The following is an 83438-nucleotide window of genomic DNA, read 5'->3' on the forward strand; positions in this document are numbered from 1 at the left end:
AGAGCGTATCACCATTGTCCGTGATGTCTTTATCTTTGCAGCGTTCACTGGGTTAGCCTTCATAGACGTGCAACAACTGGCACCGGAACATATCGTAGAAGACTCCAATGGCAACCTATGGATTCGCAAGCCTCGCCAAAAGACGAAGAACATGTGTAACATTCCTTTGCTTGATATTCCATTGGAGATTCTCCGCAGATATGCGGAACATCCGACTTGCCAAAAGAAAAACAGGCTGCTGCCAGTTCCCTGCAATCAGAAAATGAACAGCTATCTGAAAGAAATCGCAGACTTATGTCTGATAAACAAGACCTTGACCACACACGTAGCTCGCCATTCGTATGCGACCTCTGTATGTCTCGCCAACGGTGTGAGTATTGAGAATGTAGCGAAAATGCTCGGCCATTCCAATATAAAAATGACGCAACACTATGCACGTGTGTTGGATTCCTCTATTCTGCGCGATATGAATAATGTAAAGAACGTGATGTCTAAAGTAATGCGATAGATATGGATAGAGGAATAATAACAATCAATGAAACAGGCGTAGTCACCATACCGATTGCACCTATATGGATGACCAAGTTCGAGATAGCCGACCTGTTCGGGGTGTTCTCATGCAATGTCCGCAAGGCAATTCATTCCATTTACAAGAACAAGGAACTGAACGAACTTGACACGATGAAGTATCTCAAGCAACCGGATGGCATCAGTTACGATGTCTATAACATTGAAGTGATTATCGCCGTTGCATTCAGGATATGCAGTAAAGAGAGTGTTTTGTTCAGACGGTTTATAATAAATGAAATTAGTACCATTAAGAAAGCTACACCGATTACACTGTTTGTTGCCAGCGTCAGAGGTAATAACCGATGGTATAGTTGAGGTTCATTCCGTCAGCCACTCGTTCCCGATGCACGGATGCAAAGGTAGCGTATGGTTTAATGGCAGCGGCAAGGTCGGGTGGCAAGCCATTTCGGGCAGAATCTTCCTCAAACGAGTTTGAGCGTATTCAACCCGAAAACCTTGTCACTGCCTGCCACTCGCTTGAAGAGCATCCGGCAACGGGAACAAGCGACTGACGGGAAATCAGAAGAAAGAAGAGAGGAGCGACTTACAGACGAAGCGGAATTTTGACGCACCGTCTGTAAGCCGCTCCTTTCTCTTTTTGCCGAAAGTCCATTGCTGACGCAATCACAGGTCAGACGGCAAACTGCGCTCCTTCAAGAAAATCAGGTTGCCGTCTGTCGGTAAGCGGAACGGTAGCTGTCAGCAAGCATCCTTTCGATGTCGGATTCACGGTAGAGGATTTTGCCACCCAACTGGATATAGGCGATACGCCCTTCATTGCGGTAGTCCTGAAGTGTCCGGCGGCTCACCTTCAGCCGTACCGACACTTCCTTGTCGGTGAAGAAACGCTCTCCATTCAGTGTCGGGCGGTAATTGGCGGTCAGATGCTCTACATTGTCCAACAGTCGGTCAAGACTGCCCATGAAGTGGATTATCCACTCGCTGTCCTTGTTTATCAGTTCATTCATGTTACTTTGGATTTAGTGGGTATTGTTAGTTTACTTCGTTCATTTCATCAAGTTTATATAGTTCTTCCTTTGAACTTCGCCTCTTTCCGCCTGTCCTCCACAACGGAAACAATGCGCTGTACGTCATCGGGACGGTAGTACGTCTTGTGGTTTATCTGCGAGTAAGCCAGCGTCCCATTGTCCCGCAGAGTCTGCAATGTGCGGGGACTGATGTTGAGCATCCGGCAAACGTCCTGATTGTCCATCCACTCGCCCATCTTCTTCTCTCCGTGCCGCCGACAGATGGCATCCATGCGACTGACGAAACGGTCGAACTTGGCGACCATCGCCTCAAAGGTCTTTCTTTCAATAGATACGATTTCCATATACATACTTTTTTATTGTTACTGTTTCTTTTGCCACAAAGGAATACATAATCTACTGCCTTGCAATGCATTTCCAGAAAGTGGCAGCGTGTTGCGCCGATACGGTAATCATTGTCCGGTATGCCGTCAGTCGATTATCTGCGACTGAAATTTCCATACTCTCTTTCTTTTCGTTACGTATTCCTTTTGCCGTAAAGGAATACATAATCTGTTATCCGGCAATGGATTTCCAGGAAGTGGAAGCATATGGTACAGGTTGGTAGAGGTTGGCACAGATTGGGGCTATATTCTTAATTCTTGAAATCAGGAATGTAAAAAGAGAGAAAACAAGGGCTTAATTCAAACCTGACTGTAATCGCACCTTTGTTCTTCCGGCTATTCAGATCCGGCAAATCTGTGAAGTCCTCACCGATATCTCTATCACCATAAAGCAAAGTCTCACAATATTGCCTAATCGAATCCAAGTTATTGATTGACTGTACTAAAACTTCTTACTTTGCTTGCAACAATCGGTCGAGGTACTGACCAAGACCACAGTAATAACTTAATCAACCTGTTTTATGACAATGAAAAGAGAACCAAGTATCAGTGAGCAGCAGGCTCGTGAAATCGTGGAAAGAATGGGACGCAGGGAATCCCGCAGTGAGAAGTCTATGGACGACTTCTACAGGAACATCGGTCTGAATCCGGAACAGCTGGCACAACCCGGCAAGACCGTCACGAAAAAAGCGGAAACAGCGACGGTGGATGAACCGTCAGGCGAAACACCCCAAGAAGTGGCAGTGCCACAGAAGCGTGTCAGCAGCAAACAACGCAAGCTGTCGCTGGACGAGTACCGTACCACTTACCTGCGAGTACCCAAGATAACCGACCGTAAGCCCGTGTTTGTCAGCGGCGAGGTGCGCGACAGCTTGGACAGGATAGTCCGTTACTTCGGCAGCAGGGGTATGAGCGCATCGGGAATGGTCGAGAACCTTGTCCGCCTGCACCTTGAAACCTACCGGGATGACATCGAGCAGTGGCGCAAGCTCTGAGCGGATTGTAGTGGAACCGGTCAAGCCGGTGGATACACTCCATCGGTTTGACCGATACACCGGAAGAGTTATTGTACTGACAAGCCAATCCGACAGGCGGAGGATTCTTGTGTCCTCAAAGACACAGCAAGATATATTTTCAGTTACTCCGGTTGATTCCGGTAACTGAAAATCCTTGCACTGCCGTGGGCAGAATTATCCTCCGCAGTCGGATAATTTCCAAGTTTTTTAATCAGAGATTAGACCATGTATGAACCATTAAATAGAAAGGACAAGACAATGAAAAAGACCAGTAAGTACGGGAGAAATCCCAAGTTGAATCCGAAGACGCACTGCGTAATGGTGCGCTTCGACGATATGGAATGGAACAGATTCCTTACGATGTACGAGGAATCACAGATGTACGCAAAAGCCGTTTTCCTCAAAGCGCATTTCTTCGGGCAGAAGTTCAAGGTGCTGAAGGTGGACAAGGCGATGTTGGAATATTGCACCAAGTTGTCCGACTTTCACGCCCAGTTCCGTGGCATCGGCACGAACTACAACCAAGTAGTAAAGGAATTACGCTGCCATTTTTCGGAGAAAAAGGCGATGGCATTGCTCTACAAGTTGGAGAAACATACCATTGACCTTGTGAAACTGAGCCGGGAGATTATGGAACTTTCACGGGAGATGTATGCCAAGTGGGAACAACGGAAGGAATAAATTCGAAGAAGACACTTTAGGCCTCACCTGTCTATCCACTCTTTCAGCCGTTGAGCTTTCTCCTTACTGACGGTTATCTTTGTGTCAGGATATCCCTTTAACCGGACAATAAGTTTGCCGCCGAAATAAGTACCGAGAAACAATACGTGTTCTATATTGATAATGTACTGGCGGTTTGCTCGGAAGAAACAGTCCGGGTTGAGTTGCTGTTCAAGCTCGTCCATTGACACATTGACGGCTTCGGAAGTTCCGTTATTGAGGCGGAGGTACACGGTTTTGTTCTCCGTTTCGATGTGGTTGATGTCTGAGACACGGACCGTTTTATATCCGTCACGATAGGGCAAGAGGAAGCGTTCCCGATAGCGGCATTGGTTCTTCTGCAACGAATCGAAAAGTTGCCGAAGATTCTCATCGGTATAATTCCTGCCTGCTTTGGTGGCTTTGGCTATGGCTGCTTCAAGTTCGTCGGCATCCAGCGGTTTCAGAAGGTAATCGAAGCTGTTGAACTTGAATGCCTGCACGGCATATTCATCGTAAGCGGTGGTGAACAGGATGGGCACGGAGGAAGGGGCGTGTTTCAGGGCTTCGAAACTCAAACCGTCGCTCAGGCGGATGTCGGCAAGAATGAGGTCCGACGATTTCCCGGAGCGGAAGAAGGCTTCGGTCTCTTTGATGCTCCCTAAGGGACCTTCGGGCACAAACATGGGGTCGATGTCTTTCAGCATTCTGATGAGGCGCTTGGCGCTGCGCGGTTCATCTTCAAGAATCAGTATCTTCATGGGGCGTGATATTTTTCAGGATGGGCAGGCTCACGGCATAGTAGTCTTTGCCGTTTTCTATTTTTACTTTCCGCTCGCAGAGCAGGGCATAACGTTCTATGATGTTTTTCTGTCCCAAACCGGTCGATTTGATTTCGGACAGCAGGGGCGATTTGGGGTTGCCGACCGTGATATAGCCGCCGGACAGCGTGACCCGGATGTGAAGCGGATGTTCGGTCGAAAAGCTGTTGTGCTTGATGACGTTCTCCACCAGCAGTTGCAGCACGGCAGGCGGAATGAAGCCTTGGCATTGCCTGGCTTCGGGGCTTATCTCCGTGGTGATGCCTTCGCCGTGGCGCACTTTCATCAGATAGAGGTAGGAGTCGAGGAAGCGGATTTCGTCGGCTACGGGTATCAGGTTGCAATCCAGGTTGGAGATGATGTGGCGATAGACTTTCGACAGGTTGTTCAGGAACTTGCCTGCAAGACGGGGCTCTTCTTCAATCAGTGCCAGCAGGTTGTTGAAGTTGTTGAACATGAAGTGCGGATTGATTTGCAGCTTCAGCGAGTTGAGTTGCGATTGCAGTGCCGTTTCCTTCTCTTTCATCAACGCCATTTCGAGCGCCTGCTTCTCGTCGCGTGCCCGGATGTAGGATTGCAGGTAGAAGGCATTGGCATAGACGCTCGACAGGAAGGTGGCTACCATGGCGAAGGTGTAGGTTCCCTTCATGTTGATAAGCTCGTCAAGAAGCCCGTTTTCGGTTTCACCCCATAGGAGGTTGAACAAGGAGGTCATGCCGAAAGCCATCAGGTTGTTGAGCATCAGCAGGCACGAGGCATAGACGATGACCCTGACGTAGGAAGCGTTGAAAGGAAGGACTCTGAACACGACATAGCAGAAGCCCAACGAGGTGTATGTGAAGAGCATACACAGCAGGAAGTCAATGAGATAATCCGTTACCGTCATGTCCGGCAACTGCCGGGCGGTGTCATCATCGAGCAATAGCCAGAAGATGATGTATAGCGCGTAGGAGACGGCCGATAGCAGGAGGCCGTTCTGCCAGTTCAGTATTTTCGTATTCTTTGGGAACATATCCTTGGCATAGTTATTTCGTGGCGGCAAAGATACGACTTTACTTCTTGATTTGACAGGATGGGACTGCCCGAAACGGATAAAACGGACTTTGAAGCGGACAAAAGGGGTATTGGAGACAAGGTGTGTTGCATCTTGCATTAGTCGAAGTGCCATAAACGAAACTGTTAAAAATGAGCAAAGCCCCTTTTTGCCCGTAGGGAGTCTCCTCACTTTACCTGTCTTTAAGCGAAAGCAGCATTTGAAAATTTAGATGGTTGATTCAGACGGTTCAGGCATAGATTCTTCCGTTTCAGTCTGATTTTGCTGTTGCAAATGAATCGTTACGGATAATTTCGTGCCCATGTGTGTAGGCTAAATACAGCTTGATAAAGGCTGAATTACTTTATAAAAAACAATTTTTAAAATTTTCAATTATGGCAACAAATGACATCAAGTATGTATTGAACGTCCAGTTGGCGGACAATACGGTGACAGTGGAGAACAAGGACGACAAGATTGCCGTGCTGGTATCGGCAGGCGCGGCGGACTTCCAGCGCGTGGTATCGGAAATCATGGAGGTAAATCCCGGATTGGAGCGCGAGACGGTGGAAGCGGTGCTCAACCTCGAAAAGCGCGTGGTGAAGAAACTGCTGCTGACAGGCTTCCGTGTGAATACGGGACTATATAATGCCGTTATCCAGCCCACGGGCGTGGTGGACAACAAGACATGGGACAAGGAGAAGAATTCGCTCTACGCCTCGTTCACGCAAGGCGCCGATTTGCGCGAAGCGATTTCCGCCACTACGGTGAACATCATCGGCGAAAAGGGCAATGCCATGTATGTGGCAGGCGGAGTGGATGCAGCCACCCGTGCGCCGGGCTTCACGGCTACGGCAGGGCGCAACTACACGCTGACGGGTGCCTACATCAAGGTGGCAGGCAGTGACCCGTCCGTGGGCATCACGCTGACCTCCTCGTCGGGCGTGGTGACGAAAATCACTGAAGATATGTGGGCGGTGAACAAGCCTTCACAACTCATCTTCCTCATCCCGGCAGGACTGGCAGATGGGGCGTATGAGCTCAAAGTAACCACGCAATTCAGTGGTGCCAGTACCCTGCTGAAAACTCCCCGCAGCGTGACGCAAACCCTCTACATTGGCGAGGCACCTACGGGAGGTGGCAATACGGGCGGCTCGACAGGAGGTGGCTCATCGGACGGCGACCAGAATGTGAATCCGTTGGGATAAAAGCCGGTGTTTTGTTCTGACCAAATAGGGTTGTTCGGTATAACCAGATAGCTCTATTTGGTTCGACCAAATAACTCTATTTGGAGTGGCTGAACAGCTCTATTCAGGCAAGCAAGCAAAAACATAACAGATATACTAACTCATTAACTATTCGGTTTCAGTATGAAGAAGATTCAGAAATTGAAAATCTGCGGCATCAATCTGACAGCATATAATATGGCTCTTGTCATCATGCTGCTGTTGTCTGTTTGCTCAAAATCATACGGGCAGGAGAATCATGTACTTTCCTTTGACCGTACAAAGCAGACCGTGACGGGCATAGACACTACTAAACTATCGGTTTATGAACATGAGAAATGTCCTGTTCGATGAACGTAGCGTAAGCAACGGAATTAGCGGCCATCGTTTCATCCATGAGTTTTTCGTGTCTGCCGGATATAGTTCCTGAATGCTTTTCATTTTTTCGGAAGCCGTTTCCGTCGTTTCGGAAGCGGTTTTCTCCGTTTCGATGGTATGTCGATTGTCTGCACAATAAGCACAAAATATCTTTGCACCCAAAATTTGAGATAATATGATTATTAAAACAGAACATCTCATCATCAGAGACTTCCAGAAGAAGGATGCCACTGGTTTGTTGGGAAAGCAAAAAAACAGATGATGAATAGACGAACATGGATTGCCGGCATCACGGCAACAACCCTGCTGGCTGCTTCATTAACAGCCTGCAAACAGGAACAGCAAGGAGAGGAAACGGGACAGGCATTGCCCATCATGGTGGTTTCTTCCCAACCCATTGAATTTGAAGAAAGCTATTCCGCTTCGATTCGCGGACGGCAGGATGTGGACATCATACCTCAAGTATCGGGTCGTATCATCCGCCTATGCGTGAAAGAGGGAGAGCAAGTAAAAACAGGGCAAGTGCTGGCTGTCATAGACCAAGCGCCCTATCAGGCTGCGCTGCGCATCGCAATCGCCAATGTCAGCGCGGCACAGGCAAAAGTGGAAACAGCGCGTATCGAACTGAACGGCAAACAGTCGCTGTTCGATGAAAAAGTCATATCCGATTACGAACTGTCTGTTGCCCGAAACCAATTAGTAGTGGCACAGGCAGAGCTGGAACAAGCAAAAGCTCAGGAAGCAAATGCCCGGAACGATTTGTCATACACCGAAATCAAGAGTCCGAGCAACGGGGTTATAGGCACGCTGCCTTACCGCGTCGGCGCACTCGTCGGTCCCACCATCGAACAACCGTTTACAGTGGTGTCGGACAATTCGGAGATGTATGCCTATTTCTCCATTTCGGAAAACAAACTTAGGCAATTCGAGGCCAGATATGGTTCTATTGACAGAATTATATGTGAAATGCCTCCGATTAGCCTCCAACTTAACAATGGTTCCGTCTATGGGAAACAAGGGAAAATAGAGACCATCAGCGGAATAGTCAATTCCACGACCGGTGCCGTACAGATAAAGGCCCTGTTTCCCAACGTCAACAGACACCTGTTGAGCGGAACCATCGGCAACGTCATCCTGCAAGTGCTGGATACGGATGCCATCCTGATTCCCATGACCGCCACCGTGGAACTACAGGACAAGATTATCGCCTACCGCCTTAAGAACGGAAAGGCCGAAGCCGCCTACCTGACCGTGGACCGCCTGAACGACGGCAACCACTTCGTTGTAGAGCAGGGCTTGTCCGTCGGCGACACCCTCATCACCGAAGGTGTGGGGCAGCTAAAGGAAGGAATGATTGTCACACCTAAAACCATAAAGCCATGAACCTGCGTTTCTTCATAGACCGCCCGGTATTTTCGGGCGTCATTTCCGTGGTGATTGTCCTGATGGGCGTTATCGCCATGCAAGCCCTCCCCGTGGAGCAATATCCCGACATCGCCCCGCCCACCATCAACGTATGGGCCACCTATCCCGGCGCGAATGCCGAGACGGTGCAGAAAGCCGTGATTGTTCCGCTGGAAGAGGCCATCAACGGTGTAGAGGACATGACCTACATGACCTCCACGGCATCCAATACAGGCGATGCTTCCATCAACATCTATTTCAAGCAGGGTGCCAACGCCGACATGGCGGCGGTCAATGTGCAGAACCGCGTGAACGGCGTGTTGAGCCAGCTTCCGGCAGAAGCGACCAAGACCGGTGTCACCACCGAGAAACAGCAGAACGCCGAGTTGCTGACATTCGCCCTCTACAGCCCCGACAACCGTTTCGACCAGACCTTTCTCAACAATTACGTGAAGATTAACGTAGAGCCGCGATTGAAACGTATCGGCGGTGTGGGAAAGGCACAACTGTTCGGCTCCAACTACAGTATGCGCCTCTGGCTGCGCCCCGACAAGATGGCGCAGTACGGGCTGATTCCCGACGACATTTCCTCCGTGCTGGCGAAGCAGAACATCGAGGCGGCAACCGGTTCGTTCGGAGCCAATCACCCCACGGCAAACGAATACACGATGAAGTATCGCGGCCGCCTCTCCACAGCGGAAGAGTTCGGCGAGCTGGTCATCAAGTCCCTGCCCGGGGGCGATGTGCTGCGGCTGAAAGATGTCGCCGACGTGGAGTTGGGCGATGAATACTACAACTATTCCACCGAGGTGAACGGACATCCGGCTGCCATCATGCTCATCAACCAGAAAGCGGGCTCCAACGCTTCAAGCACCATCAATGAGATTCACGAGGTGCTCAATGAAATTGAGCGCGACCTGCCGGAAGGGGCGGAGTTCGTAGTGCTGACCGATACCAACAAGTTCCTGTATGCCTCCATCCATTCTGTCATACGGACGCTTATCGAGGCGATACTTCTGGTTATCGTGGTGGTGTATGTGTTCTTGCAGGACATCAAGTCCACGCTCATTCCCACGGTTTCCATCTTCGTCTCCATCATCGGTACGTTTGCCGTGATGTCGCTGATAGGCTTTTCCATCAACCTGCTCACGCTTTTCGCCCTTGTGCTTGCCATCGGCACGGTGGTGGACGATGCCATCGTGGTGGTAGAGGCGGTGCAGGCGAAGTTCGATGAGGGCTACCGGTCGCCGGTGCTTGCCGCCGATGATGCCATGAAGGGCGTTTCGTCCGCCATTCTTACCTCTACCATTATCTTTATAGCGGTGTTTATCCCTGTAGCAATGATGGGCGGCACCTCCGGGGCGTTCTATGCCCAGTTCGGTATCACGATGGCGGTTGCCGTGGGCATATCGGCTATCAATGCCTTTACCCTTTCTCCGGCATTATGCGCTTTGTTCCTGAAACCTTATATCGACGAGCACGGAAATACGAAGAACAATTTCGCGGCACGCTTCCGCAAGGCATTTAATGCCGTATTCGAGCGTCTGAGCCGCCGTTATGTGCGTGGGGTACTGTATATCATCCATCGCCGATGGCTGCTGTGGGGAACGATTGCCGCCTCGTTCGGGTTGCTGGTCTTGCTGGTCAATGTCACAAAGACAGGACTTATTCCGCAGGAAGACACCGGCACGGTGATGGTAAGCATGAACACAAAGCCCGGCTCCTCCATGGCGCAGACCAACAAGGTGATGGCGCGTATCAACAACCGTCTTGACAGCATCCCTGAGATTGAGTACAGCGGAGCGGTCGGAGGATTCTCATTCAGCGGTTCCGGTCCTTCACAGGCAATGTATTTCATGACACTTAAAGATTGGGACCAGCGCAAGGGCGAAGGGCAATCGGTGGACGACGTGATAGGCAAGATTTATGCCGCCACTGCTGATGTTCCCGATGCCACGGTGTTTGCCATGTCACCGCCGATGATTGCCGGCTACGGCATGGGCAACGGTTTTGAACTCTACTTGCAGGACAAAACAGGCGGAGACGTTGCCACATTCAAGAAGGAGGCGGACCGATTCGTAGAGGCATTGTCCAGCCGTCCCGAAATCGGTGAGGTCTATTCGTCTTTTGCCGCTGACTATCCTCAGTATTGGGTGGACATTGACGCGGCGAAATGCGAGCAGTCGGGCGTATCTCCTGCCGATGTGCTGTCCACGCTTTCCGGATATTATACCGGGTCGTATGTATCGGACTTCAACCGTTTCTCCAAACTCTATCACGTCACCATGCAGGCACCGGCAGAGTACCGCATAAATACGGAGTCGCTTAACCAGATGTACGTGCGTACTTCCGACGGCAGCATGGCACCGCTGAGCCAGTTCGTGCGCCTGACCAAGACCAACGGACCTTCCGACCTTACGCGCTTCAACCTTTTCAATGCCATCGCCATCAACGGCTCTCCGGCATCGGGCTACAGTTCCGGTCAGGCCATCAAGGCGATTGGCGAGACGGCACGTGAGGTGCTTCCTGCCACTTGCAGCTACGAGTTCGGGGGATTATCGCGTGAGGAGAGCAAGACCACCAACAATGCCGCAATGATATTCATGCTCTGTATGGTCTTGATATACCTGATACTGTGCGCCCTCTACGAAAGCGTGTTCATCCCGTTTGCCGTGTTGCTGTCCGTGCCTTGCGGACTGATGGGCAGCTTCCTGTTCGCATGGATGTTCGGATTGGAGAACAACATTTATATGCAGACCGGACTGATCATGATTATCGGACTGCTTGCCAAGACCGCCATTCTGCTGACCGAATATGCTGGTAAGCGACGGTCGGAAGGCATGACATTGGCACAGGCGGCATACAGCGCGGCAAAGGTTCGCCTGCGCCCTATCCTGATGACCGTCTTGTCGATGGTGTTCGGTCTTATTCCGCTGATGATGGCCCATGGCGTGGGTGCCAATGGCAGCCGCTCGCTTGCCACAGGTGTAATAGGCGGCATGATAGTGGGTACATTGGCATTGCTGTTCCTCGTGCCGTCGCTGTTCATCACATTTCAATACATTCAAGAACGAGTTAAACGTAATTAAATGAAGAAGACAACCATATTTATATTATCAACTTTGATGCTTACCGGCTGCGGCACATACAGCCGGTATCATCGGGCTGGCATCCGGACAGAAAATCTGTATTGGAACTTATCTGTTGATATTGATACAACAAACATCGCCTCCATGTCATGGCGGGAGATGTTCACCGACCGGGAACTTCAGTCTTTGATTGAGGCAGGACTTGAGCAAAATACAGACCTCAATGTGGCACGCCTGCGGGTTGAAGCGGCTGAGGCAGCTTTGATGACGGCAAAACTGTCCTATCTCCCTTCATTGGGAATCAATGCCGAAGGTGGTGGTAGCCGCTACGATGGGGCGACCGCAAAGACATACAATGTCGGGGCGACCGCAAGTTGGGAACTGGATATATTCGGTAAATTCACGGCTGCGAAGCGTGGCGCGGTTGTCGCATGGCAGGGAAGTCGTGACTATCAGCAAGCCGTACAGACACAACTCATCGCCACGATAGCAGACAGTTATTATACACTTGCCTTGCTTGACGAACAAATGTCTATAAACAATCGGACTTTGGAAAACTGGCGGGCTACCGTGCGCACACTCGAAGCGTTGAAAAAGGTGGGCAAGGCGAATGAAGCCGGGGTATTGCAGGCAAAGGCAAACGTGATGCAACTTGAATCATCGCAACTGGCTATATGCAAAAGTGTCTCTGAAACAGAGAATGCTTTGTCTGCGATACTTGCCATGCCTTCGCAACCGATTGAACGGAGTAGCCTGGACGAAGCATCCTTCCCTGATACTATCTCTATCGGAGTTCCTTTGCAGTTGCTTTCCAATCGTCCCGATGTGCGTCAGGCTGAAATGGAACTGGCACAAGCGTTTTACGCCACCCATGTAGCCCGCTCTGCCTTCTACCCCAATATCACTCTTTCGGGCACATTGGGTTGGACTAACAATGGAGGTGGAGCAATCACCAATCCCGGACAATGGTTGTTCAACGCCATCGGTTCCCTGACACAACCGCTATTCAACCGTGGCACGAATATCGCCAACTTGAAGATTGCACAAACTAAACAGGAAGAAGCCAAATTATTATTCCAACAGTCATTGCTGAACGCAGGAAAGGAGGTGAACGATGCATTAACCACCTGGCAGACGGCTAAGTCGCAATATGAGATAAACACCCGGCAGGTTGAAACCTTGCGTGAAGCTGTGCGAAAGACAGAACTGCTGATGAGCCATTCTTCCACCAGCTATCTGGAAGTGCTTACAACACAACAATCCCTGCTGAGCGCAGAACAAGCACAGGCGCAGGACAGGTTTGGCGAGATACAGGGAATCATCAACCTCTACCATGCTTTGGGTGGAGGATGCAGGTAAAAAACGAAGCGGCGCTTCGCAATTATCAAAGTCAGACATTGACAAATCAAGGGTGAAAGAAAAGGAAATAAGAGGCACTGCCCATGAGTCAAAGAAATTTGCGGGCTGTTTGATAAAAAGAATATATGAATGAAACTGAATTTCATGAGTACGAGATTTCTCCGCATACTGGTTGCCGCTGGTTACCTGTTGATGTGCCTGTTGGCAGGTGGGATCATGTATCTGTGGCATTATGAATGGAAAGAGATTGAGGCATTGGAAACGGAGAACCAACGGATAAACAACTTCCGCCAAGAAATACATCATGTTTACGGTGAAATGACCGGGCTTTCTCTTTTGGGCGAAAGTGTGTTGGAGTGGGAAGACGAGGATTTGGAGCATTACCATATTCGGCGTATGGCAGTGGACAGTATGCTATGCCGTTTCAAAACGGTTTATCCAGCAAGACAAATAGACAGTGTGCGCCACTTGTTGGAAAGCAAGGAAAGGTTACTTCAGGGCATTGTGGAAGTATTAGATGAACAGGAAAGTTTGAACCAGAGGATTGCCGAGCGTGTACCCGTCATTGCGGCAAGAAGCGCACAGGAACAACCACAGAAGTCGAAACGTAAAGGTTTCTTAGGTTTGGCAAAAAAGAAAAGCCGAAAACAACCGCCACGACTAACATGCTCCATGCACTGAACAGCAAGGAGATAGCACAACAACAGGCACAAAGCCGCCGTTTAGCAGCACAAACCAACAGCCTCGCCATGCGTAACAATAAGCTGAACCGACAACTGCAATCGCTTATCGGGCAGATGGACAGGAAAATAGAAAGTGACTTGCAAGGGCGTGAGATGGAAATAACCGCCATGCGTGAACGTTCGTTCCTGCAAATCGGCAGTCTGACAGGTTGTCTCTTTCTTCTTTTGGTTGTTTCTTATATCATTATTCACAGGGATATACGCCGTATTATACGGTATAAATCAAAGACAGTCAGCCTGATAAAGCAACTCTATGAATCAGATATGCAAAACAAGGAACTGATTTCCTCCCGCAAGAAAGCCATGCACACCATTACCCATGAACTGCGCACACCGCTGACAGCCATACACGGCTATGCGGAACTGATACAAGGACACGATACGGACAACATAAGCCGCTATGCAGAAAGTATCTTACAGGCAGCCGGTAGGATGATTGCCATGTTGAACACATTACTTGACTTTTTCCGGCTGGATAGTGGAAAGGAGAATGCGAATAGCGCCCCGTTTCGATTGCAGGGCATGGCAGACGCTTTATTGACAGAATTTATTCCTTTGGCGGAAGCAAAAGACTTGCGTTTTACGGTGGAATGTTGCGATGATGTTATCCTGATGGGTGACAAGGAGCGCATCATGCAGGTCTGCGGCAATCTTTTATCCAATGCTGTCAAGTTCACGCAAAGCGGAAACGTATCGTTTCGTATGGAATATAACGGTAGTGTTCTTTCTATTGTAGTTGAAGATACAGGCAACGGAATGAGTGGAGAAGAACAGCAACGTGTGTTTGGTGCATTTGAACGTCTCTCCAATGCCGCCACACAGGACGGTTTCGGATTGGGCTTGTCGATAGTGAAACGTATCGTGGATATGTTGGACGGTACAATCCGGTTGGACAGCGAGAAAGGCAAAGGCAGTCGTTTCACAATAGAATTACCCATGCAAACCGCTGATATTGCTGGCATCGAAAAGAAGAAAATGCAAGAGCAATATCAAGAGCCATACTTTGAACGCTCATATTCGGTCATTATGTTGGACGACAACGACATTCTTCTTTCGATGGCAAGGGATATGTATGCTCATTACGGCATCCATTGCGAGATATGCAACAATACGGGCGACCTTATGGAAGCCATACGTACAAATGACTACGACCTGCTGATTACCGACTTGAAGATGCCGGAAACGAACGGCTACGAGGTGTTGGAACTTCTCCGTTCATCGGACATCGGTAACTCGAAGACCATTCCTGTGGTAGTCGCTACGGCATCGGGAAGCTGTACCGAAGAAGAACTGCTGTCACAAGGCTTTTCCGCCTGCCTGTTCAAACCGTTTGACCTGTCGGAACTGATGGCGGTGTCGGAGAAATGCCTTTCCCCCTTGCTGTCTGACAAGGAGGAACAGCCCGACCTGACATCCTTGTTGGCGTATGGCGACAAGGTGGCAATGCTCGACAAGCTGATAACCGAGACGGAAAAGGATATGCAAGCCATAAAGGAAGCTGGGGCAATGCTTGACCGCAAGGCTTTGGATATACAGGTACATCGTTTGCGCAGTTCGTGGGCGGTAATCCGTGCAGACAAACCACTCAGGGAGCTGCACCGCCTATTGCGTATGGAGGAGAATTGTGCGGACGAAGAAATCAGCAAAGCCATAGATGCAATGTTGGCTATGGGTAACAAGATAGTGGGACAAGCTAAAACACGAAAGGAGGACAAGCAATGAAAGTAATAGTGGTAGAGGACAATCCCGTATATAACGATTATATCTGCAACCTTTTGAAGAAAGGCGGTTTCGACACCGCACAGGCGTATCGGCTTTCCACCGCCAAGAAATTGTTGATGAAAGCCGGAGAGGAATACATCGTGCTTGCCGACCTTCGTCTGCCTGACGGAGAGGGTATCGACCTGTTACGATGGATGCGCAAGGAGGAAAAGCCGCAACCGTTTATCGTCATGACCGACTATGCCGAGGTGCATACGGCGGTGGAAAGTATGAAACTCGGCTCTGCCGATTATATCCCCAAACTGTTGGTGGAGGACAGGCTTGTCCCTCTCATCCGTTTACTGCACAAGGCACAGGAACAGAAAAGGCAGGGGCAGGTGCCAATATTCGTCCGTCAGGGAGCGGCATATCAGGAAATCAAGCGGCGTGTCCGGTTGGTTGCGCCCACCCGTTTGGGAGTGCTGATATGCGGAGAGAACGGCACGGGCAAGGAACACATCGCCCGTTATGTGCATACCCAAAGCAAACGTGCGGAAAAACCTTTCGTAACGGTGGACTGTGGAGCGTTGTCCCCGACATTGGCACAGTCCGCCTTCTTCGGACACGTCAAAGGGGCATTTACGGGAGCAGATTCTGCCCATGTGGGGTATTTTCAGGAAGCCGAAGGCGGCACATTGTTCCTTGACGAAGTGGGCAACCTTCCGATGGAAATGCAGCGTATGTTACTCCGTGTCATACAGGAACACCGCTATCGTCCGATAGGAGCGAAAGAGGACAAGACCGCCGACGTACGTATCGTGGCGGCTACTAACGACGACTTGCAGAAAGCCGTCACCGAAAAGCGTTTCCGTGAGGACTTGCTCTATCGCCTGAAAGAATACACGATAACCGTACCACCCTTGCGTGACTGTCAAGAGGACATATTGCCGTTGGCGGAGTTCTTTCTCGGACTGGCGAACAAGGAACTGGAGCGTAACATCAAAGGATTCAATGCTTCCGCCAATAACATCCTGCTTGCCTATCCGTGGCCGGGCAACGTCCGTGAATTAAAACAAAAGATACAGACGGCTGTCCTGCACGCGGAAGGCAACATGATAACTGATAACGATTTGGAGTTAGGCAGAGAACAGCTATCTTCCTTTCCTTCCAGCTTCGCTCTCAAAAGTGAAGCAGAAGAGAAAGAACGGATTATCCGTGCCTTAGAGCAGGCGAAGGGAAAGAGACATCTTGCTGCCAAGTTGTTGGGAATAGGCAGGACAACGCTGTATAAAAAGATGAAAGAATATGGAATTGAATTGTAAATTGTAACCATAAGCAGTAAACAAGGGCAAGTATCAAACTCTTGCCCTCGTTAAAAACTCACTTTTCTTTTCGCACACCCTTAAACGGGGTACCATCTTGTTTGACATCCATGAAACGCCCGGTATCTTTATCTCTTTTTACCCATTGTTCTGTTTTGGGATTAAAAACCTGTGAACGATTTTTCACTGCGCCATTGCGATGTCCGTCTCCAGACGGTGGATTTGTTGCCATATTCTTCCTTATTATGCACATCTCGAATTATGCAGTCGAGAACACACTGCTTGATGTTACAAATTATTTCCGTATATACGAATTAATATCTTCCCCATAAATAGAATATTGCTCTGTGAAAACTCTCATTTCTTCTCTAATTCCATAAGGCATAATGTAAGGATAAAGAAGTAGATATTCACGCCGAGGACTTACAGGCTTAGCATCTTTCGTAACAGGCATAATCATACATTTGCCTGTATGTCCATCTACTACCCCTAATTCCCATGGCATCCAATTACTTTTTCCAGCATCAGGCGATTGAGCGTAAATTAAAGATTTGCTATTCTTTAATCTTTGCTGTATCCTTTTCGCAGTATTTTTATCTGTCTCATTTCTTTTCATGTTAGCATCGACAATACAGTCAAGATAGACCTTGAATCCCATGTTTGATAAAGCATAAAATATACCTTTTACAACATCCGAATCGGAAATGTTGTAAGAAAGAAATATATCAAACTGCTCATTCATTGGTAATCCTTGATAATTATCGCTGTATGTGCGTTGCTCGTAAAGAGACATTCTGTTCGTTATGGCACGAAAATGTGCCTCGCTAAAATATTCCATATTCAAATTAAATTCTTCCTTCGTTTACTAATCTCCAATAATATTTTCCTAACTCTGTTAACTTACATCCGGTACTATGCATTGCTGCAAAGTACATAAATTCTTCATCTATAGGTTTCACAAATCCTATGCTTTGTAGTTTTTGCAGCAGTTTAAATTTCTTAACATTATTTAGGTCTGCATAGGGTATTACGTATTCATGATGCACAGACGGGTCGTTTGTGTCCTCGAAAGATGGATCTAGTGCTATATCTTTATTCGGATCCACAAACAAGTTTGTTAGTTCACGAATGACTGACAACGACACTTGTGGTTCTACTTTACGTAATGGTGCAAATTCTGTAACATTGGTTTTAAAGACTGGTCTTTGGTCCCATGGTCCAAAAGAACGATCAATGTATGCATACACACCACCTATAGTAATATTCCCACAGAAATCTGATGCTCCTCCATTAAGTCCAGCGCAGAGTAACTCTGTGAAAAGGCCATGGCCACCAGCTTCCATCGCAACTTCATCTTCACGACAAGCTGTTAGAATAGAAACTCCTGTATTTAAAATGCTGCCAGCATCTTGAAGATTATACTTCCCCATATTTCCAGAATGACAGCAGTCTAAGATTACAACTTTGTTATGAACATGAGAATTATTGACAATATTCATTATAGTTGACATCTGTATTCCTGTATAGTACAGACCGGGAGTGGATATGTCCTGTGGCATAACAATCTCTGCTCCTGTGTTATTTGCGTAACCGTGCCCAGAGAAATATAAAAGAGCTGTATCATTATCTCCAGCAAAAAGTTTTTGAATAGCCTCCATTACTTCTCCTGAAGTCTGTACATTTGGCATCATTTTAACTCCAAAATTCGGAGAACCATCGCCATGTCGTTCAATTACAGCTTTAACGTTATTGATATCCTCTATACATCCTGTCAGTTCATTTCCCGCAGGATAATCATTGATTCCAATTAACAGTGCTTTTTTCATACGGCCTCTGTGTTAAAGGTATTGATATATAGCATATTCTCGAACCGCGTTTGCGACGGATTTGGCATTCCAGCCAACAATGACATCAGCTACATTTTTCACAACAGAAGATGTGCGTTCTGCCCCCCATGGTTGAACCGCAATAATTGGTTTGCGATATTTCTGTGCCATTTCATTTCTTTGTTAATCCACTTGCTATAAGTGGCATATACTCCAGCAAGGATAATGACACAACTACACCCTTTAACTTTTGCTTCTATTGCATCAGATAATTGCTTGTCTGAGCCATTTGTATGAATGGGGTCATTCTGGGGGACAGAATGGTTGTAAAAGCGAATACCTTCTTGACGTAAAAATAATTCAATTTTGTCATAATCGCTTGAATATGACCACGAATGCGAAATAAATATTCTGTACATAATACAAGAGTGTGAACTCTCTGGTCCTTCACCAGGGTCTTAATTTCGAATTCACGATGCAAATATACAAACTTTTTCAGTATTATATATTCAAGATGAGAAAAAATCACATTGTAAATACTATATATCACAAAATCATACGTAATATATTGTGCAAATGAGAAAATATCACTATATTTGCAGTGTTAAACAACTTATTTAGTCAATACTTATGCTACAACAGTTCACAATAGAAAATTTCCTATCCTTTAAGGATAAAGAAATATTACTCCTTCAGCCCAACAAAGGTTCTTTGAAAAAGGACCATAAAATGGAGCCGACTAAAGGACAGTGGGTGCTAAAATCAGCAGCAGTGTTTGGAGCAAATGCTGGCGGAAAGAGCAATTTTGTCAAGGCGATAGAGTTAGGTAAAAAACTTGTTTTAAGGGGTACTCGTACAGATGATTTAATAGATTTTTACCCCTTTCGTTTGAGCTCGGAAAATAAGAAAAAAGATACAACCATTATTTATCATATACTTTGTGGAAACAAAAAATATGAATATGGCTTTAGCTACAATGCAGAACAAATAAGCTTAGAATGGCTTAAGCAAATAAACAAAAACAATGAATGTGTTATTTTTCAAAGGAATACAAAAAAATCCAATTTTGATATTTCATATCTTCTTAAACTCAATCCAAAAGAAGAAGAATCACAATTCTTGTCATTTCTTGCAAAAGCGACACCACAAAGACAATTGTTTCTTCATGAGGTCATGAGTCGTAACATTCATGAGAATGTATCAAATATTAAAGATTTGGATTCTGTTATAGACTGGTTCGTAAATTCTCTTAAAATTATATTCCCTGATACTCCGTATAAGCAAGGTGTATTACTTAAAGCTGCTGATGATAATGATTTAAAACGTGGTTTTGGGGCACTTTTAAGATATTTCAATACTGGCGTTGATAGTGTAAAATTAATAGAAGTACAATTTGAAAAACTTGGTATTCCACAAGATTTACAACGTGCAATAAAAGCAGATTTGTCAAAATCCAACACAGATGAAGCATTTGGAGCATTAAGATTTGACGATAACTTGTATTTAATCAACTTGATTGATGGTGAAATTAAGGCTAAGAAATTGATGACAGTACATAAAAAAATGAATGAAACTGATGTCGAGCTTTTTTCGCTTGGCGATGAGAGTGATGGTACAAAACGTTTATTTGATTATATTCCACTTATCTTGGACTTGATTCAAGGAGAGAAAGTCTTTATTGTTGATGAAATGGAACGTAGCTTGCATCCATCACTTATTAAGCAAATAATTTTATTGTTTTATAAGTATTCAAAAGATGTTTCAAGTCAACTGATTTTCACCACTCATGAAAGTTCTTTAATGGATCAAAAGATATTCAGGAGAGATGAAATATGGTTGATGAAAAAAGACAATAACGGTATCAGTTCATTTGGAAGAATGGATAATTTATATAATGTGCGCTTTGATAAAATGCTTCAAAACAGCTATCTTAATGGCGAGTACGGCGCAACCCCCATATTTGAGACAGAAGAGGAGATAAACAAATTATTTTCATCTTTAAAATAATCTTCCGATGGTAAGTTTTGTTTCTAAATTTCTGTTCACCGCCACGGTAACAGCACCAACATTCTTGTCACTAGGATTAATAGGTGTCATTAAGGATAGCACGAATTATTTTCGATTTTGGGATGAAATGCTAGAAAATAGGATATTTCCTACTAGTTTTGAATGGTGGGGCATCAATATCAGTTTTGGATTCACATTAATATGTCTTATCGGCATCAAAATTTTTCTTTGTAAAAAATCTAGCAAGTACAAGGAGGGAAAAACTATTCAAGTGAAATCTTATTCAAATTTATCTCTGAACAGTGCGGAGCAGGTAATTTCGTCTATAATCCCTTGGTTGACAATATTTGCCGACGAACTTGATTTTATGGTATTATTTGTTTGCATAATACTTCAATGCTGCTTTATTGCGATTGCAAGTTATAATAACAACAACTATAATTTACTTTGTTCAATATGGGGGTATCGCTATTATGAAGTATATACAGAAGAAAACACCTATATACTAATTTCTGAAAAATGTATCAGGAATAAGAATGAGATTAAAAAGTTTGTTGAAGTGACAGATTATATGGGTTTAATCATTAATGAAAAATAATATGAGCCAATTTTATGCATTGATGCCTGATAATACAGTAAAACATATCCCTCTAAAAGAAGAGATAATAACAGAGATTAAAAACCTATTTATAAATAGTGGGGCTACATTCAAACCAGAAGGTATAGAAGAAGATGTTTTCGATGGCAATATTGTTAGTCGGAACGGAGAAAATATAACGTACGTGCATTATGACTTACCTGAAGATTTTGCTCGTATACCATGTAATCAGGCTGACATGTCCGAATACAATATAAATGAAGATATGCCTAAAAGCATCTTTTATTACGATGATGGAAAGTTCTATTTTCAGATCTTTAATAAGAAAAATATGTTGCAACGCAAAATGGTCTTGCGGTTTGAATATGGAAATGTATTTGCAAAAATGAATAACTCTGCTTTTATTGTCGAAGATAAGATTCATGCGTTGTACGAGGAGGGAAAGCTATATTTCCAAAGTTATACAGTCGCAAATCAAATATTCTCACTAATAAATTTTGTTACAGAAGCTACAAATGCTGAAATTGAATCCTTTGGAGAATTAGATGGAATTAATGTAAATACCGAAAGCATAAAGCATATAGCAAACATAAAGACACGTCGGCTTATAAAGTTGTTGTCGAACACTGACAATATTTCAACTTTTATGAGAAAAGCATCTCGAACAAAAACAAGCCTATTAAATAAATACGGAGTTAATGCCCAAATAAATGAAAATAAAGAATTGGTTTTACCAACAAATAATGTTGCAGATTTGAACCGTGTTTTAGAGTTTCTCAATGAGGACATATTTAGGGGTGTAATTACCGACAGACTTTATCGTTCAAATTCAAAGAAAAAAGATAATCACTAATTATGAGCGAAGAAAACAAAATAATACTCTATCAAGACGATAACGAGATAACTCGTGTGTCCGTACGTTTTGCCGATGAGGATTTATGGCTGACGCAAAATCAGTTGGCGGAAATATATTGTACAACACAACAGAACATCAGCCAACATGTGGATAATATATATAAAGATGGAGAACTGACCATAGAGGCAACTAACAAGAAATTCTTGTTAGTTCGCCAGGAAGGCAATCGTCAGGTAAAACGTAACATTGACCATTACAATCTTGACATGATTATAGCATTGGGGTATCGTATCCAGTCGCAGGTGGCGACTCGTTTCCGTCGCTGGGCTACCCAACGGCTTCACGAATACATCCAAAAGGGATTTGCTATGGATGACGAGCGATTGAAACAGGGAGGAAACCGATATTTCCGTGAATTGTTACAGCGCATCAGGGATATTCGTAGTAGCGAACGTAATTTTTACCAACAGGTTACGGACATTTATGCCACAGCGACAGACTACGACCCTCGTGACGAGATGACAAAAATGTTTTTTGCCACAGTACAGAACAAGCTGCATTATGCGGTTCATGAGAATACGGCAGCCGAAGTTATCTATCATCGCGTGGATAATGAAAAGCCATTTGTGGGTATGACAAACTTCAAGGGTAATTATGTGACTAAAGATGATGTGAAGATTGCTAAAAATTATTTGTCTGAGATTGAACTACAACGCTTGAATCTGCTTGTTTCCGGTTTCTTGGACTTTGCCGAGTTCCAAGCATTGGAAATGAATCCCATGACAATGAAAGACTGGATAGAAGCACTGGACAACCAGATTATTGCACACAAACGGAAGGTCTTGATTGGTAAAGGACGTATTTCACATAAACAGGCGATTGAAAAGGCAGAAAAGGAGTTTGCTATCTATCGCAAACGTGAAATGGACTTGCTTGAAAGCGATTTTGATAGAGAAATCAAAAGATTAAAGGACAAGAACGATAATAATCCAAACTAATTCACTACCTTTGCACCAAGAAATCATCCGTTTCCACAATGCGCAAAACACAGAAGTCCAACGGTGGAGCAATAGGAGGAGATTGCTGTTAATGTGATTCTGAAAAGTAATGATATACAGCCACTTGTAGATATGTTACGATTCCTGGTGGCACCACTTTTTAAGAAGGCAAAACGATGTAAATCCCTGAATTTCAAAGAAGTTTGGGGATTTTTCTTTTCCAAGAGTAAGCAAAATTAGTGGGATTGAAGCAAACTATACGTCCTTATTCAAGGGACTGTTTTCAAAAGCCCGAAATGTTCCACTGCGAGGTATTTACTTCATTCTTTTACAGCACGTTGCACTATTTTACATAACAGGGTTCTCGGTTCGATTTCCTAACTTTGTATCATTAAAAATCGAGCCGTATGGAAAGAAAAAGATTCAGCGTGTTGTTCTTCATCAAGCGTAGCAAACTGTTAAAAAACGGGGAAGCACCCGTGCGTGTGCGTGTCACTTATGACCGCCTATACGTGGAACTTCAACTAAAGCGGAGCGTAAAAGTCCCACTTTGGTCACAGGAAAAAGAGAAATCGACAGGCAAAGACCGCAATTCCGTGGAACTAAACCATTACATTGACGCCCTGCGTGTGAAATTCTATCAGATTTACCAAGACTTGGAACTGGAGGGAAAGATTATCTCCGCACGTGCCATAGTGAACCGCTATCAGGGAAAGGACGAGACTTTCAAGACATTGTATAATGTATTCAAGGAACACAACGACAACTGCCGGAAGCTAATCGGGACGGACTATGCCGACATCACCGTAAGACGTTACGACAATTGCCTTAAATACCTCATGGAACTGGTTAAACGGGATTACAAGGTAGATGATATGTTACTGCGTGAGGTAAACGGGGAACTGGTACGCAAATTCGATTTATACCTAAAGACGGAGAAGCATTGCGCACAGAATACCGTTATCCGGTACATGAAATGTTTTAAGAAAGTGATAAACCTTGCCATTGCCAACGAGTGGCTGACAAAGAACCCGTTTGCCGGAATCAAGTTTCACGAGGTGGAGGTAAACAAACAGTTCCTAAGCCAAGCCGAGATAAACCGGATATGGCAGAAAGAGTTCAGGATTGAACGGCTGGAACTGGTACGGGATGTCTTTATCTTCTGCGTATATACCGGGCTGGCATTCATAGACGTGTATAACTTGCGCCCCGAACACGTTTCAGAGGACAGCAACGGCAACCTGTGGATAGTGAAACCCCGTGAAAAAACAAACAACCTCTGTAACATCCCGCTTTTGAGCATTCCCAAACAGATACTTGAAAAGTATAAGGATAACCCCTACTGCATGGATAAAGGAACTTTGTTGCCCGTTCCCTGCAATCAGAAGATGAACAGCTACCTGAAAGAGATTGCCGACCTGTGCTGTATTAAAAAGAACCTGACCACGCACACAGCCCGGCACAGTTTCGCTTCGGTTATCGCACTGGCTAACAACGTGTCACTGCCGAACGTGGCTAAAATGCTGGGGCATTCATCCACCCGAATGACGCAGCATTATGCGAAAGTATTAGACCAAACGATACTAAGGGATATGCAAGCCGTTGAGAAACAGCTATCCGTATAACCACGAAGAAGCCAGCAACACGGTTTTCAAGAAAACGTGATTGCTGGCTTTTAATCAAACAATATAGAAAACAAGACAGCTATATTTCAATACTTCAATATTTCAAGAAAGCAAGACATCAATAAAACAAGATTTCATGTTTTCAAGATTTCATTTTCTGTAATGTCTTTCCAGCAGGTCTAAAATCTCGCTTTCACGATAGATGATTTTTCCCGGAAGCTGCACGTAGCCCAGCAGCCCCGTGTCCCTGTAATCCTGCAACGTCCGTTTGCTGATGCAAAGCCGCCTGCACACCTCATCACCCGTCAGGTAGTGTTCACCGTTCAATACCGGGCGATAGTTCATTACCACGTACTCCACGTTTTCCAGCACCCTGTCGAGGGAGGAAAACAGTACCAGCGTGGTTTCGGAATCTTTCGTTATCAAATCCATACGCCTACTTTTTAGAATTGTCCCTTACTTGGTCGAGCAGAAAGGCTTCCACGTCCGAAGCCTTGTAGTAAATCTTATTGTTAATCTGCGAATAAGGCAGTTTTCCCGTATCACGGTAAGTCTGCATCGTCCGGGCTGAAACGTTCAGCAAACGGCAAGTCTCGCAGTTATCCAGCCACTTGTCACGCTTCCTGCGTAAAGGCACGCAGAGCGCATCCACACGACCCACAAAATTTTCAAACCTCTGTTTCCATAGTTCAAACGTTTTCTTTTCAATCGTCACTATTTCCATAACCGATATATTTATTCTTGTCAATACTCCGTTTTTCTTCACTGGTGCAAATATATAAGGCTGAATGACAGGTTGTTTCTTCCTGTCCGCAAATGACCTTACGTGTCCGAAAATGTCCACCGCCAACCCAACAACAACACGAAAGAAATGAACCGATAACAAAAAACCTGTTTTTTCTCCACTCCCTAAATAAGTAAGGTAATGAACACAAAGCCGTTTTCCATTTGCCGACATTAATTTGGCGCAGAGCGAAGCAAAGCGATTCCAAACGGCTGACGCTTTGTTTTTTACCGATTTTTCTTATTTTATTTGTGGTGCTAATTCAAAAAACAAGCACCTATGAACAATCCTTTCGAAGAAATTTTCAAGCGGCTGGAGAACATCGAAAAGATGATTGCCCCGGTCACGGGCGCACAGCCCGAAGAACGGCAGGACGGAAAAGAGCCTGTGTTAGTCAAAATATCCGTTGCCAGCGGCATAACCGGGTATTCGGTCAATTACCTGTATCATTTAGCCAGCAAGGGGATGATACCGTGTGTCAAGCGTGGGCGTACCCTGCGTTTCGACATGGAGGAACTCAAAAAGTGGATGCAGCAGCAGTATGTCCCGGCTTCTAACAGACTTCCCGATGAAAAAGAAAAGAAGTGATGAAACACGGCATATCGAGGGCTGGCAGTCCAAGAACGAGCGCATCGAAAGCCTGTTGAACGTCCTGTATGATTTCCGGTTCAACACCGTAAAGAGCCGGACGGAATACCGGGCTGCGGGTTCTTCGGACTTGTACCAGCCCGTTACAAAATTCGCCCTGAACACTTTCAGGCGCAGGCTGGACGCAACGGCTGACATTGCCACCTCGACCGACAACATACGCATGATACTGGAAAGCGACTTCGCAAGAAAGGCTCACCCCATACAGGAGTATTTCAATGCCCTGCCCTTACTGAATCCTGCCGAACACGGGCATATCGGCAGGCTTCTGAACACGGTACAGGTAGCCAACCCCGGCAAATGGGAGGAATATTTCACGAAATGGCTTATCGGTGTGGTAGCCAACGCGATGAACGACACAGGGTGTCAGAACCATACCTGTTTGGTGCTGACCGGGGATAGGCAGGGGCAGTTCAAATCGTGGTGGCTGGACAACCTTTGCCCGACACCGCTTAAGAACTACCTGTTCACCGGGAAGATAGACCCGCAGGGCAAAGACATCCTGACACTGATAGCCGAATACCTGTTCATCAACATTGACGACCAGCTAAAGGAACTCAACAAGCAGAACGAGAACGCATTGAAGAACCTTATCACCACCCCGGCGGTGAAGTACCGCAGACCGTATGATATTTACATAGAGGAATACCCCCACCTCGCCAGCTTCATGGCTTCGGTGAACGGCAACGAGTTCCTGACCGACCCGACAGGCAGCAGGCGTTTTTTGCCGTTCGAGGTGCTGCACATAGACAAGCCCACGGCAGAAAGTATTCACATGGATAACGTCTATTCCGAAATTATGTACCTGTACCGTCAGGGCGTGCGCTACTGGTTCAATGATGCGGAGATTGAAGAACTGCACCTGACAAATGCGGAATTTGAGGTACAGACAATCGAGTTTGAGATGCTGACACAATACTTTGAGAAGCCGACAGAGGAGGAAGAAGCCCTGTTCTTCATGACAACGGCACAGGTACTCGCATACCTGCGTAATATATCCCCCGTCCAGCTATCCGAAAAAAGGCTGGGCGAATCATTGCGGAAAATCGGTTTCAAGCGGGTACAGAAGCGCATCAACAACAACCATTATCCGGTATATGGGTACAGGATAAAGCCCGTTCCGGCTTCCCGTACAGGGGATGATTACGGGTAGAACCGGAATGTAGTAGCTTCTACATATTGTTTGATACATACATAACAATTTAATAAACAATAGTTTACCAATTATGTAGTATGAAGTAAGATAGAATCCCAAACTTTTGGAAAATCCGGGAAAAAGAAAAAACGGCAATATAATATATAGAATATATTTATTCCTTTTTTAAAGGATAAATAATTACTATGTTACTACATGTACTACAATCCGTTGAAAAAGAAAAAGATAGATGTAGTAGTGTCCCGTGCTTCTTCTTACTCGCTTCTTGCTTCATTATTACTATCGTTAAATAAAAAAATAAAGATTATGACCTACAAGGAAGCCAACAATATCAGTATCAAGGATTACCTGAACTCTTTGGGAATCCAGCCCGTCACGGAAAAAGGAAGTTACGGGATGTACCGCAGCCCCTTACGGGAGGACAACACGCCGAGTTTCAAGGTGGATTATAACGCCAATCTATGGTGTGACTACGGAACTGGCGAGGGCGGGACGCTCATCGACCTTGTGATGAAGCAGAACGGGTGCAACGCCTACGGTGCTATCTGCCGACTGGAGCAGGACGACACTACCTCTTTTTCCTTTCACGGGAAAGACCTGCCCGAAAGGGACACGAAAAGGCAGGCAGCCAGCCCGATAGAGATACGCAGAATACAGCCGTTACAGAATCCGGCACTCATGCGCTACTTGCAGGAAAGGGGGATTTCCCCCGGAACGGCAGCCCCATACGTGCAGGAAATGTATTACCGCATCGGTGGCAAGCCTTATTTTGCGCTGGCGTTCAGGAATGATTCAGGAGGTTACGAGCTTCGCAATCCCCGTTTCAAGGGCAGCACATCGAAAGACATCACCCATATAAGGCAGCAGGGAGAGCCGAGAGAGAAATGTTTGGTATTCGAGGGCTTTATGGACTATCTTTCTTTCCTCACACTCCGGATGAAGAACTGTCCGACCATGCCCGACCTTGACAGGCAGGATTATGTCATACTCAACTCTACCGCCAATGTGCCGAAAGCCATTGACGTACTGTTCCCGTATAAACGCATCCACTGCATGCTCGACAATGACGAAGCAGGATTTCGGGCAACACAGGCTATCGCTTTGGAATATTCCTACCGTGTGCGTGACTTCTCGGACAATTACAGGGGTTATTCGGACTTGAACGACTATCTGTGCGGCAGGAAACAGGAACAGAAAAACAGTACCAGCCAAGCGCAGGAAATAAAGCAGGAAACCGGACAACGTGCCACCCCAAAACAGAAAAGGGGCAGAGGCATTTAGTCCGGCAGGATTACCAACGGTAAACGGTATGATTAGGGAGAGCAAGGTTATGTTTCGGTAGACCGAAACACCTTGCTTTGCTTGACAGCAAAGAAAATTTCTCCCGTTGGTCGCAATTTTTAAGATACCACCTAAAAGCAAAAACGTATGACAGGGACAAGGAACAAACCGGGAGGTCGCCCGGCAAAAAGCCGGATAGACAAGCAGAACCGGGTAGTCAGCACGAAACTGACCGAGTTACAGTTCTACGCAATCAGGAAGCGAGCCACCGAAGCCGGGCTGCACGTCAGCGAGTACGTCCGGCAGGCTGTCGTTTCGGCAGAGGTAACGCCTCGGCTGAACAGGCAGGATGCGGACACTATCCGCAGGCTGGCGGGCGAAGCCAACAACATCAACCAGTTGGCGCACCGGGCGAATGCCGGAGGGTTCGCACTGGTAGCCGTGGAACTGGTGAAACTCAAAAACAGGATTGTTGAAATCATAAACCAACTGTCGGATGATTGGAAAAATAAAAAAGGGAAGCGGATTTAAAGGCTGCGTGAACTATGTACTCGGCAAGGAACAGGCGGCTTTGCTTCATGCGGAGGGAGTGTTAGCCGAAAGCAACCGGGACATCATACGCAGTTTCATACTGCAAGCCGGGATGAACCCCGACCTGAAAAAGCCAGTCGGACATATTGCGCTAAGCTATTCCCCGGTGGACGCACCCAAGCTGACAGACGGGAAAATGGTACAGCTTGCGCAGGAGTACATGCGTGAAATGAAAATCACCGATACGCAGTACATCATCGTGCGCCACCAAGACCGGGAACATCCGCACGTGCATATCGTGTTCAACCGCATAGACAACAACGGCAAGACCATTTCGGACAGGAACGACATGTACCGCAACGAGCAGGTATGCAAGAAGCTGAAAACCAAACACGGGCTTTATTTCGCTAAAGGCAAGGAGCATGTAAAGCAGCACCGTTTGAGAGAGCCGGACAAATCCAAATACGAGATTTACAATGCCGTAAAGGATGAAATCGGGAAATCAAGGAACTGGCAGCAGTTACAAACCCGGCTGGCAGAAAAGGGTATCGGGATTCATTTCAAGTACAGGGGACAGACTGGCGAAGTACAGGGCATATCCTTTTCCAAAGGCGAATACACGTTCAAGGGTTCGGAGATAGACCGCAGTTTCAGTTTCTCCAAGCTGGATAAATGTTTCGGGGATGCGGGGCTGAACACTACCGAAAGCAACCGACAGACGGTTTCCGCACCTGTTCAGGAGCTATCGCAGACACTGGGCAAAATCGACAGTCCGTTACTGGCAGACTTGGGCGGTCTGTTCTCCGCCCCGTCCTCTCCGGCTGATGAAACGCCCGACAATCCCGGTGAAAGAAAAAAGAAGAAAAAGAAACGACACTTAAAATTATAGGGACATGGAAAATAACTTAATTTTGGAGGGGCTTCTCTCCATGGTTACGGAACTGAAAGAACGGCAGGAGAAGCAGGTAACGCCAGCCAGCCGGGAGGAAACGATTAACCGACTGGACGTTATCGAACAGCGCATTTCGGAAATGCAAGGTAAATCCGGCATTACTGAAAACATGGCGCAGGAGATTCTAAACCAAATCGGCAGTATCGGAAAAGGGCAGTCCGAGAACCAAAAACAAGACCTTGAAGATATAAAGGGGCTTATCGTGACCTCGCACCGATATTTCAAGGAGCGGTTAAAGGTGTTGTTCCCGGCTGATGATACACCGACCGGAGAAACAACGCCCGTTTCATGGCATGACAAACTGATATACCGGGTAACTCCCTACCTGAAGCCCAAGTTCTTTCTTCTTTCAGCAGGTTTTATTATCTGTATCACTTCGCTAATCTTGAATATTCGTTTTACGGAACGGATGCATCGGTTACAGGACAACGATATAAAATACCGCTATATCCTGATGAAAGGAAAGGCAGACGGCAGCAGCCTTGATTTGCTGGAAACGAAGTTCAGCCGGGAACGGGACAACGCTTTCATCCGAAGCCTGACCGATTCGGTGAAAGGCTTTGAATACCGCAGCAGGAAACAGGCAGAAGCGTTGGAACGGGCAAGACTGTTGAACGAACAAGCCGAGCAGTTAAGGGAGGAAGCCGACAAATTAGGCAAACCATAAACCAAAAGCAAAGCCGGAGCAGAACCGCCCCGGCTTTTTAATTCACTTCTTTTTCTTTGTGCAGTGTTCTTTCTCGAACTGGCGCAGCGTGGTAACGCTGAACCGCTCCTTGATGAACTCCCGGACATCGGAAGCCTTGTAGTACACTTTTCCGCTGATTGTGAAGTACGGCAGCGCACCGATAGCCCGGTAGCGTTGCAGGGTCTTGATACTCACCTTGAAGAGCAGGCACAAGTCCTGATTATCCAGCAGGTTGTCATCTTCGGGCAGCACCCTGTCGGCATTGCGCAGTACCCGTACATCCTTGCAGAGTTCTTCCAGTTTGGCGTACAGCTTCTGCATCCATACGCTGAAATCGTCATTCTCTATATACATGATTGCTTCTTTTTTCTAATTATACATTATGGTTTGTCAATCGATTGATGAAGCAAAGTTCAGAAAACAGGCGCAAAGAAATTACGGGGGAACTAATGGAATCCCCTATAAATAAATCATAAGCCGTTGGTTATCTGTACCCTTTCTTTTCATGTTCCTTGCGGATAAGCTCTGCCAGTCCATTAAGAAACTCTGTGATTTTACCCGGCTTGCGTTTTATCACGTCCTCATGCTTTTGGTGGCAGTCGCTTATCTTGATGTTGAACAGCCATTCAAAGGCTTTGGACAAATCCACCAGGTAGGCGGGCTTGCCGTTCTGATATACGATTTCTTTGGAGAGGAACAGACCGCTGACCATTTCCATGATGTTGATAAGAGTAGTCTTGTCAGCGAGGAAAAGAGGGGAAAGGGCTTGTTTGTTGACGGGTTGCTGTAACTGTTCCGGGTACTTGATATGCCACTCGATAAGGCGTATTTCGGTGTTCAAAAGTCCTATCGCTTCATCAATTAGATACAGATAGGGCATTTTTTTCTTGCTCAAACCGTACACGATACGATTTAAGACGGTGCAAACCAAAGGAAAAATAACGCAGTGATACGCTATAATCCTGTTCGTTGATACTAAAATTGGCTACATGCGTAGCCAATTCCTCGATAGCTTCTGCCAACTCGGAAACAGAAACTGTACGCTGCGAGTATTCCGATAATAAACGGAAAAATCTCTGTTGTAATACACTTTCCATGTAGTGTTGAAATTATATTATTAATCGTCTTTGTTTTTCATTTTCACATATCCATTTGCATAATTCCCTATAATATTGTGATTATCATCATAAATATAGCCATTGGAATAATATCCTTTAAGTATTCTCTTTGAACTATAAATATATCCGTTAGTATAATTACCAATCGTTTCACCTTGCTTGTCAAATATATATCCATTTCGATAGGTAATCAATGACGTTTTGCATGAACCGAAACATAAAACACTCAGAATTAGTAACAATGTTCTCATATCATTTTTGAATTAGTATCTAAATCTTGATGTATCAATCTTTTTTACCTCTTTTTTCTTATATCCACCAAAGCGATAACTGAAATGTAGAGTAAATGCTCGTGAATAAAATCCGCTATTCATATTCAAGTTTTGCTCCTTAAAACGAACTCGTGTTGCAGGCATTCCCGTATCAAATATATCATTGCAACGGGCGGATAAGCTCAATTTGTCATTGGCGAAATTCCACCGTAATCCGGCAGTGAGATTAAAAATAGATTCTATATCAAATGTCCCTTGTATGACGGGCGTCTGTACATTTCCCATCAGTTCGAAAGACAAATTCTTATTTACCTTAAACGTATTATCCAGTGTGCCGCTAAATACCCATTTCTTACGATTGAAAGGAATGTCGAAAAAATTATCACAGCGTTGGTGCATTTGCATACCGACTAAGGTCAATCGGGAATCCAGCCAGTTTCCTGCCTTAAAAGGCAATATGATGTTTGCGCCCCATACCTGCATATAGTTCCAATTTGTATTTTTATAGATTAGTGCCAGCCTGTCAGTCGATTGATAGGCGGCTTGAGTGAAATAATCTGAGGTGTACGTGAAAAACAAACCAAAGATGTATTTCTGCTTCCATATATAATTCCCATTCAGGTTATAGTTTGTCATCGGTTTCAACCCCGGCGTTCCCCATAATTCTGTATATCCATTAAGATAACTGACGGAAGATTGCATATCCCAATAGCTTGGATAAGTTTTGTCCGTAGATAATGAAAGTTGAAACATATGTTTCGGTGTTTTAAAGTAAATCAATGATGCTTGTGGGTAAACTGCCCATTTATGATAATTGCCAATCGTATAATATTCTCCCGTAGCAGAAACGGATAAAGACGTACCTGTTGTATAGTTTTTGCTCAATGATACATAAAAGCTGGTAGTTTGTTCTCTTAGATTGGAATATGTGTTTTGAGTTTGAATGTTACCTGTCACTTTATCATAAGTTTGGAAATCAATGTCTTTAGCAAATCGGTAGGAAACTCCATAACCCAGATTCCATCTTTTGGGTAAAGACTGTTTCCGGTCTGCATAGATAGAATAGCGATCTATCTTTTGTCCGCCAACCATAGAGAAACAACTCTGATTTCCATCTTGATAATTTGCGTATAGCCTTTGATTATTATTGGAAGTATAATGTGTATAATCACCACCTATTTCAATTCCGAACCCCAAATGATATTGCAATGTAATATTGTGCATTTGATTGTCAACATATTTATCCACATTGCTGGTTTGGTAGTTGCCTGATGTCCGGCTGTTATTATGCTGGTCGGGGGTATAACTGCCTGTGTATGCTACATTGATATTGTTTTTGTTGTTGAAGTTATATTCAAAAGCTACTCTAAGGTCGTGCTTCCAGTACTTACTACGTAACTGTTCGTTTTGTATGATATGATGTGGTTCATCTTTTAGCGTATGTTTGGAATCAAGGTCTATGTATTCTATCTTTTTTACGTTATTTGCTCCGTACATTACATCAAAAGCCATTTTGGGAGTTGATAAACGAAAGTTTCCATTCATTCCCCCGTCATTGAAGTACTGGTTCTTATAGTCAGCACTTATCTCCCCCTGAAAAGAGTAATCGTTTGCATGCTTTAAAACAAGATTAATGACTGCTCCCCGTACATGATATTCAGGAGGTGCGCTATACATCACTTCCGCTTTTTCTACACGATTCACCGGAGTATTGCGCAAAATTGTTTCAAGCTGTCCGGCATCCATTGTGGTAGGTTTCCCATTTAGAATAACAGTCAGTTTTCCTGCTCCAGCCAAAGTTAGTATTCCTCTGTCTTCTTGCACTCCCGGTATTTTTGTCAATGCTTCATACGCATTGTTTACGAGTTGATTTTGGGTAAGAACAGCAAGATTATATCCTAAAAGTCCATTCTCCACTTTTACAAAAGGACGTTCCGCCTTTATGATAACTTCATCCAAAGCATAGTCTTTAGGTTGAAGTTGAATAATTCCGGCATCATTTCCCTTACCTGTCATCTGTTTTGTTTCATACAAAAGGTGTTGTATTATCAATCGGTATTCTTCCTGTTGGCTTTTAAAAACGAATATGCCGTCAGCATTGGAAATGGATGCGCCTATATAAGTCGAATCCATTGTTTGCAAAATAATAGTCGCACCGTCTATAGGCAGTTGTTTGTCATCTATTATTTTTCCGTTAATCGTTTGCCCCCAAGCGACTGTTTGAGAGCAACCTAAAAATAGGTAGAAAAATGTCAATGTTATTATTTTATTTAATCGCATCATACGAATTCAGTTTATTGATTACAAGACTACTAAAAGGTAAAAAAAACTCCTGCACCAAAGAACCATTCCCATTTTTTTTGTATTATGTTATATTGGTAGTTCGTTTGGGATTTAATAATGGCATGTTTACCTATCTCATATGAAAATCCTGCTCCTACCTTATAAGGGATAGAAGTTGCCGGAAGTATCACACTACGTTTTTTGTCCAGTGTATAGCTTCCATATACACTAAAATGTAATTTCTTGTTTAAAGGAATAGTCATGTTTGTTTTTTGTTGAATCTTTATAAGAGGGAGATTTTTATCTATCCGACTATTTCTCATAAGGCTTTTGCATTTTAGATTTCCATTCAATAGATTATTGTTATGATTTAATTTGTAGTGAAACGTTGTGGCGCACTCAATATTTACTACATTCGGAAAATCTTCTTTAAAATCAATATCTAACCTAAAATCATCCCAGTACCTATTATCGTCTTTTGGCGAATGACCAATAATAGACTGTTCCAGTTCCCTTTTAAAAGCATCATCAATATGGATAGGCATTTCTCCTTTCAGCATTTTGGTCAATCGGACAGAATCGTTTGGAGTCCACCCGTTTTGTACTTGTGCATTGACTGAACGGGCGAGAAATAAAAAAAATAACAAAAATATTGCTGTCTTCCAAACGTTTGAAATTATCTGATTAGTCGCATCCACACTTCATTTAAGCCTTATCCGCTAATACATCTTCTTTAATTTTGGTATTGTACACAGTTCTTTGTGCTTACCAAGTGGTTTGTTCCAATGCCTCAGAGGTAAAGACAGGAATAGGAATATCGTTGTTACTACAACTTGTTAGACACGAGAGAGTACAGATAATAAATACGGAAAACATCATGTGAAAAGTAATTTTCTTCTTCATCTTATTGCTGTTTTAAGTAATTGAACATTGATTTCTTGAAATGGCAAAATACGGAAGAATAAAGAAAAAAGGTCTTGACAATTGTCAAGACCCCGCTATAATGGATGTTAAAGATTGGCTATTTCTCCAGTTTGCAACGGATGCATTTGTTCAGTTTGTGGCGGATGCGACTGATTGTTTCAGGTGTGACTTGTAAGAAAGAAGCCACTTCTTTCAACGTAATGTGCTCTTGAATGTCGGGGCATCTGTTCAATAAATCAAGATAAAGTTCTTCCGTAGTTTTACAGTACATATCCAATAATCTATGATACATCAACAAGTATGATTGTTCGACAAGCGTACACTTTATTTGCATGGTTTCGGCATTTGTCGTAAAGAATTCCTCTGCCGTTGAATACGGTAGATAGTAAATCTTTGAATCGCAAACAGCCTCAATAGTGACTAATGACGGTCGGTCGGGATTTATGAATGTACATAAACTCCCTGCAAATTCATTTGAAAAAGTATATCCTACTATATGTATATTTCCTCTTTCATCCACATGGATATATCTCAATAAGCCGTTTTCAATATAAGCCCCCCGGCGGTTCATTTTACCCTGAACAGAGAACTGTTCTCCCTTTTTGAGTTCGATATAAGTTCCATGCTCCAAGATGAAATGTTTTAATAATTCCAATCGGGAATGCTTACCGTATTGTGCATTGAAGTTCTTCATATGTTTGATATTGTTAGGAGATGATATTTTTACTAATCTCATGCTTATACAAAACTACAATAAAGTTGTAGTTTTACAAAGACATTATTGGCATTTAAAGGAATATAACTATTTTTGTAGCAGAGTATTGAAACAGTGGAAACATAAGGCAAATTAAAGAAATACGCTCGTTTCTATATCGTTACCCATTATTCTATATACTTCTTGTAAATACCTGTTATTCAATAGATAATATTCTTGTTTTCGTTTCCCGAAAAGATAATGTAATATTTGAAAATATACTAAATGCTAAAAAAACTTCTTGGATATATTGATAATTCCAAATAAATATCTACCTTTGCACGCAGAAATCGAACCTAAGACACAAAATTGTGTTGAACGGTGCAAAGTTGTGAAAACCTTATTCAAGGGACTAACATCGTAATGAAGATATAACTTATTGAGAAATAGTGCTATACAAACCGATTTTCGGTTGCTGGTGGCACCACTTTTAGAGAAAGCAAAAAGAAGTAAACTCCTGATATTCAACGAATATCGGGAGTTTTTATTTTTATCCGCTATGCAAAAAACAGCAAATTTCAACCTACTTCGGTGGAGCAAAAGGTGGAGCAAATCAGGAGATATTTCATCTCCACCTTTTGTCTTTGTTTGACTCTGTCTGTCAGCATGTTACATAGCGAAAGTCTCTCCACTTTTCCATAATTTTGTATCACTTAAAACAAGTAGAAAAATGATGGAAAGAAATTCATTTAGTGTTTTGTTTTTCCTAAAGAAAACAAAACTATTGAAGAATGGTGAAGCCTCTGTATGTATGAGAATTACGGTTAATAATGTTCGTTCTGAAACGAATATCCGTAAAAGTATTACCCCTTCCCTATGGAATCAGGCGAAAGAATGTTCTCGAGGTAAAGACCGCAAATCAAACGACCTAAACAAGTTTATCGAAGAAGCCCGAATCAAACTGTATAATATCCATTCTGATTTGAAACAGGAAGGCTTACCTATCACAGCAATGATTCTCCGCGATAAGCTCTTTGGACTGGAAGAAAAGGAAGCATCAAGAACACTTATAGCCACTTTTCAAGAGCATAATAACCAATGTAGACAGTTAGTAGGTAAAGACTTTGCTTTGGTTACCGTTCGCCGCTACGAAAGTTGTAAACGGTATTTAGCCGAACTTGTCAAAATTAAATATGACAAAGAAGATTTACCGCTCAAAGATATAAACGGAGAGTTTATTCGGGCTTTTGATTTCTACTTGAAAACGGAAAAGGAATGTGCTCAAAACACTGTCATTCGCTATATGAAGTGCCTGAAAAAAATTACGAACCTATCTCTTGCCAATGAGTGGATAAGCAAAGATCCGTTTATGGGAATAAAGTTCCATGAGAAAGAAGTTCATCGTGAGTTTCTTACTTGGGATGAACTTCAAACTGTTATAAACAAAAAGTTTGAATTACCTCGTATTGAATTAGTTCGAGATATTTTCATCTTCGGGTGCTACACGGGGTTGAGTTTCATAGATATTAAGCAACTGACGGCTGAACATATTGTGAAAGACAGAGAAGGAAACTTTTGGATTCGGAAGGCTCGTCAGAAAACAAAGAATATGTGTAATATTCCGCTATTAGAAATTCCGCTAGCTATTATTAAGAAGTATAAGGATAATCCAAAGTGTCAAAAACAGAATGTTTTATTGCCTGTCCCCTGCAATCAGAAAATGAATAGTTATCTGAAAGAAATCAGCGATTTGTGCGGCATTCATAAGGAAATTTCCACGCACACAGCCCGCCACAGTTATGCGACTTCAGTTTGCCTCGCCAACGGTGTAAGCATTGAAAATGTAGCGAAAATGCTTGGTCATTCGAATATTAGCATGACGAAACGGTATGCAAGAGTACTTGACCAAAGTATTCTGAACGATATGCAGAAAGTGGGGAACTTATCTACAACTTAGTATAGAGACTGTCGATTATATTATATTATATTAGAAAGGTGCTTTTCTGTTGAGATTGGCACCTTTTTAATCTGTTATCTAGATGTGATATTAAAATAATGAATTATAGTTCTTCGGAGCTTCCGATTATAATCTTTTCTGCGATTACTCTCATCAGTATAATTTCTTTTAAAAGTTCTTTATCATGTTTAAATGGCAGATATTTCATTTTATCCGTTTCTTTACTGTGTACAATGGAGTTTCGCGTTTTATACACTCGTTCTCTTAAATTTTTCACAACAGTCTGCTTATCTTCGTTAAAATTAACCCTATTGCCTCTAGAAAAAGATACCTCATTTTGTTTATAATAATCAATAAGGGTTTTGTCATATCCCTCTATTTCATTTTTTATATCTTCAAAATCAGGAATGAATCTCTCTAATACTAGCCGAAGTGCTTCTGGTTCATTTATTTGAAATTCCTCGTTTCTGTATTTGAGCTTTTCTTGTATTACTTTTATTAATACATTTAAATCTTTAGCTCGTTTGTATGAAAAAGAAGGAGCAGTAATAGTATTTTGCAAAGTCTTGAGAATATCATCATTGTATACTTTTTCAAAAAAATGCTCTATAATGTGATAAAAAGACAAAAATTGCAAATCTGCGCTTTCTGAAGAAATCGCTTTCTGATAAAAAAGAATTAGGTCTTGTAGATATTTTCTTTTAGGAGCTTCAATATCATCTATCCTTGCTCTTCGAATTCGACCAATTCTAACAGCCCTAAAAAAATCTTCAGTTATATTGGTTGGTAGAAAAGCCAAGTCTGTATTAAAACCTAATGTAAATAAAAAACTATAACTATTATTTTCAAATTCTTTTAAAGTCTTGTCCTGCGATGATATGATTTGCAATGTTTGAAAGCGAGGTATTAGTTCCTTTAAAATATCTAAAAGTTCGCAAATATCGGATTGATTGTTATATGCTCTATTTCGTAAACGATAAAACATTACAGGTCTTATAGAACCTTCACTTTTGGATAATTCATATAGACTCTGTATAAAAAATACTAAATATTCGTCCGAAGGTTGCCCTAATCTATATTTAACTCCGTTTACGTTGTCGTCTTTTTTGATTTCCTCTTTACCTCCCCAATAGTGTACTCTAGACCCAAAGGAAAGTGACACTTCATAGTGTTGGTTATTAGATAATTCATAACCCTCAATCGTAGTCATAGTGTCCAGATTTGCACATATCTCTTTATATCTATTTTTCTTTAGCCGAAATTTAATATTATCATATATATAATATTGATAATGACTGGTGTCTTTATCTAGTTTAATCCTAAAGAGTTTCTCTATGGCTTGATTGAATTCTAAAAGTGTCATATCATCGTTGTATTAACTATTTCTTTGCAAAAGTACATATAAAAAAAGACTTAGAGATCATTTCTTAAGCATTTCTTAAAATATTCATTTAAAACGAATTACCATTAGCGACTCTGTTCTAACCACTTCAAAATCTCGATTCCTTATACAAAATCTTCCCCTTAATCTGAATAAACGGAATTTTGCTTGTATCCCGCCAGTCCTGTAAGGTTCGAGATGAAATATGAAGTATCCGGCAAACATCACGGTTAGATAGGAATTTTTCACCGTTCAGGTGCGGAGTACGGTTTTTAAGGGCTTACTGTATGGTATCCAGTAGTTCGCCCAATTCCGTGAAGAAAGAAGCTATGTCCGCTAATTTCTTGTCTAATATTTCCATTATTGTGTCCTTTTTAGTTCCGCATATAGTCGCCCAATACGGAAATGGTTAATATATCCAGTTTAATATTATGGCTGATAGCCGTCCGTTTCAGATTGTAGTTAATAAAAAATCCTTCTTCATCTTCCTATATCTCGTAGGTAGCAAGACTTGCCTGTTTGCTCGTTTCGTTCATGTGGATAACACTAAGTGAATAGCTTTCTCCGCTTCGGTATATGATAACTGTCGGATTCAGGTTTATGCTTTCCCAATTGCCGACCAACCTATCTAAGTTGATATTTTCTGTTTTCATTTTTGCTCTTTGCTTCTTTGTGACTGACTGATTAAATTCTCAATATCCGATACCCGGTAATAACATTTACGTCCAATCTGCGAATAAGGCAGTATGCCGTTATCTCTATATGACTGTAATGTTCTCGGTGATATTTGCAGAAAACTACAAACATCATTATTCTCTAACCATTTTTCTTTGTCCTGATTATCTCCGCATAGATTCTTTATCTGTCGGATAAAATCTTCAAAACGCCCTTTCATCTGCTCGAACGTTTTGCTTTCGATTGCTACTATATCCATACTAAAATCTGTTTTTACTGACTACTGAATTTTTCTCATTGCAATGATTTTCAGGTAAAGGAAAGCAGATTTCAAGCAGGTTTTAAGAAATGGGATGCAATGGCGGAAAGTGGCTGTGTCTGGCGTAAATACTCAATTCCCAAGACATATTTTTTTCTTTTTTTAATTGATATACAACTCATTCATGCAGGGAATAGATAAGGCAACACTTTTTAGAAATTTACTCTTTTTGTGAAGCAAAAAGGAAGAAATTTCTAAAAACCGCTTGCGGCTCGGTGTTGGCGTTCTATTACCGCAATGTACCTTTGTAAATCAAATAAATAAAGAATTATACTATCTCCTATCTTGAAAAGATGAGAGGAGATTCTTCACTGATATTGCATAATTAAAGCCGTCTATTAAGGAGAAACCTAACTTCTTGCCAAATGAACTGCTTTTCTCATTGGTTGATTCAATTCCGACATACTTAAAACCATATTTTAAAGCTATTTCTGTTAAAAAACTGACGAAGTGAGAGCCATCCCTATCTGTTCTTTTTGAAAGCTGATTCGGGCTATAATTAGACAATCAGAGGGAAACAGGCTTTCTAACTTTCGAATACGCAAATAGAAGTCTATCCGGATGTTCCTTCGGGTGGTTACGATATTGTCGGGAGTAAGATATACAAGAGAACAATGGTATCTAAATCGCTTCATCAGGTATATATCTATCGCTTTGCGTATTTCTTAGTATTCATTCATATCATCAATGTTTGACGTTTACTTTCTTAATCCCCGTTTGGACTTCTTTTTCTTAGGTCGTTTAATAGATTGTTCATCATTGCCGTTACCCAGTCCGGGGGTGAGAATACCCAGAACAGAACTTAATCCAACATCCGGTAGAGCGATTGTTTGTTCTTTTTTTCTTTCACCGGAAACTATATTTTGTGAAGTGCTTTGTATTTGGGCAGTTTCTTTCATCTCCCGTTTCTGCATATTGAGCTGGTCGGATATACTGCCGTTCTTCATGGTGTTATAGTATTCAAAAGATTCCGTTAATTCCCGCTTATAACTGAATAGCTTGTCAAATCCCTGTTCTGCTTGTTGGAATAGGTTCTTCCTGTCAAAACCGCCCTTAACTATTCCTTTCTTGGTGTTCTTGTGATTGGTAAGCGGGGATAGCTTTTTCTTATTTGTTTGGTCTTTCCGGCTAACTATTAAATGACAGTGCATATTTAGTTTATTGTTCGACCTGTCCCGACTGAAATGTATCTTTCCATAGAATTTTATATCTTTTGCTGACAACCCTTTGTTGAAGCTCTTAGCGTATTCAGTAATAACTACTTCACGGATATACCGCTTCATGGCTTCGGCTTGTTCCTGTTCGGTGTTACCCATTGCCCGAAGTTCCTTTTCTGACGGGCTGACATGGATAGCATAAAACTTGGCATCTGTTTTAAGTAGCTGACCAATATTGCTGTCTATATCTTTTATAACCTGTGATTTATAGATGTTATCATCCGTTAGATTGAAAAAACCTTCGGTATAGATTCCCTGCTCCATACGCTCTAAGTCCTCATGTTCGCAATAATCCGCTAATCTTCGGCTACTGCCTGCATTATTATACGTGCCTTTGGACGGTGGCGGGAAATCTATATTCATAGGGTTACTCGTTTATCAGGTCGTTTATTTCAGTTCTTAGGTTCTCTTTCCGCTTACCGTCCATTACTCCGCAAGTGGCAAGTTCCGAATACAGGAAAATCAGCTTCAAAAGTTTATTATGATTCCATTCCTGCTTCTTTGATGATGAACTTATAGCCCTAGCAAGGTCATTGATTTGTTTGGCTTGGTTGTTAATTACGGTTGCGTGTTGGTTGAATGTTTCGCTTATTTTTTTCAGAACATTATCCTGCAATTTCCTTGTGGTTTCTATCTCTGATGCTATTAATTCTTTCTGTTCTTTCACGGAAGCATCAAATTTGACGACTATTGAATGGCTTGTGCGTATCATCGGGGTAAGCTGGTCTTCCTCGTACTTCCGAATGAAGCGGATAATATCGTCCTGCCGTTTGTTGATTTTGGCAAGTTCCGTCTTTACCGATTCCGGAGCATCGGCAGGGTTGATATGGGCTTTATCCAGATATAGGAAAGCCTGTTTTGTAATCTCTCCTTTTTTCAGTGAATAGCGTTTACAAAGTTTTTCTATCAACTTGTCCGTTTCCGCTTCTATCGCTATTGTCGTAAATATGATATTTCTATTCTGTTTTGCCATAGTTATAACTATTTTATAGCTATTTATATTTACAACTTGCTCAAATAGAATTGTATATCAATTCGAGTTATAGCAAGTGTTATAACTGTGCTTTATCCTAAAGCACTAAAGCCGAAGGCTTTGCCCCGCAGGGCAAGAGGGAAGAACAGGACTTGTCCAGTTCCCTCTTGCTTCATTTAGCGAAACGAGCCGAGCCACAGGGCGAGGTGATTTCTGCTAAATGGGGAGCGATGGCACATCATCAGGCGGTAACATTACCCGTCTTGTTTTGCAGTGGTTTGCTTATCGAGTTGGTTTTCCTTTTTGAACCGTTCATAGGTCTTACTTTCGGCATTTTCTTGAATAAATGTCCGGATGTCTGCTGCACGGTAATAGGTCTTATGACTTATCGTAAAGTAAGGGAGTTTGCCACTTGCCCGATACCGTTGCAGGGTTCGGAAAGATACTTTTAGCAGGAAAGCTAAATCCTGATTGTCGAGTATTTTATCATTTTCGTCCAATACCTTGTCAGTATTGATTAGCGATTTCAGGTCTTGCCCGATTTCAGAGAGTTTTTTAGATAGTCGCTCCACCCACTTGTCGAAGTTTTCGTTGTCTATATACATTTTGCTTCATTTTTTAGTTGAACATTCAGTTTTCCAATCGATTGATGAAGCAAAGGACGGAAGAATAAGGAAATAAAAATAGAGGAGTCCGGTATTGACCCCTCTATATTATAAATGCAAATTATTATTTATCAACCTGTTGCAAAATCATCTTTTTTCATCTTTATTTTTCAGTGCTTCCGCTTGTCGTTTCTTATATTCTTTAATAAGGACGGCTTTTAAAGCATCCAATGTTTTGGTGAGATTACATGATTTGCGTTTGAAGAGTTCGCTTTGACGGTCATAGATACCGTTAAAACTAAATCCGAAAGCCTGTTCAAAGACTTCCGAAAAAGCAATGATAGTTGGATTCTTGCCTGTGTTGTCGATGATACCACCCAACAACATCAAAGCTGAAAGAATTTCAGTCATACCCATAATTCCAAGATGTTGGAACTTAGGTATGACCGATAAAGGTGATTCAAATGTCAATGGAGTTGCCAAAGGAAACGATTCAGGATGTGTAATTTTGAAATTTAGTAGTTCCAGTTCTGTGCTAATAATTGCCAGTGTCTTTTGTAAGAATAGCTTTTTAAGCGCATTTTTCCCCCTGCCCGTAAAGAGGTACTGTTTCGAGTGAGGCTATCTCAATACGGGTAGCTACAAGAATACGGTAGACTGTGGAATAATCACTTCCATCCCCCACGATTCTTATTTGTTCAACAAATTCGCCATAAGCATTTTGCATTTCTTCGTTACTTACTTCCTGTGAGGTTTCAGACAATAGTCCGAACATCCTCATTTGTAATAAATCATTCATAAGCATAAATTAATTGAATTATATCAAGGAACAGCCTTGTATACTGAATGATTAATGCATTAATTGAATATCCCCTCTTTTATTTGCTTAAGAATGTAAACTTTAACTCCGTGTTTTTCTCCGTCCGTTATAATGTCTTCAAACATTTTCTTCATTTCATTAGGTGAATGCTGGGTATGCCCGTCAAACATAAGGCATAATGCTTCATTACCATAAACCTTCTTGGCTATTGGAATTGCAATAAAGAAAGGTAAAAAGTAAAGCCCATTAGCTTTTACTGCTTTCGGATTATAACCTAACTTTTGACATACCTCTAACCCTTCTCTGATAGCCTTTATTGCTTCCTTTAGAATATCAGAGTTGCTCGCAAAATTCCGTCCGCTTTTAGCTTTCATGATTCCCGCAGACAATCCAGCAGCAACTGCATAGTGGGTTATAAGCCAAATTTTAATTTGATTGTAGATAATTGGTTTGAGATTGGCATCTTCAAATGCATCAGCTATTTTCCGTACTCGTTCAGATATTTCTCCATTCGGTTCTCCTAATGGAGTATGTGATTGTTTTAATCCAGAAATAGCACTATATATACAACCTGCATCTCTGCCACCGCCTACCATAAAGGGAAATCCGAAAAAATATTGTTTCTCGGAAAGATATTTATTAATGCTATCCAAATCATCAATCCACATGTTTTGAAAGAAAAGAATATGAGCGTTTCCTGCTGACTTGGAAAGAACAGGTAGTATTTCTTTCAAATGAAGATTGTTTGTTGTTACAATAATGTATTCAAAATTGTTATCTGCTGACAAGGAATCTATAACATCAGGCTTAAAAACAATATCCTCTATTTCCTTTTTTCCTCCTCTAAAATCTGCACAGTGGATATGAATGCCTTCTTCCTTTATAGCTTGTTTCTTTTCAGGTCTAACCAAAACAGCTATTTCGTGACCCGCTTTTGATAATTGCCAACCGTAGGTAGTTCCTACAATTCCCGCTCCGTAAATTAGTATTTTCATATTGGGTTGCTTATATTCTTATATCTACAAAAAAAGATTGAAACAATGACCTATTATCAGAATAAGGGTCTGCATTTGATAAAAACTCATTCGGAGTGTAACCTGACAGAAATTTCACTTCTCTTATTAAATGAGATTTGTCGTAATATCCACATTTGCAAGCAATTTCATTTAGATTTGCTGAAGAATTCGTTTGCAACGAATGTAGCGTTTTTGAAAATCGGTTTATCTGAATGAACTCCTTTGGGTTTAATCCTACATATTCTGAAAAAAGTCGTTTGAATTGTTTATATCCAAGACAAGCTCTGTCAGCCAATTTAGAAATATTGCTTTCTCCCATTTCTATTGATTGAATAACTGAAGTATATCGCTTATAGTTATAATCTTCGCCACTATTGAGATATCCTAACAAAAAATTCTCTATCAAACAGACAACTCTTTGCTCATCAGGAGTGTCAAGCAAACGTATTTCTAATTCTTTAAATCGTGGGCTTAGTAAGTCCAACCCGACATTTTGTCCTTTAAGCTCACTACCTGACATATTCAATAGCATTTTAATACCAATAGGCTGGAAAACGACTATTACGATATTCAGATTGTCAAAGCACATATTTACGGGTCTAACGGATTGTCCAAAAAGATATGACTTCGGATACAAGCCGTATTCTTCCGAATAGATATTACCTCCCCGATTAAATATTAGTCCTGCGTATCCAGAAGGAATAGCACGTTGTTTGCCTTGACATGTGCTATCTGCGGATAGAAACCAATATTCCTTGACATACGGTGCAAGTAATGGTGATGGCGATATAGACAAAAATCTCTCCATATAAACAATTTAGGCAAAAATAAAGCATATTATTTAAGATTGCGGTGTACAAAAAGGACATTTTTGCTTTATTTGTAGCAATATGAAGCAACTTTCTGCTTCGATGGGGATATTTTCAATATAATAGTCAATAAAACTATTCTTTAAATTTCCAAATTACGACGATTCTCCTTATATTTGTAGTAGGAAATGTGTTGTGAAGAATTTCGCCGCAAAGCAGTGCAAAAATTTGGTGGAGCAATAGCGGGAGATTACTTCTTTTTTGAAAATATATCTATAAGAAATACAGCCACTTAAGTCAAAATGACGATTTCTGGTGGCACCACTTTTAAGAAAAGAGAAACGATGTAAATCCCTAACTTTCAAAGAAGTTTAGGGATTTTTCATTTTCAAGAATAGGTAAAATAAGTGGGACTAAAGTAAACTATACATCCTTATTCGGGGGATAGTTTTAGAAAGCCTAAAATGTTACACAGCACAAGTGCTACTTCGTTTTTTTACAGCACATTGATCTATTTTACATAACCGGGTTCTCGGTTCGATTTCCTAACTTTGTATCATTAAAAATTGAGCCGTATGGAAAGAGAAATATTCAGCGTGTTGTTCTTCATTAAGCGTAGTAAAACGTTAAAAACGGGAAAGTACCTCTGCGTGTGAAATTCTATCAGATTTACCAAGACTTGGAATTGGAGGAAAAGATTGTCTCCGCACGTGCCATAGTAAACCGCTATCAGGGAAAGGACGAAACTTTCAAAACATTATATAATGTGTTCAAGGAGTATAACGACAACTTGGAAACTCGAATGAAACAGATCCCCAATATCCAACTTAAATTGACCCCCGATTTATTTTTCCTAAAATACAAAAAACATCATATAATCAACTCATTAGCTTTCGATTTGTGCTGGGTTTGTAATTTTTATTTACTGCCAATATAGTCATTCATTTCTTCCCGCAAATTTTGCGTAAGGACTCTCCGTGCAGCTCAATTCTTGCGGCTTGGTGAGTTATTCTGTCCATGACTGCGCCGGCGATTGTCTTCTTGCCGATGACATCATACCTGTCTTTGACAGGCAATTGTGATGTAATCAGTGTTGATTTCTTACCATATCGGTCTTCGATGATGTCCATCAGATGCATTCTGCTTCCGTTGTCCAACGGTTGCAAGCCGAAATCATCCTGTATAAGCATATCCGTCCTTTCTATCTTTTTCAGCTCCTACAGGATGCTACCTTTTACCTTGGTGGCCTTCAACTGCCCTAAAAGTCTGGAAGTATTGGCATACAGCACTTTCAATCCTTTCTGGCAGACTCTGTATCCCAAGGCTGTGGCAATGTAGCTCTTTCCTGTACCGGAGCTTCCCATGACAAACAAGTCGCACACCTCCTTGACAAATCTTGTTCATGCTGATTGATTTATTGGGAATACTATCTGTTTTGTCTATTTAATAGATTAATGTAGAATTATGAACTGATTCTGTAACTCTTTTAATGTTTTTTGGGTGGGGCAATTTAAATTGGATTTTGGGGAACTCTTTAGATAGGACAATGGGGGACAGTTTATACCAAATTTTCCACCTGTCAATACACAGAAGAATTTTCATTGTTTATTACCGAAAAATAGAAGCAGTCTCTACAAAAAAAGACTGCTTCTGCTTCATTTCTAAAACAAATCAAAAAACAAATATGCTCAACTATTAATCTTAATTTTCTTTTAAGAAACGGATGATAACACAGGTTTGTCTGATACGGAAAACAAGTGTTCACTAAGCGCCTTCAAAGCATGCACTTTATCTTCCGCTTTCATCACCAACGATACATTACTACTACTTCCGCCGTATGAAATCATCCGTACGGGAATATCTTTCAATGCATTGATGATGCGTGCCTCAAAACCGACATTTTGCCATTCTAGGTCACCAACAACACAAACAATCACCATATTCTTTTCGACTGTAATCGTTGCGTATTTCCGTAATACACCCACAATCTCGTCTATATGCTTGTCATCATCAATCGTTACGGAAACCCCGATATCGGAAGTGGTCACCATGTCCACCGGCGTATTGTAATTATAGAACGTATCAAACACGATGCTCAGAAAATGAGGTGTCGGTATCGTATGGAGCGACTTGATCTTGACATACGTGATGTTGTCTTTGGCGGCAACAGCTTTGATCGTACCCTTTTCCACCGTATTCGAGATCAATGTACCCGACGCATTTGGCTGCAATGCGTTCAAGAGGCGTACCGGTATGTTCTTTTCCTTGGCAGGCAGGATGCAAGTCGGATGTAGTATCTTGGCACCGAAATGTGCCAACTTAGCGGCTTCGTCGAAGTTCAACTGCCTAACAGGAGCGGTGTCATTGACAAACCGTGGATCGTTGTTGTGCATCCCGTCAATATCCGTCCATATCTGTATCTCTTCTGCTTGGATAGCCGCTCCAATTAGAGAGGCGGTGTAATCGCTTCCTCCTCTTTCCAAGTTGTCAATGCTGCCGTAAGCATTCCGGCAGATGAAACCTTGCGTAATATATATTTCTGCCTCTTTGTTTTGCTCCAAAAGTGTATTTAGGTGTTTAGCGATATATTCCATGTCTGGTTCATTGTCCATTGTAATTCGCATGAAGTTCAACGCTGGCAATAAAACTACCTCCACTCCTTGTTCTTCCAGATAGCAGGTCATCAGAAAGGTTGATATTAGCTCACCCTGCGCCAAGATTTCCTTTTCATCGAACATGCTGAAAGGCATATTAGAGAAAGACCAGACATGTTGAGACCGTTCAAGCATGTATTGCATGGCCCTTTCTTTGTAGGTATCGCTTTGGTATAATTCTTCTATATGATTGACATAAGCTTGTTCCAAAGCAGAAAGGATCGCATTGGCTTTTCCCGGATCTTTCTTATGGAAACACTCAGATATCTCCACTAAAGAGTTTGTTGTCCCTGCCATGGCAGAGAGTACTACTATTTTCTGTTCCTGATCGCAAATGATTGATGCGACATTCTTGATCCGCTGGGCAGAACCGACTGAAGTACCACCAAATTTTAATACTTTCATTAGACTATCTGATTTTTGATTTTACTTTTTATACATTGAATCTGATCACGAACGTGCTACCTTTACCGACTTCGCTTTCGATACGGATCGTACCACCATGAGCTTCCACAAAGTCCTTGCTGATGGCAAGTCCCAAACCGCTACCTTGTACTTTTGTTCCCGGCACACGGAAATAGTGGTCGAAAATACTTTCGTGGTAACGCGAGTCAATGCCCTTTCCGAAGTCCTTGACATAGATCTCGACGGCTTTGTCGATCTGTCGTGCACCGATGATAATCCGTCCGTTCTCCGACGAATAACGGATGGCATTCGATAACAGGTTGGTCACAACCCAAGCAATTTTCTCGCTGTCGACAAACAATTTGGTGATCTTTTCAGGATACTCCACTTCGATCTGACAGTTAAAACGCTCGGCCTGTACCCGGTTCGCCTTGATGGCATAGTCGATCAGTTCGATCGGTTTGGTAATCTTCGGATTCAGGTAGAGCTTACCGCTTTCTACCTGTGACATCTTCAACAATTCGCCAGTGATCTCCAACAAACGGTCGCTATTTTCCTTTATGTTCTTGGAAAGGCTCTCCTGTTCTGTATTCAGTTTTCCGAACCGATTGTCTTCCAGCAGTTCCAAGCTCATCATGATAGCCGATATCGGTGTCTTCAGTTCATGAGAGATCGTTGAAATAAAGGTTGTCTTTGCAATATCTTTTTCTTTAAATTCGGTCACGTTCTTCAACAGGATCACATCCCCGACATACTTACTCTCCAGTCCAGTCTGCCTGTTAACGTTGATCGGGATGTATTTTACTTGAAAATAGCTTTCCTTGTTGTCCGCATAGATTTTCAACGGATCCTTATTGTCATCGGGATGTACCAACTGGCGGATCAAACGGCGCAGCAGATCATTTTTTAACGCCACTTCGGGAGCCGGTTTGTCGATAATGTTTTCCCGTGTCAAATTCAAAACAGTCAAAGCCTCGTCATTGACAAACAAAATCTTCCGTTCCTTACTCAAGCCTATGATAGGTTCTGCAATGCTGTTGATAATTGTTTCTATATATTTTTTCCCTTGCAGGATATCTTCCAGCGAACTGTTCCTGTATTCGGCCAAGCGCTCGGCCATCTCGTTGAACAACGTGGCTATTTCCTTAAACTCCGGTTCATTGCCCAAATTAAGCCGTTTGCTGTAATTGGCATTGGTGATTTCCTTGATGCCATCCGTCAATTTCCGGATCTGTACGCTGACCGAGCGTGGCAGGCGAGCCAGAAAGAGGAAGGCGATCACGATACAAGCGATCCCTACCGTCCAGATCCAAAAGAGAGACCTTTCCGCCGTATGGACAGCCACTTCATTCTTTTCATAAATGGCAGACATATTGACTGCCATAATGGTATAAATCGTCTGGCGTATCTGCCGAATCGATTCATCATCCATGTCATCCAACGCCTTTTCACAGTTCGAACTTAATCGGTTAGTCAGTATGTCTTCATCCTTCTCTGTCAGATTTTTTTTCTGAGCTTCCAACCCGGCCTCAAACTCTTTTCGGGCATTCGGATTTTCCCGAATGGCATCCAGTGACTCGAGCATCTGACGGGAATAAAGGAGTGAATTGTAATTATCCGCTAGGATATTCTGCGTGTCATCCGATACATTATGAATGTTTTTTATAGCCAATCCACCTAATAAAGTGATCAGGACAAATAAAAGTCCTATCCCATAAGTCAACTTTGTTTTTATATTCATATTCATGGAAGGATTTTTATGCTAATATTATTAAATCAATGCCTAATTGAGCCAACTCTTCTAACATGTTCCGATAGTGAACCATCGCAAGGATAGCGGAAGGATATTTTAAAGCTGGTCGTCCGATACATAGCGTACTGATTTGCTTTTCTTTACAAACCTGTACGATCGCATCCGTTATATGTGGGGATTGCACTTGAATGATTTCTCCTCCAAGTTCCGTTGCCAACTTGAAATGGTTAAGCAAATGCCTTTGACTTGCCAACGGAATCCTGTCGGAACTTTCTCTTGGGGTTTGTACATACAGTACAAAAAACTTGGAATTATATCGGGTTGCCAACCGTGCGACTTTCCGTATGATCTTACGGGGAGTTTTCTCATTACTGCTGATGCAGGCCATAAACCTTTCGTGGCGTACGCCGAGATTCTCTGGAATGGTATTCTCCACTTTTTTTTCTACCCGCAAAGCTACCTCTTTCAATGCCAACTCCCTAAGCTGAAGAATATGTTCAGCCTTAAAGAAATTATTTAATGCTGTTTGTATCTTATCGGGTTTGTATATTTTTCCGGCTTTTAACCGAGCCAGCAATTCGTCAGCGGTAAGGTCTATGTTGACCACTTCATCAGCCTGCTCCAGTACGATATCAGGAATACGTTCCTTGACCTCAATGCCAACCACGTCCTGCACCATCTCGTTAAGTCCTTCTATATGCTGAATATTGACCGCCGTGATCACACTGATACCGGCATCCAGTATATCCATGACATCCTGCCAACGCTTTTCGTTCTTACTGCCTTCGACATTGGTATGAGCCAATTCGTCAACGATGACAACTTCAGGATGGATACTGAGAATCGACTGCAAGTCCATCTCTTCGATCTCTTTTCCTTTATAAAATATCTTGCGGCGGGGGATGATAGGCAATCCTTCCACCAAAGCCTCCGTCTCGACTCTCCCATGTGTTTCTATATAACCGATCTTGACATCGATACCGCTTTCCAGTAATTGGTGGGCATCAGATAGCATCCGATACGATTTACCTACACCGGCAATCATGCCGATGTAGATTTTAAAATTGCCACGACGAGACTTTTTCAACAAATCTAAAAAATGTTGTACACTTTGTTCTCGGTCCATGCGTATTATTATATCAAGGTCTTAAAGAAATTCCCAAGACAAGATGGGCATCCTCCATACGAGGGTTCCAAATTGCCTGTGTAAAAATAGGTAATGAGAAAGAATCCGTGATTTTGATATCTTTCGTTGCTTTCAATGCAACATTCGTTACTGCAAATCCACTATTTACATCACCTCCATACGTAGTTATTCCCGCATCATACGGAAGAACACCACAAGTTGCATTCAGATCGACGCCCTTCACTGTGAATGGAAAATTCAACTCCACATAAGAAGAATAGTTTTGGTTTCCATTTTCATCTTTGTCTTGACCGGCAAACATGAAATTCCAAGTGATAGACAAAGGTAACTTCTCAATAGGTAAAGTGTAAGCCAAACCTGCTTCAAAATGGTGATCTGTTTCATGGCTTTTGAAGTTAAAATAACGGCAAGAGCCTTGCCCTGCCCACCATAAGCTAGCGACAGATAATGTAGGACCAGCTGATCCGAATGTATACGCTGCCGTTAAATCTATCTCTTTAGCCGCAGGCATAGATGTAGAGTTTGCTCCCTGAAAATCGGTAGATCCCCAGGCTGTCAAAGAGAAATTACCTACCCCCAGTGATAGTGTCGGCTGGAAGCTAGCACCAGTTTGGTAGAAACCACGCCAAATATAGGAACTTACCAAATCTCCCTGTACAGAAAAACTTACTTTACCATCCTCTTCCTGTGCATTAGCCAACGTAGAAGATGCCATTGAGAATACAACTGCCAAGGCTGCTACTTTTTTTACGAATGATTTCATAACCTAAATCTAATTGACTTATTAAAAATTTGTTATTTGTTATTTGATGCTTGATCAAGCGCAACATTTAATTTCAATACATTTACTTTCTCCGTTCCGAACATACCCAATAACGGTTTCTCAACATGAGAATTGACGATACCCATTACCTTTTCTTCCGACCATCCACGAGCGTCCGCTACACGTTTGGCCTGTGCATAAGCGGCTTTCGGTGAGATATGGGGATCCAAACCGGAACTGCTGGCCGTGATGATTTCAGCCGGAACTTTTTCACGGGTTAGGTAAGGATGATGAACCAAGAATGTATCAATACGTTCTTCCAACAAAGCTAAATGTTCTTCATTGGAAGGTCCCTTGTTACTACCTGCCGAACTGGATGCATCGTAACCGTCACCGGCATGGGAAGGACGTCCCCAGAAATAAATATCTTGCGTGAAATTCTGACCAATATTGGCGGCCCCCACTACTTTTCCATTCAATGTAACCAGTTCGGCATTACCCTTATTCGGTCCTGCCACTTGGGCAAACAACCACAAAACGAAAATGTAGAAAACACTGAAGAACAAACAAAATGCAATTGTCAGTCTTAATGATTTAAAAAGATTTGATATCATAATGAATTATTGTTTTATTTTCTTAACCTTCCTCCTATCTTCATACAGAGGGAGGAAGGTTTTTAATATTGATTTTACTTTTACATGAATAAACTTACAATCATATCTATCAACTTGATACCAATGAACGGGGCAATTACACCGCCCAAACCGTAGATCAGCAAGTTGCGACGAAGCAATGCGGAAGCACCGATCGGTTTATAAGCCACACCACGTAATGCCAGAGGGATCAGAATCGGGATGATGATCGCATTAAAGATGATCGCACTTAGGATCGCTGATTCCGGACTGTGCAGGTGCATGATGTTCATCGGGGCCAATGCCGGGATCGTAACCATGAACAGAGCTGGTACGATAGCGAAATACTTGGCCACGTCGTTAGCGATACTGAAAGTAGTCAGCGTACCGCGAGTCATCAGCAACTGTTTACCGATTTCGACAATCTCGATCAGTTTCGTTGGGTCGTTGTCCAAATCAACCATATTACCAGCTTCCTTGGCAGCCTGCGTACCACTGTTCATTGCGACACCAACGTTTGCCTGAGCCAAGGCCGGGGCATCGTTCGTACCGTCCCCCATCATGGCGACCAGCTTACCGTTTTCCTGTTCCTTACGGATATAGTTCATCTTGTCTTCCGGTTTGGCTTCGGCGATATAATCGTCTACACAGGCTTTTTCAGCGATATATTTTGCGGTCAACGGGTTATCACCGGTTACCATTACCGTCTTCACACCCATCTTACGCAAACGTTCAAAACGTTCTTGGATACCCGGTTTGATGATATCCTGTAACTCGATCACACCAATGATGAAATCATCCTGTGAAACAACCAGCGGAGTACCGCCGTTACTCGTGATCTTCTGAACCAAATCGGCCACCTCTTTCGGATATTTGTTGCCGGCAGCCTCACTCATCTTACGAATAGCATCAAAAGCTCCTTTACGGATGCGAGTACCGTTTGCCAAATCCACTCCTGAACATTTAGTTTCTGCCGTAAACTTGATCATCTTTGATCCGGATGTATTCAGATCATGTACACGTACACCTTTTTCACGTCCCAATTCCACGATTGACTTACCTTCGGGTGTATCGTCTGAAAGAGAGGACAGTAGACAAGCTTGTACAAAAGAGTGTTCGTCAATGCCGGATACCGGATAGAACTGGGTTGCTTTACGGTTACCGATCGTGATCGTACCGGTCTTGTCGAGCAGCAAAGTATCAATGTCACCGGCTGTTTCAACCGCCTTACCGGATTTGGTGATCACATTAGCAGACAACGCACGATCCATACCGGCAATACCGATGGCAGATAACAAACCACCGATCGTAGTCGGGATCAAACAAACGAACAAAGAGATAAAGGCCGCGATCGTAATCGTCGTGTTGGAATAATCAGCAAACGGTTTCAAGGTACCGCAAACAACAACGAATACCAATGTAAAACCTGCCAGCAAGATTGTCAAGGCGATTTCGTTCGGAGTTTTCTGGCGAGAAGCGCCTTCCACCAAGGCGATCATCTTATCCAAGAAACTTTCACCCGGTTCGGTCGTCACTTTCACCTTGATCTGGTCGGACAATACTTTCGTACCGCCTGTTACAGAACTCTTGTCTCCACCCGCTTCACGGATCACCGGAGCAGATTCACCTGTGATGGCGCTTTCATCGATAGAAGCCAGACCTTCGATAATTTCACCATCGGAAGGAATCGTGTCGCCGGCTTCACAAATAAAGATGTCGCCTTTCTTCAACTGAGAAGAACTGACCGTTTCGATCTTGTTACCGACACACAATTTGGCAGGAGTTTCTTCCCGGGTCTTACGCAAACTGTCGGCCTGTGCCTTGCCTCGTGCCTCTGCAATCGCCTCTGCGAAGTTGGCGAAAAGCAACGTGGCGAACAATACAATAAACACTAAGATATTGTAACCGAAAGATCCTTGTGTCGTATCACCGGTGGTAGCCGCCCAAATCGTAACAAACAACATGACGAATGTCACCACCTCCACGATAAACATGATCGGGTTACGGAACATCATCCGCGGATTCAACTTAATGAATGATTGCTTCAAACTTTCTATAACGAGCTTCTTTGGAAATAAAGAAGCAGTTTTGTTATTTCTCATCTTCTTAATCTGTCAATTAGTAAATACTAAAATATTCGGCGATCGGGCCTAATGTTTGTGCCGGGAAGAATGACAAGGCAGCAACGATGACGATTACGAAGAATGTCATCACACCGAATGTAACCGTATCAGTCTTTAATGTACCCGCACTCTCCGGAGTGTACTTCTTGTTTGCCAAAAGACCTGCAATAGCTACCTGTCCGACAATTGGCAAATAACGTGAAATGATCAGTGCCAAACCGCAAGTGTAGTTCCAGAAATAGGTATTGTCGCCTAATCCTTCAAAACCGGAACCGTTGTTAGCAGAAGAAGAAGTATATTCATATAACATTTCACTGAAACCATGGAAACCAGGGTTGTTCAACCAGCCACCCTCGCTCTCTACGAATTCAGGGGCATATACCCATACGTAGGAAGAGATAGCCGTAAAGATCAAAATCACGAATGGGTGAGCCAACGAAACGATCGTTGCAATCTTCATTTCTCGGGCTTCTACCTTTTTACCTAAGAATTCCGGCGTACGTCCGACCATCAAACCGCTGATGAATACGGCTATAATCAAGAATGCATAGTAGTTCATGAAACCTACGCCGACACCACCAAACCATGTATTGATCTGCATGTTCAACATCTCCACCATACCAGAAAGAGGCATTGTACTGTCGTGCATACCGTTAACGGAACCATTAGAGGTGACGGTCGTAGTCACAGACCACAAAGCGGTTGCGCCCGGACCCAGACGGGTTTCCTTACCTTCCATAGCACCGCAAGACTGGTCAATACCCATCTCGTCGATTTTCGGGTTACCTGCCATCTCATAGTGAACGTTACAGAATACCCCCAAAAGATAAGCAAACAGCATCACACCATAGATCACATAACCTAACTTTTTACGTTTCAGATAAAATCCCAAAGCAAATACCAATGCCATCGGAATGATCAGAATAGACCAACATTCTACAATATTGGTCAGGTAAGTCGGGTTTTCCAATGGGTGAGAAGAGTTTACTCCGAAGTAACCACCACCATTCGTACCTAACTGTTTAATCGGAACGATTGCAGCTGTAGGACCTTGTGAAACAGTTTGTTCAGCTCCTTCCAATGTCGGGATTGTCATTTTGGAGTCAAAGCCCATCGGCGTACCTTGTATGATCAGGATGAACCCCACGATCAGAGACATCGGGAAAAGGATACGTGTACAGCTGATCACTAAATAGTGCCAGAAGTTGCCGATTGTTTTAGTTGTTTTGGCGGCCATCGACTTCATAATTCCAGCCATGGCAGCCATACCTGTTGCAGCAGTGATGAACTGGAACAACATGATGACGAACAACTGTGTAAAATAAGTCAAACCGCTTTCTCCGCTATAGTGCTGCAAGTTACAGTTAACCATGAAACTAATACACGTGTTGAACGCCAAATCTGGACTTTGTCCGCTGTTCCCATCAGGATTCAAAGGAAGATATCCTTGCGATACCAACAGGATCATACCCCAGAAGAACCAAAATACGTTTATAATAAGCAGAGATTTCAAGAATGCCTTCCAATCCATCTCTTCATTGGGGTTGATACCCGCCAACTTGTAAATAAATCTTTCAATTGGAGCCATGAAACGCATGCAGTCGTTTCCCTCCTTATACACCTTGGCGATATGCTTTCCCAGCGGGTAACTGATAACCAGCAGCAGCAATATCTGCAATGCTACACCTAAAATTTCTGTATTCATCTTTTCACTTAAAAAAACTAATTACCATTAAAACTTTTCGGGCTTAATTAGGACATACATCAAATACCCGAAGATCAATAAGCAAAGTATAAACAGTGCTAAAAACATAATTTAATTCTCCTTTCTTACATTAAATTTTCTCAAACCAGTCCACACACTTGAAGAAAAACCAATAGCATGCTACACCGGTAGCACACAAGAACAAAAATGATAACGTATCTTCCATACTTGTCTTTTTTAATTGTTAATACTATTTATTTGTTTTCCACCCTACTATATGCCAAAGCTGTGCCAAAAAATCGAGTTCTTGCACAATACATTGTTTATCAGTTATATAATCAAAAAATAATATTATTATGTAATATGCTCAATCCTTTTCAAAAGGAAAAAGATATTTTCATTTTGAAAAGGTATATAAAAAACGCAAGCTGCCTGTTTTAGGTAAACCTACCGGGTATGCAAGAACAAAGTGTTCCACATTATAGTCCATAGGCTTCCATCTTCCTATAAAGTGTGGTTAAGGCTATCCCAAGAGGACGAGCAGCTTCGGGTTTGTATCCGTTAGTATGTTGGAGAACTTTCTGAATGTGGTGCTTTTCAACGCTGACTAGGTCCAATTCAATATTATTCCCCGTATTTTCAGATAATTGACATTTCCTTTCCATGGACATCGTTTTATGGCTGCCATATATTTTTTATGATCACTTTAAATCTCACCAAAATCTTTAGATATCTGCCCTGCACAGGCAGGCTTCCAACAATCGAAATTTCTCTTTTTAGCTAAAATCATGTTATTGATTATAGGCAATTCGCAACTTTCGCTGATATATAAAATAGCATGTCCTTGAGCTGTTGTTTTCAATTGTTTTCTTAATGTGTTCCAAGCTTCTGTATCAGAAATAAAATATTGCGATGCGGTAGACTCCGTTTCATACACCAGTTTGTATTCATTCAGCACCAATTCATTTTCCTGATTTGTCTTCTTTTGAGGATAGCATAAATAGGCAATTCCTGTCAAAAGGATGATTCCTGTAAAAGTATTCAGCAGATATTTAAAATAATAATCATTTTCGAAGACATAGAATTCATTGATGCTACCACATATACATACGCTAGCCACTAACAGTAATATTACCGTTATCCGTTGCTTTAAAAATTTCATCCGCATATTCTTTTCCATTTGTATCCTAATTTTTGAAATCAAATCCTTTAAATAAGCCGTGAATAAATTATATCCACGGCTCAAAAAGAAAAAAACAATTCAAATCTTTACAGAATGAATGGAGAAAAAGATTTTGGTACACATAAAACAACTTTAATTGCAATAATATATAATATGAAACTCATATCCTTCTATGAGCAACCAAGTACTTCTTGCAAGGCCACCATTTTTCAATCCTGTTTTTCAAAATGAAAAAATACCCCAAAACACCAATCCAGCTTGTTACTAGTAACAGAACGATAATCTTGTTTTTGATCCTTTGAGGAACATCTTTTTTTATTAAATTGCTGATTGCCCATACAGAGGCAAGCGAGCCTAACTGATAAATAAAAAATACCATTTTGTTTCTTTGTTGTTCTACATTGTTTCTTATAGCAGACAACCGAAGATGAATATTAATGATACTTTCTTCGGAAATCTAAACTGATAAAGATAATGCCAAAATCAGACCAATTTAAGAACAATAAACATAAATCACTATATATCAATAGATTAAAAATATCAATTCTAAATTGAAAGTAAAAAAAACAACTAAAATGAAAAACACTTTTTCATTTTGGTAATATTACTTAGGCTTCCCTATTTGCAAACATCTGTTTATCAATGACAAATACAAATTGGTATGGATTTTGCTTTGTGTTGTATATAATATTTCAAATATGAGATTATTTATCATTTCGAATAGGTTGCCTGTAAAAGTTACACGTTCCTCCGATGGAAAATTTGTTTTTTCACGGAGCGAAGGAGGGCTGGCTACAGGTTTGAAGTCATTGGACGTTGATTGTGAAAAACATTGGATTGGTTGGCCTGGCGTCTGCGTAGAACAAAAGACGGAAAAAGATGACATTTGCAGTCAATTGGAAAAAAATAATTATCATCCGGTATTCTTATCCGACAGGCAGTATGAAAATTACTACGAAGGATATAGCAACAGTACCCTATGGCCCCTCTGTCATTACTTTTTTGCTTATACGTTATATAAAAAGAACTTTTGGGAATCATATAGGGAAGTCAATGCTGTTTTTTGTGAAGAGATATCTCGGATAGTTGAACCTAATGATTGGGTTTGGGTACAGGACTATCAGTTAATGCTGTTGCCGGGCATGCTCCGTGAGAAGTTTCCCAACCTTCATATCGGGTATTTCCACCATATTCCGTTCCCTTCACATGAACTTTTCCGGATTCTGCCCGAAAGGGTCGAGATCCTGAACGGACTTTTGGGAGCCGACTTTGTCGCTTTTCACATTCACGATTATATGCGTCATTTCATCAGTGCGACGGAACGCATCCTTCATAAGAATTTCAATCTGGATGAAGTTCAAATGAATGATCGTGTAACCCGTGTGGATGCATTACCGATGGGGATAAACTATGATCTTTATCACAATGTGATAGCTGATGACAAAGTCCACCACGCAGTAGAGAAAACACGACTTCTATTTGGAGATCATAAGTTAATCATATCGGTAGACCGACTGGATTACAGCAAAGGAATATTGCACCGTCTTTACGGATTCGCCTCTTTTTTGAAAAATCATCCGGAATATCACGGGAAAGTGACATTGGCGATGGTTATCGTCCCCTCTCGCGACCATGTAGGCAGTTATGCCGAATTGAAAACCAAAATAGACGAGGAGATCGGTTCTATCAATGGAACTTACTCTACCATGAATTGGACTCCGGTATGTTATTTTTATCACGGTTTCTCTTTTGAGGAATTAGTAGCGATGTATTATGTTGCCGATATAGCCTTGGTAACCCCTTTGCGCGATGGTATGAATCTTGTGGCAAAAGAGTATGTCGCTACCAAACAAGATAATCCGGGGGTACTCATTTTAAGTGAAATGGCCGGTGCTTCGGTTGAATTGTCTGATGCTTTATTGATTAATCCAAACGACACGGACCAGATCGAACAAGCCATTTGCCGTGCATTGAAAATGCCATTGGAGGAACAAAGAGAAAGGCTTCAGCGAATGCAAGCCATCCTTTCGGTTCAAACCGTAAACAAATGGGCTGCGGATTTCATGAGAGAATGGCGGCAGACCGCAGAGAAAAACAAACGATTACAAAAGAAAAAGATCTCCGCACAAGACCAGAACGAAATCAAAACATTATATGACCAAGCGAAAAAGCGCTTGATTTTGCTGGATTACGACGGAACATTAACTGCATTCAAAAATCATCCGGAAGATGCTGTTCCAACACCTGCATTACGAGACCTGTTACAGCGTTTTTGTTCCGACTCTCGGAATCATGTAACCATTAATAGCGGGCGGGACCACTATACATTGGAGAAATGGCTGGGAGATCTTCCTCTGTCTTTTGCCGCCGAGCATGGTGCATTTTACAAGGAAAAAGGCGCATGGCATAAAAACATAGGCAATCGAGAGTGGGATTCGGAGCTATTGTTTATTCTAAATTTGTTTGTAAGCAAAACCCCGTACTCTCATCTTGAGACAAAAGAAGCTGCTCTTGCCTGGCATTATAGAGAATCGGACGCCTGGCTGGGAGAGCTGAGAGCACAACAGCTAACAAAGGCTATAATGCCTGTTTGCCTGAAAAAGGGATTACAAATCATGCAGGGCAACAAAGTCGTGGAAATAAAATCTCCAGAATGCACAAAAGGTTCGGAAGTAGCTCGCCTATTATTGGCTTCCCGCTATGATTTTATACTAGCAATGGGAGATGACACGACGGATGAGGATATGTTCCGGGCTCTTCCAGTATCCGCCATAACAGTTAAAGTTGGAATTGTATCTGAAAAAGCCAAATACAATCTGTCCTCGCAGGAAGAAGTATTGCCTTTTTTGGAAAAACTGTCGGGTGAAGGTGTTAGTTACGGAACGACTTCCAAAAGCATAAAAGGTCAACTGAAAGCCACCGTTGATTTTTTTAAAGGATTGTGGACAAATAAAAAATAATTTTTATGGACAAGTTAAATTACGGAGTAATAGGAAATTGCTGCACTGCGGCTTTGATTTCGGATAAAGGCAGTATAGATTGGTTATGTTTCCCTAACTTCGACTCACCTTCCATCTTTGCATCATTGCTCGATCGGGAGAAAGGGGGATATTTCGGCTTCGAGGTTTCTCCGGATTATCAAATATCGCAATCGTATGTTCCTCATACAAATATTCTTTCGACCAACTTCGTATCAGAAGAAAATGAATTTGCCGTTGTAGATTTCATGCCTTGTTACCATCTGAGCGATGCGAGCAATTGTTATCGTCCGGCAGAGATCTACCGATATATCCGCAGAATCAAAGGTACTCCCCGTTTTAAAATCAACTATGAGCCGGCTCCGGACTATGCCCGTGGAAAGACAATTTTCAACACGACCTCGGAATATATAGAGACCTACTCTACTTCTAACAGCAAAGATAGGCAATATCTTTATTCCTCACTACCTTTGCACAACATCTTGGAACAGAAAGAAATCGTACTGGCTAAGGACGAGTTCTTGCTACTTTCATATAACGAGAAAGTAATACCTGTCAACATTGAGCGTGAGAAACTGGAATACTGCCGGACGCTGGTTTATTGGTTGAATTGGACTGACCGAACCAAGAAGTTTACGGTCTATAACGATGTCATTGAGCGAAGTCTCCTAGTTTTAAAATTGATGTCTTTTTATAATGGAGCCGTATTGGCGGCCATAACAACTAGCCTACCGGAAACGATCGGAGAAGTCCGTAACTGGGATTATCGTTTTTGTTGGCTGCGCGACGCCTCCATGTCCATTGAAACTTTGTTCCAGATAGGCCATGTGGAAGCCGCAAGGCGGTTCATGAGATTTGTCCAGTCTACTTTTGTTTCTCAACACGATACTTACCAGATCATGTACGGTATTCGCGGAGAAAGAAAATTGACGGAAGTTATTCTGGGACATCTTTCCGGTTATAAGAACTCACGACCCGTTCGGATCGGTAATGATGCTTACCACCAGCTTCAAAATGACTCGTTCGGCTATTTAATGGACCTGATCTACCAATACTATCGTTTGATGCCCGGTACATTGGACGAGGTGGAAGATATGTGGGAAATGGTAAAAAGTATCCTGACGTTACTTTACAAAGGGTTGATGTACCGTTATAAATCTCATGATGATTTCGGACTTCCCTCTTCCGCCTTTACTATTTGTACGTTCTGGCTCATTCGTGCTCTTTATGTCATAGGAGAAAAAGAAGAAGCACGTAGTCTGTTTGAGGAAATGCTTCATAATTCAAATCACTTGGGACTTTTCAGTGAAGACATTGATTTTGAAACCAAGGAGCAACTGGGGAATTTTCCTCAAGCATATTCCCATTTGGCACTAGTCAATACCGCTATATTGTTTTCGGAAGAGGACATACGACTGTTTTTTAAATAAACCTTCTGTATCTCTTTCATTTTGGAAATATTTTTTCACTATGCAAGGGGCTACACTAATAAACGCATGAAGCATACTCCATATTGATAACTTCAAGACTTTTATAAGTAAATTACCATTATAGACCGGCCTTAACCCATATTTTTCTTTATCCAATCGTATCCACATATAGAAGAAAAGCATCATAAAGGAGCCCATCTCTGCCAAAGAAGAGGCAATTGCCGCCCCCGAGATTCCTAATTCCCTAGTGAATATCAAATAAAAATTTAAAGGAATATTGATTAATACCGCTATGGCAGCAGCCCAAGATAGAGCTTTTGTATGCGTTATCCCCACTAAAAAAGAACGTATCGCTAAAAATGGGAATGAAAACAACAATCCAAAGCTACGCCAATCCAAGTATAGGATTACCGCTCGATAAATATCCGAGGAAACGATCAGCTTCTTTAGTATAAATGGGGAAACCGTATGAATGAGAAGGTAAAGAAAGATAGCCAATCCCAAAAGGAAAAATAAGCCTTGAAAAAAGGTCTTGCCGGTTTCCTTGTAATCTTGCTCTCCATTCCTTCGAGCTACCATTACTTGCAACCCAATGCTAAACCCAAAACCAAGCATATAAATCGCCAAATAATAAATTCCGGCGATAGCGGACGCTCCTAATTCTATCTCTCCAACGTGGCCTAAGAAAACAGCATCCGTAATATTGATTAATTGTTCCATTAAGATGCTCATCATTACAGGAAAGTTGATGAGCCATATTTGTTTATATGTATAATTCATTGCTCAACTGTATAATAGTGCGATACAACATACCGCTTTTATGCAGTATGTTATTTCGTAATCCATAAAATAAAAGGATATAAAATCTCCGTGACAAATAAAGCTGTATTTGTCAAATAGCTGAATAGCTTTATTGGATAGGGCTAAAAGAAAAAACGGCTAAATAGACGTCTCTATCCAACCGTTCAAAAGATCTTCGCGATAATCTTTTGTGCTCACAGTCAAGGTTAAACTCGAAAAACATATAACTTCAAAATGAATTTATAACATCATTTTGTTTTGATGTTGGCAAAGGTAAGCCTTTATTTGTAAATAACAATTTTTTATCATGTTTTTTTTACTATTATATCTTTTTTTCTTCTCTAGAATATTTTCGTTTTAATTTATGGTCTCTTTTGTGCTCGGATATTCAAAAAAACACAATGGAAAGTTCAAGAGATGAAAGCAGGACATAAAAAGGGTGTGTCATGACACACCCTCTTGTGAAACCATAAAAAGGATTTTCAGCCACAATGGAAATAAGTATTGACCAGCTTCAACATCTCTTCCGGATTATTCTCTAGGTCCTTGCGTAAAGAAGCGTCATCATAAGATTCCAGTTTATGGATGATGCCGTCTATCATACTCGGACTAAATACGTTATATTTTTCAAAAACAGCACGCTGTTGTCTTAAACGGGCGGCTGAGGCTGCGCAACTGTCTGGGAGTTGATCCAATGTCTTTAGGCGATCTTGATTCTCTTCCTTATGAATATTCACGTTTACATAAGTCTTCTCAGCGATCTCCAAAGCATCGTTGATCTCAAAACCATGGCGGCACGCAACTGCCAATCCTGCCAATAATTGGTATAAATCAGCGGAGCCATCCGGTGAGCGCATCTCGACCGTTTGCTTTTGGCTCGTATCATAATGGCTGGCAGGTTCCAATGGGTTCGCCAAAGCACACATGTCCGTTTTTGCGGCCCAACCTAGCGGAACACGAACTAAAACTGAACGATTCCGATCTCCCCAACAAATATTCGTAGGTGCTTCTTGGTGTGGAACCAAGCGGAAATATGAGGTTGGGTTCGTATTTCCAAAAGCCGTAATAGAGGAAGCTAAGCACATCATTCCAGCGATAGCCTTACGGGCGGTTTCGGATAAGATACCATTCGCTAACATCTGATTCTTGCCATCTTTCATGATACGCATATGGACATGCAGACCGGAACCTGCTTTTCCCACCGTAATTTTCGGAGCGAAAGTGATGTTATATCCATATTCATGCGCTAGATTGCGGATCGCCCATTTTGCGATCATCAATTGATCCGCTGCATTTTCCGCAGGACATGGTAAGAACTCGATCTCATTCTGCTCATAGATCAAACCATTTAACGTAAAGTTACCAACTTCCGAATGACCATATTTAATTTGTCCCCCGGCTTGCGCTATACAGTGCATGCACTCCGTCCGGAACTCATTGAACTTAGCGTAAGGAGCGGATTCATGATAACCTTTTTGGTCGGTAGCAGGGAAAACGCCTTCATCCGGTGCGATTACGTAATATTCTAATTCACCCATTGCCTCAAATTCCATTCCCGTCACCTCATGAAAAGCCTTACAAGCTTTATGCAAGGTATATTCCGGGGAACTTTCTAAGGGTTCTCCATCCTTATTGAAGAATGAGCAAAGCATGGTAAGCGTAGGTAATTCCGCAAACGGATCCTCGAAAGCCGTACGGAAACGGGGCACCACATACAGGTCACTACTTCCCGCCTCGATAAACGAGAAAAGACTAGAGCCATCCACACGCTCACCGCAAGTCAAGATCGCATCCAGATAGGCCGCATTGTTGATTACAAAGTTTAGTGTTTTCAAACGTCCGTCGCCTGCAGGATACATAAAATTAACCATCTGGATATCTTTCTCATAGATATAACGGATAATGTCCTCTTTCGTAAACTCGGACGCTGGCTTTTGTAAAAACTCCACTAATACGTTGGGAGTCATTTCTAGTTCTTTGTTCATGTCTTATATTGATTATGTTTATAGTGTAGAGAAAAACTTTCCTTTGGAACTGCTAACCGGAATCAAGCTAGAGATCGCTTCAGCAACCTCTATAGGTCGGTCAGACTCTATGATGTCCACACCTTGACGGATGATCATACGGTATGCTTCAGCACGACTTTCGGGTGTGGATAGTTTATCGTCGGAGGGAGCGGTAGATATCATGCACATGACACCTCTTTCATGTAACATATCGATCACCTCACGGACTTCGGGGGTAATCTTCGGACCTACGTAAGCCATGATATGATTCCAAGGTATACCGTTATCCTCATAGTCTTGAACCGCCTCTTTCGTTTTCACGAAAGCCTCAAACATGAAATTCGGATTTTTCTCGTAAAAGAAACGAGCCGAGGCACCATCATGAACCGTAATCATTACATAAGGTTCCGCTTGCATATCGGTAATCAACTGAGCAGTGCGCTCCATCGGAACATCCTTCTTATCAAGGATTAGGATTGTTTTTCCACGGGCCCAACGAATCGCTTCCTCTAAAGTCGGGATACGATAGTTTGTGATATTTCCTTCGGGATCCTTCAAACGGAAATTTTGCAATTCTTCCCAAGTATAATCAGAAACTTTCCCAGTCCCATTACTGGTACGCTCCAGTGTATCATCGTGGAAAAGGACGATAACACTATCTTTGGTTAACCTCGGATCTATCTCGAACGTGGCAGGAGTATAAGAGAGGGTATTTTCAAAGGTTTCCATACTGTTCTCAGGATAGCCTTTTCCCCGTCCACCTCGGTGTCCACTAATTAAAGGAATTCGGTCATCGGCATATTGGTAGAAAGATATCAAATCATCTACATTTGATATCTGTAGCGTATTCATTCCGTTGTATTCAAGCTCCTCCTTTGGCGTGTTCAATACGCAAGAACCACAAAGCAGGGCCAGCATTAAAAATCTGGCGGATAAATTGATTTTCATTTCACGATCGTATTTTAGGTGAATGATTCTTTCTATCCGCCAAACTTACACAAAATAAATGATTTTACAGAGTTAGCACCTTAATATTCGTCAACTTTCTGGTCTACACGGAACTTATCCAAACGTGCTTGCAGGCGAGTTTGGATATCAGCATATTCCGGATTATCGTATAAATTATTCAGCTCATTCGGATCACTTTGCAAATCGTAAAGCTCATTGCAATTAATCGCGTCATTATGCTCATTCTTCTCTCCATAGAAATGGATCAATTTATAACGACTGTCACGTACGCCATCGTGGCGACGTACCATATGGATAGCTGGATAATCATAATAATGATAATATAGATACTCACGCCAATCTCTTGGTGTCTCGCCTCCAAACAAGGGGACTAAAGAAGTTCCTACCATATAATCAGGTTTCTCGATACCGGCTATATCCAGATAAGTCGGGGCATAGTCAATGTTCTGTACTAAGGCCGTACATTCACTTCCCGCCTTGATTTTAGCAGGATAACGGATAATCAACGGCGTACGGAAAGATTCCTCATACATGAAACGTTTGTCGAACCAGCCATGTTCACCCATGTAAAAACCTTGATCCGAGGTATAAACGATCACGGTATTATCCATAAGCCCTTCTTTTTCCAGATAGGCGATCAAACGCCCTACCTCATCGTCAATCGATTTGATGCAACGTACGTAATCCTTGATATAACGTTGATATTTCCATTTAACCAAATCCTCACCTTTCAGGTTCTCGTTAATGAATTTTTCGTTACGAGGCTTATAAGAAGCGATCCAAGCCTCCCGTTGTTCCGGGGTCATACGATCCAAAGAGGCCTCCCAACCACCAATATTCCATTCCTTTTTATAAGCCTCCTTATCTTTAAGCTCATCTACCTTCAAATCATAAACCAAAGTCATATTTTTGTCTATACTCATCTCTTGTGTACGTGCGGCATCGCAACGAGTAGCATAATTATCATTGAAAGTATCTGGATATGGGAACTCTACATCCTCATATAAATCCATATATTTCGTATCCGGCATCCAGTTACGATGTGGAGCCTTATGATGAACCAGCAGGCAGAAAGGCTTATCCTTATCCCTCTCTTCCAAAAACTCGATAGCGTGATCGGTCGTAAGGGTCGTCGCATATCCCTCTTCTTTTACATACTTGCCATTCGATTCTTTGCTTTTAAACTCCGGATTATAATAATCTCCCTGATCCCATAACACATGATAATAATCAAAACCTTTCGGCTCACATTGCATATGCCATTTACCGACAACACCTGTTTGATAACCGTGCTGTTGTAAGATTTCAGAGAAGAATACTTTTGTCGTATCAATACCTTTTCCTAATTGTCTTTGTCCGTTTTGATGGCTATAAAGACCGGTCATCAAACAAGCACGGCTAGGAGTAGACAGAGAATTCTCAACGAAAGCTTGCCGGAACAACATTCCTTCTGCAGCCAAACGATCTAAATTTGGTGTTGGTGCCAATTTACCTAGCGCATGTCCATAAGCGCTAATAGTTTGATACGAATGATCATCCGTCATGATATGGATGATATTAAGCGGCTTCTCTGCCACTTCTTTTTGCCCGGTTCCGCATGCGGAGAATAAGAAGGCCGGAGCCAAGAAGACCCCATAGTTAATCGCATTCTTCATGTATTCAAAATTTTAAAATTACACAAACGTACAAAAAACAGAAATTATCACCAATAATACTTCCGGGCTATCTCAGCCATAGTCGGATATTTACTATCCTCATCGTCATATTGTTGTTTCAATTCCAACAGTTTTGTCTTCAACTCTTTAATCAACGCCTTTTTCGATGGGTCGTGATACAGGTTCTTCATTTCCATTGGATCCTCTTTCAAGTCATACAATTCCCATTCGGGAGTTCTGGACTCATTCTTGGTCCCGGTCATTCCCAACGACTCTCCATAATAGAATATCAATTTATAGCGATCCGTACGGATACCATAGTTGGCTGTCACGTTATGGTCGTTATCCGCATTCATCCAATAGCGGTAATACATAGCCTGTCTCCAATTAGCTGGGGTCTCATTTCTCAAATTCGAGCGGAAACTTTCTCCCTGCATTTGGCTAGGCTTGTCCATTCCGGCATAATCCAAAAATAGAGGAGCGAAATCGATATTCAATGTTATATCCTTATTATCCGTGCCGGGTTTGATTTCTTTCGGATAACGGATAACAAACGGCATACGCAAGCATTCCTCATACATCAATCGTTTATCAAACCAACCATGTTCCCCCAAAAAAAATCCTTGGTCTCCGGTATAGATGACAACCGTGTTTTCCGCCAATCCTTGCTCATCCAAATAGTTCAAGATACGCCCTACGTTTTCATCAATACCAGCGATACAGCGCAAATAATCTTTAATATACAATTGATAAGCCCAATGGCGCAACTCATCACGGCTCATATCCGTAGGTATATCCGTTTTCACATCCGTCTGCCTCAAATGCTCCATGCTCATCCGTAGCAACTCCGCATACTCTCCCTTGCCCTCATATGTGTCCAATAAGTTCTCCGGCTCCGGGATCGTTACATCTTTCAATAAATCCTTGAAACGCTCGGCGGGTGTCCACGGTCTGTGAGGAGCCTTGAAATGGCACATCATAAAGAAAGGCTTGCTCTTATCTCGATTTTCCATATATTTGATAGCCTCACTTCCTATCACGTCGGTAGAATGCCCTTTATACACTTTACCCGTTCGGGGATTCGCATGCGGATCATTCCCCCATGTACCTTTTTCTATAAGCATCGGGTCATTATAACGGCCCTGTCCAGGCAAGATATTGTAATAATCAAAACCTGTAGGTTCCGCATGCAAATGCCATTTACCGAATATAGCGGTTTGATATCCTGCTTGCTGCAAGCATTTCGCTACATTCGGATGATCCGGATCTAATGGATCTTGCAAAGTATATACACCATTCTTTTGGCTATATTGTCCTGTGATAATCGCTCCACGGCTCGGGGTACTGATTGAGTTCGTCACAAAACAATTCCTCAATATTGCGCCCTCATGCGCTATTCGATCAATATTGGGGGTCGGTAAGACCGTTGATAAAATTCCACCATAAGCACTTACCGCCTGCGAAGCATGATCGTCAGACATGATATAAATGATATTCGGTGTCCTATCATTCTGTGCCATGGCTGTTTGAACAGCACTAAAGTCATATAGGAAAATGCTTGATAATAAAATGTATTTGCATTTCATCGTATTTGTATTAATTTATTATACCAAACTTTTATAAAGCTATTAATAAAAAAGGATATATTATAATCCTTCATAAATCATACTTCTTGCGAATCAGTAATGCCCTTGATTCCGATGATCCGTGTGAGGTCTCACGGTTCGTTTCAAAGGGATATTCATTCCATCCGTAGACTCCAGCCAGTCATAAATCTGAGCATTCAATTGTTTGATTGTCTCTTTATATTCAGGTTCCGCAATCAGGTTCGTAGTTTCATACGGATCATTTTGCAAATCATAGAACTCATTCGTATCCCAAACCCCATGATAACGGATATACTTATAACGATCGGTGCGGATACCATGCATCGTTGGTGTCTGCGGAAATTCATATTCCCAATAATACTCGTAGAAGATATGATCTCTCCAATCCACCTTTTCTCCCTTGAGCAAAGGCAAGAAAGAATATCCCACCATCTGCTCAGCCTTTTCTAAACCCGCACAAGCCATAATTGTAGGAGCGACATCTACATTTTGTACCATATTCTCTATTACCTTACCTCCCTCAAACATACTAGGGCAACGAACCAACATAGGAACTCGCACAGATTCCTCGTAGAACTGTCTTTTGTCGATCAATCCATGTTCTCCCCACGCAAAGCCATTATCACCCATGTAAATAACCAACGTGTTATCATCTAACCCTGCTTCTTTCAGATAATCCAAGACAGAACCGATACTTTCATCTACAGAACGCAAGGTCTCACAATATTTACGAACTTGAACATCCCAAGGACGGCCATGGTAGGAATAGTCCACCCCATGCCAACTTTCTCTTTGACTTTTCACCCAATCCGGAGCCATTTTTTCTCCATAATACTCTTTTCCAAACGCAGCCTTTCCTGTTTTCTTATCAATAGTCGGCAACTCTTTAATGCCATAATGAGGCGTATTGAAGTTCGGAGGTAATACCAATTCCTTATTTTTATAACAATCCTTATGGCGCTTTGCGGCTGAAAAATTGTCGTGCACACCCTTATGAGACAAATAGACAAAGAACGGTTTATCCGCTTGTTTTTGTTCTTTCATGAATTGGATCGCATGGTCGGTCAAGAGATCCGTAACATAGGTACTGTCTTTATATTGTATCCATTCCCCATTTGTATTTATACGAGGGTTATAATATTCCCCCTGCCCCTTGAAACCTTCCCAATGATCAAAGCCTGGTTGAGGAGCCCCTGAGTCATTTCCCATGTGCCATTTTCCAAAGAAAGCAGTTTTATATCCACACTCCTGCAAATATTGTGGGAAAAAGATCAATCCATCAGGAAGAGGAGCGGCATTATCAACCACCTTATGGCTATGTGAATACATGCCGGTCAAGATGGAAGCACGGCTGGGAGAAGAAAGAGAGGTCGTAACAAACGCATTTTTGATATGCGCTCCTTCCTTGGCCATCCGATCCATATTAGGAGTTTCCAACCAAGGGATCGTATTCATGAACCCCATATAATCATACCGGTGGTCATCCGAGAGAATAAAGACAACATTTAATGGTTTCGTTTTTTGTGAAGTATTGTCTGCTTCCTGATTTTTAGGCTGGCAGGCCAAACATTGACTTACGATAGTCAATGAAAACAAGGTATTATTGATATTTGTATTCATATTGATAAAAGTTGAGGAGCTGTAAGTTTTACAGCTCCAATTAACATTTTATGACCAACCCGGATTTTGCGTTAGCTCAGGATTCAAATCCAATTCCCGTTGAGGAATAGGCATGAGAATCATGTAATCCTTTATATTACTAGCAATGTCCGTCTTATTCTTCTCAGCGACTTTCGCTTCGTATGTGCTGTGCTCTTTCATCCGTTTTATGAATGTACCTGTACGTACGAGGTCAAACCAGCGATGTCCTTCTATCGGAAATTCCAAATAACGCTCTTGTAAGACTGCTGCCCGGAAAGCATCTTTAGACAAACCCTCATAATTTTCAGAAGAATCACCAAACGCACGCTCTCGAACACGATTTAAAACTTGATGAGCTTTCTCTGATTCTCCGATTTCATTTAACGCTTCCGCATACATAAGCAAGGCATCCGAATAACGGATGATATGCATATTGATCTCACAGAACTTAATAGCCGTTAATCCATCTTGCCAATACTTGCCAAACAAAGGAATACTTGATATCAATTCCTTTCCATTTACAGGGTTCGTATAATGCGTTCTTAAATTCACGGCTTTACGTTTATCATTTTCCTTAAAGGTATTATTTAATTCCATAGTGGGAATATCCGCCTCATTAGATCCACTAACTCCGATCGGTTCAGGCAAAGAATATTTGGGTCCCGTTAAACTCATTTCATCATTATGAGGTAATGGGTCCGCCTTATATTCAATATAAAAGACAGCCTCTTTACCAGCTTCAGTATCCAAGTTCCAATTATCTCCATACTCCACATGTAAACCATACCCATAAGCACCTTCTTGTTCAACAACCTCTGCCAGTTTTTCCTTTGCTTTGGAATAATCACCTTTCGTCAAATACACCTTTCCTGCTAAAATCTTGGCAGCACCTTTTGTCGCACGCCCTATATCTGTAGTCCCATATTCTGAGGGATAAGGAAGGGCACTTTCCGCATCTGTCAAATCAGATAGAATCTGTTCATAGATCTGCTCTTTCGCAACTCTCGGCCCCATAGCATCATCTATTGTCTCTAACTGAGTCACCAAAGGAACATCTCCAAAAAAGCGGACTAAATTGAAATAATAAAGAGCACGTAAGAATTTTGCTTCTGCTATAAATCTTTTTTGTAAATCAGGATTCATAGTAACAGATGGAATGTTATTAATAGCGGCATTAGCTTTCATAATGCCCGAATAATTATTTTGCCACATATCTCTAATAAATGTGTTTTCCGGGGTGTGACGCAAAAATTCCAAGTTCTGTAGAAAGGCATTAGGCATACCAAGACCGTTTTTCATCCCATCACATGTAAGATCACATAACATATACATGCACCTACTATAAATACTATTAAGTTGTTGATAAGTTGCATCAACTGCCGCTTGGGCATCTTTCTGACTCGTGTAAAAGTTATCCACGACCAGCCTGTCTATTGGTTTCTCGTCTAAGAAAGAACACTGTACATTGAACAATGAGAATATTGATATACAGCCAAATATTATATATTTATTCATGATAATACAATTTAATTATTACTTAATATCAAGTTTTATACCAAACATAAATGTACGAGATTGTGGATAGCCACCGAAATCTTCGCCCGCTTCAAGCGTAGAGGCACCTCTATAACTAACTTCAGGGTCATATCCCCGATATTTTGTCCATGTTAATAAATTTTGTCCAGTCACATACAGACGCAAACCTTGGATATGCTTTAAGTTTATTTTAGGAAAGCTATAAGATAGTGATAACGTTTTCAATTTCAGATAAGAGCCATCTTCTATAAATCGATCACTTACCAATAAGGCTCTATTTGTTGTTGCCTTTGGGTATATGTTACTCGGATTTTCCGGTGTCCAACGATTTACCATGTCCGCATAAGCATTTTGCCCACCTGTTGGATTCTCCAATTCCATGGCATTATAATTAAGAATCTTATTTCCATAGGAATATTGTAAGAACACATTAAGTTCGAAGCCCTTATAAGCAAACGTATTTGTTAATCCTCCGAAAAATTTAGGATTAGCGTCTCCCAATATTTCCCTGTCATTAGCGGCATCTACCTTTCCATCACCATTTAAATCCTTATATCTACGCAAACCAACACCAATAGGTGAAGCAGATGAAGTTTGTTGCTTACATTCTTCCTCATTTTGAAAAATACCATCAAAACGATATCCATAGAAAACACCAATGGGCTCACCTACAATCAAGCGACGTACAGAGCCTGTTTTTAAATGCCCATCGCCTTCTGCCATTTCCTTATACTCTTCTCCGCCTAATTCAAGAACTTTATTCCGATTGAAGGCGATGTTAAAAGCGGTTGTCCAACTGAATGCCCCTGTCAAATTATCACTTTCTATTGATAATTCATATCCTTGATTTTCTATGCTACCTATATTCTTCAACATGGTTTGATATCCAGATGTAGCAGGAACTGCAACACTATACAGCAGGTCTGTTGTTTTCTTCTTATAATAGTCTGTTGTGATGCGTAATCTATTATTGAACAAGCCTAAATCTAAACCAATATCAAATTGTCCGGTGCGCTCCCACTTTAAGTCAGGATTAGGAATTTTGTTTGGGAAAAATCCTGATACGAGTTGATTCCCTAAGATCCAATTACTAGTACCTAAAGTTGCCAATGATTCATATACACCGATCTCCGTATTACCTGTAAAACCATAACTGGCTCTTAACTTTAAATTCGAAATGACTTCTTTTACAGGCTCCATAAAAGCCTCTTCCGATATTCGCCACCCAGCAGAAGCGGAAGGGAAGAAACCATATTTGTTGTTTGTCCCAAAACGAGAAGAGCCGTCAACACGGGCATTCACGGAAAATAGATACTTATGTTTCAGCGTATAATTAATACGAGCTAAATACGACATCAAACTCCATTGAGTAGCGTTGGATTCCGGTTTGTTATAAACAGAACCAGCTCCCAGATTATTATAAAGCATTACATCATTCACGAAATTTGAGGAGGATCCCATTACATATTCCGCATTATTTTTTTGCATCGTAAAACCACCCAACAAGCTTAAGTCGTGCTCCTCTGCAAATGTTTTATTCCAAGTCAGTGTATTTTCGTTCAGCCAATTTATACTTTTATTTACACCTACATAAGCCGAGGCAACTCCTCCAGACTGATAAATATTGGACGGGGTATATCTGTTTGTCTTATGATACATCACATCCGCTCCCAATGATACTTTCAGTTTTAAATCCGGAATGATCTCCCATTGTGCATAAATATCTCCAAGCAAACGTGAAGTCGCATTATTAAATTTCCGTTCTTTTGCTGTCGCTACCGGATTTGGAACTAATATTCCAGGAACATTAATTTGAGTGTATGCACCTGTCAACTCATCTTCATATACAGGCTGTATAGGATTCATTCTTAATGCACCAGAAATAGTTCCGTCTTCTCCTCCAGTATCAGTTGCTACGGAATTACTAATCGTATGGCTGGCGGTCATGTGTGTTCCCACACTAAAATTCTTGAATATTTTACGATCCAAATTCAAGCGTATGGAGTAACGCTTGAAATCAGAGTTGATAACAATTCCCTTCTGATCTGAGTAATTGCCCGATATTGCATATTGTGTCTTCTCGTCACCACCCGAAAAACTTAATTGATATGTTTGCGTACTTCCTCCACGAAATATCTCGTCTTGCCAATCTGTCCCATTACCGATCTTTGCGATCTCAGATAAAGCCGTAGCATCATAATAGGGTTTTAATCCATCATTTGTATAAGCCTCATTCACTAATTTCGCATAATCTTGCGCATTCATGACATCTATCTTCTTGGATACGTTTGATATTCCAAAACTTGCCTCAAAAGAGATAATATCCCGTCCCTTTTTGCCGCTTTTTGTAGTAATCAACACAACACCATTGGCTGCACGCGCTCCATAGATCGCCGTGGCAGCAGCATCTTTCAAGATCTCTATAGACTCAATATCTGATGGGTTTACAGTAGATAGACCACTCATCTGTGTCTTACCCCCCGTATTCCCGAAACCGCTACCACTATAAACAGGGAAACCATCAATAACATAAAGAGGTTCATTACCTCCTTGTAACGAGCTACTTCCACGTACTCGGATAGAAGCTACGGCTCCCGGCATACCAGAGGTTTGGATTACTTGCACACCTGAGGCACGACCGACCAAACCTTGATCGATAGAAGTCATTGGCGTTTGCTGTAATTCCGCTGTTTTAACAGAAGATACAGAACCAGTCAAATCACTCTTCTTCACAGAGCCATAGCCAATGACAACAACTTCATCAATATTTTGGGTATCCTCTGTCAATTGGATTTTAAGGGAATGTTGTTTGCCAATTTTTACCTCCTTGGTCATATAACCAATATAGGATATCAAAAGTATATCCTTTTCTGACGCATCTAAACTGAAACGTCCGTCCATATCGGATATGCTACCTATTGAGGAACCTTTTACGACAACATTAGCGCCAATTATGGGTACATTCGCCTGATCGGTAATGACACCTGTGATCTTACCATCTTGTTGGGTTATCTGGGGGTGTTCATTTTTTTTGTAAATTATGATATGTTTATCATCGATTGTATAAGACAAACCTTGTTTACTGAGAATACTATGTAATATTTGGTTGATGCTTTGCTTTTTAGCTTTTACTGAGATCTTCTCATTAAGATTAATCTCATCATTCTTGTACCAAAAAGAGTATTCGCTTTGTTGTTTGATCTCTTCTAGCGCCTCCGAGATCGTTACATTGTGCAGGTTCAATGATATTTCCGCTACTTGAGAGTAACCCGTTTTCGCGGATGCGCAAAATAAGCTGAGCATACATAGTACAACAGATAGTCTCATGATGTTATATGTTTTTTTTAGGTTAACATTAGGCATATAATGCCTTGTGTGTGAAATAAATTTCATACTTTTGCAATGATTTAAAGTTTTTAATTGTGTTGCGATAATTAAGACTTGAGTCTTTAGAAACGGAAGATGTTGGTAGCATTTTCCGTTTTGTTTTTCTCTATTCCCTCTTTTTTCTATTTCATAGGCATATCGATTTAACGTTTATAACTCATTTGATTTACTTTTTCGAGATCGTGATTTGATCCCCTTCTATCTCATACTTTATAAGTCGATTAGCGGTCATGACCCGGAGGATTTGGTCTATGTTCTCTCCCCGTACGAAATCACCGGTAAAAGCTGCGTTCCTCAAATCATTCCCGAGGATCTGTATCCTTACGTTGAAACTCCTTTCCAGTTGCTTAGCGATTTTCTCTAGTGGATAGTTGGTGAAATAGAATTTACCACAAATCCACGAAGTATAACTTTGTAATCTCACTTCTCTCTTGATAAAGCGATGTGAGGCTTTCATATATTTTATTTGCTGTCCCGGCATTATCTGGATGAGATTTTTAGTGTCAAGTCCGACACCGACTTTCCCTTCCGCTAAAGTCACCTCTATATTATCATCGTCATCATAGGCCTTCACATTAAACTTTGTTCCTAATACTTTCACCTTAACATTTTCAGCGCTAACGATAAAGGGATGCTCCTTGTCGTGCGATACCTCGAAGAATGCCTCACCGTTCACCTTTACCTCCCTCTGCCCGGAGACGAAAGCTGCCGGATAACTCAATGTTGTACCGGCATTGAGGATCACTTTCGTGCCGTCAGACAGGACTACGGAGGATCGCATTCCCATCGGATTCACCATCTCTATCATTTGGCTGTTCAGTTTCTTGTAACCTTCATGGAAAGAGATATAATTGGAGATGCTGAACAAAAGCGTGACGGAGGCGGCGACCGCAGATATTCTCAACCAAAACCTTCTGCGCAAGCTGCGTTCGATACGGTTGTTGACCTCTAGGAAGATATCTTCCCTCATTTCGTCACCCATTTGCTTTATGATCTCTTTTCTTGTCTCCATATTTCGTCTTTCTTATAATAAGGAGTAAGGATCGGTGAAATTCGTTTAAAGAGAAAGACGTTTTTTTTAAAATGTTTGAAATATGTCCTAGATACATAAAACATCCAAATAATTGTCGTGTAGAAAGTCATTTTCACCTAGTATTACTCCCTTCTGTGTAGAATATATACTTTAAGTGCTATAGGATATATACTTCAAGTGCCTTGGAATATATACTTCATTGGCTAATTTGATTTTATTGGAAAATGGATATTAATATGAAAACAAACGAAATATCAGGAAAATCCGATTTCAACCGTTTTATTAACTTCTCCACCGCAATCTTCATTTGCACTCGGACCGTACTCTCTTGGATGGATAGGATTTTAGCGACCCCCTTGGTACTTAATCCTTCCTCACGGATCATCAAGAATATTAGGCGACATTTTTCGGGAAGCTCATCAATTGCCAGATTAAAAAGTTCCCGCATTTCTTGCGATTCCAACATACCCTCAGGAGTAGCTTCTTCCTCTGGTTCAAATGAATATAACTGATCCATCTGGATTTTATTGACACTATTGCTTCTTGAAATATGACGAAGCGCTTCGTTGCGTACCGTTATATACAAGTAAGTATCTATATTGTCTATCTCTTTTAAGCGTGCTTTTGATTTCCAAATAGAAAAGAACACGTCGGACACGACCTCCTTGCAAGCCTCTTTCTCTCCAAGGCAATAATACGCAAAACGGAATACCTGATCGTAATACAAATTATAAAAGCGCTCAAATGCCCCTCTGCCGTCTGAAGAAACAGAAGATAACAAGTTCTTAATATTTTGTTTAGATACTTTCATGCCCTTTTATGCTTAGAAAAAAAGCGGGTTGTCGCCCACACTTCGTAAGGTATCGCCAGAGACCTATGCACACGTAGACAAGCAACCCGCAGATATAGCGAGGGCTTGTGCCTTGTGTGCTGTTAAAACTGGCGATTTCAACGAAGTAAGGCACTTCCAAAATTTTCACGATACAAATATAAGGTTTTTATCACATTTAAATCTCTTTAAAACGTACTATTGATTTCTGTGAGATCATTATCTTTGTACGAAACATATCGGTGAAATTATGGACGAGAAAGTGCTCGAGAAATTGAAAATCTTGGCCGAGTCGGCAAAATATGACGTATCCTGCGCTTCCAGCGGAACCTCCCGTTCGCATAAGAGCGGGGCTATAGGAAGTGCCGCGGGATGGGGTATTTGCCATAGTTTCGCTGAGGACGGACGGTGTATCTCGCTTTTAAAGATCATGCTGACGAATTATTGTATGTATGATTGCGCCTACTGCATCAACCGGCGAAGTAATGATTTACCGAGAGCTACGCTTTCCGTTACCGAGTTGGTGAATCTTACGATTGAGTTTTACCGGCGTAATTACATTGAAGGATTGTTTTTAAGCTCCGGCGTGGTCCGAAACCCGGATTACACGATGGAACGGTTGGTGAGAGCCATCAAGGATTTGCGCCTCGTACATCACTTCAATGGATACATACATATGAAGAGTATCCCCGGAGCCAGCCAAGAATTGGTAAATGAGGCTGGGCTTTACGCCGATCGTTTAAGCGTGAATATAGAGATCCCGAATGAGGCGAGCTTGCGGACTCTAGCTCCGGAAAAGGATTTTAAAAGCGTATTTGCCCCTATGCGTTATATCCAACAAGGTGTATTACAAAGCGCCGAGGAACGCAAGCGTTTCCGGTATGCCCCACGATTCGCTCCCGCCGGGCAAAGCACGCAGATGATCGTTGGCGCTACGGCGGATACCGACAAGGATATACTTCGTCTATCATCGGCCTTATATCAGAGACCTACGATGAAGCGTGTTTACTATTCGGGATTCATTCCGGTAAATGCGTATGATAACCGTCTTCCGGCACTTACCACGCCTCCGCTGGTCCGTGAGAATCGTTTATATCAAGCGGATTGGTTATTGCGTTTTTATCAATTCAAGGTAGATGAGATTGTCAATGACGCATATCCGGATCTGGATCTAGACGTGGACCCGAAGTTGGCTTGGGCCCTGCGGTATCCGGAGGTCTTCCCGGTAGATATCAATAAAGCGGATTACGAGATGCTTCTTCGGGTTCCGGGAATTGGCGTGAAATCGGCAAAGATCATAATCGTTTCCCGGCGTTACGCTAATCTCGGTTCAGAGCAGTTGAAGAAAATAGGAGTGGTCATGAAAAAGGCTAGCTATTTTATTACTTGCCGGGAACTCCCGACGCAGACCGTGAATGAGGTCAGCCCTGAAACCGTCCGGCAACTATTGACGAGAAAGAGCGGAAAGAAAGTAGACGATCGGCAGCTTATACTGCCTTTTATAGATTAACGCCTGTTTTATAAGAAGGATTGATAATGATTATATTTGTTTACGACAAGACTTTTGAGGGATTGCTTACCGCTGTATTCGATGCCTATTCCCGTCGAACTTTTCCGGATTTGTTAGTAACCGAGGGCGAGCCATTTCCATTGTTCTATGACGAGGCGATCCGGATTTATACGGACGACCGGAAAGCAGAGCGGGTATGGAAAGGGCTTGAGAAGAAAATCTCCAAGTCTTCTCTTTCCGGGTTGACGGTAACTTGGTTGTCGGAATTACCGGAAGTAGACCTGTTGTTATTCAGATATATCCGCAAAGCGATCGATGCTCCAGCCACGATTGAGTTCAATCTTGGTGACCCGGACATATTGGAAACGGCCAAGATCTGGAAGAAAGTAAACAACGAACGCTTGCGAGTGATGCAATTCTTTCGTTTCCAAAAAGCGGCGGATGGAACTTACTTTGCTGCCATCGCACCTATATATAACGTATTACCTTTGGTATTACCTTATGCGCAAGACCGTTTCGCTGATCAGCAATGGCTCATTTACGACTTAAAAAGAGAGTATGGATATTATTATGATCTTAACGATACGATAGAAGTCCGTTTCGAAGAGAAAGATTCACACTTATTGACCGGATTGCTCAGTGAGGATATCATGGATAAGGATGAGAAACTTTTTCAAAGTATGTGGAAAGAGTATTTTAAGTCTATCGCTATCAAGGAGCGTTTAAACCTGCGGCTTCATCGCCAACATATGCCGGCTCGTTTTTGGAAATATATGCCGGAGAAGAGATAATAGTATAATTACTATTAATCAGCCAATTACAGTTTTTGTTAATTTCATTATCGAAAAACTAAAGTTTTTTCAGCAGGAAACTAGAGTTTCTCCATTGGAAAACTTTTGTTTCATCTAAGGAAAACTAAAATTTCGTGCTATAGAAAAAAATGTTTCTCTCATATAAAACCAGCCTGTTATTTAACGAAAAAGGGATGAACTTAATATCAAGTCCATCCCTTCTTATTACAATCAACACGTTTCTCCTATAGCTCACGAATCCAGATATTACGGAAGCTGATCGGCTCGCTAGGATCGCCATGGCTCTGCAGGATGATAGGGCCTGCGCCATGTTTCTTCACTTGCGGGAAACCGATCCACTCTGTCGTACCCAATATCGTCGTATGGTTCTGCAAAACCACGCCGTTCTGGATAACCGTTACGGTTGGATGCGTACGATAAGAACCATCTTCCTTGAAAGTGGGGGCGGTATAAATGATATCGTATACGTTCCATTCGCCCGGTTTACGCATGGCGTTGGCCAAAGGAATGGATTGTTTGTAGATACTACCCGTCTGGCCGTTCACGTAAGTCGGGTTATTGTAGCAGTCTAACACTTGAACCTCATACATCCCTTGCAGGAAAATACCGCTGTTACCTCTCGACTGGCTCTCTCCAGTGATATTCGTCGGGACCTGCCACTCAATGTGCATCTGGAAATCGTTGAATTTCTGTTTGGTCTGGATATCACCTTTCTTCTTGTTTACGGTAAATACACCATCATGCACATCCCATTCGGCGGCACCGCCCTTTACGCTCTCCCAAGCGGAAAGATCCTTGCCGTCAAACAAAACGATAGCGTCGGAAGGAGCCGTGAAACCTCCACCTTTTAAATCTGTACCCGGAGTGACTACCGGCGGAACAGGTTCGTAAAACTCGGACATCTCATGCGTGATACCCGCATAACCTGTAGGCATCTTGAACTCTTTTTTCTTGTCTTGAGCGACAATAGTGACGCAACCCGCTAAAGCGAAAGCCGCAACTGTAAGCAATCTTTTGTTCATGGTCTAAAATGATTTATTAGTTAGTTAACATTTCTTGCTGCAAATATACCGTTTTTTGCCGAAACAGATAACGATTTGTCAGAAATCTTATTGATTATGATCAAATAATCTTTTCTCGGCCAACTGCTCAAACTTGGTGTTCGGACGACCGTAATTGCAATACGGATAAATACTTATACCGCCTCTCGGTGTGAATATACCAGTAACTTCGATATATTTCGGATCCATTAATTTTATCAAGTCCTTCATGATAATATTCACGCAATCCTCATGAAACGCCCCATGGTTGCGGAAGCTGAATAAGTAAAGCTTCAAGCTCTTGCTCTCTACCATTTTCACGTCGGGGATATAATCGATATGAATCGTAGCGAAATCCGGTTGTCCGGTAATCGGGCAGAGACTGGTGAATTCCGGGCAATTAAACCGTACCCAATAATCATTTCCTTGATGCTTGTTCGTAAATGCCTCCAATACCTCCGGAGCGTAATCCTGTTTATATACGGTAGAGCCACCTAATAAGTGCAACTCTCCTTCTTGTTTTCTCTCGTCCATTTCTTTAAATTTACTTTTGATTCTCTTCTTTCCTTTTCAGGTATTTCTCCAATCCGTCCTTGCGAAGTTTGCAAGCGGGGCAATGCCCACATCCCTCAGCCATAACACCGTTATAGCAAGTCAGCGTCTGCGTACGTACTAGATCAAAGACGCCCAGCTCGTCCGACAATTCCCAGACTTCGCTCTTATCCCGGTCCATAAGCGGGGTATGAATTACGAATTGCTCATCCATCGCCAGATTTAATGTTACGTTAAGAGAACGCACGAACGTATCCCGGCAATCCGGATAACCACTATAATCAGCCTCGGAGACACCCGTTACCAAATGATAAATCCCCTTACCACGGGCTAAGATAGCGGCGAAAGTAAGGAATACCATATTACGGCCGGGCACAAACGTATTCGGATAGCTATCCTCCGGCTTCTCTTGATCCATCTCTATGCTCGCATTCGTAAGCGAGCAATTGGGATCTAACTGGCTGATAAGCGATACGTCCAATAACTGAAAAGGTACGTCCGCATCCGCAGCGATCTTTCGAGCGACCTCTATTTCCAAGGAATGTTTCTGTCCGTATGTGAAGCATACGGCCTCTACACGTGAAAAATGCTTCTTCGCCCAGAAAAGGCAAGTCGTGGAATCTTGTCCACCCGAGAAGCATACCAAAGCGGCATCTTGTTGTTTCATATCTTTCTTGTTTTTAATACGTGGTTTAGCAAGCACACGGAAAAGACATCTTTTCAGCCACAAAGATACGCTTTTTTTTAATTCTTTCGAGCGGCGATAAGCAACATCATCGGACGGCGAAGTTCGTCTCGCATCCCGGGAACCGTATCCAGCATCGATTCGTCCGGTTGAGGCTCCACCAGATGGGTGATACAGAAACCCGCCTTGATCAATCCGTTCACGTAAGTCGTAAGTGTCTTATGATATTTGGTTACATCCTCTCCCAAAAAACGAGCATGCCGGATTCCCTCTTGAAAATAATGATCCACCGGCCAATGCGCAGGTTTCCCTTCCGAATCGTAAATCCAATCTTGATTGCCATAAGCAGTAAAAACGGGATGTTCCACAGAGAAGACAAAGACACCCTCTTGCGTTAAACATTTATATACCTCTGTACAAACCGTATCGAACGACTCGAGATAATGGAATGTCAAGGAGCTGATCACGATGTCAAAAGAATTTGGAGCAAAATCAAAATCCTCGATTGCTATTCTTTTATATTCGATCGACGGGGAGGGATTTATCTCCCGTGCCTTGTCCAACATTTTCCCGGAAAGGTCAATGCCTAAAGCGAAGGTCGCCCCTCGCTCTATGGCATATCGACAATGCCAGCCAAAACCACACCCTAAATCCAATACACGCTTTCCGTTAAAATCAGGCAACATCTTCTTTAGCTCATGCCATTCTCCTGCTCCTCTCAGCCCTTGTACAGAGCGAGACATCTGACTGTATTGACCGAAAAAGCGTTCATCATCATACTTATTTTCTTTCATATTATATATTGTAGGGATATCTTGGCCGAAGATATGACTATGCCTAAATTTACTTCACAGAT

At 42.2% G+C, this 83438-nt stretch carries 76 protein-coding genes and 6 pseudogenes; 28 read left to right on the top strand and 54 right to left on the bottom strand.

Features of this window, described 5'->3' with window-relative positions; translation table 11 throughout:
• From DWX84_RS14335 to DWX84_RS14345, 3 genes are all read left to right on the top strand, one after another.
• Nucleotides 1-508, top strand: a 508-nt coding sequence (locus tag DWX84_RS14335; protein WP_147431259.1) for a site-specific integrase, incomplete at its 5' end; no start/stop codon positions are given.
• A 2-nt stretch (nucleotides 509-510) separates the two neighbouring features.
• Nucleotides 511-885, top strand: a complete 375-nt coding sequence (locus DWX84_RS14340) for a hypothetical protein (RefSeq protein ID WP_032536663.1) — start codon at nucleotides 511-513, stop codon at nucleotides 883-885.
• Nucleotides 886-963: 78 nt separating this feature from the next.
• Nucleotides 964-1137, top strand: a complete 174-nt coding sequence (locus tag DWX84_RS14345; RefSeq protein WP_233573945.1) for a hypothetical protein — start codon at nucleotides 964-966, stop codon at nucleotides 1135-1137.
• Nucleotides 1138-1232: 95 nt separating this feature from the next.
• Here DWX84_RS14345 and DWX84_RS14350 read toward each other — a convergent pair whose 3' ends face one another.
• Together DWX84_RS14350 and DWX84_RS14355 are read right to left on the bottom strand one after the other, a co-directional pair.
• Nucleotides 1233-1538, bottom strand: coding sequence for a helix-turn-helix domain-containing protein (locus DWX84_RS14350; RefSeq protein ID WP_032536661.1), 306 nt, complete (start codon nucleotides 1536-1538; stop codon nucleotides 1233-1235).
• Nucleotides 1539-1591: 53 nt separating this feature from the next.
• The gene (locus DWX84_RS14355; RefSeq protein WP_032536671.1) at nucleotides 1592-1903 is read right to left on the bottom strand and encodes a helix-turn-helix domain-containing protein; all 312 of its coding nucleotides are present in this window, start codon (nucleotides 1901-1903) and stop codon (nucleotides 1592-1594) included.
• A gap of 566 nt (nucleotides 1904-2469) precedes the next feature.
• Between DWX84_RS14355 and DWX84_RS14360 the strand changes: the two genes are divergently transcribed.
• A complete protein-coding gene (locus DWX84_RS14360; protein ID WP_032536670.1) occupies nucleotides 2470-2937 on the top strand; it encodes a DUF3408 domain-containing protein in 468 nt (155 codons plus the stop codon).
• A gap of 279 nt (nucleotides 2938-3216) precedes the next feature.
• Nucleotides 3217-3639: a conjugal transfer protein MobA gene (gene mobA / locus DWX84_RS14370; protein ID WP_032536658.1), complete on the top strand. Its 423-nt coding sequence runs from the start codon at nucleotides 3217-3219 to the stop codon at nucleotides 3637-3639.
• Nucleotides 3640-3662: 23 nt separating this feature from the next.
• On the opposite strand, the gene DWX84_RS14375 is transcribed toward mobA, so the two are convergent.
• Both DWX84_RS14375 and DWX84_RS14380 read right to left on the bottom strand, forming a co-directional pair.
• Nucleotides 3663-4418, bottom strand: coding sequence for a LytTR family DNA-binding domain-containing protein (locus DWX84_RS14375; protein WP_119193925.1), 756 nt, complete (start codon nucleotides 4416-4418; stop codon nucleotides 3663-3665).
• Entirely contained in the window at nucleotides 4399-5490 is a 1092-nt protein-coding gene (locus DWX84_RS14380; protein ID WP_122377540.1) for a sensor histidine kinase, read from the bottom strand. The genes DWX84_RS14375 and DWX84_RS14380 overlap by 20 nt, the downstream gene beginning before the upstream one ends.
• Nucleotides 5491-5906: 416 nt before the next feature.
• On the opposite strand from DWX84_RS14380, the gene DWX84_RS14385 reads away from it, so the two are divergent.
• From DWX84_RS14385 to DWX84_RS14420, 6 genes and pseudogenes are all read left to right on the top strand, one after another.
• Nucleotides 5907-6719, top strand: coding sequence for a DUF4469 domain-containing protein (locus DWX84_RS14385; RefSeq protein WP_119193927.1), 813 nt, complete (start codon nucleotides 5907-5909; stop codon nucleotides 6717-6719).
• A 654-nt stretch (nucleotides 6720-7373) separates the two neighbouring features.
• Nucleotides 7374-8498: an efflux RND transporter periplasmic adaptor subunit gene (locus tag DWX84_RS14400; protein WP_119193928.1), complete on the top strand. Its 1125-nt coding sequence runs from the start codon at nucleotides 7374-7376 to the stop codon at nucleotides 8496-8498.
• A complete protein-coding gene (locus DWX84_RS14405) occupies nucleotides 8495-11608 on the top strand; it encodes an efflux RND transporter permease subunit (RefSeq protein ID WP_119193929.1) in 3114 nt (1037 codons plus the stop codon). Before DWX84_RS14400 ends, DWX84_RS14405 begins: the two co-directional genes overlap by 4 nt.
• Nucleotides 11609-12967: an efflux transporter outer membrane subunit gene (locus DWX84_RS14410; RefSeq protein ID WP_032536653.1), complete on the top strand. Its 1359-nt coding sequence runs from the start codon at nucleotides 11609-11611 to the stop codon at nucleotides 12965-12967.
• Nucleotides 12968-13111: 144 nt separating this feature from the next.
• Nucleotides 13112-15432: pseudogene (locus tag DWX84_RS14415) on the top strand (hybrid sensor histidine kinase/response regulator).
• The gene (locus DWX84_RS14420; protein ID WP_032536786.1) at nucleotides 15429-16733 is read left to right on the top strand and encodes a sigma-54 dependent transcriptional regulator; all 1305 of its coding nucleotides are present in this window, start codon (nucleotides 15429-15431) and stop codon (nucleotides 16731-16733) included. Before DWX84_RS14415 ends, DWX84_RS14420 begins: the two are co-directional and overlap by 4 nt.
• Before the next feature lie 58 nt (nucleotides 16734-16791).
• Here DWX84_RS14420 and DWX84_RS21655 read toward each other — a convergent pair whose 3' ends face one another.
• The 5 genes from DWX84_RS21655 to DWX84_RS22200 all read right to left on the bottom strand — a co-directional run bounded on the left by DWX84_RS21655 (nucleotide 16792) and on the right by DWX84_RS22200 (nucleotide 18978).
• Complete coding sequence (locus DWX84_RS21655) at nucleotides 16792-16965, bottom strand: hypothetical protein (protein ID WP_007480391.1); 174 nt, start codon at nucleotides 16963-16965, stop codon at nucleotides 16792-16794.
• A 63-nt stretch (nucleotides 16966-17028) separates the two neighbouring features.
• On the bottom strand, nucleotides 17029-17571 hold the full coding sequence (locus DWX84_RS14425) for a toll/interleukin-1 receptor domain-containing protein (RefSeq protein ID WP_007480392.1): 543 nt from the start codon (nucleotides 17569-17571) through the stop codon (nucleotides 17029-17031).
• Between the two features lie 7 nt (nucleotides 17572-17578).
• Nucleotides 17579-18559, bottom strand: coding sequence for a caspase family protein (locus DWX84_RS14430; protein WP_007480393.1), 981 nt, complete (start codon nucleotides 18557-18559; stop codon nucleotides 17579-17581).
• A gap of 12 nt (nucleotides 18560-18571) precedes the next feature.
• Nucleotides 18572-18730, bottom strand: a complete 159-nt coding sequence (locus DWX84_RS21660; RefSeq protein ID WP_199703921.1) for a hypothetical protein — start codon at nucleotides 18728-18730, stop codon at nucleotides 18572-18574.
• Nucleotides 18658-18978: a TIR domain-containing protein gene (locus tag DWX84_RS22200; RefSeq protein ID WP_199703919.1), complete on the bottom strand. Its 321-nt coding sequence runs from the start codon at nucleotides 18976-18978 to the stop codon at nucleotides 18658-18660. The genes DWX84_RS21660 and DWX84_RS22200 overlap by 73 nt, the downstream gene beginning before the upstream one ends.
• A gap of 310 nt (nucleotides 18979-19288) precedes the next feature.
• Here DWX84_RS22200 and DWX84_RS14440 point away from each other — a divergent pair, with 310 nt between their 5' ends.
• The 5 genes from DWX84_RS14440 (at nucleotide 19289) to DWX84_RS14460 (ending at nucleotide 24643) form a co-directional block, all read left to right on the top strand.
• Nucleotides 19289-20566 (top strand): ATP/GTP-binding protein, encoded by a 1278-nt coding sequence (locus tag DWX84_RS14440; protein WP_223804907.1) that lies wholly within the window; start codon nucleotides 19289-19291, stop codon nucleotides 20564-20566.
• A gap of 7 nt (nucleotides 20567-20573) precedes the next feature.
• Nucleotides 20574-21164: a hypothetical protein gene (locus DWX84_RS14445; RefSeq protein WP_007480396.1), complete on the top strand. Its 591-nt coding sequence runs from the start codon at nucleotides 20574-20576 to the stop codon at nucleotides 21162-21164.
• Between the two features lies 1 nt (nucleotide 21165).
• Nucleotides 21166-22017, top strand: a complete 852-nt coding sequence (locus DWX84_RS14450; RefSeq protein ID WP_007480397.1) for a hypothetical protein — start codon at nucleotides 21166-21168, stop codon at nucleotides 22015-22017.
• Between the two features lie 2 nt (nucleotides 22018-22019).
• A complete protein-coding gene (locus DWX84_RS14455; RefSeq protein WP_007480398.1) occupies nucleotides 22020-23018 on the top strand; it encodes a virulence RhuM family protein in 999 nt (332 codons plus the stop codon).
• Nucleotides 23019-23425: 407 nt separating this feature from the next.
• Complete coding sequence (locus tag DWX84_RS14460) at nucleotides 23426-24643, top strand: site-specific integrase (RefSeq protein WP_025815055.1); 1218 nt, start codon at nucleotides 23426-23428, stop codon at nucleotides 24641-24643.
• Between the two features lie 150 nt (nucleotides 24644-24793).
• Here the strand turns inward: DWX84_RS14460 and DWX84_RS14465 are convergent, their stop codons facing one another.
• Together DWX84_RS14465 and DWX84_RS14470 are read right to left on the bottom strand one after the other, a co-directional pair.
• Nucleotides 24794-25075, bottom strand: a complete 282-nt coding sequence (locus DWX84_RS14465; RefSeq protein WP_024988805.1) for a helix-turn-helix domain-containing protein — start codon at nucleotides 25073-25075, stop codon at nucleotides 24794-24796.
• A 4-nt stretch (nucleotides 25076-25079) separates the two neighbouring features.
• A complete protein-coding gene (locus tag DWX84_RS14470; RefSeq protein WP_025815054.1) occupies nucleotides 25080-25367 on the bottom strand; it encodes a helix-turn-helix domain-containing protein in 288 nt (95 codons plus the stop codon).
• A 339-nt stretch (nucleotides 25368-25706) separates the two neighbouring features.
• Here DWX84_RS14470 and DWX84_RS14475 point away from each other — a divergent pair, with 339 nt between their 5' ends.
• The 6 genes from DWX84_RS14475 to DWX84_RS14500 all read left to right on the top strand — a co-directional run bounded on the left by DWX84_RS14475 (nucleotide 25707) and on the right by DWX84_RS14500 (nucleotide 30662).
• Nucleotides 25707-26015, top strand: a complete 309-nt coding sequence (locus DWX84_RS14475) for a helix-turn-helix domain-containing protein (protein WP_024988792.1) — start codon at nucleotides 25707-25709, stop codon at nucleotides 26013-26015.
• On the top strand, nucleotides 25996-27228 hold the full coding sequence (locus DWX84_RS14480) for a VapE domain-containing protein (RefSeq protein ID WP_117952102.1): 1233 nt from the start codon (nucleotides 25996-25998) through the stop codon (nucleotides 27226-27228). Before DWX84_RS14475 ends, DWX84_RS14480 begins: the two co-directional genes overlap by 20 nt.
• Nucleotides 27229-27537: 309 nt before the next feature.
• Nucleotides 27538-28512, top strand: a complete 975-nt coding sequence (locus DWX84_RS14485; protein ID WP_025815052.1) for a toprim domain-containing protein — start codon at nucleotides 27538-27540, stop codon at nucleotides 28510-28512.
• Nucleotides 28513-28659: 147 nt separating this feature from the next.
• Entirely contained in the window at nucleotides 28660-29043 is a 384-nt protein-coding gene (mobC, locus tag DWX84_RS14490; protein WP_025815051.1) for a MobC family plasmid mobilization relaxosome protein, read from the top strand.
• Nucleotides 29009-29932 carry a relaxase/mobilization nuclease domain-containing protein gene (locus tag DWX84_RS14495; RefSeq protein ID WP_117963067.1) on the top strand — a complete coding sequence of 308 codons (924 nt, stop codon included), beginning with the start codon at nucleotides 29009-29011 and terminating at the stop codon, nucleotides 29930-29932. The genes mobC and DWX84_RS14495 overlap by 35 nt, the downstream gene beginning before the upstream one ends.
• 4 nt (nucleotides 29933-29936) lie before the next feature.
• Nucleotides 29937-30662, top strand: a complete 726-nt coding sequence (locus DWX84_RS14500) for a hypothetical protein (protein ID WP_025815049.1) — start codon at nucleotides 29937-29939, stop codon at nucleotides 30660-30662.
• Nucleotides 30663-30704: 42 nt separating this feature from the next.
• Here the strand turns inward: DWX84_RS14500 and DWX84_RS14505 are convergent, their stop codons facing one another.
• From DWX84_RS14505 to DWX84_RS14535, 7 genes are all read right to left on the bottom strand, one after another.
• Nucleotides 30705-31037 carry a helix-turn-helix domain-containing protein gene (locus tag DWX84_RS14505; protein WP_005646002.1) on the bottom strand — a complete coding sequence of 111 codons (333 nt, stop codon included), beginning with the start codon at nucleotides 31035-31037 and terminating at the stop codon, nucleotides 30705-30707.
• A 130-nt stretch (nucleotides 31038-31167) separates the two neighbouring features.
• Nucleotides 31168-31587 carry an RteC domain-containing protein gene (locus tag DWX84_RS14510; RefSeq protein WP_025815048.1) on the bottom strand — a complete coding sequence of 140 codons (420 nt, stop codon included), beginning with the start codon at nucleotides 31585-31587 and terminating at the stop codon, nucleotides 31168-31170.
• Entirely contained in the window at nucleotides 31541-31780 is a 240-nt protein-coding gene (locus DWX84_RS14515) for a hypothetical protein (RefSeq protein WP_025815047.1), read from the bottom strand. Before DWX84_RS14515 ends, DWX84_RS14510 begins: the two co-directional genes overlap by 47 nt.
• A gap of 20 nt (nucleotides 31781-31800) precedes the next feature.
• Nucleotides 31801-32052: a 4-fold beta flower protein gene (locus tag DWX84_RS22205; protein ID WP_122377541.1), complete on the bottom strand. Its 252-nt coding sequence runs from the start codon at nucleotides 32050-32052 to the stop codon at nucleotides 31801-31803.
• 12 nt (nucleotides 32053-32064) lie between these two features.
• Nucleotides 32065-34356, bottom strand: a complete 2292-nt coding sequence (locus tag DWX84_RS14525) for an outer membrane beta-barrel family protein (RefSeq protein ID WP_117887904.1) — start codon at nucleotides 34354-34356, stop codon at nucleotides 32065-32067.
• Between the two features lie 29 nt (nucleotides 34357-34385).
• On the bottom strand, nucleotides 34386-35054 hold the full coding sequence (locus tag DWX84_RS14530) for a hypothetical protein (protein WP_025815045.1): 669 nt from the start codon (nucleotides 35052-35054) through the stop codon (nucleotides 34386-34388).
• A 323-nt stretch (nucleotides 35055-35377) separates the two neighbouring features.
• The gene (locus tag DWX84_RS14535) at nucleotides 35378-35974 is read right to left on the bottom strand and encodes a Crp/Fnr family transcriptional regulator (RefSeq protein WP_025815044.1); all 597 of its coding nucleotides are present in this window, start codon (nucleotides 35972-35974) and stop codon (nucleotides 35378-35380) included.
• 733 nt (nucleotides 35975-36707) lie between these two features.
• Between DWX84_RS14535 and DWX84_RS14540 the strand changes: the two genes are divergently transcribed.
• Nucleotides 36708-37931 carry a site-specific integrase gene (locus DWX84_RS14540; protein WP_172618178.1) on the top strand — a complete coding sequence of 408 codons (1224 nt, stop codon included), beginning with the start codon at nucleotides 36708-36710 and terminating at the stop codon, nucleotides 37929-37931.
• Between the two features lie 103 nt (nucleotides 37932-38034).
• Here DWX84_RS14540 and DWX84_RS14545 read toward each other — a convergent pair whose 3' ends face one another.
• The 11 genes and pseudogenes from DWX84_RS14545 to DWX84_RS14600 form a co-directional block, all read right to left on the bottom strand.
• Nucleotides 38035-39294 (bottom strand): hypothetical protein, encoded by a 1260-nt coding sequence (locus DWX84_RS14545; protein WP_122297754.1) that lies wholly within the window; start codon nucleotides 39292-39294, stop codon nucleotides 38035-38037.
• A 127-nt stretch (nucleotides 39295-39421) separates the two neighbouring features.
• Nucleotides 39422-39673 (bottom strand): annotated as a pseudogene (locus DWX84_RS14550) (helix-turn-helix domain-containing protein).
• 13 nt (nucleotides 39674-39686) lie between these two features.
• Nucleotides 39687-39965, bottom strand: a pseudogene (locus DWX84_RS14555) (DUF3876 domain-containing protein).
• Nucleotides 39962-40246 (bottom strand): helix-turn-helix domain-containing protein, encoded by a 285-nt coding sequence (locus DWX84_RS14560; RefSeq protein ID WP_172618173.1) that lies wholly within the window; start codon nucleotides 40244-40246, stop codon nucleotides 39962-39964. Before DWX84_RS14560 ends, DWX84_RS14555 begins: the two are co-directional and overlap by 4 nt.
• A 758-nt stretch (nucleotides 40247-41004) precedes the next feature.
• Complete coding sequence (locus DWX84_RS14570; protein WP_122297755.1) at nucleotides 41005-41886, bottom strand: DUF5712 family protein; 882 nt, start codon at nucleotides 41884-41886, stop codon at nucleotides 41005-41007.
• Nucleotides 41887-41890: 4 nt separating this feature from the next.
• Nucleotides 41891-42496, bottom strand: coding sequence for a BfmA/BtgA family mobilization protein (locus DWX84_RS14575; RefSeq protein WP_122297756.1), 606 nt, complete (start codon nucleotides 42494-42496; stop codon nucleotides 41891-41893).
• A 254-nt stretch (nucleotides 42497-42750) separates the two neighbouring features.
• Nucleotides 42751-43101 carry a helix-turn-helix domain-containing protein gene (locus DWX84_RS14580; RefSeq protein ID WP_122297757.1) on the bottom strand — a complete coding sequence of 117 codons (351 nt, stop codon included), beginning with the start codon at nucleotides 43099-43101 and terminating at the stop codon, nucleotides 42751-42753.
• A gap of 147 nt (nucleotides 43102-43248) precedes the next feature.
• Nucleotides 43249-43518 (bottom strand): hypothetical protein, encoded by a 270-nt coding sequence (locus DWX84_RS14585; protein ID WP_122297758.1) that lies wholly within the window; start codon nucleotides 43516-43518, stop codon nucleotides 43249-43251.
• A 154-nt stretch (nucleotides 43519-43672) separates the two neighbouring features.
• A complete protein-coding gene (locus DWX84_RS14590) occupies nucleotides 43673-43900 on the bottom strand; it encodes a hypothetical protein (RefSeq protein WP_172618172.1) in 228 nt (75 codons plus the stop codon).
• A 59-nt stretch (nucleotides 43901-43959) separates the two neighbouring features.
• Entirely contained in the window at nucleotides 43960-44916 is a 957-nt protein-coding gene (locus tag DWX84_RS14595; RefSeq protein ID WP_122297760.1) for a ketopantoate reductase family protein, read from the bottom strand.
• A gap of 10 nt (nucleotides 44917-44926) precedes the next feature.
• A complete protein-coding gene (locus tag DWX84_RS14600; RefSeq protein ID WP_122297761.1) occupies nucleotides 44927-45745 on the bottom strand; it encodes an AraC family transcriptional regulator in 819 nt (272 codons plus the stop codon).
• A 576-nt stretch (nucleotides 45746-46321) separates the two neighbouring features.
• Between DWX84_RS14600 and DWX84_RS21880 the strand changes: the two are divergent.
• Nucleotides 46322-46536: pseudogene (locus DWX84_RS21880) on the top strand (site-specific integrase); the annotation flags it as partial.
• Nucleotides 46537-46687: 151 nt separating this feature from the next.
• On the opposite strand, the pseudogene DWX84_RS21885 reads toward DWX84_RS21880, so the two are convergent.
• The 11 genes and pseudogenes from DWX84_RS21885 to DWX84_RS14660 form a co-directional block, all read right to left on the bottom strand.
• A pseudogene (locus tag DWX84_RS21885) lies at nucleotides 46688-47128 on the bottom strand (ATP-binding protein).
• Between the two features lie 330 nt (nucleotides 47129-47458).
• Nucleotides 47459-48805 (bottom strand): aspartate kinase, encoded by a 1347-nt coding sequence (locus DWX84_RS14615; protein WP_048928194.1) that lies wholly within the window; start codon nucleotides 48803-48805, stop codon nucleotides 47459-47461.
• A gap of 28 nt (nucleotides 48806-48833) precedes the next feature.
• Nucleotides 48834-50552, bottom strand: coding sequence for an ATP-binding protein (locus DWX84_RS14620; RefSeq protein WP_048928193.1), 1719 nt, complete (start codon nucleotides 50550-50552; stop codon nucleotides 48834-48836).
• A 10-nt stretch (nucleotides 50553-50562) separates the two neighbouring features.
• Nucleotides 50563-51684, bottom strand: coding sequence for a sensor protein KdpD (locus DWX84_RS14625; protein ID WP_005868607.1), 1122 nt, complete (start codon nucleotides 51682-51684; stop codon nucleotides 50563-50565).
• A 13-nt stretch (nucleotides 51685-51697) separates the two neighbouring features.
• Nucleotides 51698-52468 (bottom strand): hypothetical protein, encoded by a 771-nt coding sequence (locus DWX84_RS14630; protein WP_005868608.1) that lies wholly within the window; start codon nucleotides 52466-52468, stop codon nucleotides 51698-51700.
• 32 nt (nucleotides 52469-52500) lie between these two features.
• Nucleotides 52501-53082 carry a K(+)-transporting ATPase subunit C gene (locus DWX84_RS14635; RefSeq protein ID WP_044546536.1) on the bottom strand — a complete coding sequence of 194 codons (582 nt, stop codon included), beginning with the start codon at nucleotides 53080-53082 and terminating at the stop codon, nucleotides 52501-52503.
• Between the two features lie 80 nt (nucleotides 53083-53162).
• Nucleotides 53163-55202, bottom strand: coding sequence for a potassium-transporting ATPase subunit KdpB (kdpB, locus tag DWX84_RS14640; RefSeq protein ID WP_048928192.1), 2040 nt, complete (start codon nucleotides 55200-55202; stop codon nucleotides 53163-53165).
• A gap of 16 nt (nucleotides 55203-55218) precedes the next feature.
• On the bottom strand, nucleotides 55219-56928 hold the full coding sequence (gene kdpA, locus DWX84_RS14645) for a potassium-transporting ATPase subunit KdpA (RefSeq protein ID WP_005858471.1): 1710 nt from the start codon (nucleotides 56926-56928) through the stop codon (nucleotides 55219-55221).
• Between the two features lie 27 nt (nucleotides 56929-56955).
• Nucleotides 56956-57036 carry a potassium-transporting ATPase subunit F gene (locus DWX84_RS22210; protein WP_080504992.1) on the bottom strand — a complete coding sequence of 27 codons (81 nt, stop codon included), beginning with the start codon at nucleotides 57034-57036 and terminating at the stop codon, nucleotides 56956-56958.
• Between the two features lie 371 nt (nucleotides 57037-57407).
• Nucleotides 57408-57599 (bottom strand): helix-turn-helix domain-containing protein, encoded by a 192-nt coding sequence (locus DWX84_RS22215; RefSeq protein ID WP_009017080.1) that lies wholly within the window; start codon nucleotides 57597-57599, stop codon nucleotides 57408-57410.
• Nucleotides 57600-57634: 35 nt separating this feature from the next.
• Nucleotides 57635-58108: a hypothetical protein gene (locus tag DWX84_RS14660; protein ID WP_005858467.1), complete on the bottom strand. Its 474-nt coding sequence runs from the start codon at nucleotides 58106-58108 to the stop codon at nucleotides 57635-57637.
• Nucleotides 58109-58809: 701 nt separating this feature from the next.
• Here DWX84_RS14660 and DWX84_RS14670 point away from each other — a divergent pair.
• Nucleotides 58810-61071, top strand: a complete 2262-nt coding sequence (locus tag DWX84_RS14670; RefSeq protein ID WP_121961336.1) for a bifunctional alpha,alpha-trehalose-phosphate synthase (UDP-forming)/trehalose-phosphatase — start codon at nucleotides 58810-58812, stop codon at nucleotides 61069-61071.
• 5 nt (nucleotides 61072-61076) lie between these two features.
• Complete coding sequence (locus DWX84_RS14675; RefSeq protein ID WP_122377542.1) at nucleotides 61077-62519, top strand: glycoside hydrolase family 15 protein; 1443 nt, start codon at nucleotides 61077-61079, stop codon at nucleotides 62517-62519.
• Between the two features lie 45 nt (nucleotides 62520-62564).
• Here the strand turns inward: DWX84_RS14675 and DWX84_RS14680 are convergent.
• The 10 genes and pseudogenes from DWX84_RS14680 to DWX84_RS14725 all read right to left on the bottom strand — a co-directional run.
• Nucleotides 62565-63299 (bottom strand): annotated as a pseudogene (locus tag DWX84_RS14680) (MATE family efflux transporter); the annotation flags it as partial.
• A gap of 503 nt (nucleotides 63300-63802) precedes the next feature.
• A complete protein-coding gene (locus DWX84_RS14685; RefSeq protein ID WP_121961338.1) occupies nucleotides 63803-65305 on the bottom strand; it encodes a glutamine synthetase family protein in 1503 nt (500 codons plus the stop codon).
• An 18-nt stretch (nucleotides 65306-65323) separates the two neighbouring features.
• On the bottom strand, nucleotides 65324-66274 hold the full coding sequence (locus tag DWX84_RS14690) for a glycerophosphodiester phosphodiesterase family protein (protein WP_005868641.1): 951 nt from the start codon (nucleotides 66272-66274) through the stop codon (nucleotides 65324-65326).
• An 80-nt stretch (nucleotides 66275-66354) separates the two neighbouring features.
• The gene (locus tag DWX84_RS14695) at nucleotides 66355-67950 is read right to left on the bottom strand and encodes a sulfatase (RefSeq protein ID WP_044546069.1); all 1596 of its coding nucleotides are present in this window, start codon (nucleotides 67948-67950) and stop codon (nucleotides 66355-66357) included.
• Between the two features lie 47 nt (nucleotides 67951-67997).
• Complete coding sequence (locus tag DWX84_RS14700) at nucleotides 67998-69470, bottom strand: sulfatase (protein ID WP_052647312.1); 1473 nt, start codon at nucleotides 69468-69470, stop codon at nucleotides 67998-68000.
• A 159-nt stretch (nucleotides 69471-69629) separates the two neighbouring features.
• Nucleotides 69630-71177 carry a sulfatase gene (locus tag DWX84_RS14705; RefSeq protein ID WP_005868645.1) on the bottom strand — a complete coding sequence of 516 codons (1548 nt, stop codon included), beginning with the start codon at nucleotides 71175-71177 and terminating at the stop codon, nucleotides 69630-69632.
• 48 nt (nucleotides 71178-71225) lie between these two features.
• Nucleotides 71226-72713 carry a RagB/SusD family nutrient uptake outer membrane protein gene (locus DWX84_RS14710; protein ID WP_005868646.1) on the bottom strand — a complete coding sequence of 496 codons (1488 nt, stop codon included), beginning with the start codon at nucleotides 72711-72713 and terminating at the stop codon, nucleotides 71226-71228.
• 18 nt (nucleotides 72714-72731) lie between these two features.
• Entirely contained in the window at nucleotides 72732-76037 is a 3306-nt protein-coding gene (locus DWX84_RS14715; protein ID WP_048928188.1) for a TonB-dependent receptor, read from the bottom strand.
• Between the two features lie 250 nt (nucleotides 76038-76287).
• Nucleotides 76288-77133, bottom strand: coding sequence for a FecR family protein (locus tag DWX84_RS14720; protein ID WP_044546891.1), 846 nt, complete (start codon nucleotides 77131-77133; stop codon nucleotides 76288-76290).
• A gap of 235 nt (nucleotides 77134-77368) precedes the next feature.
• Nucleotides 77369-77965 carry an RNA polymerase sigma factor gene (locus DWX84_RS14725; protein WP_048928186.1) on the bottom strand — a complete coding sequence of 199 codons (597 nt, stop codon included), beginning with the start codon at nucleotides 77963-77965 and terminating at the stop codon, nucleotides 77369-77371.
• Between the two features lie 268 nt (nucleotides 77966-78233).
• Here DWX84_RS14725 and DWX84_RS14730 point away from each other — a divergent pair, with 268 nt between their 5' ends.
• Complete coding sequence (locus DWX84_RS14730) at nucleotides 78234-79493, top strand: putative DNA modification/repair radical SAM protein (RefSeq protein ID WP_121961339.1); 1260 nt, start codon at nucleotides 78234-78236, stop codon at nucleotides 79491-79493.
• 26 nt (nucleotides 79494-79519) lie between these two features.
• Nucleotides 79520-80284 carry a TIGR03915 family putative DNA repair protein gene (locus tag DWX84_RS14735; RefSeq protein WP_005868651.1) on the top strand — a complete coding sequence of 255 codons (765 nt, stop codon included), beginning with the start codon at nucleotides 79520-79522 and terminating at the stop codon, nucleotides 80282-80284.
• A 245-nt stretch (nucleotides 80285-80529) separates the two neighbouring features.
• Here DWX84_RS14735 and DWX84_RS14740 read toward each other — a convergent pair whose 3' ends face one another.
• The 4 genes from DWX84_RS14740 to DWX84_RS14755 all read right to left on the bottom strand — a co-directional run bounded on the left by DWX84_RS14740 (nucleotide 80530) and on the right by DWX84_RS14755 (nucleotide 83376).
• Nucleotides 80530-81327 carry a DUF1080 domain-containing protein gene (locus tag DWX84_RS14740; RefSeq protein ID WP_005868653.1) on the bottom strand — a complete coding sequence of 266 codons (798 nt, stop codon included), beginning with the start codon at nucleotides 81325-81327 and terminating at the stop codon, nucleotides 80530-80532.
• Nucleotides 81328-81414: 87 nt separating this feature from the next.
• On the bottom strand, nucleotides 81415-81879 hold the full coding sequence (gene queF, locus DWX84_RS14745; RefSeq protein ID WP_005868655.1) for a preQ(1) synthase: 465 nt from the start codon (nucleotides 81877-81879) through the stop codon (nucleotides 81415-81417).
• 10 nt (nucleotides 81880-81889) lie between these two features.
• The gene (gene queC / locus DWX84_RS14750; protein ID WP_005858432.1) at nucleotides 81890-82564 is read right to left on the bottom strand and encodes a 7-cyano-7-deazaguanine synthase QueC; all 675 of its coding nucleotides are present in this window, start codon (nucleotides 82562-82564) and stop codon (nucleotides 81890-81892) included.
• A gap of 77 nt (nucleotides 82565-82641) precedes the next feature.
• Nucleotides 82642-83376 carry a bifunctional 2-polyprenyl-6-hydroxyphenol methylase/3-demethylubiquinol 3-O-methyltransferase UbiG gene (locus DWX84_RS14755; RefSeq protein WP_048928185.1) on the bottom strand — a complete coding sequence of 245 codons (735 nt, stop codon included), beginning with the start codon at nucleotides 83374-83376 and terminating at the stop codon, nucleotides 82642-82644.
• Nucleotides 83377-83438 lie beyond the last annotated feature (62 nt).

The organism is Parabacteroides sp. AF21-43 (assembly GCF_003635435.1).
Taxonomy (GTDB): Bacteria; Bacteroidota; Bacteroidia; order Bacteroidales; family Tannerellaceae; genus Parabacteroides; species Parabacteroides distasonis.

Coding starts and splice junctions, on each gene's coding strand:
- DWX84_RS14340 (WP_032536663.1), top strand. CDS start 511: ATGGATAGAGGAATAATAACAATCAATGAAACAGGCGTAGTCACCATA.
- DWX84_RS14350 (WP_032536661.1), bottom strand. CDS start 1,538: ATGAATGAACTGATAAACAAGGACAGCGAGTGGATAATCCACTTCATG.
- DWX84_RS14355 (WP_032536671.1), bottom strand. CDS start 1,903: ATGGAAATCGTATCTATTGAAAGAAAGACCTTTGAGGCGATGGTCGCC.
- DWX84_RS14360 (WP_032536670.1), top strand. CDS start 2,470: ATGAAAAGAGAACCAAGTATCAGTGAGCAGCAGGCTCGTGAAATCGTG.
- mobA (WP_032536658.1), top strand. CDS start 3,217: ATGAAAAAGACCAGTAAGTACGGGAGAAATCCCAAGTTGAATCCGAAG.
- DWX84_RS14375 (WP_119193925.1), bottom strand. CDS start 4,418: ATGAAGATACTGATTCTTGAAGATGAACCGCGCAGCGCCAAGCGCCTC.
- DWX84_RS14380 (WP_122377540.1), bottom strand. CDS start 5,490: ATGTTCCCAAAGAATACGAAAATACTGAACTGGCAGAACGGCCTCCTG.
- DWX84_RS14385 (WP_119193927.1), top strand. CDS start 5,907: ATGGCAACAAATGACATCAAGTATGTATTGAACGTCCAGTTGGCGGAC.
- DWX84_RS14400 (WP_119193928.1), top strand. CDS start 7,374: ATGATGAATAGACGAACATGGATTGCCGGCATCACGGCAACAACCCTG.
- DWX84_RS14405 (WP_119193929.1), top strand. CDS start 8,495: ATGAACCTGCGTTTCTTCATAGACCGCCCGGTATTTTCGGGCGTCATT.
- DWX84_RS14410 (WP_032536653.1), top strand. CDS start 11,609: ATGAAGAAGACAACCATATTTATATTATCAACTTTGATGCTTACCGGC.
- DWX84_RS14420 (WP_032536786.1), top strand. CDS start 15,429: ATGAAAGTAATAGTGGTAGAGGACAATCCCGTATATAACGATTATATC.
- DWX84_RS21655 (WP_007480391.1), bottom strand. CDS start 16,965: ATGGCAACAAATCCACCGTCTGGAGACGGACATCGCAATGGCGCAGTG.
- DWX84_RS14425 (WP_007480392.1), bottom strand. CDS start 17,571: ATGGAATATTTTAGCGAGGCACATTTTCGTGCCATAACGAACAGAATG.
- DWX84_RS14430 (WP_007480393.1), bottom strand. CDS start 18,559: ATGAAAAAAGCACTGTTAATTGGAATCAATGATTATCCTGCGGGAAAT.
- DWX84_RS21660 (WP_199703921.1), bottom strand. CDS start 18,730: ATGGCACAGAAATATCGCAAACCAATTATTGCGGTTCAACCATGGGGG.
- DWX84_RS22200 (WP_199703919.1), bottom strand. CDS start 18,978: ATGTACAGAATATTTATTTCGCATTCGTGGTCATATTCAAGCGATTAT.
- DWX84_RS14440 (WP_223804907.1), top strand. CDS start 19,289: ATGGAGCCGACTAAAGGACAGTGGGTGCTAAAATCAGCAGCAGTGTTT.
- DWX84_RS14445 (WP_007480396.1), top strand. CDS start 20,574: ATGGTAAGTTTTGTTTCTAAATTTCTGTTCACCGCCACGGTAACAGCA.
- DWX84_RS14450 (WP_007480397.1), top strand. CDS start 21,166: ATGAGCCAATTTTATGCATTGATGCCTGATAATACAGTAAAACATATC.
- DWX84_RS14455 (WP_007480398.1), top strand. CDS start 22,020: ATGAGCGAAGAAAACAAAATAATACTCTATCAAGACGATAACGAGATA.
- DWX84_RS14460 (WP_025815055.1), top strand. CDS start 23,426: ATGGAAAGAAAAAGATTCAGCGTGTTGTTCTTCATCAAGCGTAGCAAA.
- DWX84_RS14465 (WP_024988805.1), bottom strand. CDS start 25,075: ATGGATTTGATAACGAAAGATTCCGAAACCACGCTGGTACTGTTTTCC.
- DWX84_RS14470 (WP_025815054.1), bottom strand. CDS start 25,367: ATGGAAATAGTGACGATTGAAAAGAAAACGTTTGAACTATGGAAACAG.
- DWX84_RS14475 (WP_024988792.1), top strand. CDS start 25,707: ATGAACAATCCTTTCGAAGAAATTTTCAAGCGGCTGGAGAACATCGAA.
- DWX84_RS14480 (WP_117952102.1), top strand. CDS start 25,996: ATGAAAAAGAAAAGAAGTGATGAAACACGGCATATCGAGGGCTGGCAG.
- DWX84_RS14485 (WP_025815052.1), top strand. CDS start 27,538: ATGACCTACAAGGAAGCCAACAATATCAGTATCAAGGATTACCTGAAC.
- mobC (WP_025815051.1), top strand. CDS start 28,660: ATGACAGGGACAAGGAACAAACCGGGAGGTCGCCCGGCAAAAAGCCGG.
- DWX84_RS14495 (WP_117963067.1), top strand. CDS start 29,009: ATGATTGGAAAAATAAAAAAGGGAAGCGGATTTAAAGGCTGCGTGAAC.
- DWX84_RS14500 (WP_025815049.1), top strand. CDS start 29,937: ATGGAAAATAACTTAATTTTGGAGGGGCTTCTCTCCATGGTTACGGAA.
- DWX84_RS14505 (WP_005646002.1), bottom strand. CDS start 31,037: ATGTATATAGAGAATGACGATTTCAGCGTATGGATGCAGAAGCTGTAC.
- DWX84_RS14515 (WP_025815047.1), bottom strand. CDS start 31,780: ATGGAAAGTGTATTACAACAGAGATTTTTCCGTTTATTATCGGAATAC.
- DWX84_RS22205 (WP_122377541.1), bottom strand. CDS start 32,052: ATGAGAACATTGTTACTAATTCTGAGTGTTTTATGTTTCGGTTCATGC.
- DWX84_RS14525 (WP_117887904.1), bottom strand. CDS start 34,356: ATGATGCGATTAAATAAAATAATAACATTGACATTTTTCTACCTATTT.
- DWX84_RS14535 (WP_025815044.1), bottom strand. CDS start 35,974: ATGAAGAACTTCAATGCACAATACGGTAAGCATTCCCGATTGGAATTA.
- DWX84_RS14540 (WP_172618178.1), top strand. CDS start 36,708: ATGGAAAGAAATTCATTTAGTGTTTTGTTTTTCCTAAAGAAAACAAAA.
- DWX84_RS14545 (WP_122297754.1), bottom strand. CDS start 39,294: ATGACACTTTTAGAATTCAATCAAGCCATAGAGAAACTCTTTAGGATT.
- DWX84_RS14560 (WP_172618173.1), bottom strand. CDS start 40,246: ATGGATATAGTAGCAATCGAAAGCAAAACGTTCGAGCAGATGAAAGGG.
- DWX84_RS14570 (WP_122297755.1), bottom strand. CDS start 41,886: ATGAATATAGATTTCCCGCCACCGTCCAAAGGCACGTATAATAATGCA.
- DWX84_RS14575 (WP_122297756.1), bottom strand. CDS start 42,496: ATGGCAAAACAGAATAGAAATATCATATTTACGACAATAGCGATAGAA.
- DWX84_RS14580 (WP_122297757.1), bottom strand. CDS start 43,101: ATGTATATAGACAACGAAAACTTCGACAAGTGGGTGGAGCGACTATCT.
- DWX84_RS14585 (WP_122297758.1), bottom strand. CDS start 43,518: ATGGGTATGACTGAAATTCTTTCAGCTTTGATGTTGTTGGGTGGTATC.
- DWX84_RS14590 (WP_172618172.1), bottom strand. CDS start 43,900: ATGAATGATTTATTACAAATGAGGATGTTCGGACTATTGTCTGAAACC.
- DWX84_RS14595 (WP_122297760.1), bottom strand. CDS start 44,916: ATGAAAATACTAATTTACGGAGCGGGAATTGTAGGAACTACCTACGGT.
- DWX84_RS14600 (WP_122297761.1), bottom strand. CDS start 45,745: ATGGAGAGATTTTTGTCTATATCGCCATCACCATTACTTGCACCGTAT.
- DWX84_RS14615 (WP_048928194.1), bottom strand. CDS start 48,805: ATGAAAGTATTAAAATTTGGTGGTACTTCAGTCGGTTCTGCCCAGCGG.
- DWX84_RS14620 (WP_048928193.1), bottom strand. CDS start 50,552: ATGAATATGAATATAAAAACAAAGTTGACTTATGGGATAGGACTTTTA.
- DWX84_RS14625 (WP_005868607.1), bottom strand. CDS start 51,684: ATGGACCGAGAACAAAGTGTACAACATTTTTTAGATTTGTTGAAAAAG.
- DWX84_RS14630 (WP_005868608.1), bottom strand. CDS start 52,468: ATGAAATCATTCGTAAAAAAAGTAGCAGCCTTGGCAGTTGTATTCTCA.
- DWX84_RS14635 (WP_044546536.1), bottom strand. CDS start 53,082: ATGATATCAAATCTTTTTAAATCATTAAGACTGACAATTGCATTTTGT.
- kdpB (WP_048928192.1), bottom strand. CDS start 55,202: ATGAGAAATAACAAAACTGCTTCTTTATTTCCAAAGAAGCTCGTTATA.
- kdpA (WP_005858471.1), bottom strand. CDS start 56,928: ATGAATACAGAAATTTTAGGTGTAGCATTGCAGATATTGCTGCTGCTG.
- DWX84_RS22210 (WP_080504992.1), bottom strand. CDS start 57,036: ATGTTTTTAGCACTGTTTATACTTTGCTTATTGATCTTCGGGTATTTG.
- DWX84_RS22215 (WP_009017080.1), bottom strand. CDS start 57,599: ATGTCCATGGAAAGGAAATGTCAATTATCTGAAAATACGGGGAATAAT.
- DWX84_RS14660 (WP_005858467.1), bottom strand. CDS start 58,108: ATGGAAAAGAATATGCGGATGAAATTTTTAAAGCAACGGATAACGGTA.
- DWX84_RS14670 (WP_121961336.1), top strand. CDS start 58,810: ATGAGATTATTTATCATTTCGAATAGGTTGCCTGTAAAAGTTACACGT.
- DWX84_RS14675 (WP_122377542.1), top strand. CDS start 61,077: ATGGACAAGTTAAATTACGGAGTAATAGGAAATTGCTGCACTGCGGCT.
- DWX84_RS14685 (WP_121961338.1), bottom strand. CDS start 65,305: ATGAACAAAGAACTAGAAATGACTCCCAACGTATTAGTGGAGTTTTTA.
- DWX84_RS14690 (WP_005868641.1), bottom strand. CDS start 66,274: ATGAAAATCAATTTATCCGCCAGATTTTTAATGCTGGCCCTGCTTTGT.
- DWX84_RS14695 (WP_044546069.1), bottom strand. CDS start 67,950: ATGAAGAATGCGATTAACTATGGGGTCTTCTTGGCTCCGGCCTTCTTA.
- DWX84_RS14700 (WP_052647312.1), bottom strand. CDS start 69,470: ATGGCACAGAATGATAGGACACCGAATATCATTTATATCATGTCTGAC.
- DWX84_RS14705 (WP_005868645.1), bottom strand. CDS start 71,177: ATGAATACAAATATCAATAATACCTTGTTTTCATTGACTATCGTAAGT.
- DWX84_RS14710 (WP_005868646.1), bottom strand. CDS start 72,713: ATGAATAAATATATAATATTTGGCTGTATATCAATATTCTCATTGTTC.
- DWX84_RS14715 (WP_048928188.1), bottom strand. CDS start 76,037: ATGCTCAGCTTATTTTGCGCATCCGCGAAAACGGGTTACTCTCAAGTA.
- DWX84_RS14720 (WP_044546891.1), bottom strand. CDS start 77,133: ATGGAGACAAGAAAAGAGATCATAAAGCAAATGGGTGACGAAATGAGG.
- DWX84_RS14725 (WP_048928186.1), bottom strand. CDS start 77,965: ATGAAAGTATCTAAACAAAATATTAAGAACTTGTTATCTTCTGTTTCT.
- DWX84_RS14730 (WP_121961339.1), top strand. CDS start 78,234: ATGGACGAGAAAGTGCTCGAGAAATTGAAAATCTTGGCCGAGTCGGCA.
- DWX84_RS14735 (WP_005868651.1), top strand. CDS start 79,520: ATGATTATATTTGTTTACGACAAGACTTTTGAGGGATTGCTTACCGCT.
- DWX84_RS14740 (WP_005868653.1), bottom strand. CDS start 81,327: ATGAACAAAAGATTGCTTACAGTTGCGGCTTTCGCTTTAGCGGGTTGC.
- queF (WP_005868655.1), bottom strand. CDS start 81,879: ATGGACGAGAGAAAACAAGAAGGAGAGTTGCACTTATTAGGTGGCTCT.
- queC (WP_005858432.1), bottom strand. CDS start 82,564: ATGAAACAACAAGATGCCGCTTTGGTATGCTTCTCGGGTGGACAAGAT.
- DWX84_RS14755 (WP_048928185.1), bottom strand. CDS start 83,376: ATGAAAGAAAATAAGTATGATGATGAACGCTTTTTCGGTCAATACAGT.